At 72.8% G+C, this 109018-nt stretch carries 85 protein-coding genes and 2 tRNA genes; 41 read left to right on the top strand and 46 right to left on the bottom strand.

What is annotated here, in order from left to right; translation table 11 throughout:
* The 4 genes from VMF70_15365 to VMF70_15350 all read left to right on the top strand — a co-directional run.
* On the top strand, nt 1–1126 hold a 1126-nt coding region (locus tag VMF70_15365; protein HTT69402.1), incomplete at its 5' end, for an ATP-binding protein.
* Nucleotides 1127–1176: 50 nt separating this feature from the next.
* Nucleotides 1177–3780, top strand: a complete 2604-nt coding sequence (locus VMF70_15360; protein HTT69401.1) for a GAF domain-containing protein — start codon at nt 1177–1179, stop codon at nt 3778–3780.
* Nucleotides 3781–3801: 21 nt separating this feature from the next.
* Nucleotides 3802–4179, top strand: coding sequence for a response regulator (locus tag VMF70_15355; protein HTT69400.1), 378 nt, complete (start codon nt 3802–3804; stop codon nt 4177–4179).
* A complete protein-coding gene (locus VMF70_15350) occupies nt 4176–6155 on the top strand; it encodes a protein kinase (GenBank protein ID HTT69399.1) in 1980 nt (659 codons plus the stop codon). The genes VMF70_15355 and VMF70_15350 overlap by 4 nt, the downstream gene beginning before the upstream one ends.
* A 28-nt stretch (nt 6156–6183) precedes the next feature.
* On the opposite strand, the gene VMF70_15345 is transcribed toward VMF70_15350, so the two are convergent.
* From VMF70_15345 to VMF70_15320, 6 genes are all read right to left on the bottom strand, one after another.
* Nucleotides 6184–7710 carry an efflux transporter outer membrane subunit gene (locus VMF70_15345; GenBank protein HTT69398.1) on the bottom strand — a complete coding sequence of 509 codons (1527 nt, stop codon included), beginning with the start codon at nt 7708–7710 and terminating at the stop codon, nt 6184–6186.
* Nucleotides 7707–10871 carry a multidrug efflux RND transporter permease subunit gene (locus tag VMF70_15340; GenBank protein HTT69397.1) on the bottom strand — a complete coding sequence of 1055 codons (3165 nt, stop codon included), beginning with the start codon at nt 10869–10871 and terminating at the stop codon, nt 7707–7709. The genes VMF70_15345 and VMF70_15340 overlap by 4 nt, the downstream gene beginning before the upstream one ends.
* The gene (locus tag VMF70_15335; protein ID HTT69396.1) at nt 10868–12034 is read right to left on the bottom strand and encodes an efflux RND transporter periplasmic adaptor subunit; all 1167 of its coding nucleotides are present in this window, start codon (nt 12032–12034) and stop codon (nt 10868–10870) included. The genes VMF70_15340 and VMF70_15335 overlap by 4 nt, the downstream gene beginning before the upstream one ends.
* A 125-nt stretch (nt 12035–12159) precedes the next feature.
* Nucleotides 12160–12528: a metalloregulator ArsR/SmtB family transcription factor gene (locus tag VMF70_15330; GenBank protein ID HTT69395.1), complete on the bottom strand. Its 369-nt coding sequence runs from the start codon at nt 12526–12528 to the stop codon at nt 12160–12162.
* Nucleotides 12529–12603: 75 nt separating this feature from the next.
* On the bottom strand, nt 12604–13416 hold the full coding sequence (locus tag VMF70_15325; GenBank protein HTT69394.1) for an ABC transporter permease: 813 nt from the start codon (nt 13414–13416) through the stop codon (nt 12604–12606).
* Nucleotides 13413–14207, bottom strand: a complete 795-nt coding sequence (locus VMF70_15320) for an ABC transporter ATP-binding protein (protein ID HTT69393.1) — start codon at nt 14205–14207, stop codon at nt 13413–13415. Before VMF70_15320 ends, VMF70_15325 begins: the two co-directional genes overlap by 4 nt.
* Before the next feature lie 129 nt (nt 14208–14336).
* Between VMF70_15320 and VMF70_15315 the strand changes: the two genes are divergently transcribed.
* Both VMF70_15315 and VMF70_15310 read left to right on the top strand, forming a co-directional pair.
* A complete protein-coding gene (locus VMF70_15315; GenBank protein ID HTT69392.1) occupies nt 14337–15317 on the top strand; it encodes a ParB/RepB/Spo0J family partition protein in 981 nt (326 codons plus the stop codon).
* 2 nt (nt 15318–15319) lie between these two features.
* Nucleotides 15320–15961, top strand: a complete 642-nt coding sequence (locus tag VMF70_15310; GenBank protein HTT69391.1) for a peptidylprolyl isomerase — start codon at nt 15320–15322, stop codon at nt 15959–15961.
* Between the two features lie 47 nt (nt 15962–16008).
* Here the strand turns inward: VMF70_15310 and VMF70_15305 are convergent, their stop codons facing one another.
* Nucleotides 16009–16782 (bottom strand): SDR family NAD(P)-dependent oxidoreductase, encoded by a 774-nt coding sequence (locus tag VMF70_15305; protein ID HTT69390.1) that lies wholly within the window; start codon nt 16780–16782, stop codon nt 16009–16011.
* Between the two features lie 161 nt (nt 16783–16943).
* On the opposite strand from VMF70_15305, the gene VMF70_15300 reads away from it, so the two are divergent.
* Both VMF70_15300 and VMF70_15295 read left to right on the top strand, forming a co-directional pair.
* Nucleotides 16944–19208, top strand: coding sequence for a bifunctional alpha,alpha-trehalose-phosphate synthase (UDP-forming)/trehalose-phosphatase (locus tag VMF70_15300; GenBank protein ID HTT69389.1), 2265 nt, complete (start codon nt 16944–16946; stop codon nt 19206–19208).
* Complete coding sequence (locus VMF70_15295) at nt 19205–21037, top strand: glycoside hydrolase family 15 protein (GenBank protein HTT69388.1); 1833 nt, start codon at nt 19205–19207, stop codon at nt 21035–21037. Before VMF70_15300 ends, VMF70_15295 begins: the two co-directional genes overlap by 4 nt.
* Nucleotides 21038–21116: 79 nt before the next feature.
* Here VMF70_15295 and VMF70_15290 read toward each other — a convergent pair whose 3' ends face one another.
* Genes VMF70_15290 through VMF70_15280 form a run of 3 tightly spaced genes read right to left on the bottom strand, consistent with a single transcriptional unit; the run spans nt 21117 to nt 23363 of the window.
* Nucleotides 21117–21656: a DUF2911 domain-containing protein gene (locus VMF70_15290; GenBank protein HTT69387.1), complete on the bottom strand. Its 540-nt coding sequence runs from the start codon at nt 21654–21656 to the stop codon at nt 21117–21119.
* Between the two features lie 23 nt (nt 21657–21679).
* On the bottom strand, nt 21680–22393 hold the full coding sequence (locus VMF70_15285) for a molybdopterin-dependent oxidoreductase (protein ID HTT69386.1): 714 nt from the start codon (nt 22391–22393) through the stop codon (nt 21680–21682).
* Nucleotides 22386–23363, bottom strand: coding sequence for a cytochrome b/b6 domain-containing protein (locus VMF70_15280; protein ID HTT69385.1), 978 nt, complete (start codon nt 23361–23363; stop codon nt 22386–22388). Before VMF70_15280 ends, VMF70_15285 begins: the two co-directional genes overlap by 8 nt.
* Before the next feature lie 212 nt (nt 23364–23575).
* Between VMF70_15280 and VMF70_15275 the strand changes: the two genes are divergently transcribed.
* Nucleotides 23576–24805 carry a cation:proton antiporter gene (locus VMF70_15275; GenBank protein HTT69384.1) on the top strand — a complete coding sequence of 410 codons (1230 nt, stop codon included), beginning with the start codon at nt 23576–23578 and terminating at the stop codon, nt 24803–24805.
* A gap of 102 nt (nt 24806–24907) precedes the next feature.
* Here the strand turns inward: VMF70_15275 and VMF70_15270 are convergent, their stop codons facing one another.
* The 11 genes from VMF70_15270 to VMF70_15220 all read right to left on the bottom strand — a co-directional run bounded on the left by VMF70_15270 (nt 24908) and on the right by VMF70_15220 (nt 37764).
* Nucleotides 24908–25540, bottom strand: a complete 633-nt coding sequence (locus VMF70_15270; protein ID HTT69383.1) for an OmpA family protein — start codon at nt 25538–25540, stop codon at nt 24908–24910.
* A gap of 1 nt (nt 25541) precedes the next feature.
* The gene (locus VMF70_15265; protein HTT69382.1) at nt 25542–26144 is read right to left on the bottom strand and encodes a MarR family transcriptional regulator; all 603 of its coding nucleotides are present in this window, start codon (nt 26142–26144) and stop codon (nt 25542–25544) included.
* Between the two features lie 143 nt (nt 26145–26287).
* Nucleotides 26288–26980, bottom strand: a complete 693-nt coding sequence (locus tag VMF70_15260; protein HTT69381.1) for a response regulator — start codon at nt 26978–26980, stop codon at nt 26288–26290.
* A gap of 29 nt (nt 26981–27009) precedes the next feature.
* The gene (locus tag VMF70_15255; GenBank protein ID HTT69380.1) at nt 27010–29703 is read right to left on the bottom strand and encodes a sensor histidine kinase KdpD; all 2694 of its coding nucleotides are present in this window, start codon (nt 29701–29703) and stop codon (nt 27010–27012) included.
* Nucleotides 29704–29754: 51 nt separating this feature from the next.
* Nucleotides 29755–30360 (bottom strand): GNAT family N-acetyltransferase, encoded by a 606-nt coding sequence (locus tag VMF70_15250; protein ID HTT69379.1) that lies wholly within the window; start codon nt 30358–30360, stop codon nt 29755–29757.
* A gap of 185 nt (nt 30361–30545) precedes the next feature.
* Nucleotides 30546–31931, bottom strand: coding sequence for an outer membrane beta-barrel protein (locus VMF70_15245; GenBank protein HTT69378.1), 1386 nt, complete (start codon nt 31929–31931; stop codon nt 30546–30548).
* Between the two features lie 74 nt (nt 31932–32005).
* Nucleotides 32006–32599, bottom strand: coding sequence for a potassium-transporting ATPase subunit KdpC (kdpC, locus tag VMF70_15240; protein ID HTT69377.1), 594 nt, complete (start codon nt 32597–32599; stop codon nt 32006–32008).
* 2 nt (nt 32600–32601) lie between these two features.
* The gene (gene kdpB / locus VMF70_15235; protein ID HTT69376.1) at nt 32602–34647 is read right to left on the bottom strand and encodes a potassium-transporting ATPase subunit KdpB; all 2046 of its coding nucleotides are present in this window, start codon (nt 34645–34647) and stop codon (nt 32602–32604) included.
* Nucleotides 34648–36363: a potassium-transporting ATPase subunit KdpA gene (kdpA, locus tag VMF70_15230; protein HTT69375.1), complete on the bottom strand. Its 1716-nt coding sequence runs from the start codon at nt 36361–36363 to the stop codon at nt 34648–34650.
* Nucleotides 36364–36397: 34 nt separating this feature from the next.
* A complete protein-coding gene (gene kdpF / locus VMF70_15225) occupies nt 36398–36487 on the bottom strand; it encodes a K(+)-transporting ATPase subunit F (protein HTT69374.1) in 90 nt (29 codons plus the stop codon).
* Nucleotides 36488–36681: 194 nt separating this feature from the next.
* Nucleotides 36682–37764 (bottom strand): hypothetical protein, encoded by a 1083-nt coding sequence (locus VMF70_15220; GenBank protein ID HTT69373.1) that lies wholly within the window; start codon nt 37762–37764, stop codon nt 36682–36684.
* A 209-nt stretch (nt 37765–37973) separates the two neighbouring features.
* On the opposite strand from VMF70_15220, the gene VMF70_15215 reads away from it, so the two are divergent.
* A complete protein-coding gene (locus tag VMF70_15215) occupies nt 37974–38747 on the top strand; it encodes a class III extradiol ring-cleavage dioxygenase (protein HTT69372.1) in 774 nt (257 codons plus the stop codon).
* A 4-nt stretch (nt 38748–38751) separates the two neighbouring features.
* Here VMF70_15215 and VMF70_15210 read toward each other — a convergent pair whose 3' ends face one another.
* Nucleotides 38752–39153, bottom strand: coding sequence for a hypothetical protein (locus VMF70_15210; GenBank protein HTT69371.1), 402 nt, complete (start codon nt 39151–39153; stop codon nt 38752–38754).
* A gap of 65 nt (nt 39154–39218) precedes the next feature.
* Between VMF70_15210 and VMF70_15205 the strand changes: the two genes are divergently transcribed.
* Nucleotides 39219–40487, top strand: a complete 1269-nt coding sequence (locus VMF70_15205) for a DUF445 domain-containing protein (protein HTT69370.1) — start codon at nt 39219–39221, stop codon at nt 40485–40487.
* A gap of 82 nt (nt 40488–40569) precedes the next feature.
* On the opposite strand, the gene VMF70_15200 is transcribed toward VMF70_15205, so the two are convergent.
* Nucleotides 40570–41259 (bottom strand): DUF5602 domain-containing protein, encoded by a 690-nt coding sequence (locus VMF70_15200; protein HTT69369.1) that lies wholly within the window; start codon nt 41257–41259, stop codon nt 40570–40572.
* Nucleotides 41260–41464: 205 nt separating this feature from the next.
* Here VMF70_15200 and rbsK point away from each other — a divergent pair, with 205 nt between their 5' ends.
* Together rbsK and VMF70_15190 are read left to right on the top strand one after the other, a co-directional pair.
* Nucleotides 41465–42397 (top strand): ribokinase, encoded by a 933-nt coding sequence (gene rbsK / locus VMF70_15195; GenBank protein HTT69368.1) that lies wholly within the window; start codon nt 41465–41467, stop codon nt 42395–42397.
* A gap of 170 nt (nt 42398–42567) precedes the next feature.
* Nucleotides 42568–44262: a M28 family peptidase gene (locus tag VMF70_15190; GenBank protein HTT69367.1), complete on the top strand. Its 1695-nt coding sequence runs from the start codon at nt 42568–42570 to the stop codon at nt 44260–44262.
* Between the two features lie 70 nt (nt 44263–44332).
* Here VMF70_15190 and VMF70_15185 read toward each other — a convergent pair whose 3' ends face one another.
* Entirely contained in the window at nt 44333–47557 is a 3225-nt protein-coding gene (locus VMF70_15185; protein HTT69366.1) for a PAS domain S-box protein, read from the bottom strand.
* 93 nt (nt 47558–47650) lie between these two features.
* Entirely contained in the window at nt 47651–48556 is a 906-nt protein-coding gene (locus tag VMF70_15180; GenBank protein ID HTT69365.1) for a pirin family protein, read from the bottom strand.
* A 207-nt stretch (nt 48557–48763) separates the two neighbouring features.
* On the opposite strand from VMF70_15180, the gene VMF70_15175 reads away from it, so the two are divergent.
* Entirely contained in the window at nt 48764–50878 is a 2115-nt protein-coding gene (locus VMF70_15175) for a serine hydrolase (protein HTT69364.1), read from the top strand.
* Between the two features lie 79 nt (nt 50879–50957).
* On the opposite strand, the gene VMF70_15170 is transcribed toward VMF70_15175, so the two are convergent.
* From VMF70_15170 to VMF70_15130, 9 genes are all read right to left on the bottom strand, one after another.
* Nucleotides 50958–51461: a hypothetical protein gene (locus VMF70_15170; GenBank protein ID HTT69363.1), complete on the bottom strand. Its 504-nt coding sequence runs from the start codon at nt 51459–51461 to the stop codon at nt 50958–50960.
* 248 nt (nt 51462–51709) lie between these two features.
* Entirely contained in the window at nt 51710–53014 is a 1305-nt protein-coding gene (locus VMF70_15165; protein HTT69362.1) for an aminotransferase class V-fold PLP-dependent enzyme, read from the bottom strand.
* Nucleotides 53015–53018: 4 nt separating this feature from the next.
* On the bottom strand, nt 53019–53585 hold the full coding sequence (locus tag VMF70_15160; GenBank protein ID HTT69361.1) for a DUF2911 domain-containing protein: 567 nt from the start codon (nt 53583–53585) through the stop codon (nt 53019–53021).
* Between the two features lie 217 nt (nt 53586–53802).
* The gene (locus VMF70_15155) at nt 53803–55425 is read right to left on the bottom strand and encodes a TonB family protein (GenBank protein ID HTT69360.1); all 1623 of its coding nucleotides are present in this window, start codon (nt 55423–55425) and stop codon (nt 53803–53805) included.
* A complete protein-coding gene (locus VMF70_15150; GenBank protein ID HTT69359.1) occupies nt 55422–55796 on the bottom strand; it encodes a BlaI/MecI/CopY family transcriptional regulator in 375 nt (124 codons plus the stop codon). The genes VMF70_15155 and VMF70_15150 overlap by 4 nt, the downstream gene beginning before the upstream one ends.
* A gap of 239 nt (nt 55797–56035) precedes the next feature.
* Nucleotides 56036–56109 (bottom strand) — tRNA-Ile (locus VMF70_15145).
* 78 nt (nt 56110–56187) lie between these two features.
* Complete coding sequence (locus VMF70_15140) at nt 56188–56457, bottom strand: hypothetical protein (protein HTT69358.1); 270 nt, start codon at nt 56455–56457, stop codon at nt 56188–56190.
* A gap of 47 nt (nt 56458–56504) precedes the next feature.
* The gene (gene typA, locus VMF70_15135) at nt 56505–58451 is read right to left on the bottom strand and encodes a translational GTPase TypA (GenBank protein ID HTT69357.1); all 1947 of its coding nucleotides are present in this window, start codon (nt 58449–58451) and stop codon (nt 56505–56507) included.
* Between the two features lie 264 nt (nt 58452–58715).
* Entirely contained in the window at nt 58716–59597 is an 882-nt protein-coding gene (locus tag VMF70_15130; protein HTT69356.1) for a cation diffusion facilitator family transporter, read from the bottom strand.
* A 53-nt stretch (nt 59598–59650) separates the two neighbouring features.
* Between VMF70_15130 and VMF70_15125 the strand changes: the two genes are divergently transcribed.
* The gene (locus VMF70_15125; protein HTT69355.1) at nt 59651–60988 is read left to right on the top strand and encodes a hemolysin family protein; all 1338 of its coding nucleotides are present in this window, start codon (nt 59651–59653) and stop codon (nt 60986–60988) included.
* 28 nt (nt 60989–61016) lie between these two features.
* Here the strand turns inward: VMF70_15125 and pdxA are convergent, their stop codons facing one another.
* The 6 genes from pdxA to VMF70_15095 form a co-directional block, all read right to left on the bottom strand.
* Nucleotides 61017–61931, bottom strand: a complete 915-nt coding sequence (gene pdxA, locus VMF70_15120) for a 4-hydroxythreonine-4-phosphate dehydrogenase PdxA (GenBank protein ID HTT69354.1) — start codon at nt 61929–61931, stop codon at nt 61017–61019.
* Nucleotides 61932–61993: 62 nt separating this feature from the next.
* Nucleotides 61994–63313: a peptidylprolyl isomerase gene (locus VMF70_15115; protein HTT69353.1), complete on the bottom strand. Its 1320-nt coding sequence runs from the start codon at nt 63311–63313 to the stop codon at nt 61994–61996.
* A gap of 4 nt (nt 63314–63317) precedes the next feature.
* Nucleotides 63318–64793: a peptidylprolyl isomerase gene (locus VMF70_15110; protein ID HTT69352.1), complete on the bottom strand. Its 1476-nt coding sequence runs from the start codon at nt 64791–64793 to the stop codon at nt 63318–63320.
* An 8-nt stretch (nt 64794–64801) separates the two neighbouring features.
* Entirely contained in the window at nt 64802–68065 is a 3264-nt protein-coding gene (gene mfd / locus VMF70_15105) for a transcription-repair coupling factor (GenBank protein ID HTT69351.1), read from the bottom strand.
* A gap of 3 nt (nt 68066–68068) precedes the next feature.
* Nucleotides 68069–69910 (bottom strand): BatA domain-containing protein, encoded by a 1842-nt coding sequence (locus VMF70_15100; protein HTT69350.1) that lies wholly within the window; start codon nt 69908–69910, stop codon nt 68069–68071.
* Nucleotides 69910–70833, bottom strand: a complete 924-nt coding sequence (locus VMF70_15095) for a DUF58 domain-containing protein (protein HTT69349.1) — start codon at nt 70831–70833, stop codon at nt 69910–69912. The genes VMF70_15100 and VMF70_15095 overlap by 1 nt, the downstream gene beginning before the upstream one ends.
* A 149-nt stretch (nt 70834–70982) precedes the next feature.
* Here VMF70_15095 and VMF70_15090 point away from each other — a divergent pair, with 149 nt between their 5' ends.
* The 15 genes from VMF70_15090 (at nt 70983) to VMF70_15020 (ending at nt 86605) form a co-directional block, all read left to right on the top strand.
* Nucleotides 70983–72464: a DUF4384 domain-containing protein gene (locus VMF70_15090; GenBank protein ID HTT69348.1), complete on the top strand. Its 1482-nt coding sequence runs from the start codon at nt 70983–70985 to the stop codon at nt 72462–72464.
* A gap of 118 nt (nt 72465–72582) precedes the next feature.
* A complete protein-coding gene (locus VMF70_15085; GenBank protein HTT69347.1) occupies nt 72583–74166 on the top strand; it encodes a M28 family peptidase in 1584 nt (527 codons plus the stop codon).
* 101 nt (nt 74167–74267) lie between these two features.
* The gene (locus VMF70_15080; GenBank protein ID HTT69346.1) at nt 74268–75224 is read left to right on the top strand and encodes a DUF72 domain-containing protein; all 957 of its coding nucleotides are present in this window, start codon (nt 74268–74270) and stop codon (nt 75222–75224) included.
* Nucleotides 75225–75310: 86 nt separating this feature from the next.
* Nucleotides 75311–77107: a translation elongation factor 4 gene (gene lepA / locus VMF70_15075; protein HTT69345.1), complete on the top strand. Its 1797-nt coding sequence runs from the start codon at nt 75311–75313 to the stop codon at nt 77105–77107.
* Nucleotides 77104–78216, top strand: coding sequence for a glycosyltransferase family 9 protein (locus tag VMF70_15070; GenBank protein ID HTT69344.1), 1113 nt, complete (start codon nt 77104–77106; stop codon nt 78214–78216). The genes lepA and VMF70_15070 overlap by 4 nt, the downstream gene beginning before the upstream one ends.
* A gap of 3 nt (nt 78217–78219) precedes the next feature.
* The gene (locus VMF70_15065) at nt 78220–79203 is read left to right on the top strand and encodes an ROK family protein (GenBank protein ID HTT69343.1); all 984 of its coding nucleotides are present in this window, start codon (nt 78220–78222) and stop codon (nt 79201–79203) included.
* Entirely contained in the window at nt 79188–80162 is a 975-nt protein-coding gene (locus VMF70_15060; GenBank protein ID HTT69342.1) for a carbohydrate kinase family protein, read from the top strand. Before VMF70_15065 ends, VMF70_15060 begins: the two co-directional genes overlap by 16 nt.
* Nucleotides 80159–81061: an ATP-binding protein gene (locus tag VMF70_15055; protein ID HTT69341.1), complete on the top strand. Its 903-nt coding sequence runs from the start codon at nt 80159–80161 to the stop codon at nt 81059–81061. Before VMF70_15060 ends, VMF70_15055 begins: the two co-directional genes overlap by 4 nt.
* Nucleotides 81058–81609 carry a hypothetical protein gene (locus VMF70_15050; GenBank protein HTT69340.1) on the top strand — a complete coding sequence of 184 codons (552 nt, stop codon included), beginning with the start codon at nt 81058–81060 and terminating at the stop codon, nt 81607–81609. Before VMF70_15055 ends, VMF70_15050 begins: the two co-directional genes overlap by 4 nt.
* A 5-nt stretch (nt 81610–81614) precedes the next feature.
* Nucleotides 81615–82772, top strand: coding sequence for an aminotransferase class I/II-fold pyridoxal phosphate-dependent enzyme (locus VMF70_15045; GenBank protein ID HTT69339.1), 1158 nt, complete (start codon nt 81615–81617; stop codon nt 82770–82772).
* Nucleotides 82773–82793: 21 nt separating this feature from the next.
* Entirely contained in the window at nt 82794–83489 is a 696-nt protein-coding gene (ftsE, locus tag VMF70_15040; GenBank protein HTT69338.1) for a cell division ATP-binding protein FtsE, read from the top strand.
* Nucleotides 83486–84343, top strand: coding sequence for a permease-like cell division protein FtsX (locus VMF70_15035; protein ID HTT69337.1), 858 nt, complete (start codon nt 83486–83488; stop codon nt 84341–84343). Before ftsE ends, VMF70_15035 begins: the two co-directional genes overlap by 4 nt.
* Nucleotides 84343–85563, top strand: coding sequence for a peptidoglycan DD-metalloendopeptidase family protein (locus VMF70_15030; GenBank protein HTT69336.1), 1221 nt, complete (start codon nt 84343–84345; stop codon nt 85561–85563). The genes VMF70_15035 and VMF70_15030 overlap by 1 nt, the downstream gene beginning before the upstream one ends.
* Nucleotides 85560–85790, top strand: a complete 231-nt coding sequence (locus tag VMF70_15025) for a hypothetical protein (GenBank protein ID HTT69335.1) — start codon at nt 85560–85562, stop codon at nt 85788–85790. Before VMF70_15030 ends, VMF70_15025 begins: the two co-directional genes overlap by 4 nt.
* Nucleotides 85791–85876: 86 nt before the next feature.
* Complete coding sequence (locus tag VMF70_15020; protein ID HTT69334.1) at nt 85877–86605, top strand: MerR family transcriptional regulator; 729 nt, start codon at nt 85877–85879, stop codon at nt 86603–86605.
* Nucleotides 86606–86615: 10 nt separating this feature from the next.
* Here VMF70_15020 and VMF70_15015 read toward each other — a convergent pair whose 3' ends face one another.
* Nucleotides 86616–88055, bottom strand: coding sequence for a diguanylate cyclase (locus VMF70_15015; GenBank protein HTT69333.1), 1440 nt, complete (start codon nt 88053–88055; stop codon nt 86616–86618).
* Between the two features lie 97 nt (nt 88056–88152).
* On the opposite strand from VMF70_15015, the gene VMF70_15010 reads away from it, so the two are divergent.
* Genes VMF70_15010 through VMF70_14995 form a run of 4 tightly spaced genes read left to right on the top strand, consistent with a single transcriptional unit; the run spans nt 88153 to nt 92501 of the window.
* Nucleotides 88153–88809 carry a protein-L-isoaspartate(D-aspartate) O-methyltransferase gene (locus tag VMF70_15010; GenBank protein HTT69332.1) on the top strand — a complete coding sequence of 219 codons (657 nt, stop codon included), beginning with the start codon at nt 88153–88155 and terminating at the stop codon, nt 88807–88809.
* A gap of 41 nt (nt 88810–88850) precedes the next feature.
* Nucleotides 88851–89543 (top strand): matrixin family metalloprotease, encoded by a 693-nt coding sequence (locus VMF70_15005; protein HTT69331.1) that lies wholly within the window; start codon nt 88851–88853, stop codon nt 89541–89543.
* Nucleotides 89540–90235, top strand: a complete 696-nt coding sequence (gene rpiB / locus VMF70_15000; protein HTT69330.1) for a ribose 5-phosphate isomerase B — start codon at nt 89540–89542, stop codon at nt 90233–90235. The genes VMF70_15005 and rpiB overlap by 4 nt, the downstream gene beginning before the upstream one ends.
* 7 nt (nt 90236–90242) lie before the next feature.
* Nucleotides 90243–92501 (top strand): NADP-dependent malic enzyme, encoded by a 2259-nt coding sequence (locus VMF70_14995; GenBank protein ID HTT69329.1) that lies wholly within the window; start codon nt 90243–90245, stop codon nt 92499–92501.
* A gap of 12 nt (nt 92502–92513) precedes the next feature.
* Here VMF70_14995 and VMF70_14990 read toward each other — a convergent pair whose 3' ends face one another.
* The gene (locus VMF70_14990; protein HTT69328.1) at nt 92514–94346 is read right to left on the bottom strand and encodes a phosphoenolpyruvate carboxykinase (GTP); all 1833 of its coding nucleotides are present in this window, start codon (nt 94344–94346) and stop codon (nt 92514–92516) included.
* Nucleotides 94347–94735: 389 nt separating this feature from the next.
* On the opposite strand from VMF70_14990, the gene VMF70_14985 reads away from it, so the two are divergent.
* Nucleotides 94736–95887, top strand: coding sequence for an HD domain-containing protein (locus VMF70_14985; protein ID HTT69327.1), 1152 nt, complete (start codon nt 94736–94738; stop codon nt 95885–95887).
* 227 nt (nt 95888–96114) lie between these two features.
* Here the strand turns inward: VMF70_14985 and VMF70_14980 are convergent, their stop codons facing one another.
* The 4 genes from VMF70_14980 to VMF70_14965 all read right to left on the bottom strand — a co-directional run bounded on the left by VMF70_14980 (nt 96115) and on the right by VMF70_14965 (nt 101235).
* On the bottom strand, nt 96115–96894 hold the full coding sequence (locus tag VMF70_14980) for a Stp1/IreP family PP2C-type Ser/Thr phosphatase (GenBank protein HTT69326.1): 780 nt from the start codon (nt 96892–96894) through the stop codon (nt 96115–96117).
* A 26-nt stretch (nt 96895–96920) separates the two neighbouring features.
* Nucleotides 96921–98273 (bottom strand): FHA domain-containing protein, encoded by a 1353-nt coding sequence (locus tag VMF70_14975; GenBank protein ID HTT69325.1) that lies wholly within the window; start codon nt 98271–98273, stop codon nt 96921–96923.
* Between the two features lie 68 nt (nt 98274–98341).
* Nucleotides 98342–100156, bottom strand: a complete 1815-nt coding sequence (locus VMF70_14970) for an ABC transporter ATP-binding protein (GenBank protein HTT69324.1) — start codon at nt 100154–100156, stop codon at nt 98342–98344.
* Nucleotides 100153–101235, bottom strand: a complete 1083-nt coding sequence (locus VMF70_14965) for a lysylphosphatidylglycerol synthase transmembrane domain-containing protein (GenBank protein ID HTT69323.1) — start codon at nt 101233–101235, stop codon at nt 100153–100155. Before VMF70_14965 ends, VMF70_14970 begins: the two co-directional genes overlap by 4 nt.
* 72 nt (nt 101236–101307) lie before the next feature.
* Here VMF70_14965 and uvrA point away from each other — a divergent pair, with 72 nt between their 5' ends.
* From uvrA to VMF70_14935, 6 genes are all read left to right on the top strand, one after another.
* Complete coding sequence (gene uvrA, locus VMF70_14960; GenBank protein ID HTT69322.1) at nt 101308–104172, top strand: excinuclease ABC subunit UvrA; 2865 nt, start codon at nt 101308–101310, stop codon at nt 104170–104172.
* 9 nt (nt 104173–104181) lie between these two features.
* Nucleotides 104182–104871, top strand: coding sequence for a polysaccharide biosynthesis/export family protein (locus VMF70_14955; protein HTT69321.1), 690 nt, complete (start codon nt 104182–104184; stop codon nt 104869–104871).
* Nucleotides 104872–104875: 4 nt separating this feature from the next.
* Entirely contained in the window at nt 104876–105439 is a 564-nt protein-coding gene (locus VMF70_14950; protein HTT69320.1) for an ATP-binding protein, read from the top strand.
* Between the two features lie 548 nt (nt 105440–105987).
* Nucleotides 105988–108048, top strand: coding sequence for a TonB-dependent receptor (locus VMF70_14945; protein ID HTT69319.1), 2061 nt, complete (start codon nt 105988–105990; stop codon nt 108046–108048).
* 182 nt (nt 108049–108230) lie between these two features.
* A tRNA-Asn gene (locus VMF70_14940) sits at nt 108231–108303 on the top strand.
* A gap of 14 nt (nt 108304–108317) precedes the next feature.
* Nucleotides 108318–108884 carry a methyltransferase domain-containing protein gene (locus VMF70_14935; GenBank protein HTT69318.1) on the top strand — a complete coding sequence of 189 codons (567 nt, stop codon included), beginning with the start codon at nt 108318–108320 and terminating at the stop codon, nt 108882–108884.
* Nucleotides 108885–109018: the final 134 nt, after the last annotated feature.

The following is a 109018-nucleotide window of genomic DNA, read 5'->3' as shown; positions in this document are numbered from 1 at the left end:
CGGCTACAGCGAGATGCTGCAGGAGGAGGTCGCCGACCTCGGCCAGACCGCGCTCGCCCCCGACCTCGAGAAGATCCACACCGCCGGCCGCCACCTGCTGGCGCTGATCAACGACATCCTCGACCTCTCCAAGATCGAGGCCGGCAAGACCGAGCTGTACCTCGAGGCGTTCGACACGCGCGCGATGCTCGGCGAGGTGGCGACCACGGTGCAGCCGCTGGTCGAGAAGAACGGCAACCGGCTGGTGGTCGAGGCGGCGCCGGGACTCGGCGCGATGCGGGCCGACCTCACCAAGGTCCGCCAGGTGCTGCTCAACCTGCTGTCGAACGCGTGCAAGTTCACCGAGCGCGGCACGGTCACCCTGGCCGCGGGGCGCGAGCCGGCGGGCGACGGCGCGGGGGCCGGCATCGCCGCCGGCGGCGACGGCGAATGGATGGTCTTCCGGGTCACCGACTCCGGCATCGGCATGACGCCGGCGCAGCTCTCGAAGCTGTTCGAGGCGTTCGCGCAGGCGGAGGCCTCGACCTCGCGCCGCTACGGCGGCACGGGCCTCGGGCTCGCGATCTCGCGGCGGTTCTGCCAGCTGATGGGCGGCGACATCACGGTCTCGAGCCGGCCCGGGGAGGGCTCGACCTTCACGGTCCGCATCCCGGCGAGCGTGCCGGACCCCAAGGCCGAAGCGCCCGCGGCCGCGGCGTCGGCGGGATCGGGAGCCGCCGGCACCGTGCTGGTGGTGGACGACGATCCGGCCGCGCGCAACCTCATCGCGCGCCACCTCGGCCGCGAGGGATTCCGCGTCGAGGAGGCCGCCGACGGCGACGCCGCGCTGCGGCGCGCCCGGGAGTGCCGGCCCGACGTCATCACCCTCGACGTGCTGATGCCGGGGATGGACGGCTGGGCGGTGCTGACCGCGCTCAAGGCGGACGCCGGCCTCGCGGCGATCCCGGTGGTGATGCTGAGCGTGGTGGACGAGAAGCACATCGGCTTCGCGCTCGGCGCCTCCGAGTTCCTCACCAAGCCGATCGAGCGCCAGCGGCTGGTGTCGGTGCTCAAGAAGTACCGTACCCCCGACGCGCTGGTGACCGAGGTCCTGAGCCTCGCCGCGGCGCGGACGCCGGCGGCGTGAAGCGGGCCGCCGGACGCGCCGCTTCCCGCGCCGCGAAGCCACGGCCGGCCGTGCGGCCCCGGGGCGACCTCGCCCGGCGGCTCGCCGCGCTGCTGCGGCTCACCGTGGAGATCGGCGCGGCGCCCGACGAGTCCGCCATCTGCCGCAGCGTCGTGGCCGGCCTGCACGAAGGGCTCGGCTACGAGTTCCTCGGCCTGTTCCTCGTGGACCCGGCGACCGGCGACCGCGTGCTCAAGGCCAGCGTGGGCTGGCCCGACGCCCCGGAGGACTTCCGGCTGCCGCCCGGCCGGGGCCTGAGCGAGCTGCCGCTCGCGAACGGCGAGCTGCACTACACGGCGCGGGTGGCGAAGCAGGCCCGCTACGTCCCCAGCCCGAACCGCGGATCCGAGGTGGACGTGCCGGTCCAGGTGGACGGGCGGACCGTGGGCGTGCTGGTGGTCGAGAGCGGCACGGCGGATGCGTTCGACCAGGACGACTTCGAGATCCTGACCGCGGCCGCCAACCAGGCGGGGCTCGCCCTGGCCCGGGCGCGCCTGCTGGCCGACGAGCGCCGCCGCGTGGACGAGCACGAGGCGCTCCTCGCGACGATGGCCGACCTCTCGGCCGAGCTGGAGCTGTCGAAGCTGCTGCAGGCCACCTTGCAGCGCGCGGTCACGCTGCTCGGCGTCACCGGCGGCGAGCTGGCGATCCTCGACGACGCGACCGGCGAGCTGGTGGTGGTCGCGAGCCACAGCATCGGCAAGGACTCGACCGGCACGCGGCTCGCGCCCGGGGAGGGCGCGATGGGCCGCGTGGCCCAGACTCACGAGCCGCTGCTCATTCCCGAGTACGCGGAGTGGCTGGGCCGTTCGGGGCAGTACGCCGACGTGACGGTGCACTCGGTGATGGTGGCGCCGCTGCTGGTGGGAAGCCGGCTGGTGGGCGCCATCGCGGCCGTGCACGCCGATCCCGCGCGCAAGTTCGGCCCCGCCGACCTCAGGCTGCTCAACATGTTCGCGCCGCAGGCCGCGGTCGCCATCGCCCGGGCCCGGCTGCTGGAGGCCGAGCGGCGGCGCGCCGACGAGCAGAAGGCGCTGCTCGAGACGATGGCGGACCTGTCCGGCGAGCTGGAGCTGTCGAAGCTGCTCCAGGCGATGCTGCAGCGCGCCACCTCCCTGCTGGGCGTGACCGGCGGCGAGCTGGCGATCTACGACGAGGCGGCCCGCGAGCTGGTGGTGGTGGCGAGCCTCAACATCGGCATCGACTCCGCCGGCACGCGGATGGCGCTCGGCGAGGGCGCGATGGGCCGGGTGGCGCAGACCCACGAGCCGCTGATCGTCCCGAGCTACGGCGCGTGGGAGGGCCGCTCCGCCAAGTACACCGGGGCGACCGACTTCGCGGTGATGGCGGCGCCGCTGCTGATCGGCCACCGGCTGGTGGGCGCGATGGCCACCGTCCACTCCGACCCGTCGCGCCGCTTCGGCGCCGACGACCTCAGGCGCCTCAACATCTTCGCCCCGCAGGCGGCGGTCGCCATCGAGAACGCCCGCCTCTACACGGCCGCGCAGCGCCAGAAGCAGTACTTCGAGGACCTCGTCTCCAACAGCCCGGTGGCGATCGTGGTCCTGGACCGCAACCACCACATCGTCTCGTGCAACCCGGCGTTCGAAACCCTGTTCGGCTACGCGCAGCGCGAGGCCGTGGGCCGCGACCTGGACGAGCTGATCAGCACCGAGACCACCCGCGCCGAGGCGATCGGCTACACCCAGCACGTGCTCGAGACGGGGCCCGTGCACGCGATGGGGCGCCGCTGCCGCAAGGACGGCAGCCTGGTGGACGTGGAGGTGCTCGGCGTCCCGGTGGTGGTGGACGGCGAGCTGGTGGGTTTGATGGGCCTCTACCACGACATCTCCGAGCTGCTGCAGGCGCGCCGCGAGGCCGAGGCGGCCAACAGCGCCAAGAGCCAGTTCCTCGCGCACATGAGCCACGAGCTGCGGACGCCGCTCAACGCCATCATCGGCTACAGCGAGATGGTGGAGGAGGAGGTGGCCGACGTCGGCCACCCGGAGCTGGCTCCCGACCTCCAGAAGATCCGCTCGGCCGGCCGGCACCTGCTGGCGCTGATCAACGACATCCTCGACCTCTCCAAGATCGAGGCGGGCAAGCTCGAGCTGTACGTCGAGAGCTTCGACGTGCGGGACACGATCCGCGACGTCACGACCACGATCGGCCCGCTGGTCGAGAAGAACGGCAACCGCCTGGAGATCCGCTGCGGCGACGCGCTGGGGGCGATGCGGTCGGACCTCATCAAGGTCCGGCAGACGCTCCTCAACCTGCTGTCCAACGCCTGCAAGTTCACCGACCACGGCACGGTCACGCTGACGGCCGCGCGGGAGGCGAACGGCAGCGGGGACGAGTGGATGGTCTTCACGGTCGCCGACACCGGGATCGGGATGACGCCCGAGCAGATGGCCAAGCTGTTCGAGGCCTTCTCCCAGGCCGACGCGTCCACCGCGCGGCGGTACGGCGGCACGGGCCTCGGCCTGGCCATCACCCGGCGCTTCTGCCGGATGATGGGCGGCGACGTCGTGGTGGCGAGCGAGACGGGCAGGGGCTCCACGTTCACGGTCCGGCTGCCGGCGAGCATCGAGGCCGACGCGCCGGCCGCAGGCTGACGCTCTACCAAGGGAAGAACGATGGCGAAGATCCTGCTGGTCGAAGACAACGAGATGAACCGCGACATGCTCTCGCGCCGGCTCGAGCGCAAGGGCTTCGAGGTCGCGATGGCGACCGACGGGCGCCAGGGCGTCGAAATGGCGCAGGCCGCCGCCTACGACCTCATCCTGATGGACATGAGCCTGCCCGAGGTGGACGGCTGGGAGGCCACGCGCCAGATCCGCGCCGCGCCCGCGACCAGGACCGTCCCGATCATCGCGCTGACGGCGCACGCCATGGCCGGCGACCGCGACAAGGCGCTCGAGGCCGGCTGCGACGACTACGACACCAAGCCGATCGAGCTGGAGCGGCTGCTGGGCAAGATCCAGGCGCTGCTGGGCCGGAACAACCACGGATGACCGGCTCGGCCGACACGCTGACCGCCCAGGCCCTCTCGGCGCTGCGCCACGACCTGCGCACGCCGATCAACCAGATCATCGGCTACTGCGAGATGCTGCTCGAGGACGCAGCGGCGGCCGAGCTGGCCTCGCGCCGCCGTGCGCTGGAGGAGGCTCTCGCCGCGGTGCGCGACGCGCTCACCACGATCGATCGGGCGCTCCCCTCCGGCCGCGACGACGTGCGGACGACCGAGGCCGAGGCGCTGACCGACACGCTGCGCGTACCGCGCGAGAAGATCCTGCAGGCCACCGATGCCCTGCTGAGCGACGCGGACCGCGCCTTCGTCGCCGACGTGCGCAAGATCCGCAGCGCGGCCGAGCGGCTGGGGCTGACGGGGACGGCCGGCGCGACGCCCGCGGGCGGCACCCCCAAACCCCAACCCCCAACCGCCAAACCCCAGACCGGTACACCCTCACACCCTGCTTCTATACACCCTGCGCCCAGCCAGTCCGGCGCCTCGACGCCGGCCGCGCCCGCGAGGATCCTCGTGGTGGACGACATCGAGGACAACCGCGCCGTCCTCGAGCGGCGGCTGGCGCGCCAGGGCTACGCCGTCACCTGCGCCGCGAGCGGCGGCGCCGCGCTGGCGCTCCTCGCCGCGACCCCGTTCGACCTGGTGCTGCTCGACGTGATGATGCCCGAGCTGGACGGCTTCGCGGTGCTGGAGCGGATCAAGGGGGCGGAGGAGACCCGCGACATCCCGGTGATCATGATCTCCGCGCTGGACGACATGGCCAGCGTGGTGCGCTGCATCGAGCGCGGAGCCGAGGACTACCTGCCCAAGCCGTTCGACCCGGTGCTGCTGAAGGCGCGGATCGGGGCCAGCCTCGAGAAGAAGCGGCTGCGCGACCGCGAGCTCGCCTACCTCAAGGAGGTGGAGCGGGTGATCGCCGCCGCGCGCGCGGTCGAGGGCGGCGAGTACCGGACCGGCGCCCTGGCCGACCTCGCCTCGCGCGCCGACGAGCTGGGGCGGCTGGCGCGGGTGTTCGACGGGATGGCCGCCGGCGTGAAGGCGCGGGAAGACCGGCTCCAGGGCCGGCTCGACGAGCTGCGGCGCGAGATCGCCGCCGCGCGGCCCGCCGCCGCGCCGGCCGAGGCCGCCGCGGCCACCGCGCTCCAGGCGGGCCAGCTGTTCGCGGGCCGCTACGAGATCGTCCGCCCGCTCGGCGCCGGCGGGATGGGTGCCGTGTACCTGGCCAGGGACCGCGAGCTGGGAGAGGACGTCGCGGTCAAGATGCTGCACGCGGAGCTGCTGGGGACGGACGAGACGGCGACCGAGCGCCTCAAGGCCGAGACCCGCCTGGCGCGGAAGATCTCCCACCGCAACGTGGTGCGCACCCACGACTTCGGGGTGTGCGACGGCGCCTGTTACGTGACGATGGAGTACGTGGAGGGGATGACGGTCCGCCAGCTCCTCGAGACGCGCGGCCGGCTCGGCGTCTCCGCCGTGCTCGCGCTGGGCTCGCAGCTCGCCGAGGCGCTGGACGTGGCGCACCGGCAGGGCGTCGTGCACCGGGACATCAAGCCGCAGAACCTGCTGCTGGACGCGGAGGGCGTGCTGAAGGTGATGGACTTCGGGGTGGCACGGCTGGTCGAGCACACCACCGTGCTGACCCAGGCGGGGATGGTCGTGGGAACGCCGGCGTACATGTCGCCGGAGCAGCTGCTGGCCGAGGACGTGGACGGCCGCAGCGACCTCTACTCGGCCGGGGTGGTGCTCTACGAGTGCCTGACCGGCCGGCTCCCGTTCGAGGCGCACTCGCCGATCTCGCTGATCGCCAAGCTGCTGCACGACGAGGCCGAGGCGCCGGCGGCCCTGAACGCGGACGTTCCGCTACCGCTCTCGGCGCTGGTGCTGCGGCTCCTGGCCAAGAAGGCCGACGAGCGGCCCCGCAGCGCCGCGGAGCTGTCGGGCCTCCTCGCGCAGCTGGGCTGATGCCGCTCCCGCCGGCGATCTCGCCGACTCAGCGCGTCGCGTCCATCCCCGGCCAGCTGCCGCCCAGCGCCTTGTAGAGCTGCACCGCCGCCGTCAGCTGCTGCAACTGGGCCTGGCTCGCCGCCAGCTCAGCGTCGAACAGGCTCCGCTCCGCGTCCAGCACCTCGAGGTAGTTCGACACCCCGCTGCGGTAGCGCATCTCGGCCAGGGCCAGCGCGCGCCGCAACGCCGTGGCCTGCGTCTGCTCGGCCGCCGCCGCGTCGCGCGCGGCCCGCACGCCCACCAGCGCATCGCCCGCTTCGCCGAGCGCCACGAGCACCGCCTGCTCGTACTGCGCCCTCGCCTGCTCCGCCTGCGCCCGTGCCGCCGCGGCCTCGTTCACCAGCCGCCCGCCGGTGAACAGCGGAATCGAGATGCCGCCGAGGAACTCGTAGACTCTCGCCTGGCCCTGGAATACGTTGCCGGCGCTCGGCGCCTGGCCCCCGTAGGAGCCGGTGATCACGAACGACGGGAGCCGCGCGGCGCCGGCGATGCCGACCCGTGCCGTGGCCGAGGCGTAGCCGCGCTCGGCGGCCTCGACGTCGGGCCGGCGGGCGAGGAGCGTGGACGGGATCGAATCCGGAACCACCACCGCGCGCACCGCGGCCGCGAGCGTGGTGCCGCGCGGGATCGGGGCCGGGCCTTCGCCCAGCAGGACGTCGAGCGCGTGCTCCTGCCGCGAGCGGGCCTGCTCCACCTGGGCGAGGCGCGCCGCCGGCACGGCCACCTGCGCCTCGAACTGCCGCACGTCCAGCTCGGAGATGAGGCCGCGGCCGAACCGCTGCCGCGCCAGCTCCAGCGTCGCCTGGCGCGACGCCAGCGTCCGCTCGGCCACCGCGTGCTCCTGGTCCAGCTCGAGGAGCTGCAGGTACCCCGTCGCGACGTCGCTCACCAGCGACAGCACCGCGGCGCGCTCCGCGGCCCGCTGCGCCGCCAGGTCGGCGTTCGCCGCCGCGATCCCGCTGCCGACGGCCCAGAAGTTCAGCTCCCACGAGAGGTCCGCGGTGGCGCGCCAGGCCGTGTACGGCGGGATCGCCTGCGTGCCGAACACCACCCGGTTGCGCGAGACGCTGCCGTTGAGGGCGAGGCTCGGCCACAGCGCCGAGCGCGCGACGCCGGCGAGGGCGCGGTACTCCTCGATGGTGGCTCGCGCCGTCGCGACGTCGCGGTTCTGCTGCAGCGCGATGCCCACCAGCCGCGTGAGCACCGTGTCGCGCAGCACGTCCAGCCACGCCAGGTCGGCGACCGAATCCGCCGTGAGGCGCCGCGGCGGCACCGGCGCGGAGGCCGGGCGCGCGGTGTCGGCCGCGCGGGCGGCCGCCAGCGAATCGAAGAAGGCGCGGGTGGAGTCCGCCAGCCGCGGTACCCCGACCTCGGTCGCGGCGGGAACCACGGGGGCCGGCCGGTAGCGGGGACCGACGCCGCACCCGGCGAGGGCCGCGGCGACGATCAGCGCCGCGGCGCGACGTGCCACGGCACCGGGGCCCCCGGCACCAGCCCCGCGGAGCGCGCTCACTGGGTCACCTCCCCGCCGGCCGGCGCCGCGGGCCGTCCGCGCTCCGCGAGGCCCTGGATCACGCGGAAGAACAGCGGGATGAACACGATCGCGATCGCCGTGGCGATCAGCATCCCGAAGAACACCGTGGTGCCGATCGAGTGGCGGCTCACCGCCCCCGCCCCGCCCGCCACCAGCAGCGGCGAGACGCCGAAGATGAAGGCCAGCGACGTCATCAGGATCGGCCGCAAGCGGTCGCGCGCCGCGAGCGTCGCGGCCTGGAGCAGCGGGACGCCCTGCTCGCGCAGTGAGTTGGCGAACTCCACGATGAGGATCGCGTTCTTGGCCGACAGGCCGACCACCGTGATGAGGCCGACCTGGACGTAGATGTCGCTCGGCTGGCCGCGCAGCCACACGCCGAAGAAGGCCCCGAGCACGCCGAACGGCACGCCGAGCAGCACCGCGAACGGCAGCGACCAGCTCTCGTACTGCGCGGCCAGGACGAGGAACACGATGATCAGGCCGAGCGCCATCACGGCGCCCGCCGCGCCGCTCGAGGCGCGCTCCTGATACGACTGGCCGGAGTAGGCGAGCGCGAGGCCCTCGTTGCCGAAGCGGGTGGACACCAGGCTGTCGAGGTCCGCCATCATCTCCCCGCTGCTGCGCCCCGGCTTCGGCGCGCCGGTGAGCAGCGCCGACGTGAAGCCGTTGAAGCGGCTCACCAGCGTCGGCGCCGCCCGGAACTCGGTGCGGGTCAGGGCCGAGAGCGGAATCATCGCCCGGTTGGCGCCGCGCACGTACAGCCGCCCGATGTCGGACGGCGTCTGGCGGAACGGGGCCGCCGCCTCCGCCTGCACCCGGTAGGTCTTCCCGTACAGGTTGAAGTCGTTGATGTACAGCGTGGACAGCAGCGCCTGCAGCGTGCCGAACAGGTCGCCCAGCTGAACACCGCGGGCCTTGGCCGCCGCGCGGTCCACGTTGACGAACAGCTGCGGCACGTTGGCGCGGAAGTTGACCTGCACGCCGGCCACGGCCGGCAGCTGGTTCGCGGCCTGCACGAACTGCTGCACCTGGCCCGCGAAGTCGTTCACCGGACGGCCGAGGCGGTCCTGGAGGTTGGTCTCGACCCCGGCCGTCGCCCCGAGGCCCGGGATCTCCGGCAGGTTGAAGGCGAAGCCGATCGCGTCCTTCATCCCGAACAGCCGGAAGGACAGCCGCTGGGTGATGGCGTCGAGCGCGTCCTTCTTCCCGCGCTCGTCCCACGGCGCCACGTTGACGAAGATCACGGCGCTGTTGGTCTGACTCGATCGGCTCAGGATGTCGAGCCCCGCGAGGGCGACGATGTTCCGCACCGCCGGCTCCTGCCGCAGGAACCCCTCCACCCGCTGCACCACGGCCCTGGTGCGCTGCAACGAGGAGCCGTCGGGCAGCTGGAGCGCGACCGCGAAGTACCCCTTGTCCTCGGTGGGGATGAACGACGACGGGACGTGCCGCCACAGCACCACGGCGAGCACGATCACGACGGCGAACGCCGCGAAGCCCGCCCTGGGTCGCCGCAGCACCCGCTCCACGTTCCGCACGTAGTTGCCGCGCCCGCGCTCGAACAGCCGGTTGAAGGCGCCGAACGGCCCGGTGGTATGCGCCTCGCTCACCTCCTTGAGGAGGAAGGCGCACAGGGCCGGCGTGAGGGTCAGGGCCACCACGCCCGACAGCACCACCGCGATGGCGATGGTGATGGCGAACTGCCGGAACAGGGCGCCGGTGACGCCGCCGGTGAACGCCACCGGCACGAACACGGCCGTGAGCGACAGCACGATCGCGATCAGGGCGGGCGCGACCTGCTGGATGCCCCGGTCCGCGGCGAGCCGCGGCGGCAGCCCCTCGGTGGCCATGATCCGCTCGACGTTCTCGATGACCACGATGGCGTCGTCCACCACGATGCCGATGGCGAGCACCAGGGCGAACAGCGTGAGCACGTTGATCGACATCCCCAGCGCCTCGAGGCCGAGGAAGGTGCCGATCACGCTCACCGGCACGGCGAGCATCGGGATCAGCGTCGCCCGCCAGCTCTGCAGGAACACGAACACCACCAGCGCCACCAGCAGCAGCGCCTCCACCAGCGTGACGACCACCTCGTGGATCGACACCGTGACGAACGGGGTGGTGTCGAAGGGGATGCTGATCGTCACGCCCGGCGGGAGGTTCTTCTGCAGCTGGCCGATGCGCTTGACGACGGCGTCGCGGGCCCGCAGCGCGTTGGCCCCCGGCCGCAGGTACAGCAGGCACAGCGCCGTCGGCTTGCCGTTGAGCCGGCCCTCGAAGTCGTAGTTCTGCGAGCCGAGCACCGCGCGCCCGATGTCCCGGATCCGGATTTCGGAGCCGTCCGGCAGCGCCCGCACGACGATGTCGTTGAACTCGTCGGGGGTCTGGAGCCGGCCGACGGTCGTGACCGGGATGGTGAGGTCCGTGCCGGGCGGCGCGGGCTCGCCGCCGAGCCGGCCGGCCGGGTTGGTCGCATTCTGCTCGCGCACCGCATCCGCGACGTCGCTCACGGTGATGCCGAGCTGCGCCATCTTGTCGGGGTCGAGCTGGATCAGCATCGAGAACTGCAGCCCGCCGAACGTGGTGGCATTGCCGATGCCCTGCACGCCCTTCAGCTCGTCCTCGATGTACAGCTTCATGTAGTTCGTGAGGTACGCCGCGTCGTAGCGCGGGTCGCTCGAGCTGAGGCCCACCACCCCGAGGATGTCGGAGTTGGCCTTGATGATCGAGATGCCGAGCTGGCGGACCGCGGCCGGCAGCTGCGGCGAGGCCAGCTGCACCGCGTTCTGGACGTCCACCGCCGCCAGGTCCTGGTTGCGGTTGACGTCGAAGTAGATGGACAGGCTCATCGTCCCGTCGCTCGCGTTGGCCGACGTGTAGTAGAGCATCCCCTGCAGGCCGGAGAGCTGCTGCTCGATCGGCGCCGCGACGGCCTCCGCCACGTCCTGGGCGGTCGCCCCCGGATAGACCGCCACCACCTGGATGGCGGGGGGCGAGATCTGCGGGTAGCGCGAGATGGGCAGCAGCCGGATGGCCAGGATGCCCATCAGGGTGATGATCATCGAGACCACGCCGGCCAGGACGGGCCGGCGGATGAAGTAGTACTTGATCTCGTTCCCGTTCTCGGTCGGACCGGTCATCGCCCCGCCCCCGCCCCCGGACGCTTCCCTGCCGGGACCGGCGTCCCGGCCGCCGCCGCGCTGTCGGCGAGCGGCACCGGCTTCACCGGCCGGCCCGGGACCACCTTCTGGATCCCGTCCACCACCACGCGGTCGCCCGGCGCGAGGCCGCGGTTGATGATCCACTGGTCCCCGGCCCACGCCCCGGTCTGCACGTCGCGCGTCTGCACCGTGTCGCCCGCGCCCACGACATAGACGAACTGCCGGCCCAGGCCGGTCTGCACCGCCCGCTGCGGAACGGCAATGGCGCTGTCCCGGGCGAAGCCCACCAGCCGCACCCGCACGAACTGGCCCGGCATCAGCAGCCGGTCCGCGTTCTGGAAGGTGGCGCGGAATTCCTGCGTGCCGGTCGCCGCGTCGAGCGACGGGGCCACGAAGTCGAGTCGGCCGGTGCGCGGCAGCACCGTCCCGTCCGGCAGCACCACCTGCACCGTGAGCCGGCTCCCGGGGAGGATGAGATCGCGCCAGCGCGCGTTCTCCCGCCACTCGAGCAGCTGCTGCGAGCTGGGCTCGAAGGTGACGTACACCGGGTCGAGGCGGTCGATGGTCGTGAGCAGGTCCGCCGGCCCCGTGACCCGTGCCCCCACCTCCATGAGCGTGCGCCCCACCCGGCCCTCGATCTCCGCCCTCACGTCGGTGTCGTCCAGGTCTTTCTTCGCCTGGTCGAAGGCGCCCTGGGCCGCCGCCAGCTCGGCGCGGGCGTTGTCCACGTCCTGCTGTGCGACCGCGCGCTGCGCTAGGAGCGGTTCCACCCGCTCGAACGTCTGCCTCGCGTTCTGGAGCCTGGCCTGCGCGCTCCGGAACGCCGCGTCGTAGCGGACCTTGTCGAGCCGGTAGAGCAGCTCGCCCGGCTTGACCATCGCCCCCTCGGTGAACGGACGCTGCTCAATGATCCCCTCGACGCGAGCCCGTACCTCCACCCGCCGGTACGGCTGGACCTCGCCGGGGAACTCGAACGACTGCGCCACCGTGTGCGGCGCCACCGCCACCACCGCGACCTCGGCGGGCGGGAACCCGCCCCGCCCGGCGCCGCCGCCGCGGCAACCCGCCGCCAGGACCAGGATCACCGCCGCGAGCGCGGCGAAGCGAACACCGGGCTGCCTACCCTCGAGCTGCTGACTCACGGAGCCTCCAGACAGGACTTCCATCCTCCGCCGCACGGCCTCCAGGCCGTGGGCGCTACGCCGCTCTTCCCGACGCCAGATCGTCGTTCGACCGCGCCCAGATTCGACACGGGCGCGCCTTCCGCTCACCCCCCGGGGATCCGGCCGTGCGGTCTACCGCGGACCCCGGCGGGTGTTCCCCGGACCGCGGCCCGGCCGCGGCCGGCGGTCCGGCCGCGCCGCGCCCGGAGCCGGGCGGGCAACAGCGCACCCGCCTCGTCCAACACGCTGCGGTTGACCGAGATGAAGTGGTGCTGTCCGTCGTGGCGCACGGTCAGTACGCCCGCCTCGGCCAGCAGTTTCAGGTGGTGGGAGACGGTCGGCTGGGAGACGTCGAACCGCCGCCCCAGGTCGCCGCAGCACAGCTCGCCGGCCTGGGCCAGCTCCTGCACCATCCGGAACCGCTTGGGGTCGGCCAGGGCGCGCAGCACCCGGACCAGGCTCGTGTCGTCCATCCTGCCTATCGTCGTGGCGTGTATTGACGAATTTCTAACTATCGACGGCCGCGGCGTCAAGCGGCGGCACGCGCGTCAGCTCACGCTCTCGGCGGCGTAGCGGGCGATGAGGCCGGTCCGGACCGCGTAGCGGTGCACGGCGCGGAACACCCAGCCGGCGAGCAGCACGTCCGCCGCCGCGAGCACGGCTCCCGCCGCCAGCGCGCCGCCGGGCGGGTGGCCGCCGGCGAGGATCGCCCGCATCCCCTCGAACACGTACGACGGCGGCAGCGCGCGCGCGACCGGCCGCATCCAGGCGGGCAGCGTGGCCAGCGGGTAGAACACGCAGGCGAAGGGCGAGAGCACCGCCGGAATGGGCCAGATGAACCACTCGGCCGCGGGCCCGAGGCGCAGCACCACCGCGGCGCCCACGATGCCGAGGGCGATGCCGAACAGGAACAGCACCAGCAGGAACGCGGCGAGCAGCAGCCCGTAGCCGGCGTAGGACAGGCCGAAGGCCGCGACCGCCACCCCCAGCATCACGGCGAGTCCCACGGCGCTGGTCCCGATGCTCGAGAGCACCAGGCCGCCGAGATACTCCGACAGCCGCAGCGGCGAGGCGAAGACGTTCAGGAAGTTCCGCGACCACACGTCCTCGAAGAACGCCATCGTGACGCCCTGCATCACGCGGGCCTGGAAGTCCCACAGCAGCACCGCTCCGAGGAGCGCCGTCACCAGGCTGAAGCGGAAGCCGCCGGCGGCACCGAGATAGCGGCTGATGAACCCCCACAGCACCATGTCGATGCCGACCCACACGAACAGCGGAAACAGCCGCGACAGGCTGCCGCGGATCAGGTAGAAGTGCCGCAACACGACGGCGGCGACCCGGCCGGGACGCAGCGGGCTCACCCCTGCCCCAGCGAGAGCGGCTCCCGCGCCACGGTGATGAACAGCTCCTCGAGGTTGGCCTTGCCGTGCAGCGCCGGCAGTGCGCGCGGGTCGCCCTCGAGCAGGATGCGGCCACGCGACAGGAACAGCACCCGGTCGCACACCTCCACCACCTCGTGCATGTTGTGCGACGTCCACAGCGCGCCGCCGGTGTCCCCGGTCGCCAGGCGCCGGATCCTCACGCGCATGTCGCGCGCGGCGGCCGGATCGAGCGAGGCGGTCGGCTCGTCCAGCAGCAGCAGCCGCGGCCGGTTGAGCATCGCCTTGGCGAGCGAGAGCCGCGTCTGCTCGCCGGAGGACAGCACCCCGCTCTTGGTGTTCCGGAACCGGACCAGGTCGTACTCCCCGAGCAGCTCCTCGATGCGCTCCGCGAGCCGCGAGACGCCGTAGATCATCCCGAACACGCGGAGGTTCTGGGACACCGTCAGGTTGCCGGGCAGCGGCGAGTAGACGGCGGCGAAGTTGATGCGCTCGAGGACCGCGCTGCGGTGGGTGGCGAGGTCGAGCCCCTCGACGCTGACGCGACCCGCGTCCGGCGCCAGCACCCCGAGGACCATGTTGATGGTAGTCGTCTTCCCGGCGCCGTTGGGACCCAGCAGGCCGACGATCTCGCCGCGTGCGACCCGGAACGAGATCCCGTCCACCGCCACCACGCTCCCGTACGCCTTGCGGAGCCCGCTGGCGTCGAGCACGGCGGTCGCGCCGGGGGCGCTCGCGCTGCGCGGGGTCTGCGGATCCGGCGCCTGGCTCATGCTCTCGTGCTCTCCTCGCCGGCTGCGGCGCGTTGGCGCCGTCGCGGCCGGCCTGTATTATGTGCTGGCACCACGGGACTGTCATCGGCGGCATTCGGGAGGCCCGAGCCGGTCGGCGCGGAGGGGCGCGTGGCGGAGAAGAAGGAGAAGGCCAGGAAGGACAAGGCGGCGAAGGGCACCCGCCGGCGGAAGAAGGCGGAGCCGGACTCGCGCGGCATCCCCGCCGGGGAGCTGGCCGCGGGCGCGCCCGGCAGCGCGGCGGCGGCGCTCGCCGAGACGATCCGAGCCGACGGCGGCGCCGTGCTCGCGGTGTTCCGCGATCCGCTGGGCGGGCACTGGCAGGTGCTGGCCGGCCTTCCGGTCGCGAAGGTCGAGCCCACACCCTACCAGCGCGACCTGTCGGACGCGCACGTGGCGCGGTTGACCTCCGCGATCGACCGCCTCGGCCGCTACCTCGATCCGATCATCGCCGTGCCGGCGGGCGCCGGCGGCTACTGGACGCCGAACGGGCACCACCGCCTGGCGGCGCTCAAGCGTCTCGGCGCGCGCTCGGTCACGGCTCTGGTGGTGCCCGAGGTGGAGGTGGCGCGGCGGATCCTCGCGCTCAATACGGAGAAGGCACACAACCTGCGCGAGAAGGCGCTGGAGGTGAGTCGCCTCGCCGAGGCGCTGGTGGCGCTCGACGACCGTCCGGAGGCGGAGTTCGAGACCGAGTTCGAGGAGCCCGCGCTGCTCACGCTCGGGCTGTGCTACCGGCAGGACGGCCGGTTCGCGGGCGGCGCGTACCACCCGGTGCTGAAGCGGGTGGAGGCGTTCCTGCCCCACAAGCTCTCGAAGACGCTGGCGACCCGGCGGGAGCGCGCCGACAAGCTCATCGCGCTCGACGGCGCGGTGAACGACGCCGTGAAGGCGCTCAAGAGCCGCGGGTTCGAGAGCCCCTACCTCAAGGCGTTCGTCGTGGCGCGCATCAACCCGCTGCGATTCCAGCGCGGCGCGAAGGCCGAGTTCGACGAGACGGTGGACCGGATGCTCGCGTCCGCGCTCAAGTTCGACCCATCCAAGATCAAGGCCGACCAGCTGGCGAGCGCCGGCGGTCCGCCGGAGGAGTGACCGTGATCGAGATCCGCAGGACCCTTTCCGTTGTCGCGCTCGCGGCCGCCGGCTTCGCGGCCGTCGCCTGCCACAAGCCCGGGCCCCAAACCGCGGCCGGGGTGCCGGCGGCCCAGGGCGCCGCCGGCGACTCGCTGCCGGTGGTGGTCCTCGAGACGACCAAGGGCCGCATCGTCATCCAGCTCGACCGCAACCGGGCGCCCAAGACCGTGGAGAACTTCCTGAACCACGTGAACGCCCACTTCTACGACGGGCTGGTGTTCCACCGCGTGATCCGGGGCTTCATGATCCAGGCGGGGGTGCTCACGGCCGCCGGCATGGAGAAGACGTCGAACGCGCAGCCGGTGCCCAACGAGGCGGACAACGGGCTCAAGAACGTGCGCGGCGCAGTGGCCCTGGCGCGCACCTACGACCCGCAGAGCGGCGGCGTGCAGTTCTTCATCAACGTGGTGGACAATCCGCCGCTCGACTTCACGGCCAGGACGGTGGCCGGCTGGGGGTACGCGGTGTTCGGGCACGTGACGGAGGGGATGGACGTCGCGGACCGGATCTCGGCGGTGCCGACGACGCGCCAGGGGAGCTACGAGAATCTGCCGGTGGAGCCGGTGGTGATGACCCGGGTGTATGTGCAGGAAGCAAAGTGAGAGGTGAGGGGTGAGGGGTGAGAGGCGACGGCGTGACGCCTCACTTCTCACCTCTCACGATCTATCACGCTGACACTTCTCTGCGCCGCCGGCACGATGATGAGATCCAGGACGTTGACGTGCTCGGGGACGCCCACCACGTAGGCCACCGCGTCCGCGACGTCGTCCGGGGATAGCGGCCGGAAGCCCTCGTACACCTGCTTCGCCCGGGCAGCGTCGCCGTCGAACCGCGCCAGGGCGAACTCCGTCTCCACGTGGCCCGGGTCCACGCTCGAGACCCGCACCCGGGTGCCGGCCAGGTCGAGATTCATCCCCTCGGTGAGCGCCTTGACCCCGAACTTGGTCGCGTTGTAGACGTTGCCGCCCTGGTAGACCTGGTGGCCCGCGGTGCTCCCGATGTTCACGACGTGGCCGGTGCCGCGCCGCACCATCAGCGGCAGCACCGCGCGCGACACGTTGAGCAGCCCCTTGAGATTGGTGTCGATCATCCGGTCCCAGTGGTCCGGATCGCCCTCGTGCAGCTTGGCGAACCCCGCGGCGAGCCCCGCGTTGTTGAGCAGAATGTCCGGTACCCGGCCCGCGGCCGCCAGCGCGCCCACCGCCCGGTCCACCGCGCCGCGGTCGCGCACGTCCACCGCCGCCACCTCGACGCGGACCCCGTGCGCCTTCTCCAGCTCCGCGGCGGCCCGCTCGAGCCGTTCCCGGCGGCGGGCCCACAGAACGAGCTGCGCCCCGTCGGCCGCGAAACGGCGGGCGCAGGAGAGGCCGATGCCGGAGCTGGCACCGGTGACGAGCGCGAGCTTGCCGTGGATGCGGGTCATGGGACCTGAATGGTACACCGGCCCCCGGTCCGCCGGAACGACGCGGAGCCCCCGTCGGTACCAGTCCGGAGGCAGGCCGTTCCGCCCGCCGCCCCCCGCGGGTCAGTAACGAGTAGCCCTCACGCCCGTTCAGGACCCGTTCGTGCCTCGCGGGAGGTCCCATGACCGCTCCGTCGCTGCTCGCCACGCCCGCTCCCGCTCCCCCCGAGGCGCCGTCCGCGCGGCGGCTCGTGGTGGTGAGCAACCGCCTGCCGTTCCAGGTCGAGCGGGAAGCGGGGCAGGTGCACTTCACCCGCTCGCCCGGGGGCCTGGTGGCGGCGCTCGAGCCGGTGCTCGAGCAGCGGGGAGGCGTGTGGATCGGGTGGCCCGGCGTGCCGCGCGAAGAGGCGGGACCGGGCGGCGTGCCGCTGCCGGCGACCGGCCGGCTGACCTACCGGCAGGTCGCGCTCACCGGCGCGGAGATCGCGCAGTACTACGCCGGCTTCGCCAACCGCACGCTGTGGCCCCTGTTCCACTACTTCCTCGGGCACACCCAGATCGACGGTGCCACCTGGCGCGCCTACGAGCGCGTGAACGAGCGGTTCGCGCAGCTGGCGGCGGCCGAGCAGCCGGACGCGCCGCTGTTCTGGATCCACGACTATCAGCTGCTGCGGGTGCCGCACCACCTCCGGCGGCTGGCGCCGGCCGCCCGGATCGCCTTCTTCCTGCACATCCCCTTCCCGGCGACCGACGTGTTCCGGGTGCTGCCGTGGTCGCGCAGCCTGCTGCGGGGGGTGCTGGCCTGCGACCTCGTGGGCTTCCACGTGCCCGCCTACGTGAACCACTTCCTCACCTGTGCCGAGCGGCTGCTGGGCTGCGAGGTGGACCGCACCGCGGGCGTGGTGCGGTTCGAGGGACGGACGGTGTCGGTGCAGGCGCATCCGATCGGCATCGACGTGGCCCTGATCGAATCGCTGGCGCGCGGCCCGAACGGTGCGCCGCGTCCCCCGGCCGGCGAGCGGGTGGCCGAGATCCTCGGCGTGGACCGCCTCGACTACACCAAGGGCATCCACGAGCGGCTGCTCGCGGTGGAGCGGCTGCTCGAGCGCTACCCGGCGTACCGCCGACGGGTGCGGTTCACGCAGGTGATGGTGCCGAGCCGGGAGCGGGTCGCCGAGTACTCGGATCTCAAGCGCCAGATCGACGAGGCGGTCGGCCGGATCAACGGGCGGTTCTCGGAGGCCGGCTGGACCCCGGTGCACTACCTGGTGCGCTCGCTCCCGCCGGCCGAGCTGGTGCCGCTGTACCGGCACGCCGACGTCGCGCTGCTCACCCCGCTCAGGGACGGGATGAACCTGGTCGCGAAGGAGTACGCCGCGGCGCAGCTCGAGGACGACGGCGTGCTGATCCTCTCGGAGATGGCCGGTGCCGCCGACGAGCTGCAGGAGGCGCTGCTGGTGAATCCGTTCGACGTCGAGGCGGTCGCCGACGCCCTGCACCGCGCGCTCGCGATGTCGCAGGACGAGCGGCGGGCGCGCATGTCGGCGCTGCGCGACCGGGTCCGCGCCAACGACGTGCATGCCTGGGTGGACCGCTTCGTCGCGGCCGCCGAGGCCGCCGCGGACCGTTCCCGGGCCTCGGTGGCGTCGCCGGCGGACGCGGCGCGCCGCCGCCTCGCCCCGTGGCTGTCGGAGCGGCCGGCCGTGGCGCTGTTCCTGGACTACGACGGCACCCTCACGCCGCTGGTGCCGCGGCCCGAGGACGCCACGCTCTCGGAGGCGGCGCGGGCCACGCTCGAGCAGGCGGCCCGCACGCCGAACCTCGACACGGTCGTCGTCTCCGGGCGCTCGCTCGCCGACGTCCGGCAGCTGGTGGGCATCGCGGGCCTGACCTACGTGGGCAACCACGGCTTCGAGATCGAGGGGCCGGGGATCTCCTTCCGCCACGACCGCACCGACCGCTTCCTCGCGGCCCTGGAGCGGGCGGCCGCCGCGCTGGAGGAGCTGCGGATCCCGGGCGCGCAGGTGGAGCGGAAGGGCATCACCCTGAGCTGCCATCTCCGCGGGGTGCCGCCGGAGGAGCGGGAGCATGCCGAGCAGCTGGTGGAGTCGGTGCTGCGCCGCCAGCGGCTGCGCGTGACCCTCGGGCACGAGGTGCTCGAGGCGCGGCCCGGCATCGACTGGCACAAGGGCCGCGCGGTGCTCCACGTGCTGGTGCGGCGCCACGGCGCCGACTGGCCCTCGCGCGTGCGCGCGCTCTACATCGGCGACGACGTGACCGACGAGGACGCGTTCCGCTCGCTCCGCGGCATCGGGCGGTCGATCTGCGTGACCAGCACGCACTTCCCGACGGCGACGGCGTCGGACCTCGATCTGCCCGACCCCGACGCGGTGTTGCAGCTGCTGCGCTGGCTCGCGGCGGGCGGCTTCGCGCAGCCCGCGACATGAGCGGGACGCCGGCGGCGGCGTACCCCGCGATCGGCGACTATGCCGTCATCGGCGATCTCCACACGGCGGCCCTGGTGGGCCGCAACGGCTCGGTGGACTGGTGGTGCGCCCCGCGGTTCGACTCCCCCAGCGTCTTCGGCGCGCTGCTCGACGCCGCCCACGGCGGGCGCTGGAGCATCGCGCCCCGCGGATCGTGGACCAGCGAGCAGCGCTACCTGCTCGCGACCAACGTCCTGGTGACCACCTTCCACACCGAGAGCGGGGGCATCGTCGCGGTCACGGACTTCATGCCGGTGGCCGGCGCCCGCCACCGCTCCAGCGAGATCCACCGCCGCGTCAGCTGTCCCCGGGGCGCGGTGGAGATGGAGGTGGTGTTCGCGCCGCGATTCGATTACGGCGCGCTCAAGGTGGAGCTGATGGTACGCCGCCACGGCGTCCTGGCCACCGACGTCGAGGACGACGTCGCCACCCTCGCCGCCCCGCCGGACATCACCTGGCAGGTCGAGGAGGGGTGCGCGGTCGCGCACCTGGCGCTCCGGGCCGGCGAGGCGGCGTGGTTCGTCCTCCGCCACGACGACGACGAGGTCCACCCCGTCGAGGACTACTGCTCCGACGAGAAGCTCGACGCCACGGCGCGCTGGTGGGACGAGTGGCTCGCCCGGCTCGACTACCGCGGGCCCTACCGGCAGGAGGTCGAGCGCAGCGCCCTGGTGCTGAAGCTGTGCAGCTACGAGCCGAGCGGTGCGATCATCGCCGCGCCCACGACGTCGCTCCCCGAGACCCCGGGCGGCGAGCGCAACTGGGACTACCGGTACGTCTGGCTGCGCGACGCGGCGTTCGTCCTCTACGGCCTCGAGCGGTTGGGCCTGCTGTCGGAGGTGGACGGGTTCCTCCGCTTCCTCAAGCGCGTATCCCGGCGCTCCGACGGCCGGCACCTGCAGATCATGTACGGCGTGGACGGCCGGCGCGACCTTCCCGAGGAGACGATCCCGCGGCTCGACGGCTACCGCGGCGCGCGGCCCGTGCGCGTGGGCAACGCGGCCGCCGGCCAGTTCCAGCTCGATGTCTACGGGGAGCTGCTCGAGACCGTGGCCCTGTGGTACCGCCGCGGGCCCGTGACCGAGGGATTGTGGAAGGTGCTGCGCCAGCTCGTGGACTGGACGGCGACCCACTGGCGCGAGCCGGACTTCAGCATCTGGGAGGCGCGCGGCGAGCCGAAGCACTACGTGTTCAGCAAGGTGATGGCCTGGGCGGCCCTCGACCGCGGGGCCCGCATCGCCACCCGACTGCAGCTCCCCGCCGTCGCGGACGCGTGGCGGCGCGAGGCGCGGGCCGTGCACGCCGCGGTGCTCGAGCGCGGCTGGGACCCGGGCCGCCGCGCCTTCGTCCAGGCGTTCGGCGAGCCGCAGCTCGACGCCGCGGTGCTGATCATCCCCAACATCGGCTTTCTGCGCCGCAGCGACCCACGCGTCCGCAGCACGCTCGAGGCGGTGCGGCGCGAGCTGGCCTCGCCCTGCGAGGACCTGATCTACCGCTACCGCGCTCCCGACGGCCTCACCGGCGGCGAGGGCACGTTCGTGGCGTGCAGCTTCTGGGTGGTGCAGAACCTCGCGATGGTCGGCGAATTCGCGGAGGCGGAGCGGCTGTTCCGCCACCTGCTGCGGCGCGCCAACCACGTGGGCCTGCTGGCGGAGGAGATCGACCCCGCCTCCGGCGAGCAGCTCGGCAACTTCCCGCAGGCGCTCTCCCACGCGGCATTGCTTGGCACGGCGTATTTGCTGGAGCGGCTGCGGCCGGGTGGGGCGAGCCCGGCTTCGGGGGCGACCTAGACTGGCGGTGGGGGGCAGGTGGTGGGTCGTGGTACTCGCCACCACCACCGACCACCCACGACCTGCCAACAGCCGTGTCTCACGGCGTGGTGCGGATGTGGATCGGTACCACCATCTCGCCCCAGTGGAGCCTGAGGATCGCCGAATCGGGCGCCACGACCGGGAAGTAGAAGGCGAGGGCGTCCATGTGGCTGCCCGTCTCCGGCGTCACCTCGACCCGCAGGGCGTCCTGGCTCTCGCCGGGATACGGGAAGTGGAAGACGTGGACCGCGCGACTGAACACGATCGTCCACCGGTCGGGCCGCGGGATGGTCCACAGGGTGTAGGCGCCGCCCGCGAGCGCGCGCCCCTCGATCAGCACGTCGCGGCTGAAGGTGATGGTGGTCGCCGAATCGGCGCCCGGGTGCCAGATCTCGTTCCACCGCGCGACGCCCTGCTCGCCGAACAGCTTGCGCCCGCGCGCCACCGGCCGGTTGTACTCGATCGCGATGTCGGTGGTGCCCACGCGCTGGCTCACGGTCGCGCGCTGGCTGAACGGGATGCCCTGGGCCGCGGCCGGCGGCGAGGTCAGCAGGAGCGCCGCCACGAGTGCGGCGGCCCACACCCTTACACCCGACACCCGACACCCGCCTTCATCTCGACTCACAACCCTCCGTACCACGGATACCCCTGATCCTCCCAGTAGCCGCCCGGCCGCGTGTCCGTGAATTCCACCGCCACCAGGTACTTGGTGTTCTTGTAGCCGAGCTTGGTCGGCGAGTACAGCCGGAGCGGCGCACCGTGGTCCGGCATCAGCGGGCGGTCGTTGTAGGCGTACGCCAGGATCGTCTGCGGGTGCATCGCCGAGGCCAGGTCCCACCCGTTGCTGTAACCGTTGTCGAAGGAACGGAAGCTGACGTAGCGCGCCGACGGCAGCGGCTCCGCCATCTCCGCCAGCGCCCGGAACGGCACGCCCGCCCAGGTCGCGATCGCGGTCCATCCCTCCACGCAGTGGTGCTTGACGGTGTACGACAGCCGCGGCATCGCGACCAGCTGGCCGATGGCCAGGGCCGCGGGGCGGCGCACCAGGCCGCCGACGCGGAGCCGCCACGCGGCGGGATCGCGCAGCAGCGGCACGGCGTCGCTGACGTAGTAGCCGGGGAACTCCGAATCCGCGGTCCGGCGCGCCGGCGCGTACTCGCGCGCCAGGCGCGAGGAGGAGAACAGCCGCGCGCTCACCCAGTCGTTGACGCCCGACCAGGCCAGCAGGGGCGGCCTCAGCGCCCGGCCACCGTCCCAGCCGCACGCGGCGCCGAGCGCCGAGGCTCCGGCCGCGGCCGCACCCAGGAGGAACCGCCGGCGATCGAGATCAGTCATGGCTCGGGAACCTCCCGCGGTACCATCCGGTGATCATCGCGGGCAGCGACGCCACGTCCACCGCGAACACCAGGACGACGTGCACGACGATGAAGGCGACGAACAGCCAGACCGCGACGAAGTGCCAGTAGCGCGCCAGCTCGTAGCCGCCGAACAATCCGGTGAGCCACCACAGCTGCACCGGCTTCCACAGCGCCAGCCCCGTCAGCACCGACACCATCCCCAGCACGACGATGAAGCTGTACGCTCCCTTCTGGAGCGCGTTGTGCTTCCCCTGCGGCGGGTGCTCGCGCCTGAGGTGGAGGTAGTACTTCTGCATCTCGATGGCGGGGCCCACGTCGCGGGGCCGGAACAGCAGCGACCGCCATTCGCCCGAGACGACCAGGTAGCCGAGGTAGAGGAGGCCGTTCAGCACCAGCGGCCACATCAGGAAGAAGTGCCAGTTCAGGCCGCCGGCGAGCCATCCGCCGAGGCGGGCCCACCGCGGCACCGCGTGCGAGTCCAGCGGATTCGGCAGCGGGAGCCTGGTGCCGCGGATGCCGAAGCGCGGGTACGCGTCGTAGATCTGGAGCCCGCTGGCCACCATCCCGATCAGCACCACCGTGTTCACCCAGTGGGTGACGCGCACGATCCAGTGATGGCGGCGCACGGGAACGCGCGCCGCGGCGGTGGCGGCCCGCGACTCCCGGGTCTCGGGGAGCGGCGGCTCGACCTCCCCGGCCGCTGCGGTGTCGGCCTCCGTCTCGGCGAGTGCTGCCGCCGCCGTCCCGGCCGCCGGTGAAGACCCGGCAGCGTCCGTCGCGGCGGCGCCGGCGTCGGCGGGCAATTCGGGAGCGTGATCCGACGCGACGGCGCTCGGCTCCGGCTCCGGGCCGCTCGCAGGCGGCGCGCCGGACGGCGGTGGCGATTCGCCTTCGGCGGACGGCGGCGGCGCGCCGCCCTCTTCGGAGGGCGTGGTCGGGTCGGTCATGGGATGACGGGTAGATAAGGCCCCCACGCCGGCGCATCAAGGGCGACCGATCGGGCCGGTCGCCTTGCGCCGTTCCGACGCGCGAGCGAACATCTCCTCCGCCACCGCCGCCACGTCCGGAGCGAACGATCCACCTTCCCCTGCTCGTCCCCACCCTGGCCCTCCCGGTCGCGCCGTTCGTCGGCGGCGACCCGGTCACCTCGGTCGCGCCGGTGCTGCTCGCGCTGGCGGCGATTCTCGCCGCCGCCAAGCTCGGCGGCGACCTCGCGGTCCGCGTCGGCCAGCCCGCCGTGCTCGGCGAGCTGATGGCGGGCGTCGTCCTCGGCAACCTGGATCTGGCCGGCGTCGGCTGGTTCCGCTCGCTGACCGGCGACGCGTCCATCGGGATGCTCGCCCAGCTCGGCGTGCTGATCCTGCTGTTCGAGGTCGGGCTCGAATCCACGGTGCGCGAGATGCTGAAGGTGGGCGCGACGGCCGCGGCGGTCGCCTGCCTGGGCGTCGCGGCGCCGTTCGCCCTGGGGTGGGGCGTCGGCGCGCTGCTGCTGCCGGGTCACAGCGCCTACTCCCACGCGTTCCTCGGTGCGACCCTCACCGCGACCAGCGTCGGCATCACGGCGCGGGTCCTGAAGGACCTCGGGAAGACGCGGGCCGCCGAGGCGCGCATCATCCTCGGCGCCGCGGTGATCGACGACGTGCTCGGGCTGGTGATTCTCGCGGTCGTCGCCGGCGTCATCGAGGCCGCGAACCGGGGCACCACCCTGTCCCCGGCCGCCGCAGCGATGGTGGTGGCCAAGGCCGCCACGTTCCTCGTGGGCTCGCTCGCCCTCGGCGTGGCACTGTCGCCGTGGCTGTTCCGGGTCGCCGCGCGCCTGCGGGCGCCCGGCGTGCTGCTCGCGACCGCGCTGGTGCTGTGCTTCGTGTTCGCCGGGCTGGCGGCCGAGGTCGGGCTCGCGCCCATCGTGGGCGCGTACGCGGCCGGTCTGATCCTCGAGGACGTGCACTGGAACGCCTTCACGAGCCGCGGCGAGCGCAGCGTGCGCGAGCTGGTGCAGCCGGTGGCGTCGTTCCTGGTGCCGGTGTTCTTCGTGCTGATGGGCATGCGGGTCGAGCTGCGGGCCTTCGCCCAGCCCGCCGGCCTCGGGCTCGCGCTGCTGCTGACCCTGGCGGCGATCGCCGGCAAGCAGGCCTGCGCGCTGGGCGCCTGGGGCTGGCGAATGGACCGGCTCTCGGTGGGCCTGGGGATGATCCCGCGCGGCGAGGTGGGCCTGATTTTCGCCAGCATCGGCCTGGGGCTCACCCTGCACGGCGAGCGGATCGTGGACGAGCGGATCTACACGGCCGTGGTGATCATGGTCATCGTCACCACGCTGGTGACGCCGCCGGCGCTGAAGTGGAGCCTGGGGCGCGGCGCGCGGAGCCGGGTCTCGGACGGAGGCGCCTGACCGCCGAGCGCCGGCGGCGGCCGTGAGAAGCCCCGCCACCCGGCTCGGGCGGCGGGGCTTGGGCATCACCTAGCCGAGACGCGACGCCCCGCGCCGCGGGCGCTAGCGCACGCCGCGCGTCACCACGAAGTCGTCGCGGCGGTTCTTCTGCCACGCGTCCTCGTCGTGACCGCTGTCCAGCGGACGCTCCTTGCCGTAGGAGATGATCGTGATCCGGCCGTCGGCGATGCCGTGCGCCGTCAGCCACCGCTTGGCCGCGGCGGCGCGCCGCTCACCCAACGCCAGGTTGTACTCGTCCGAGCCGCGCTCGTCGCAGTTCCCCGCGACCTGGATCAGCAGCTGCGGGTGGACCTGCAGGATGCCCAGCTTCTGCTGGAGCAGGCTGAGGTCGTTCGCCTTCAGGTCGGCCCGATTGTAGTCGAAGTGCACCCGCTCGGCCAGCATCGTCGCGTCCGCCGCGTCGAGCCCCGTGTTGGTCACGTCCTTCGCCGAATCCACCGTCTCGCGCATCACGGCCGCGCGGACGGAGTCGGCGTGCGACTCGGCCTTCTGCGCCCGGGCGATCGAGTCGGCCCGCGCCATCGCCAGCATCGAATCCCGGTGCATCTGCTCGCGCAGCTCGTCCGTGGCCGTCGGCGCCGGCGGCGCCACCGCGACCGGCTTGGGGTTCCGGCTGCACGCCGCCAGCAGGGCCACCGCCCCGGCCGCCGCCAATCTGCCTGCTCTCGGTATCATGCTACGACCTCCGCTCGTGGGTGGACTTGGTCCTCCTTGTACCCCGCCCGCGACCGGAGTGCCGTGCGGCGTTCCGGTCCCGCCCCGCGCGCCGGAGCCGCCCGCCGGAGCGCTCCGCCCGCTCCTCCTCGAACAGCATCAGCGGCTCCAGCGTCGCCACCCCGAGCTCGGCGGTGAACCGCTCGAACAGGCGCGCGAAGCGGGCAAGCTGGCCGGGAGGGAACCGCCGCAGGGCCGTCACCATCCGGTGCTGCGCGGACTCCGGCGCCCGCGCCAGGGCCCGCCGGCCCGCCGGCGTGAGCGTCAGGACGATGCTGCGCCCGTCGGCCGCCGACCGGTGCCGACGCACCAGCCCCCGCTCCACCAGCCGGCTCACGACCACCGACACCGAGCTCTTGTGGGTCAGGGTGCGCGTGGCCAGGTCGTTGAGCGACAGGGCCGGCGCGTCCGCCAGCCGCTCGAGCACGAAGTGCTGCGCCCCGCTGATGCCCAGCCCGGCCTCCGCCGCCTGCGCGGCGGCGCGGAACGCGCGCACCGTGCGGCGCAGCGAGTTCAGGACGGAGCGGGCATGCCGGACCTGCGCCCCGGCCGGGCGGGCTCCCATGCCATCACATTAGTTGGGAATATAACCATACGCAAGGCGTCGCCCGGCCGGGCCGGATCGCGACCGCGGCCGCCGGCGCGCGCCGGCGGCGCTGCAGCGCAGCTTCGGCCTCCCGCAGGGCCGCCGGGCGTTCCCCGCCCCGGCTACTCCACCTTCAGCCGGTATCCCACCCCGGATTCCGTCACCAGGTACTTCGGCCGCGACGGATCGTCCTCCAGCTTGTGGCGGAGCTGCGTCATGTACACGCGGACGTAGTGGGTGTGCTCCACGGCGTTCGGGCCCCACACCTCCTTCAGCAGCAGCCGGTGGGTGAGCACCTTGCCCGCGTGGCGCACCAGCGTGGCGAGCAGCTTGTACTCGATCGGGGTGAGATGGACCTCCCGCTCCCGGCGGAACACCAGCCGCGCGCCGAGGTCCACCTTGAGGTCGCCCACGACGAACACCGGCTCCGCGCCGCCGTCCTCGGCGACGTGGCGCAGCGCCACCCGCAGGCGGGCCAGCAGCTCCCCCAGGCCGAACGGCTTGGTGAGGTAGTCGTCGGCGCCAGCGTCGAGCGCCGCGATCTTGTCCTGCTCCCGGCCCCGGGCCGAGATCACGATGACCGGGACGCGGGACCACTCGCGCACCCGCCGGGTCAGCTCGATCCCGTCCATGTCGGGCAGCCCGAGGTCGAGCAGGATCACGTCGGGGTTGCGGCCCGCGGCCTGGGCGAGCCCCTCGCGGGCCGTGACGGCCTCGACCAGGCGGTAGTCGTGGGCTTCCAGCGACGCCTTGAGGAAGCGTCGCATCTGGGCCTCGTCCTCGATCACCAGCACCGTCGGCGCGACGTCGCTCATCGCATCCCGCGGTCGGGGGTCGGCAGAAGCTAACTCGCCTCGGCCTCGGCGGGAACGCTCGCGGGCGGATTGCCGGCGAGCGGGATGGTGAAGCGGAACACGGCGCCGCCGCCCGGGCGGTTCTCGGCCCACATCCGGCCGCCGTGTGCGGTCACGATGCCCCGGCAGATGGTGAGTCCCAACCCCACCCCGGCGACCGACGTGGCGCCGGCGACCCGGTAGAACTTGTCGAAGATTCGGGTCTCCTCCCCGGCCGGAAGACCCGGGCCGTGGTCGGCGACCTCGACGACCACCGCGGCATCGCTCGCGGCGGCCGAGATCTCGATCGGCGTGCCGGGCGGGGTGTACTTGGCCGCGTTCTCCAGCAGGTTCACCAGCACCTGCTCGACCAGCAGCCCGTCCATGTACAGCAGCGGCAGGTCCGGCGGGAGCGCGACCGTGACCGGATGCTCGCGCAGCCGCTGCTCGAGCCGGATGAGCGCCACGCCCACCACCTCCTCCAGCGGCTGCCATTCCTTCTGCACCTCCAGCGCGCCGCTCTCCACCCGGATCATGTCGAGCAGGTTCCCGATCAGCCGGTTCATGCGCGTGGATTCCTCGAGGATGGCCTGGACGAGGTCGCGCCGCGCCGCCTCCGAGAGGGCGCCGCCGTCCTCCAGCAGGCTGCTCGCCGCGCCCGTGATGGCGCCGAGCGGCGTGCGCATGTCGTGCGACAGGCTGCTCAGCAGCGCCGTGCGCAGCCGCTCGGCTTCCGCCGTGACCTGCTCGCGCTGCGCCTGCTCGGCCAGCAGCGCCCGCTCCAGCGCCCCGGCGGCCTGCGCCGCGAAGGCCTCGAGCAGGTGCACCAGCGCCGGATCCTGGAGCCGCCGCGGGTCGTCCGGCCGCACCCCCATGACGCCGATGGTGCCCGCCGATCCCTCCAGCGGCACGTAGCGCGCCCGGGCCGCCGGCAGCGTGTCCGTGCCGATGCCCGCCGGCTGCCGGTGATCGAACACCCACTGCGCGACGCTGCGCTCCTTCTCGTCCATCGGATACGCGGACCCGGCCCCGACCGGGATCTCCACCCGCCCGGCCTCGTTCGGCAGGAGGACCTGCACCTGCGCCCCGAGGGCGCTGGCCAGGTGCCGCTCCGCCGCGGCCACCAGCTCCCCGCGTCCCCGGGTGGCGGCCAGGTCCCGGCTCATGGCGTACAGCGTCGCCGTGTCGCCCTCGCGGGCCCGCGCGGTCTCCGCCTGCGCGCGGATCCGGAGCGTGAGCGCGCTCATCACCAGCGCGATCACCAGCATCACCGCGAAGGTCACGACGTAGCGGACGTCCGACACGGCGAACGTGTGGTACGGCGGCACGAAGAAGTAGTCGAACAGCGCGATGCTGAGCAGCGCGGCGGAGAGCGACGGTCCGCGGCCGTAGCGGGACGCCACCAGCACCACGCCGAGCAGGTAGACCATCGCCACGTCCGTGACCGACAGGAGCCGGAACACGAGGGCCGCCAGCGCCGTGGCCACGGCCACGATGAGGCCGGCCCGCAGGTACTCGCCGGCCGGCGAGCGGCGGCCGCCGCCCGCGCGGCGCCGGGGCCGCGCCGAGACGTCGCCGCTGATGGCGTACACGTCCACGTCGCCGCTCCCCCGCACCAGCTGGTCGAGCGTGGAGCCGTACAGCTTGTCGCGCCAGCGCGGATGCGTCGGCTTGCCGATCACGATCTTGGTGACGTTGTGCTGGCGGGCGTACTCCAGGATCGCGTCGGCGGCGCTCTGGCCGCTGAGCGAGGCGGTCACGGCGCCGAGCGACTCGGCCAGCCGGAGATTGCCCAGCAGGGCGTCGCGGTCCCCGGGCGACACCCGCTCGCCGGGGCGCTCCACGTGCACGACCCGCCACTCGCACTTCAGGCCGGTGGCCATGCGCTTGCCCGCCCGCACCAGCCGCGCGCCGTCCGGGTTCGGCCCGATGCACACCAGCAGCCGATCGCCGGCCGGCCAGGTCGAGTGAATGCCGGCATCCCGCATGTAGCCGCGCATCTGCGCGTCCACCCGCTCGGCCGCGCGCCGCAGCGTCAGCTCGCGCAGCGCGATCAGGTTCCCCTTGCGGAAGAACCGCTCGATGGCCGCCGCGGCCTGCTCCGGCACGTAGACCCTGCCCTGCCTCAACCGCGCCAGCAGGTCGTCGGCCGACAGGTCGGCCAGCTCGATCTCGTCCGCCTGGTCGAACACGGCGTCGGGCAGCGTCTCGCGCACCGTGACCCGGGTGATCTGGGCCACCACGTCGTTGAGACTCTCGATGTGCTGGACGTTCAGCGTGCTGTAGACGTCGATGCCCGCGGCCAGCAGCTCTTCCACGTCCTGCCAGCGCTTGGCGTGGCGCGAGCCGGGAGCATTGGAGTGGGCCAGCTCGTCCACCAGCAGGAGGCCGGGATGGCGCGCCAGCGCGGCGTCGAGATCGAACTCCTGGAGCGTGATGCCGTGGTACTCGACGCTGCGCCGCGGCAGCGTCGGCAGGCCCTCCAGCAGCGCGGCGGTCTCGGGCCGGCCGTGGGTCTCGACCACGCCGACCACGACGTCCACCCCCTCCTTCGCCCGGGCCCGCGCCGCCTCCAGCATCGCGTAGGTCTTGCCCACGCCGGGCGAGGCGCCGAAGAAGATCTTGAGGCGCCCGAGGCCGGCCTCCCGCTCCTCCTCGCGCAGCCTGGCGAGCAGGGCTTCAGGATCGGGGCGGCCGTCGCTCATGGGTATGGTCCTCAGCCGGGGAACCCGAGGTCGGTGCGGTGCGGCGGGCCGTCAGCGGCCGTCGTGCCGGGGCCGGGCGGCGGCCCGGCCGCGCCGCAGCCGGCGCGGCGGGAGCAGCTCCGCCTCGCCCGGCACCTTCTTGGCGAGGAAGACCGCGGCATCCAGCCGGTAGAAGTTGCGGGACCGGTAGAAGTGGAGCGCCGTCTCGTTGTTCTCCGCCACCTCGAGGACGAGGTGGGTGCAGCCCCGCACCCGCGCCAGGTGGTCCAGCTGCTCGAGGATGAAGCCGCCGATGCCGCGCCCCTGGTACGACGGGTGAACGGCCAGCTCGTCCACGAACAGCGGGCGCATCTCCCGCTTCTCGAAGTAGGCCTCGTTGATCCAGTTGTCGGCGCCGGCGACCCCGAAGGCGCATTCGGCGTACCCGACGATCTCCGCGCCCGACTCCGCGACCAGCTCGAAGAGGAGCTGTTCGACCGACTCGTCCTCGTACACGTCCAGGAAGTGCCGCTTGAGGCGGGGCCGCTGGTACTCGACCGTCTCGCGGTTGACGTCCCGGAACGTCCGCTTCAGGAACTCCCACACGCGGTTGAGGTCCCGGCGGTGGATCCGGCGGACCCGCAGCTGGAGGTCTCCCAGTCGTTTGTCACTCGCCATTGGGCGTCGCCTGGCCGGCACGGGGAGCCCGGCGCGGTCCGCTCGGGTGTGAGCGGAGCCCCCGCGGCGGTTCCCCGCCCGGCGTGACCGGACCGGCATTAAGGTATATCGGTCACGGCGCCGGCCGATATGGAGGAGGCGGTTACGCCCGCCGCGCCGCGGACCGCCGGCCCTGGCCCGGCCGCTCAGAGCTTGACCAGCACCGCGCAGTTGATCCGGTTCTCCGTGTTCCTGAGGTCCGGCGCCCAGTTGCTGACGCTCGAGCCCGGCGCGCCCTGGTTGCCGCCCGGAGGCGTGACCCCGCCCGGCCCGGCGAAGTAGGGCACGCTGGCGTGGCGGTGGTCGAACTCCATCCGGAAGGTCACGAACTGGTCGGGCATATAATCCAGCGTGACCGAGGCGTCCCAGGCGGTGAACTGGTCCCCCGGATTCTCCGTGAAGTACGGCGTCCCCGAAAACGCGGTCGCCCCGTTGATGGGCGGCATCAGCACCAGGTAGCGCCCCGGGTTGGTCATCGCGCCGCCGCCCAGGGTCACGGCGTAGATGTCCTTCGCGAACCAGAAGCGGTTGTAGAACATGAACCCGAGGAAGGCCTGCTTCGGACCCAGGGCCGTGCCGGTGCAGCTCACGCCCCCGCCGTTCTCGCAGCCCGCGTCCACCGTGAGCGAGAACGCCCCCTTGTCGGGGAAGCTCCCGGGCCGGTCGAGGTACTTGAGCTGCACGCTGTTGTCGCTGTGCACCCGCGCCCGTCCCGGAATGCCGAGCCAGTCGTAGCCGTAGTAGCTGTTGGACAGCACCGACACCGATCCGTTCGGCCGCCACAGCACCTGCAGGCCGAGGCCCGGCACCTGGTTGAACATGCCGTACGACTGCCAGCCGTTGATGAGCCACGGCTCGATCTTCAGCTTGTCGCTCGGGAAGATCTGGACCCGCATCCCGTTGAAGAACCAGGGGGTGTTGCTCGAGACATAGGAGGGCTGGTACGCCCAGTTGTCGAAGTTGTAATAGCCGAACAGCCCCACGTACGACATGAAGATGCCGGCCTCGAAGTTGATCCCGTTCCACTTGTTCCAGTGGTAGCCGCCGTACGCCTCCGAGATGTAGCGGTACGCGTCGGCCAGGTCCCACTGGCCCCGCGCGGGGCTGGCGTCGTTGCGCGGCGTCATCGTCGAGTACATGCCGAACTGGGTCATCAGCCGGCCGATCGCGTGCTCGGTGTGGAAGTCGCCGCCGACGCCGAGCTGCTGCACCTGGACCTCGCCGGTGCGCCCGCTTTCGCTGGTGCCGACCAGCGTATGGTCGGCCGGACGGTTGAAGTCCCCGATGTACGAGGCGTCGAGCCGGAACTCACCCGTGAAGTACTTCGAGTCGAGCACCGACACGGTCTGCCGCGGGTTGCCCTGCAGCCAGGTGAAATCGGCGAAGGCGAACGGAGCCCTGGCCGGCGTGGTGTCGGCCGCGGGCGCGCCCGGGTGGGTGGTGTCGCCCGCCGCGGCGGCCTGGGCCGACGCGCTCCTGGCCAGGAACGAAGCGAAACCGACGGTGAACAGCAGCACGATGGACGGACGCATGGTGCGTGTCTCCGGTGATGGCAGTGGGCGCCCGCGGCTCGTTGCGCCGCCGACACCAGTCTTGGACGTGGGAATCAGTGGGGTGACGACGTTCCGCCGAGGCTGTCGAGGGCCAGGTTGAGCCACAGGACGTTGACGCGGGGCTCGCCGAAGACGCCGAGCATACGGCCTTCCGTGTGCCGGTCCACCAGCGCGCGCACCTGCGCCTCCGTCAGCCCGCGCGCGCGGGCCACGCGCGGCACCTGCAGCTGGGCGCTGGCCGGCGAGATGTGCGGATCGAGCCCCGAGGCCGACGAGGTGACGAGGTCGGACGGGATCTGCCCCTTCACCACGTGGTCCAGCTTCACGGCGCTGTCCACGGCCTGCACGATCAGCGTGTCGGCCAGCTTCGCGCTCGTGGGCCCCAGGTTGGTGCCGCCCGACAGGGTGTCGTCGTAGCCGCTGCCGGCCGCCGAAGGCCGCGCGTGGAAGTAGCGGGCGCTCGCGAACGTCTGCCCGATCAGGAGGCTCCCCACCACGTGCCCGTCCACCGTGACCAGCGAGCCGTTGGCCTGGCGCGGGAACAGGAGCTGGGAGATCGCGGTGACGGCGCCGGGGTAGACGAGCCCCGTGATCACCATCAGCGCCAGGGTGACCACGATCGCGGGCCGGAGCTGGTTCTTGAGCATGGCTACGCCAGATGGAGCAGGGTGAGGAGCACGTCCAGGGCCTTGATTCCGGCGAACGGGATCAGGATCCCGCCGACGCCGTAGATCCACAGGTTGCGGCGCAGGATGTCGGCCGCGGGGGCCGGGCGCCACCGCACGCCCCTCAGGGCCAGCGGAATCAGCGCGATGATGATGAGCGCGTTGAACACCACGGCCGAGAGAATCGCCGACTGTGCCGAGTGCAGGCGCATCACGTTGAGCGCCTGGAGCGCGGGGTAGGTCGCGAGGAACATCGCGGGGATGATCGCGAAGTACTTCGCCACGTCGTTGGCGATCGAGAAGGTGGTCAGGGCGCCGCGGGTGATCAGCAGCTGCTTCCCGATCTCCACCACCTCGATGAGCTTGGTCGGGTTGGAGTCGAGGTCGATCAGGTTCCCGGCTTCCTTGGCCGCCTGGGTGCCGGTGTTCATCGCCACCGCGACGTCCGCCTGGGCGAGAGCCGGCGCGTCGTTGGTGCCGTCGCCGGTCATGGCGACCAGGCGGCCGCCGGCCTGCTCGCGCTTGATCAGCGCCATCTTGTCCTCGGGCTTGGCCTGGGCCAGGAAGTCGTCCACGCCCGCCTCGGCCGCCACCGCCGCGGCCGTCAGGGGATTGTCGCCGGTGATCATCACCGTCTTGATCCCCATCCGCCGCAGCTCGGCGAACCGCTCCTTGATGCCGCCCTTCACGATGTCCTTGAGGTGGATCACGCCCAGGGCGCGGGCGCCTTCGGCCACCACCAGCGGGGTGCCGCCCTCGCGGGCGATCGCCTCGACGGAGGCGCGGATCCCCGGCGGCGTCGCGCCGCCCTGCTCGCTCACGAACGCCTCGATGGCGTCGGAGGCGCCCTTGCGGATCCGCCGCCCGTCGACGTTGACCCCGCTGACGCGGGTCTGGGCGCTGAACGGGATGAAGCTGGCCCCGAGACCGGTGATGTCGCGCTCCCGCAGGCCGAAGCCGGTCTTGGCGAGCACCACGATGCTGCGGCCTTCCGGCGTCTCGTCCGCCAGCGAGGCCAGCTGTGCGGCGTCGGCCAGCGCCTCGCCCGCGACGCCGTCGGCGGGGATGAAGGCCACCGCCTGGCGGTTGCCCAGGGTGATCGTGCCCGTCTTGTCCAGGAGCAGCGTGTCCACGTCGCCCGCCGCCTCGACCGCGCGGCCGCTCATCGCGATCACGTTGTGCTGGATCATCCGGTCCATCCCGGCGATGCCGATGGCGGAGAGCAGCCCGCCGATCGTGGTCGGGATGAGGCAGACCAGGAGCGCGACCAGGATCGGGATGGTCACCGCGCCACCCGAGTAGATGGCGAACGGCTGCAGCGTCACCACGGCCAGGAGGAAGACGATCGTGAGGCCCGACAGCAGGATGATCAGCGCGATCTCGTTGGGCGTCTTCTGCCGCTTCGCGCCCTCCACCAGCCCGATCATGCGGTCGAGGAACGTCTCGCCGGGGTTGGCCGTGATGCGCACGACGAGCCAGTCCGACAGGACCTTGGTGCCGCCGGTGACGGCCGAGCGGTCCCCGCCCGACTCGCGGATCACGGGCGCCGACTCGCCGGTGATGGCCGACTCGTCCACCGAGGCCACGCCTTCGATCACCTCGCCGTCGCCCGGGATCAGGTCACCCGGCTGGCACAGCACCACGTCGCCGCGCCTGAGCTCACCGGCCCACACGCTCAGGACCTTGGTGCGGTCCCGGGGGTCGCTCAGCTTCTTGGCGAGCGTCTGGCTGCGCGACCGGCGGAGCGTGTCGGCCTGGGCCTTGCCGCGTCCCTCGGCCATCGCCTCGGCGAAGTTCGCGAACACCACCGTGAACCACAGCCACAGCGCGATCTGGAGCGTGAAGCCGATCCCGCCACGCCCCTCCGCGAGGTCGCGGATCAGGACCAGCGTCGTCAGCACGCTGCCGACCAGAACCACGAACATCACCGGGTTCCGGACCATGTGCCGGGGATCGAGCTTCGCGAACGCATCGCGGACCGCGCGGCGCACGATGGGTGGATCGAACAGCGGGCGCTTGACGGTCGCCATCTAGAACAGCCTCCCGGCACCCATCAGCAGGTGCTCGACCAGCGGGCCCAGCGAGAGCGCCGGGAAGAAGGTGAGCGCGCCCACGATCAGGATCACGCCCACCAGCAGCGCGACGAACAGGGGCGACGTGACCGGGAACGTCCCCGCCGACGCCGGCACGATCCGGCGCTCCGACAGGAAGCCGGCGAGCGCGAGCGCCGGCACCATCATGGCGAACCGCCCGAACAGCGTGCCCAGCCCCAGCATCGTGTTGTAGTAGTAGGTGGTGCCCGTCAGCCCGGCGAAGGCGCTGCCGTTGTTGCCGGTGACCGACGTGAAGGCGTAGAGGATCTCGCTGAGGCCGTGCGGGCCCGCGTTGTTGAGCCCCTTGAGCCCCGCCGGCAGGACCGCCGACACGGCGGTGAACAGCAGGATGACGGCGGGGAAGATCAGCACGTACAGCATCGCCATGCGAACTTCGCGGCTCTGGATCTTCTTCCCGAGGTACTCCGGCGTGCGGCCGACCATGAGGCCGGCGATGAACACCGTGAGCACCGCCATGACCAGCATGCCGTAGAGCCCCGACCCGACGCCGCCGAAGATCAGCTCGCCGAGCTGGATGTTGACCAGAGGCACCATCCCGCCGATCGGCGTGAACGAGTCGTGCATGCTGTTGACCGCGCCGCACGAGGCGTCGGTGGTCACGGTGGCGTAGAGGGCGGAGCTGGCGATGCCGAACCGCACCTCCTTGCCCTCCATGTTGCCGCCGGGGTTCGTGGCCGACGCCACGACGTCCACGCCGCGGGCGGCGTGAATCGGGTTGCCGCGCGCCTCCGCCCAGTACGCCGTGGTCACGCCGGCCGCGAACAGCACGAACATCGCCGCCCACAGCGCCCAGCCGTGCCGCTGGTTCTTCACCATCCGGCCGAACATGTAGGTGAGGCCGGCGGGCACGATGAAGATCGCGAGCGTGCTGAGGAAGTTCGTCCACGGCGTCGGATTCTCGAACGGATGCGCGGCGTTCGCGTTGAAGAACCCGCCGCCGTTGGTGCCGAGCTGCTTGATGGCCTCCTGGCTCGCCACCGGCCCCATCGCCAGCACCTGCTTCGCGCCCTCGAGCGTGGTGGCCGTGACGTAGGCATGGAGGTTCTGGATCACGCCCTGCTGCACGAACAGCAGCGCCAGCAGGAACGACAGCGGCAGGAACAGGTACAGCGTGCCGCGCACCAGGTCCGCCCAGAAGTTGCCGATGCGGCCGGCCGAGCGGCGCGAGATCCCGCGGGCCAGCGCCACGGCGGCGGCCACCCCGCACCCGGCGGACGTGAAGTTGTGGAAGGCCAGCTGCATCGCCTGCGAGAGGTAGCTCATCACCGTCTCGCCGGAGTACGACTGCCAGTTGGTGTTGGTGGTGAACGAGGCGGCGGTTTCGAAGGCCTGGCGGTCCGTCACCGCGACGCGGTGGAACGGATTCAGCGGCAGGTGCGCCTGGAGCCGCAGCGCCACGTAGGTCACCAGCATCGAGACGGCGCTGAAGACCAGCAGCCCCGCCGCGTAGCGGGTCCAGTGCTGCTCCTCGGCCGGATCGATGCCGCACAGGCGGTAGATCACCCGCTCTACCGGCGCGAGCCAGCGCAGCGAACCGTCGTACACCCGCAGGATGTAGATGCCCACGGGCTTGGTGACGGCGAGCACCGCCGCCGCGAAGAGCAGGATCTGCAGCCAGCCGTTCAGGGTCATGGGGTCGCCGGGTCCGACACGGGCGCGGGCCCGCTCAGAATTTCTCGGGCTTGAGCAGCGTGTACACGAGGTAGACGAGCAGCAGGACCGACACGAGCCCCGCGATCACGGTCTCGGCGCTCACGGCCGCTGCTCCTCGCCGGTGCCGTCCTTCCCGAGCCGCTCGCAGCCCACCACGTAGGCGAGCATCAGGCCGAAGAAGGCCAGCGTGACGACGATGTAGACGAGGTCGAGCATGCGTGGAGGCTAGACGGTGCGGCGTCAAAACGGGGTCAGGAAACCCCGGCGGGACATCAAGAAGTCATCAAGATCGGCCGGCTAGCGCTCCCACCACAGCGCCGGGTCCCGGAACCGGTGCGTGGGCGCCGGCAGCGACAGCGTGAGCGTCGCCCCCTCGCCCGCGACCGAGGTGACCGTGAGGGTGCCGCCGAATGCGGTCTCCACCACGCGGCGGGCGTCGGCCACCGCGCTCTGCCCGTCCACCACCTCCGCCCCCGGCGCGGACACGACGAGCCGCACCACCGGGCCGACGTTCTCGAGCGAGACCGTCACGGCCCCGACGCGCCCCTGCAGCCCCCGCACCGCCAGCTTCAGCATCGACGCGACGGCCATGCGCAGACTGTCGGCGCTGCCCGGCACCGAGACCACGTAGGCCAGGGTCTTGAGCTCGATCGAGGCCCCGCGGAGCGCGGCCTGCGGCCGCTCCGCGTCCACGCACGACCACACCACCTGCACGACGTCGAACTCCCCGCCGTGCTCCAGGACCGCGCGTGCCCGGTCGTGCACGGTGCGCACCAGCGAGACGGCCTGCTCGAGCGCCCGGCCCGCCGCCCGGAGGTCCTCGATCAGCCGCGCGCGCCCTTCCTCGTCGGTTGGCACCGCTTCGGCGAGCACGGCGCCGCTCCGCACCACCGCCGTCCGCGCCACCGCCAGCGGCCCGCCGATGTCCTGGGCGAAGCTGCCGAGCTGCTCCATGAAGCGCTCGAACAGGTCCAGGTCGGCCGGCATCCCCTCGCCCAGGACGCGCGCGCTGAGCCCCAGGCACAGGCCCGCCAGCTCCAGCGCCAGCCGCTCCCGGCTGCGCCGCTCGCGATCGACCGGCGGCGGATCCGGCACGCTGTCGCGGACCGGCGCCACGCACCACTGCTGGTCGGCCATGCGGCCCGCCACCCAGCGGCTGCCGGGCGGCGCGGGCATCGCCAGGTGGGTGACCGCCACCTTCACCTCCGGCGTCACCTCCCAGGCCTGCGCCTCGGTCCCGTTGCTGGCGAGCGGCCTCAGCGAGCCCGCGTCCTCCACCACCCACACGCCCACCATCCGCCCGTTCAGGGCGGCGCCGGCACGGCGCAACACTTCGACGGTCCACCGGGACTGTTGCTCGCTCGCCCCCGGATCGGTCATGCCGGCACTCCCGTCGCCTGGGCCCGCCTCCGGCCCCGAGATACTCCCCACCGCACGGCCCGGCCACCCGTGTGGCGGGCCGCTTCACGCAGGCCGCTCAAATATCCCACGGAAACCCGGGGCAGCAAGGCCCTCGGGACGCCGGGCGCCTCCCCGTGCCTGGGCGGTTATCCTTCTCCATCTACCGTTCTGCCGTGGAGGAGTCGTCCATGCCCGACCGCGTGCCGGCCATCTTCCTCGCCCACGGATCGCCGTTCCTGCTCGACGATCAGGAGTGGATCGCCCAGCTCCGCCAGTGGGCCGGGGCGATGCCCCGCCCCCGCGCCGTGCTGATGCTCTCCGCGCACTGGGAGCAGAAGCCCATCACCCTCGGGGCGACCCGACCCGTGCCCCTCGTCTACGACTTCTACGGCTTTCCCGAGAAATACTACCAGGTCGCGTACCCGGCGCCTCCGGCGCCCGACCTGGCCCGGCGGCTGCGCGAGCTGCTGGGGCGCACGCAGCCGGTCATCGAGTCCGACCGGGGCCTCGACCACGGCGCCTACGTGCCGCTGATCGCGATGTACCCGGCTGCCGACGTGCCCGTGCTGCAGGTGTCGCTCCCGAACCTCGATCCCACCACGCTGTTCGAGCTCGGCCGGGCGCTGGCGCCGCTGCGCCACGAGGGCGTGCTGATCGTGGGCAGCGGGTTCCTCACCCACAACCTGCGCGCGATGGACATGTCGCCCGGCGCCGGGACTCCCGCGTGGGCCGCGGAGTTCGACGCCTGGGCCGCCGACGTCCTGGCGCGGCAGGACGTGGACACGCTGCTCGACTACCGCCGGCGCGCCCCCGCCGTGCGGATGGCGCTGCCGACGCACGAGCACTTCGTGCCCGTCATCGCGGCGGCGGGCAGCGCGGCCGGGGAGCCCGGGCCCGTGACCTTCCCGATCACCGGGTACAACTTCGGGTCGCTGACCAAGCGGTCGGTGCAGTTCGGATGACCGCCTAGCGGTCCGGGAGCCGGTCCGCCAGGTCGGCGACCTCTCGCAGCATCGCGACGATCTCGTCCACCCGCGGATCGAGCTCGCGCCCCAGCTCGGGGTGGACGCGCCCGTACGCCTTGAGGTGCCGCGACTTGACGTCCTCCATGCTGCTCGCCCACACCTCCGCGGTGGCCATCACGCGCCGCCGGAGCGGCGGCGCCTGGTGCGCCGGGAGGTCGAGCGAACGGCCCAGCGCGGCCACGGCTTCCGCGAGCCGGCCGATGAGCGCGCGCAGCGACGCGTACGGCTCGCCGGGCCGCTGCAGCTCCGGCCAGCCGGCCAGGTCAGCGCAGTCCTCGGCGAGGAGCCGCAGGTGCGTCGCGACCCGTCGCTGCTGGTTCGCGTTCAGCAGGCCTCGATCCATCCCGGGCTCCCGGTGAACGGGATAAGATACGCCGGGCCGGCGGCGGCGCGTTATCTTGGGGCGCCATGACGACTCCAGCGGCGCTCTGGTCGCGGCCCGACGACGCCGTGCGGCAGGCGCAGCTCGACGCGATGCGGCGCCGGGCCACCGGCCTGCTGGGCGCCGCCGCCGCGATCTTCGCGGCGGCGCGCACCCTGGAGGGCCGCTATCCCTGGCTGGGCTTCGTCCGGGCCACGGCCGAGGCCTCGCTGGTGGGCGGCCTGGCCGACTGGTTCGCCGTCACCGCGCTGTTCCGCCACCCGCTCGGCATCCCGATCCCGCACACGGCCATCGTCGCCACCCGCAAGGAGCGCATCGGCCGGGTGCTCGGCACCTTCGTGCAGAGCCATTTCCTCACCCGCGAGGTGATCGCCGCCAAGCTCCGCGAGGTGCGGCCGGCGGAGCGGGCCGCGCGGTGGCTCAGCCGGGTGGACAACAGCCGGCGCATCGCGCAGCAGGTCGCGAGCGGCGTCGCCCGGACGCTGGACGCGCTGCCCGACGAGGAGATGCGGGCGCTGGTGCAGCAGGGACTCATCGCCCAGCTGCGCGCCACGCGCGTGGCGCCCGCGCTCGGCAAGACCCTGTCGCTGGTGGTGGCCGGCAACCGCCACCAGGAGCTGCTGGACGAGGCCGTCCGGCTCGCCGCCCAGGCCGTGCACGACAACCGCGAGCTGATCCGCGAGCAGGTCAAGGCCGAGAGCCCGTGGTGGGTGCCGGGCGTCGTGGACGACATGCTCTACCAGCGCATCATCGGCGCGATCGAGGCGATGCTCCAGGGCATCGGCGCCGACCCGCACCACGCGCTGCGCGCCGCCTTCGATGCGGCCCTGCGGGACTTCATCGACCGGCTGGAGCACTCCCCCGAGGCGATCGCCCGCGCCGAAGCGCTCAAGGAAGAGTGGCTCGCGGACCCGTCCGTGGCCGAGCTGACCGGCCGCCTCTGGGAGACGACCCGCGATGCCGTGACGCGCTTCGCCACCCGCGCGGACGGCGCCGCGCCCGGCGCCCTGGAGAGCGGCATCGCGGCGTTCGGCGCGGCCCTGCTGGGCAACCAGGCGACGCTGGACGAGATCAACGACGTCGTCATCGACGTCACCGTGTCGGTGGTGGAGCAGTATCGGGACGAGATCGGCGACTTCATCGCGCAGACCGTCGCCGGCTGGGACCCCGCCGCCACCTCGCACCGCTTCGAGCTGGCAGTGGGCCGCGACCTGCAGTTCGTGCGGATCAACGGCACGCTGGTCGGCGGGCTCGTGGGGCTGGCGATCTACACCATCTCGCGGTTCTGGCGCTGACGGCGGTGACGCCGCAAGCGGAAGCCCCGCCCGGATGACCGGGCGGGGCTTCGTGTCTCATCGCCGGACCGGCGGGCGGCCGCTAGCTCGCCGCGCGCGACGCCCGGAACGTGAACTGGTACGCCTGCGCCGCGCTGTCGTAGGTGGCCTCGAACCCGGCCGGCACCTTCAGGCTCGCCGGTGCTCCCGGCACGGCCGGCACGTCGAGCGAGAAGCTGCGCCGCGCGAGCAGCGTCGAGCGCGTGATCATCGGCTCCACGAAGATCGGCTGCTGGTGGTAGTAACCCACGAGCATCGTCTTCTCGAACAGCGCCGTCGAGCGCAGCTCGGCCGACGGGAGCGAGTGCATCCCCATCCCCGGCACGCAGATGCCGATCAGCCTTCCCACCCCCGGAATGGTCACGTCGGGCAGCTCGTAGGCGGCCGGCAGGGCCGCGGGCTTGGTCGAGTCGGCGCAGTCGATCCTGGCGACGTCGGCCGCGGAGACGTTGTTGAAGTGGATGTCGAAGTGCGGCGTCAGATACGGCCCCGGCGGGTGGCCGTGGGGCTCCCAGAACACGTTCACGTGGTCGTAGCCCGTCGCGGCCTGCACCGCGGCCGGCAGCGCCACCACGAGGTCCGCCTTCGGCGGCCAGACCATCGGCATCTCGGCCGGGGCCTGCTCGATCGACTGGACGGGGATCGTCGCCCCGAACGCCACGACCGTGGTGCCCTGCATCCGGCCCCACGTGCACACGTCCGCGCCGTTGTACGATCGGCATTCGCCCTGCACCACGCGCTCCCTCGTGCACGCGGCCGTTCCGGCCAACAGCAGACCGAGCCCCGCGCCGGCGAGCCGGCGACCTCGCGTTCCTGCCAACGACATGCGTCCCCCTGTGTGAGTGACGGGTGAGATGCGAACGGCCTGGGTGGATTGGCCGCCGAGGTTACCGTAGTATCCCCGACGGCGCAAGGGAGCCCGGGAGAGGAGGACCCGCGTGAGCGACGGTCGCATCGCCGTGATGGGCATCTTCGTGGCCGATCTCGCGTTCCGCACCCGGAAGCTGCCGGCCTGGGGCCAGACCGTGCTCGGCGCCGAGTACCGCATCAGCCCGGGCGGCAAGGGCTCGAACCAGGCCGTAGCCGCGGCCCGGCTCGGCGCGCCGGTGAGCCTCATCGGCAAGATCGGCCGCGACGCGTTCGGCGCGCTGGCGCGGGAGACCTGGAGCGCGGCGGGGATCGACACGCGGTTCTGCTTCGAGGCGCCCGGGCAGGCGAGCGGCGCCGCCGCGATCGTGGTGCACCCGGCCACCGGCGAGAACGCGATCGTCGTCGTGCCCGGCGCGTCCTCCCTGCTGACCGCGGCCGAGGTGGACCGCGCGGCGGAGCTGATCGCCGGCTCGTCCGCGTTCGTGGCACAGCTCGAGGTGCCGCTGCCCGTGGTCGAGCACGCGCTCGCCCTCGCGCGCGGGCGGGGCGTCCTCACCATCCTCAACGCCGCCCCGGCGCTCCGGCTGCCGCGCCGCGTCTGCGCCCTGTGCGACGTCCTCACCCCCAACGAGGTCGAGGCGGCGGCCCTCACCGGCCGGCCGGTGCGCGGGCGGGCCGAGGCCGAGCGTGCGGCCGACGTCCTCCTCGCGCGCGGTGCGCGCAACGTGGTGATCACCCTCGGCAGACGCGGCGCGTTCGCGAAGAACGCCGCGGTCGCCCGCCACGTGCCCGCGTTCGACGCCGGGCCCGTGGTCGAGACGACCGGCGCGGGGGACGCGTTCACCGGTGCGCTCGCCGTGGCTCTGGCCGAGGGCCGCGACCTCGTCGCCGCGACGCGCTTCGCCTGCGCGGCCGGGGCCATCTCGGTGACCCGGCACGGCACCGCTGCCTCCATGCCGGTCCGCGCCGAGGTGGACGCCCTCCTCGCCCGCACCTCCTGAAACTTCCCTCCGCACCTCCTGAAACTTCCCTCCGCGCCTCCTGAAACTTCCCTCCGCGCGGCGGCGTAAAGAGACCCGTTTCCGACCCGCCGACGAGCCCCCAAACCGGCGCCCCGCGCCCGGTGAGGCGGCCGCGGCCGTGCGGCACCCCACATCAACCCGGAGCCCCGATGCGTCTCGTCCACCGCGTAGGGTGGCTGGCCCTGCTGGCGCCGAACGCCCTCGCCGCCCAGATGGCGCTGCCCCTCAAGCACGCCCCCCAACCGACGGTGCCGGCCATCACGGCCGCCGACCTGATGACCCGCCTCTACATTTACGCCGACGACTCGATGATGGGCCGGCGCGCCGGCACGCCCTGGAACCTCAAGGCGACGGCCTACGTCGCCGCCGAGGCGCAGCGGATGGGCCTCGTGCCGGCCGGCGACAGCGGGACCTTCTTCCAGAACGTCCCGCTGGTGAAGGAGACGATCGACAGCACGTCCACCATCACGGCGGGGGGCACCACGCTCCGGGTGTTCGACGACTTCCTCCCGCGTCACTTCGGCGCGGGTGAGCCGCGCTCGGTGGACGGCGCGCAGGCGATCTTCGGGGGCTCGCTCAACGCCGCCGACTCCTTCCCGGTCGAGCAGGCCCGGGGCCGGGTGGTGGTGTTCTCCCTGCCCGCCGGGCCGTTGCGCATCAACCCCGGCGCGGTCATCGCCCGGCTCAACGAGGCCGCCGGCCTCGCGTTCCCGGGGCTGGAGCGGGTCCCGCCCCAGTTCAAGCACTTCCTCCGGGAGCCGTCGGTGACCCTGGCGCCCTCCGGCGGCGACCAGCGCGGCGGCCCCACCATTCTGCAGCTCACCTCGGCCGCCGCGGGGGCGCTGCTCGGCATGCCGCTCGACAGCGCCAGGGTCGGCGCCACGGGCGCCACGCTCCGGGCGCACATCACCGTCACCCGCGAGAGCGCGCCGGCGCGGAACGTGGTGGCGGTCGTCCGGGGCAGCGATCCGAGGCTGCGCGGCGAGTACGTCGCCATCGGCGCCCACAACGACCACATCGGCCTCACGCTCCCGCCGGTGGACCACGACTCCATGCGCATCTTCAACCAGGTGGTGCGGCCGGAGGGCGCGGAGCAGACCGGCAAGCAGGCCACGCCCGCCGAGCAGGACCGGGTGGACAGCCTGCTGGCGGCATGGCGGACGGCGCACCCCGGCACCCAGCGCGCGGACTCGATCGACAACGGCGCCGACGACGACGGCTCGGGCACGGTGTCGGTGCTCGAGATCGCCCAGCGCATCGCCACCGAGCGCGTGAAGCCGAAGCGCTCGATCATCTTCGTGTGGCACACCGGGGAGGAGCTGGGGCTGTTCGGCTCGACCTGGTTCACGGACCATCCGACGGTGCCGCGCGATTCGATCGTGGCCCAGCTCAACATCGACATGATCGGCCGCGGCGACTCGGCGGACGAGACGGGCCGCACCAAGGAGGGCGCGCCCATCCACGGCAACCCGAACTACCTGCAGCTGGTGGGCTCGCGGCGCCTTTCGACCGAGCTGGGCGACCTGGTGGAGAAGGTGAACACGGAGGACCACCACGGGCTCGCGTTCGACTACTCGCTCGACGCCGACGGCCACCCGCAGAACATCTACTGCCGCAGCGACCACTACTCGTACGCGCGCTACGGCATTCCGGTCGTGTTCTTCACGACGGGCGGGCACGCCGACTACCACCAGGTCACCGACGAGCCGGAGTACATCGACTACCCGCACATGGCCCGCGTCGCCAACCTGGTCGAGGACGTCGCGATGCACGTGGCCGACCTGGACCACCGCGTGGTGGTGGATCACCCGAAGCCGGACCCGCAGGGGGCCTGCCGGCAGTAGGGCGGACCCGCGCAACGAAGCCCCGGCCGGTCACCGCGACCCGCCGGGGCTGCGTCGTTCGGGCGGCCGGCTAGCTGGCCGGCGGCAGGTCGAGCACCTCGCGGACCTTGCGCAGCAGGTCGTCGATCGTCCAGGGCTTGGCCAGGAAGGGCACGTCCCGCTCGAGCAGCGAGCGCTCGTGCACGTCGCGCGCGGTGTAGCCGCTGGTGAACAGCATCCGCGGCGCGGCGCCGGCGGCCCGCAGCGCGGCCAGCAGCTGCGGGCCGCTGGCCCGCGGCATCACGACGTCGCTGATGATCAGGTCGGGCGCGGCGGGCCGCGACTTGACCAGGCCGAGCGCGTCCTCGCCGTCGGTCGCCGTGACGACGGTGTAGCCGTGCTTCTCGAGGACCCGGGTCGCGGTGCGGCGCAGCGAGGCGTCGTCCTCCACGAGCAGGATGGTCTCGTGGCCGCCCCGCGGCTTGGGCGGGGGCTCCACCCGGTGCTCGCCGGCCTCCTCCGCGACCGCCGGGAAGTAGACGCGCACCGTGGTGCCGCGGCCGGGCTCGCTGTAGACGCTGATGAAGCCGCCGTGCTGCTTGACCAGCCCGTACACCATCGCCATCCCCAGACCCGTGCCCTGCCCCACCGGCTTGGTGGTGAAGAACGGCTCGAAGATGTGCTGCACCGTCGCCGGGTCCATCCCGACGCCGCTGTCACTGACCGACATCGTCACGTACTCGCCCGGCTCCCCCCAGCCGTAGGTGCGCAGGTGCTCCTCGTCGAGCCGGCCGCGGGCCACGGTCAGGCGGAGGGTACCGCCGGCGGCCATCGCGTCGCGCGCGTTGGTGACCAGGTTCATCAGCATCTGCTCGACCGCGACCGGGTCGGCCCGGATCACCGACCGCGGCGTGTCCACCTGCACCGACACCTCCACGTCCTCCGGCACGACCCGGCGCGCCAGGCGCACGAAGTTCGCCAGCAGCGCCTCCAGCGACACGGCGCGCGGCTCCAGCGCCTGCTGGCGGCTGAAGGCCAGGAGGCTGCGTGTCAGCTCGGCCGCGCGGCCGGCGGCCTGCCGGATCATCTCGAGGTCCTCGCGGTGCGGGCCCTCGGCGGGCAGCAGGGTGGCCAGCAGCTCGTGCGAGGCCAGCACGGTCGTGAGCAGGTTGTTGAAGTCGTGCGCCACGCCCCCGGCGAGCTGGCCGACCGCCTCCATCTTCTGCGCCTGCCGCAGCTGGTCCTCGAGGCGCCGCTGCTCGGTCACGTCGAGCACGGTGCCCGTCATCCGCAGCGCCGCGCCGCGGGCGTCGCGCTCGATGCTGGCCTGCTCGCGCACCACGCGCTGCGTGCCGTCGGGACGCCGGATCCGGTGGTCCACCTGGTAGGGCGCGCCGGTGCGCAGCGCCTCGGCCACCGCGGTGCGCACCCGCGGCACGTCGTCGGGGTGGACCGCGCCGAAGAACAGCTCGTTGGTCACCGCGACCGCGCCGGGCTGGTAGCCGAAGATCCGGCAGGTCTCGTCCGACCACCACAGGGGGTTCCGGTCCACGTGGGCGGCGTCGGCCAGGTCCAGCTCCCAGATGCCGAGGTGGGCGATGGCCTGCGCCTGCGACAGCCGGACCTCGGTCCGGCGCAGCGCCTCGTCGGCCTTCACCCGCTCCGTGATGTCGCGGTCCACGCCGCGGTACCCCTCGAGGCTCCCGTCGCCGCCGAAGATCGGCACGGCGCTGCTCTCCAGGAACCGGTACGCACCGTCCTTCCGCTGCCAGCGGATCACGAGGTTCCGCCAGCCCCGACGCTCCGCCGCCAGGGCGGCGAACTGCTGCGCCACGTCCGCCCGATCGTCCGGGTGCACCAGGTCGAAGGCCCGCCGGCCCACCAGCTCCTCCGGGCCGTACCCCAGGATGCGGGCCACGGCGGGGTTGGAGTACGTGTGCACGCCCTGGGGATCCACCGACCACACCCAGTCCGTCGTGGACTCGATGAACGACCGGAACCGCTCCTCGCTGTCGCGGAGCGCCGCCTCGGCCCGCATCCGCTCGCCGATGTCGCGGACCACGACCTGGATGGCCGGCCGGTCACGGTACAGCAGCGGCGTCGCGGCGACCTCCACGTCGATCGGCGTCCCGTCCAGCCGCAGAAAGCGCTCGGTCACCAGCGGCACCGGCCGGCCGCGGCCCACCATCGCCTGGACCCGGTCCGCCACGGTCGGGCGCGAGTCCGGATGCACGAACTCGAGCATCGGCCGCCCGATCAACTCGTCCGCCGACCGGGCGCCCATCATCCGCACGCCCGCGGGGTTGATGAAGACCACCTTGCCGTCGCTGTGGACCGCGATCAGGTCGGGCGCCACGTCCACCAGGCGCCGGTACTGCTCCTCGCTCGCCCGCAGGGCCGCTTCGGCCCGCTTGCGCTCGATCGCCATCGCCACCTGCGTGGAGACGAACTGCAGGATGCTCCGGTCGGTCTGGGAGTAGCGCACGCCCTCCGTGTAGGACTGCACCACCAGGACGCCGATGGTGCGGCCGTCAGTCTGGAGCGGCACGCCGAGCCAGTCCACCGAGTCCGACCCGATCAGCTCGACCTCCTTCCGCCGCCGCAAATCGCGCATCACGTCCGGCGTCGCCAGCAGCGGCTGCCCGGTGCGGAGCACGTAGTCGGTGAGCCCGCGGCCCGGCGGCTTGGGCTCCGGCGCCTGGTCCAGCTCGTCCACGAAGTAGGGGAAGGAGATCAGCCCGCTGGCCGCGTCGTACAGCGCGATGTAGAAGTTGCGCGCCGGCATCAGCTCGCTCACGATGCGGTGGATCGCCGTGTACAGCGCCTCCAGGCTGGGCGACGCGTGCGCCGCGTCGGAGATCCGCTGCGTCGCCGCGTGGATCTGCTCGGAGCGGCGGGCCTCGGTGACGTCCACCGCGTCCACCAGCGCCCAGGACACGCGGCCGCCCCGTGCGATGGGCACCAGCCGCGACTCGAACACCCGCGTCCGCGAGCCGGGATCGGGGAACGCCACCTCGTAGCGGCCGGGGACCCCGGTGCGGAACACGCGCTCGAGGACCGCCGCGACCCGGTCGCAGTCCTCCGCCGGCAGGTGCTCGCACAGGCTGGTGCCGAGCAGCTCGCCCACCGCGCGCGACGCCAGCGGGCGGTTCGCGTAGGCGATGCGGTAGCGCCGGTCGATGACCATCACGACGTCGGGGGAATGCGCGAACAGCTGGTGCCAGAACCGGCGGCCGCCGGGCAGCCGGTCCCCGGCCGTCTTCCGGCGGCGGGCCCGGGAGCGGCGCGCCGCCGGCTTGGCCTTCCGGGGCTTCACCGCGTGGCGGCCCGCGCGGTGCCGCGCGCCAACGAGGTCATCACCTAGGGTGCAGCCCCCGGCGCGGCCGCGCAAGCCGCGCCGGCGCGCGGCTCAGCCGTGCTTGATGAACGTGCCGTCGTTCAACTCGGCGTACGCCTGCTGCAGCTCCGCCTCGGTGTTCATGACAATCGGGCCGTACCAGGCCACCGGCTCCTCGATGGGCTGCCCCGACACGAGCAGGAACCGGATGCCGTGCTCGCCGGCCTGCACCGTGACCTCGTCGCCCCTCCCGAACAGCACCAGCGAGCGGTTGCCCGCCTCCTCGCGCACCACCGTGGCCGCGGGATCGAGCTGCTCGGTGAGCACGCCCTGCGGGGCCGAGCCGTCGCGGAAGCTGCCGCCGCCCTCGAATACGTAGGCGAACGCGTTCCGCGTCGTCTCGACCGGCAGCGTCTTGCGCTTCAGCGGCGGCACCCGCACGTCGAGGTAGCGCGGATCGGCCGCGACCCCGTCCACGGGGCCCGTCTTGCCCCAGAACGTGCCGCACACCACCCGGACGCGCGTCCCGTCGTCGTCCGTGACCTCCGGGATGTCCTTCGCGGCCACGTCCTGGTAGCGCGGGTCCGTCATCTTGAGCGCCGCCGGCAGGTTGGCCCACAGCTGGAATCCGTGCATCCGGCCGGCCGGATCGCCCTTGGGCATCTCCTGGTGCAGGATCCCGCTGCCCGCCGTCATCCACTGCACGTCGCCCGGACCCATCGTCCCGCTGTTGCCCAGGCTGTCGCCGTGGCTCACCGAGCCGGCGAGGACGTAGGTGATCGTCTCGATGCCGCGATGCGGATGCCACGGGAAGCCCGCGAGGTAGTCCGCCGGGTTCTCGTTCCGGAAATCGTCCAGCAGCAGGAAGGGGTCGAACTCCTTCGTGCTGCCGAAGCCGAACGCGCGGCGCAGCTTCACGCCCGCGCCTTCGAGCGTCGGCCTCGATTCGATGATGCGCTTCACCGGCCTGATGGACACGGTCGCTCCTTGCTGCAGACGCCGTCGGAGTGGATGAAGGGAAGATAAGCCCGCTGGCAAGGGCGACGCCCGGCCGGCCGGGCGGGCCGCCCCTGCCGGAGGGGACTCTGGTCCGCCCCGGCGACGCGCCCCATGTTGGGAGGCGCCGGGCGCCGGACCCCGGCGGTCAACCGCACTGCTGCCCGGCGCCATTGCGTGGGAGGATGGATGCGCACCCGTCCGGTTTCCGTCGCCCTTTGCACCCTGCTCGTCGTCGCCGCCGCACCCGGGTCGGCCCGTGCCCAGCAGGCCGAACCGTCCTGGGCCGGCCACTGGACCGGCAGCATCCAGCTGCCGACCGGTGACCTGGCGTTCGAGGTCGTTCTCGCGCCCGCCGGCGAGCATTGGACGGGCGACATCTCGATTCCCGCGCAGAATGCGTCGCACCTGCCGCTCGCGGCCATCACGGCCCGCGGCGACTCGCTCGGCTTCACGATCCAGGGCGTCCCGGGCGAGCCCACCTTCCGCGGCGCGCGATCGGCCGACGGCACGTCGGTCACCGGCCAATTCACGCAGGGCGGCCAGGCGTTCGCCTTCACGATGCGGACCGGTGCGGGTCCCGCCGAGGCCGCCCGCCAGGCGCTCGCCGGCTTCGACGCGTGGGTGGATTCGGCCCTGACCGCCTGGCACGTGGTGGGCGCCAGCATCGGCATCGTCGTGGACGGCGAGGTCGTCTACGCCCGCGGCCACGGCCTGCGCGACCGCGACCGGCATCTCCCGGTCACCACCCAGACCCTGTTCGCCATCGGCTCGGCGTCGAAGGCGTTCACGGTCTTCGCCCTCGGCACGCTGGTGGACCAGGGACGCATCGCGTGGGACCACCCGGTCACCGACTATCTGCCGTGGTTCCGGATGTACGATCCCGACGTGACCCGCCGGCTGACGGTGCGCGACCTGGTGACGCACCGCTCCGGCCTCCCGCGCCACGACCTGATGTGGTACAACAACCTCACCGCCACCCGCGAGGACCTGGTGCGGCGGCTGCGCTACCTCCGGCCCAACAAGGACCTCCGCGAGACCTTCCAGTACAACAACCTGATGTTCCTGACGGCGGGCTACCTGGCCGGGACGCTGATGGGCACGTCGTGGGAGGCGGCGATCCGCTCACTCGTGTTCCAGCCGCTGGGGATGACCGGCAGCAACTTCTCCGTCGCCGAGTCGCAGCGCGCGAGCGACTTCTCGCAGCCCTACGAGGTCCGCCACGACACGGTGCACGGCATGCCGTTCCGGGACATCTCGCTGGTGGGGCCCGCCGGGTCCATCAACTCGAGCGTGGACGACATGCTGAAGTGGGTGCGGATGCAGCTCTCCGACGGCACGGTGGACGGGCGACGGGTCATCCAGGCCACGACGCTGCGCGACATGCACACGCCCCACATGCCGATCGGGCTGTCGGACCAGAAGGAGTTCGGCGCCACCGACTACGGCATGGGCTGGTTCCTGACCAGCTACCGAGGGCACTACCGCGCCGACCACGGCGGGAACATCGACGGCTTCTCGGCGCTGGTGACGCTGTACCCGCAGGACCATCTCGGGATCGTGGTGCTCACCAACCAGAACGGCTCCGCGCTGCCCGGACTGGTGGCGCTGCACGCGGCCGACCGGATCTTCGGACCTCCGCTCCGCAACTGGAACGCCGAGGCGCTCGCGCGGCGGACGGCCGCGCAGGCCGAGCAGCGCGAGGCGGCGCAGCGCAGGACGTCGGTGCGCGTGCCGAACACCCGGCCCTCGCACCCGCTGGCCGACTACGCCGGCGACTACGCCGATTCGGGGTACGGCACGCTCGGCGTGACGGTGGACTCGGGCCACCTGGTGGCCGTGTACAACGGCATCCGCACCGCGCTCGAGCCCTGGCACTACGACGTGTTCAACGGCGTGCGGAATCCCGCCGACCCCACCTTCGAGGACATGAAGTACCTGTTCAGCGGCAACGTGAAGGGCGACATCGACGCCGTCAGCGCGGCGTTCGAGCCGTCGGTGGACCCGATCGTGTTCCGGCGTCAGCCGGACGCCGAGCTGCGGGACTCGACCTTCATCCAGCGGTTCGCCGGTCGCTACGCGCTCGCGACGGACACGATCAGCATCGTGCGGCAGGGGATCGTGCTGGTGCTGAACGTGCGCGGCCAGCCGCCTTACCCGCTGGTGCCGTACCGGCGGGCCGAGTTCGACTTGGCCGGGCTGCAGGGGTTCAGCCTGGCCTTCACGACCGACGCGTCGGGCGCCGTGACGGGGCTCGTGTCGCGGCAACCCGACGGGGTGTACACGGCGAAGCGGCTGCCGTAGGGCGACCCGGGGGAGCCTCACTCGGCGAGCGGCCCGGGGCCGTCGCCACCGGGTGACCGCCGGAGGAGTCCGGCGGCCGTCACGCCGCCGGGGGCACGCTCCGGTCGGCGTCCTTGGCGAGCCGCGCCGCGAAGATCCCGAGCACCGCGGCGACGAACAGCGCGATCACGGTGCGCGGGGCGCCGCCCAGCGTCGGCCACACCGCGTCGAACGCCGTCGCCCGCTGCAGCATCGTCCACGCGACGAACGCGATCGGGGGGATCAGCGCCCGCCCGACGTCGAGCCTTTCGCGCGTCCGGAAGCGGGGCACGAGGTACAGCGCGACGCTCAGCACGATCAGGCCCACGAACGCATAGCGCAGCGTCCCGGGCTCCGTGATGGTCACCTGCGGGAGTCCGTCCTGCACCACCGTGGCCGTGGTGACCGAGAGGATCAGCCCGTGCAGCGCGAGCACCTCGGCGGGCACGAGTGCCGCGAGCGCGTCCACGTAGGTCCCGAGGCCGGGCGGTGCCGCGTCCAGGCTCGTCCCGGGCTCGGCCCGCAGCCTCTGCGTCGTCAACGCACCGTACAGCAGCGTGCTCATCGGGTGCCTCCTCCGGATCCGTCAGCCGCCGAAGGCGATCCCGCCCGCGACGCGCACCGGACTGGTGCGGCCGCGACCAGGACGGCCGCGACGATGCGATCGGGCGAGCGCGGAATCGGGCGTGGCATCATGCGTGACCCGGGTCGGGGGATACGCACGTTAGCGAACGACGGGCCCCGGCGTCCAGCCTGGCGCCGGGGCCGGCGCCGGCTCCGCGCGCGCCGGGCCGGCCGCGGCTCGACCAGCGGCTACGAGAGGGCGCTCAGCAGCGCTTCGACGTCGTCGGAGCCGTTGAAGATGGACGGCGAGATGCGCATCCGGTCGCCGGAGAGGCTCACCGCCACCCTGGCCTGCTTCAGCCGGTCGGCGAACCGCCGCTCGGCGTCCGGCGCGGTGAACGCGATCAGCGCGGACGTGGTCTCGGGCGGCGTGATGGGAGTGAAGCCCAGCCGCGGCAGCTCCTCGCGCAGCCGGCGGAGGAGCGGCTGCCGGTAGGCCCGGATGTTCGCGACGCCGATGCGCCGCAGGTAGGGCAGCGACACCGCCAGCGCGTTCACCGCGGCCTGCGCGTAGGTGCCCACCTCGAAGTGCCCGCTCGCGTCGGGATGCAGGGTCCAGGTCACCGGCGCGGCGCCGGGCGGATCGGACGGCAGGTAGTGCAGCTCGGTATCCGCCTGCTGGTAGCCGGTCTGGGTGCGGTGGATCACGGTGTCGAGCAGGTCCTCCCGCACGTAGAGGAACCCCACGCCGAAGTCGCCCATCAGCCACTTGAACGTCGAGCAGGCGCAGAAATCGAGGCCGGCGGCCTTCACGTCGAGCGGCGTGTTGCCGGCCGCCTGCACGACGTCGGCGTACACGTACGCCCCGTGCGCGTGCGCCAGGTCGCACACGGCCTTGAGGTCGTGCTCGAAGCCGTTGTACCACGACACCTGCGACACCGCGACCAGCCGGGTCCCCCGGTCCACGACGCGCGCGAGGTCGTTCAGCTCGATGCGCCACTCGCGCGGCCGGACGAGCCGGACGTCGAGGCCCCGCTTCGCCAGCTCTCCGTACAGGACCAGCGAGCCCTCGAAGTGCAGCGCGTCGGTGACCACGTTGCCGGCGCCCGCCGGGATCCCCAGGCCGTTGACCACCAGGTTCTCGCCCGTGCTGGTGTTCTGGACCAGGCTGATCTCGGTGGGCCGGGCGTTGATCAGCGCCGCGAACTCCGCCTTCACCTCCGCCGCGAGCGAATCGCCGCTGCGCCGCCGCTCCTGGCGGAAGGTGCGCGTGTCGAAGTAGCCGCGGACGGCCTCCGCGGCGGCCACGGGGATCGGGTGGATGAAGGCGCTGTTGAGGTACGCCTGGCCCGGCGGGATGGCGAAGTCGCCCCTCACCGGCAGCCCGCCGCCTTGAGCGCCCGTCGTCGGGACCGCCGGCAGCGCGTGCTCGATCCGGGGCCAGGCGGTCGCGGCCACCAGGCCGCCCAGGCTCGCCAGGAGGCCGCGGCGGGTGACGTCCATCGTGTCGCTCCGGGTGCCGGTTCGCGCCACCGCGCCGGCGGCGCGTGTCACTTGGTCAGCCCGCCTTCTTGATCGGGATATGGACACGGGTCTTTTCCCACTCGACCACCAGCGCGGAGGTCGGCCCGGCCACCAGGCGCATCGTGAGCTGCTCGATCGGCGTGGCCAGTGTCTCGACCGCGACCGTGCCCTTCCCCGCGTCCTGGGCCTGAACCGGATCGTCGATCGGGATGCCCCAGCGGTCCACGACCTTGTTGACGTGCACTTCCCAGCTCGCCTGCTGGGGGACCACGTACAGCGAATACGTCCCCGGCGGAACGTGCACCCCGGCCACGTCGGCGGCGAAGGGGACGTACAAACGCGTGGGCTCGTTGGCCCCGAGCCGCCACGGCGTGCCGAAGGGGAGCACGTCCCCCAGCATGGTCCGGCCGCGCGCCGAGGGCCGCCCGTAGCAGACCTTCACCACGGCGCCGTCGATGGTGGCCTCGACCGAGTCCAAAGGGCTGGGCCGCTTCGCGAGGTCGGCGGGGGTGCCGCGGTGCGTGCAGGCCCCCGGCGGCGCCTGGCCGGCGAGGGCGACGGGAAGGGCGAGTCCGAGCACGGCGAGCAACGTGATTCTCACGGTTCCTCCTTGCGGTCGCGGCGGGGCCGGTGCGTCCGCCGACCTGAATCGTATTACCGCCGGCCCCGGTGCGGGCAAGCCCCGGGGTCGCGCCCGTGGGCCGAGAGGGGCCGCGCCCGAGCGGGCGCCCCGCCACGACAGCGCCCCGCCCGAGGACCTGAGCTCGAGCGGGGCGACGGGTCTCCCGCGGCGTTTCCGCCCCGGGCGGGACAACTCCTCAACGATGCTGTGGTGCCGGCGCGGACGGAGGCTCAACCTCGATCGGGAACCTGATCATCACCGGTACGGCGCGCCCGCCGATACGACCTGGCGCGTAGGTGGACGCGATGACGGCCGCCCGCGCGGCGGCATCGAACCCCGGATGCCAACTCGCCAGGATGCGTACCGACCCGGCGTCGGCATGCCCGGTCGAGTCCACGATCGCCTCGACGTACACGCGGTAGCTCACGCCGGACTCGCGGAGACTGTCGCCGAACGCGCGGAGACTGTCCGGGAACGTCAGCGGCGGGCGGCTGAGCAGCCGTGGCCGTTCCGTGACCGAATCCTCCCGGTACACCCCCGGCGGAGGCTGAGGTGCGGGAGGGCCGGGCGTGACCGAGAAGTTGAACGGGATCCGGACCCGCACCGCTACGGCGCGTCCGTCGAGCCGCCCCGGACGGAAGGTGGTGGCTACCACTACGTCGCGCGCCACGGCCTCGAACGCCGGATGCGAGCTCGACACGGTACGTACGGAACCAGAGTCCACACGCCCGGTCGTGTCGATGACGGCCTCGAGGAGCACGTGGCCGCCGATGCCCGCTGCCTTGAGACTGTCCGGGTATGCCAGCTGCGGGTGGTGGAGCATCCGCGGCCGTTCCGTCACCGAATCTTCCGCATACACCCGTTCTCGCTGCGGAGTCGGCGCCGGTGCCGGCCGCGGCGTCATGCAGGCGGCCGCGACGACGAGCGTGCCCGCACCCGTGGCGAGCGCAGTCCGGACCAGACGCCACTTCGGGCTGGGAGATGTCATGGCCTCGATCCTCCTTTCCAGCAACGTGCGCGCTTCCGAGAATGCGGTGGGGGCGAGCAGCGGCTGGCTCGTCGAGCGGGCGCCGACGCTGAGCAGCAGCACACCGTAGGCGTGCGCGTCGGCGCCGGCACGCATCACCCGGCCATCGCAGTCGGTCTCGACGGCGAGCTGCAGCCGGCGCACCTGCCACCACAGGGGGAGGGCCCACGGCACGAGCATCAGCGCCACCGTGGCGCCGAGCAGGAGATCCGGGTCGCGCGCGGCGCGATGTTCGTTCTCGTGCAGCAGCATCAGCGAGCGCGCTGCCGGCTCCGCCGCCAGGGCCCATTCCGGGAGCACGACCCGCAAGCCTCCCAGCCGCACGACGGCAGGCCCGAGATCGGGCGCTACCAGCACCTCCGTTCCGTCCACGACGGCCGCGTGCCACCCGCGCGCCCGGCGCCGGAGAGTGACGCCGGCTCGAAGCAGGCCGAGCGCCAGCGCGAGTGAGGCACCGGCCCACAGCAGCAGCAGCGGCCGGCTCAGGGAGGCAATCAGCGGGCCGATCTTCCGCTGGGTGCGGGAGACGCCCACCGGGGCCGCCCTGCTCGCCGGCGGCGGCCCGACGACGAGGTCCTCGACCAGCACCGATCCCGGTGCGACGCGTGGAGGAACGGGGACGCCGGGGATCATCAGCCCGGCCACGGGCACGAGCAGCGACGCCGCGATGGCCACCGCCCAGAGGAAGCGACGGGGCCTCGCCCACAGTCTCGCGGCGCGCTCCAGTGCGAGGGCGGCAAGGCCGAAGCACAGGCTGAGGGCCGACGCGTAGAGCATCCAGATCGCGATCATGGCCGCCCTCCCTTGATCCGAGCGTCGAGCAGCCGCCGCAGCCGTCGCAGGTCCGCTCTGCTCAGCACGCGCTCGCCGACCAGCTCGGTGAGCAGGAGCTCCGGCGATCCGCTGAAGAACCGGTCGACGAGCTGCCGGACGGCGCCCCGTCGCGCGACGCGCTCCGGAACGAGCGCGAAGTAGCGATGGGCCCTGCCTTCTCCCTCGTGCCGCACATGTCCCTTGGCCTCCAGGATCCGCAGCACGGTGAGCACGGTCGTATAGGCCAGCTCGTCGTGCAGGGCGTCCCGGACCTCGGCCACGGTCCCGGAGCCGCGCTCCCACAGCACGGCCATCACGTCGAGCTCGCGATCCGTCAGGGCGATAGCCACCGCTCCCCCCAGCTACTAATGTGCTAGTAGATGGTAGGAGCGGCCGCCCGGCTTGTCAACTATTGATTTAGTAGCTAAACGGTCGGCGATGCGTTACCCATCGCGCCCCATCCTGCGTCCGGGGGGGCTCTCCACGGGAATGGCATGGCTTGCAGAGACCGATTGGTGTCCACAATCCCGCCTCAGCAGAAGCCCCGCTCAGTCGTGGACGACCGAGCGGGGCTTCAGGTTGCGCGCAGTGGGCCTGGGTAGAGTTGAACTACCGACCTCACGCTTATCAGGCGTGCGCTCTAACCACCTGAGCTACAGGCCCGCTCCAAGTTGCCAGACGGCAAGTTGCCAGGGGACGGGTCTTCCCCCTTTGCCGGCTGCACCCTCACAACCAGGTTCATCACGCGTCCCACTCCCGCCGCGGGCGGCCGCCGCCGCGGCGGGGCACCGCGTCGTCGTCGTCGTATTCCTCGTCCAGCTCCTCGAAGTCGTCGAAGTCCTCTTCTTCCTCGTCCAGCTCCTCGTCGTACTCCTCCTCGTCGAGATCCTCGTCCTCGAACTCCGCGTTCTCGTCGAACTCGTCGAGGTCCTCGAACTCCTTCTCCTCGTCGTCGTCTCCGCGACGCCCGCGCATCACGACCCGCGGCTCCGACGCCCTGCGCGCGTTCATCCCACCCTCCAGAGTAGGTTCGGGCCGGCCATGGGACTCCGATGACATCAGTCCGCCACCGCCCGGGCGGCCCGGGCGAGCTTCTTCCGCTCGTTCTGGCCGAGGGCGCGCTTCCTGAGCCGCACCGCGCCCGGCGTGACCTCGATCAGCTCGTCGTCCTCGATGTACTCGAGCGCGAGTTCGAGGGTAATGTCCCGGGGCGGTTCCAGCAAGACGGCCTCGTCCGACCCGGACTGGCGCATGTTGGTGAGACGCTTGCCCTTGGCCGGGTTCACGTCCAGGTCCCCCGGCCGGCAGTGCTCGCCCACCACCATCCCCTCGTACACCGGCTCCGTCGGCCGCACGAACAGCACCCCCCGCTCCTGCAGATTGAACAGCGCGAAGGCCACCGCGGTTCCCTGGATCATGCTGACCATGACGCCCCGGCTGCGGCCCTCGAGCGGGCCGGCCCACTGGCCGTACTCGAGGAAGCGGTGGTGCATGATCCCATTGCCGCGCGTGTCGGTCAGGAACTCCGACCGGTAGCCGAACAGGCCCCGCGCGGGGATGCGGAACGCCATCCGGACCGTGCCGTGGCCCGGGTTTTTCATGTCCATCAGCTCGGCGCGCCGGGGCCCCAGCTTTTCCATCACCGTGCCGACGAACGGCTCGGAGACGTCGATCGCCAGCTCCTCGTACGGCTCCTGCATCTCGCCGTTCGGCCCCTCGCGGGTGATGACCCGGGGCCGCGAGACGAGGAACTCGTAGCCCTCGCGCCGCATCGTCTCCATCAGGATGCCGAGGTGCAGCTCGCCGCGGCCGGCCACCCGGAAGGTGTCCGGCGAGTCCGTCTCCTCGACCCGGAGCGCGACGTTGCGCTCGACCTCGCGAAACAGCCGCTCCCGGATCTGGCGGCTGGTGACGAACCGGCCGTCGCGGCCGGCGAACGGCCCGTTGTTCACCGAGAAGTCCACCGTGATGGTCGGCTCCTCGACCGCGATGCCCGCGAGCCGCTCCGGCGCCTCGGGATCGGTGACCGTCTGCCCGATCTCGATGCCCTCGAGCCCCGACAGCGCGACGATCTCCCCCGCCGACGCCTCCTCGACCTCCACCCGCGCCAGCCCTTCGAAGCCGTGCAGCTGCGCGACCTTCGCCCGCGCGAACGTCCCCTCCGGCACCAGGCCCGGCTCGCCCCACGGCAGCAACGCCACCGTCTGGCCCGGGCGCACCGACCCGCGCTCGATCTTCCCGATCGCGATCCGCCCGACGTAGGGCGAGTGGTCGAGCGTCGAGACCAACATCTGGAACGGGCCCTCGAGCGCACGCGGCGGGGGCACGTAGTCGACGATGGCGGCGAACAGGGGCCGGAGGTCACCCGTGAGCCACTCCGGCGTGCCGGGCACGACGAAAGGATGCAAGGGTGTGGGCGGTAGGCTGTCCGAGCCGGACGCCTCCACACCCGACACCCTATCCCCTGCACCCTGCTTGGAGGGCAGCTCCGTGAACGCGACCCCGTAGCGGCTCGACGCGTACAGGAACGGCGCGTCGATCTGGGCCGTCGAGGCCTCCAGGTCCATGAACAGCTCGAGGCACTCGTCGTGCACCCGGAGCGGCTCGGCGTCCGACCGGTCGATCTTGTTGATGACGACGATCGGCTTGAGACCCAGCGCCAGCGCCTTCCGCGTCACGAACCGCGTCTGCGGCATCGGCCCCTCGGCCGCGTCCACCAGCAGCAGCACGCCGTCCACCATCTTCAGGATGCGCTCCACCTCGCCGCCGAAATCCGCGTGGCCCGGCGTATCGACGATGTTGATCTTCACCTCGCCCCAGCGCACGGCCGTGTTCTTGGAGAGGATCGTGATCCCGCGCTCGCGCTCCAGCGGGTTGCTGTCCAGCACGCGCTCCATCACCTGCTGCCCGGCGCGGAATACGCCCGCCTGGCGCAGCATCATGTCCACGAGAGTGGTCTTCCCGTGATCGACATGCGCAATGATGGCGATGTTGCGGATGTGCACGAGATGCCGCGGTTGCCGGAACCTAGACGAGGGGGCTCATAGTGGTGGCGGCGGCAAGGTAGGGGGGAGGGGGGAAGTGCGCAAGTGGCGGGACGGGGCCAAACGACAGGTGAGAGGCGAGAGGTGAGGGGTGAACCGTTCAGGTGAGAAGTGAGAGGTGCAAGGGCGTGAGAAATGAGGGTGAGAGGGGAGACGCTCACCTCTCACGCCGTTCGCTTCTCACGTCTCACCCGAACCTCTGACCCCTCACCTCTCACTTCTGGTTCACTCGTGCCACGCCGTCTCCCGCTCCATCTGGATCGTCACGTGCTGGATGCCGAACGTGCGCACCCGGCGGCAGATCTCCTCCAGCGCCGCCTGGTGGCGCCCCGGGTCCGGCACGGTCGCGTGCGCACTCATCGCCACGATGCCGTTGCTCACCGTCCAGACGTGCAGGTCGTGCACGTCGGACACCCCCGCCACCGCGCCGATGGCGCCGGCCAGGTCGCCCAGGGACACGTGCTGCGGCGTGGCCTCCAGCAGCACGTCCACCGACTCGCCCACCAGCCGCACCGCGCTCACCAGGATCAGCGCGGCGATGACGATCGAGATGAGCGGATCCGCCGGCCGCCAGCCGGTCGCCAGAATGACGCCCGCGGCCGCGATCGTGCCCACCGAGCCCAGGGTGTCGCCCAGGATGTGGAGGTAGGCCGCCCGGGCGTTGAGGTTCTCCTCGCGCGCCCGGTGCAGCATCACGACGGCGACCAGGTTCGCCGCCAGGCCGACGACCGCCACCGCCAGCATCAGCCCGGACCGGATGTCCGGCGGCTGGCGGAGCCGCCCCAGGGCCGCCACGACGATCCAGATGGTCACGCCGATCAGCAGCGCCCCGTTGAACAGGGCCGCGATGATCTCGAGGCGGTAGTAGCCGAACGACTTCTCGGCCGTGGCCGGCCGGCGCGCGATCCACAGCGCGAACAGCGACAGGCCGAGCGCGCCGGCGTCGGTCACCATGTGCCCGGCGTCCGCCAGCAGCGCCAGCGACCGGGACACCAGCCCGCCCCCCAGCTCGGCGACCGCGATGACCACCGTCAGCACGAGCGCCCACAGCAGCGCGCGGGCGCTCTCCGGCCGCTGCGGCGGCCGCACGCAGCCGGCCTCGCTCACCGCCCGCTCCGGATGCGGGGGGCCCCGATCACGTGTAGCTTGCCTGCCCGGACATGAACGGCTCCTGGCAACCCATCGCCACGCGCATCGGCGTGGTCGCCCTGCTCGTGCTGGCGAACGCGTTCTTCGTCGCCGCCGAGTTCGCCCTGGTGTCGTCGCGCCGGCTGCGCATCGACGCGATGATACGAAGGGGCGATGCAAAAGCCAAGCTGGCGCGCCGCGCCCTGCTCGCCATCGACCGCTCGATCTCCGGCACCCAGCTCGGCACCACGCTCGCCAGCCTCGGCCTCGGCTGGGTGGGCGAGCCCACCATCGCGCGCTCGCTCGAGGGCCTGTTCGCACCGCTGCCGCGCGTGCTGGCCCCGCTGGCCACCCACGGCGTCGCCGGGACCCTCGCGTTCCTGTGCATCACCTTCCTCCACATCGTCCTCGGCGAGCTGACCCCCAAGGCGGTGGCGCTGCTCTACCCGGAACGCACCAGCACCTGGCTCGCGGGCCCGCTGCTGGCGTTCACGATCGCCACCAATCCCTTCATCTGGCTGCTGAGGGGCAGCGCCAACGCCGTGCTCCGGGTGTTCGGGCTGCGCGCCCCGACCCGGCTGGACCGCCTGCACTCGGCCGAGGAGCTGCGGATGCTGGTGGACCAGAGCGCCAAGGCCGGGAGCCTGGACCGCACCGACGCGCGGCTGCTGGCCGGCGTGTTCGAGTTCTCGGAGAAGACCGCTCGCGACGTGATGACGCCGCGCACGGCGATGACCGCGTTGCCGGCCACGGCGACGCTGGCGGAGGCGGCCGACCGGATCGCCGTCGCCCGCCGCTCCCGCTACCCCGTGACCGGGGCATCGCTCGACGACATCGTGGGCATCGTGCACGCCAAGGACGTGCTCGCCGCCCTGCGGCGCCCCCAGCCGCCCGGCGCCCTCGCCGAGCTGATGCGGCCCGCGCACTTCGTCCCCGGCTCCCGCGAGGTCGAGGACGTGCTGGCGGACATGAAGCTCAAGAGCGTGCACATGGTCATCGTGCTGGACGAGTTCGGCGGGACCGCCGGCCTGGTGACGATGGAGGACCTGCTGGAGGAGATCGTCGGAAAGATCTACGACGAGTACGACCGTCCGGCCGGCCTCCGGCTGAGCGGCACGATCCCGCCGCCGGGCGCCGCGCATCCCGGCAGCCTGACGCTGCCCGAGGTCAACGCGCGGTGCGGCCTCGCGCTCGCCAGCGACGACTACACGACCCTGGGCGGCTACCTGTTCGGCCGGCTGGGGCGGCTGCCGGTCGTGGGCGACCGCGTCGAGGTCGGCGGCGGGGCGTTCGAGATCGTGGCGATGGACGGGCGGCGGGTGGCGGAGGCGAGGTTCGTCAGGTCAGAAGGCGTGAGAGGTGAGGGGTGAGAGGGGAGACGCTCGCGTGAGAAGCCGCTCACTCCTCCCTCTTCAGTCTCACCACAATCTCCCTCGCCACCTTGATCGCTTCCTTCATCGAGGACGGGTCCGCGATCCCCTTCCCCGCAATATCCATCGCCGTCCCGTGGTCGGGCGAGGTGCGGGGCACGGGCAGCCCCAGCGTCACGTTCACGGCGTGGCCGAACGACGCGACCTTGATGGCCGTCATCCCCACGTCGTGGTAGGGCGCCAGCACGGCGTCGAACTCCCCCCGCATCGCACGCACGAACACGGTGTCCGCCGGCAGCGGCCCGGCGATGTCGAGGGTGCGGGCGGCCGGGCCGAGGACCCGCGCCTCCTCGTGCCCGAACAGGCCGCCCTCGCCCGCGTGCGGATTGAGGGCGCACAGCGCGAGCCGCGGCGCGGCGAGGCCGAACCACGCCGTCAGGTACTGCCGGGCGACGAGGCCGACCTCCACGATCCGCTCGGGCGTCAGGATCGAGAGGGCATCGCGCAAGGCCAGGTGCGTCGTGACCAGCACCACGCGGAGCCGGTCCGAGGCCAGCATCATCGCCACCTGCCGCGCGCCCGTCAGGTCGCGCAGCAGCTCGGTGTGGCCGGGAAACCGGTAGCCCGCCGCGTTGAGCGCCCGCTTGTCCCCCGGGCCCGTCACGATGGCGTCCACCCGGTCTTCCTTCCACAGCCGTACCGCGGCCTCGACGGCCAGCCCGGTGAGCCGCCCCGCCAGCTCGAGGCGGGCGCCGCCCGGCGGCGCGCCGTCCCAGCGCCCCACCCCGGCCCTGTGGTCGGCGGGGATGCCCGCGATGACGTCGTCGGGCCCGACGACGGTGGTCTCGGCCCCGGCCGCGCCGATGGCGGCGGCCACGATCTCGGGACCGATGCCCCGAGGGTCACCGACGGTTATGGCGAGCCGGGGCGCGTGGACGGGCATCGTTGCTCGGAAGACGGCAGGCCGGGAGCGGACGGATGGGGCGTAGCGAGCTCAGCGCCGCTTCACAGCCGCTCGCTCACGTACGTCTGGTTCCGGAGTGAGCGGAGCAGCTCCTGGACGGCCTTCTGCTGGGTGAGTCGCTGCCGCAGCTGGTCGCGCACGTCCTCGAACGTGAAGTCCCGCTCGGGCTCCACGGCGGTCAGGATCGCGACCGCGTACTTGGTGCGGTTCGCCGACTCCGTGCTGATGGCGAACGGCGGGATGGGCTGGCCGATGGTCGCCGAGTCGAACGCGGCGGCGTAGATGGGCGGGAGCTTGGCGCGCTCGACCGAGTCCACCCGCACCTGTTCCGTGGTGTCGGCGTAGAGGCCGGCGAGCGAGTCGAAATCCGCGCCGCCCTTGAGCAGCGCGAACACGGTGTCGGCGCGCGCGCGTGCCACGGCCAGGTTGGCCGAGTCGACGGCCGGAATGAACAGGATGTGCCGCGCCTTGATCTCGCCCGGCTGCACGTGCTCGACCTTGATGATGTGGTAGCCGTAGGGCGTTTCCACCGGGCCCGCGATCCCGCCCTCCGGCGTGGCGAACGCGACTTTCTCGAACGCGTCCACCATCGTGCCCCGCCGGAACCAGCCGAGGTCGCCGCCCACCTCCCGCGTTCCCGGGTCGTCGGAGAAGCGGCGGGCGAGCGTCTCGAAGTCGGCCCCGTGGCGGAGCTGGACCAGGACCGACTCCGCGCGTGCCAGCGCCGCCGCCCGGGCCTCGGCCGTCGGGCGCGGGGCCACCACGATCTGCTTGAAGAACACCATCGCGGGCCGCTTGTTCTGCTGCCCCTGCGCCTGCCAGTCGCGGAAGGCGTCGCGCAGCTCGGACATCGTCACGCTGGCGGGCTTGAGCTTCCCGTCCTGGCGGAGCTTGCCGAGGTAGGCGTCCTCGTACTGCGAGCGGCGCTGCTGCTCGGTCAGCCAGCGGCGCCACTCCTCCGGGGTGCCGAAGCCCGACGCCGCGATGGCGGCCCGGAACTCGCCCTCGCTGCGGTACTGGCCGCGGATCGAGCGGGCCTGGTCCTCGGCCTTGCTCAGCACCTCGGCGTCGGCCACCGTGATCGAGGTGTCGCGCCGCGCCTTCTGATAGAGGACCTCGTCGTCGATCATCGTCTGGAGGATCTGCCGCCGCAGCGCCGTCCGGCCGGCGGAGTCCGGCGGCAGCCGCAGGCCGTTCTGCGACTGCTGGATCAGCACCCGCTCCTGGACGTCGGAAAGCAGGATCGGCTCGGTCCCCACGACCGCAACCACGCGGTCGACGAGCTGCGGCGCCTGCTGCGCCGCGAGCGGCGCGGGCGCCAGCAGCAGCGCCCACCACGCGGCGCGCAGGCGCGCGGTCACCGGGCTACCGGGCTCCCTTCTTGGCGGGACTCGGCGCCCCCGGGGCCGGCTGCACCCCGACCGGCGGCCCGCTCGGCGCCGGGGTCATCGGCGGCACGCCGGGCACCTGGCCGCGCGGCGTCACCGGACCGCGGAGCGCCGTCGCCTTCTCCAGCGCGCGGTCCACGCCCGCCGGCGAGACGTCCCACGAGGAGCGGGCGCGCAGCACGTCGGACAGGAACGCCGGCAGCTCGAAGAACGGGTGCGCGGTGGGAGCGGAGACGAGGTCGGCGAAGTAGCGCTCCGCGCGGTGCGCGGCGGCCTCGGTGCGGCTGCGCCGGGCGGCCGTGTCGGCGGCGAGCGACTCCGGCGCCACGCCGAGGCGCGCCTCCATCGTGTCGAGGTCCGCGTGGTAGAAGGTGCGGATCGTGTCCCGGTCCGCCGCCGTCAGGTTGATGCCCCGGACCTTGGCCGCGTTGATCAGGATCTCGTTGCGCACCACCGTCTGCAGGAACTGGTTCAGGGACGAGTCCGCCGCCTGGGCGACCGCCGCCCGGGTCTGCGGCGGGAACGCCTCCAGCCAGCGGACGAACTCGCCCAGCGTCAGCGACCCGCCGCGGTAGGTCGCGAGCACGCGCCCGCTGCCCTGGTACGCCCGCACGTTCTGCGCGGCGGCGCGCGCCGCGGCCGGCGCGGAGCCCTTGATCTTGATCTCGGCCGCGCGGTTGACGCTGTCGGCGTAGATCGAGTCGAACCGCTGCACCAGGGTGCCCTTCACGCCGGTCGCGAACGAGTCCCGCACCTGCGCGAGCGTCGGCCGCCAGATGATGTGGTACCCCCAGGGCGTCTGCACCGGATCCGACAGCTGGCCCGGCTTGAGGCCCCAGGCCGCATCCTCGAACGCCTTGATCATCGTCCCGCGCGCCACCAGCCCCAGCGAGCCGCCGGCCTTCGCGCTGCCGGGATCGTCGGACTTCTGGGACGCCAGCCTGGCGAAGTCGGCGCCGTGGCGCAGCTGCGTGAGATACCCCTGCAGCTGGCGCAGCTTCGCCGCCTTGAGATCCGCCGACGTGTCGGGCGACACGCGGACCAGGATGTGGTCGAGCCAGCGCAGGTCGCCGGCGTTGTAGGCGCTGTCCACCTGCTGCGGGGTCAGCTCGGCGCGGCTGCCGATCACCGCGTCGTGGTAGCGGTCGGCGACGCGCTGCATCACCGCGGGCCAGTTCACCGCGATCACGGTCGCGCTGTCGAGGAGGCTGTCGCCCCGCGCCACGGCGCGGGCGAGGAGCTGGTAGTCCACCCAGTCGTCGGCCAGGCGCTCCATCACCTCCCGCCGCAGCGGGATCTGCTTGACCGGAGCCACGAGCTCGGCCAGCTGCGTGACCGTCAGCTCCTGTCCGGCCGCGCGGGCCACCACGTCCTGGTGGGCCGACAGCGCGTCGCGCAGTCCCGAGCAGCCGGCCAGCGCGAACAGCGATACCACCGCAAGGCGGCGAACCATCGTCTCTCCTATGGAAGTGTCTCATCCACGGCGCGCGACAGCGCGCGCACCAGTCCCGCCACCAGCGGCATCCCGCCGAGCCGGCGGAGCTTCATCACCAGCGGGGCCGCCCGGCGCACCTCCGCGTCGAACTGCACCTCGTCCATGGCGGCCGTGAGATTCGCCAGCCGCGGCACCGCGCCCGTCCGGAACACCAGGCGCGCCTCGTCGCCCCGCACCAGAACCGTTTCGAGGCCGAGACGCGCGCCGATCACCCGCAGGTGGGTGAGCGCGACGAGCGCCTCGGCCTCGGCGGGAGGCCGGCCGAACCGGTCCACCATCTCCTCCCGCAACTGTTCAATCTCGCCACTGGACTGACTGCGCGCCAGCCGCCGGTACAGGTCGAGCTTCGCCGCGTCGTCGGGCACGTACGGATCCGGCAGCAGCGCCGCGCGGTCCAGCAGCACCTCGGGCGGCGCCGCCACCACGCCCCGGGCCTCGCCCTTCAGGCTCCGCACCGTGTCTTCGAGCATCCGCAGGTAGACGTCCACGCCCACCGACATCGCGAATCCCGATTGCTCCGCGCCGAGGATGTTGCCCGCTCCCCGGAGCTCGAGGTCCTTGAGCGCGATCCGGTAGCCGGCCCCCAGCTCGGTGTAGTGCACCAGCGTCTCCAGCCGCGCCTCCGCGGCCTGATCCACGTCGTCGGGCACCAGCAGGTAGCAGTAGGCGCGCCGGTGGCTGCGGCCCACCCGGCCGCGGAGCTGGTAGAGCTGCGCCAGGCCGAGCTGGTGGGCCTGGTGCACGATCATGGTGTTGGCGTTGGGCACGTCGAGCCCGGACTCGACGATCATCGTGGAGCACAGCACGCCCACCTCGCCCGCGACGAACCGGCGCATCACCTCGTCCAGGTCGCGCGAGCGCATCTCGCCGTGCGCGATCGCCACCGTCGCCCGCGGCACCACCCGGCGCAGCCGCTCCGCCACCGTCTCGATCGTCTCGATCCGGTTGTGCACGAAGTACACCTGCCCGCCGCGATCCAGCTCGCGCGCGATCGCCTCCTCGAGCAGCTCGTCGTCCCACGGCTCCACGAAGGTCAGCACCGGCGAGCGGTCCCGCGGCGGGGTCTCGATCAGCGTGAGGTCCCGCAGCCCGGCCAGCGAGAGCTGCAGCGTCCGCGGAATGGGCGTCGCCGTCAGCGTCAGCACGTCCACCGCGAGCCGCAGCCGCTTGAGCCGCTCCTTGTGCTCCACGCCGAACCGATGCTCCTCGTCCACGACGATCAGCCCCAGATCGTGGAACTGCACGTCGGGCGACAGCAGCCGGTGGGTCCCGATCACCACGTCCAGCGTGCCGGCGGCCAGGTCGGCGAGCGCCGCGCGCTGCTCCTTCGGGGTGCGGAACCGGGACAGCGTGACCAGCCGGACCGGGTAGTCGGCCAGCCGCTCGCTGAAGGTGCGGCCGTGCTGCTCCGCCAGAATCGTGGTGGGCGCCAGGACGGCGACCTGCTTGCCGGCCGTGACGGCCTTGAACGCCGCGCGCACGGCGATCTCGGTCTTGCCGTAGCCGACGTCGCCCACGACGAGGCGGTCCATCGGCCGCGGCGCCTCCATGTCCCCCTTCACCTCCTCGGTCGCGCGCCGCTGGTCGGGCGTGTCCTCGTAGAGGAACGACGACTCCAGCTCGCGCTGCCACTTGCCGTCGGGCGGGAACGCGTACCCGGACGCCAGGCGGCGGCGCGCGTACAGGTCGAGCAGCTCCGCCGCCATCCGGTGGACCGCCTCCTCCGCCTGGCGCCGCACCCGCGCCCAGCGCTTGCCGCCCAGGCGGTCGAGCTTGGGCGGCTTCGCGTCGCCGCCCGCATCGTCCACGCCGCGGAACCGCTCCAGCTGGTCGATCCGGTGCAGGGGCACGTGCAGCAGGTCGCCGCCTTCGTACTCGACCGCCGCCACGTCCAGCGTGCCGTCCGCGACCGCGATGGTCTGCATCCCGCGGTAGATCCCGATGCCGTGCTCGAGGTGCACCACGGCGTCGCCCGGCTTCAGGGCCGCGACCGCGCCCACCGGCGAGGCCTGGCGGTAGCGCCGCGGGCGCCGGATCCGCCGCGCCCGCCGGAAGATCTGGTGATCGGTGAAGACCACGAGCCCCGGCAGCGCGAAGCCGCCGTCGAGCGCGCCCACCGCGAGGTGCAGCCGCTCGGGGAAGCCGCCGCCCTCGCCCAGCAGCTCCTCGAGCCGCTCGAGCTGGCCCTGGTTGTCGCACAGCACCAGCGCCTCGACGCCCGCTGCCGGCCGCAGCCGCGCGAGGTCGCGCCCCACCTCGGGGGGCGGCCCGACCGGCAGCGGCGCCCCGCCGGCCGCCCGGAGCGCCAGGCGCGGAAAGGCGCCGCGCGCCGCGTCCCACGCCCCGGGCTCGACCAGCATCGCCTCGCGCGGCGGCACCACCTCGCCGAGCCGCCGGGCGATGGCCGCGTGATGCTCGGCCTCGGCCCAGGCCCGGCGCACCTCCTCGGCGAGCCGTGCCTCGCCGTCCTCCACGACCAGCGTGCCCGGCGGCAGCAGCTCGAACAGCCCGCGCCGCACCGACTCCCCCTCGCCACCCAGCGTGGCCCGCGGGTCCACCGGCAGCACCGTCACCCGCTCGGCCGGCCCGGTGGACCGCTGGGTCGAGAGGTCGAACGTGCGCAGCGCGACGCACGCGTCGTCCCAGAACTCCGCCCGCGCCGGCTGCGCCATGCCGAAGCCGTAGACGTCCACGATGCCGCCGCGCACCGAGAACTGGGCCACCTCGGTGACCATCGGCACCCGGCCGTAGCCCATGCGCTCGAGCCGCCCGACGGCGTCCCGGAACGAGACGCCGACCGCGAGGTCCAGGCGGGCGGCCTCGAGCGCCGCGGGAATGAGCGTCCGCTCGCCCGTCGCGCGGGCCGTCGTCACGATCACCCGTGCCGCGCCCCGGTTCAGCCGCTCCAGCGTCTCCACGCGCTCGCCCGCGATCTCGTAGTGCGGCTCGTTCTCGCCGAGGCCCTCGCGCTGCGGGTACAGCGCGACCGCCTCGTCGGTGAGGAGCACCGTCAGGTCGGCCAGCCACCGCTCCGCGTCGGTGGGCGCGGCCGCGACCACGACGGTCAACAGGTCCGGCCGGTCCAGCGCGTGCGCCGCCACCAGCAGCGCATCGGAGGAGCCGGGCAGCGCGGCCAGCGCACGGGAATCCCGCCGCTGGCGCAGCGCGGCGAGCAGCGTCTGCACCTCGGCCAGGGCGCCGAACTGGGCGACGAGTCGCGGCAGCGGCATCGGCTACGGGCCCCGCTCCAGCGCACCCGAAGCCACCACGGCCTCGAGCCCGAGCACCAGGAGCGCGGCGGCCAGCAGCCAGCCCGTCAGCTCGCTGCGACCCGCACCGCGGAACCGCACCGCGGCGTACGCGCGCGCGCTGGTCGCCACGCTGATTCGCGCGCCCGGAAACAGGTCGGCCAGCTCGCCGCCGGTGGCGCGGCGCAGGTCCGACTCGCGCGGATCCGGCGCCACCACCAGCGCACCGACCGTGTCCGCGCCGGCCAGGAGGAAGTACACCCCCGGGGCCCGCGGCGCGGCGACCGTGCGCTCGGCCCCGAGCCCGCGCACCGCGCCGCTCTCGGCCACGAGGCCCGTGACCGCGTCCGGCAGCACGACCGGGGCACCGGGCGCGGCCTCGAGGATGCCCTCCTCGCCGCGGGTGAAGCGGTTCACCAGATCGCCCACGAACGGCACGAATCCGCCGGTCAGGGGCAGCGACGTCTCCTCCGGCACGAGCCGGCTCCCGACCAGCACGATGCGGCCCGCGCGCACCAGCCACGGGTCGCCGCCCGCCCGGGCGAGCACTCCGCCCGGCTCGGCGCCGGCGGACCCCTCCAGCCGGTAGCGCCGGGTCACGCGGGCCCCGCGGATCTCCGGCACGAGCGGCGCCGCGAGCGTGTCCTCGCGCTCGACGCGCGGCCCGAAGCGCCACGGCACGCCCGCGGCGGCGAGCGCGCGATTGACCTGGCCGAGCTGCACCGGATCGCGCGGAGGCACCACGACCGCGGCCGCACCCGGCGCGGCACCCAGCCGCACCGCGCCCGCGGAGCCCGGGCGCACCTGGCCCGCGCGCACCAGGGCGGCGACGGCCGCCGCGACGAACGGGCCGGCCTCGGCCGTGTCGAGCGACGCGGCGGCCGGCGCCACGATGCGGACGGCGAACGGGCGGCTGTCGTCGGCGCGCAGCTCGTCCGGCTCGAGCGAGACCGCCCCGGCGTCCCAGCCCGCGGCCGGGGCCGTCACCGGCAGCAGCGCGACGTCGCGCGGGGCCACCAGCGCGCGGGCCTCCTCGCGCCCGCGCAGCGTCACGGTCACCGCCACCCGGCCTGCGGGCGGAGCCGGGGCACCCCCGATCGCCGCGGCCACGGTGCCGGCACCCGCCAGCCAGGTCGCGGGGCTCGCCCGGGCGGAGACGACCGCCCGGTTGGCGGGCGGGTCCGCCGCGGGCTCGTACACCAGCAGCGGGAGTCCGGCGGCCGCACTGTCCGACGCCCCGAAGGCGGTCCGCTGCGCATCCGACAGGAGATGGATCTCGCCGTGCGCGTACCCCGAGGCGCGCGCCAGGCGCGCCGCCGTCGCGACGGCGGCCGAGAGGTCGAGACGCACCGGCTCCGGCCGCGACGCCGCGGCCGCCTGGAGCAGCTCCTCCCGCGAGCCGCGCCGCGCGACGCCGTCGGCACCGATCAGCCACAGCGCGTCCGACGGCTGCGCGGCGCGCAGCGTCTCCGTCGCGCGGGCCTCGAGATCGTCGAAGGCCCGCACGCCCCCCGAGACGGCGGCCGACGACAGCGAGTGATCGAGGATCACGACCAGCGCCGTCGGCTCGTGGCCGGCGCCGAAGCGCGCCGGCACCACGGGCCGGCCGGCGGCGAGCGCCACCAGCGCCACCGCCGCCACGCGCAGCAGCAGCAGGAACAGGTGCTGCAGGCGGATGGTGCGCTGCGCCTCCCGTTCGGTCTCGCGCAGGTAGCGCACGGCGGGAAACACCACGTCCGGCGGCCGGTGGCGCGAGAACAGGTGGAGCAGCGGCGGCACGAGGCCGAAGCCGAGCAACACGAGCGCGAGCGGCTGGAGGAAGACCATCAGCCCAGCCGGGCCCTCCTCTCGGCCGCGCGGCGAAGCGCGTAGCCGAACGGCGTGTCCGTGGACACGTGATGGTAGGCGATGCCGCCGCTACGGAGCGCCCGGCGCCACGCCGCCACCACGCCCTGGACGGTGGCGCGGTACGCGCGCCTGAGGTCGCGCGGCGACGCGATCACGCCCTCGCGCGTCTCCGGATCCACGAACCGCGCCCGGGCCGCCGCGTCCAGCTCCATCTCGCCGGGGTCCATCAGGTGGAAGACCAGTACCTGGTGGCCGCGATGCCGCAGGTAGCGCAGCGCCAGCAGCACCAGGTCACGGTCCACCAGCAGGTCGGAGACGAGCACCACGAGGCCGCGGCGCTTGAGCAGGCCCGTCACGCGCGCCAGCGCCGCCTCGGCGGCAGTCCCGCCGCCGGGGGCGAGGTCCGCGAGCGCGCGCACCAGCAGGTGCCACTGTCCCGGCCGCGCGCGCGGCGCGATCGCACAGCGCACCTCGCTGTCGAACCCGATCAGCCCGGTCGCGTCCCGCTGCCGGAGCAGCACGAGCGCCAGCGCCGCCGTCAGCCGGGTGGCGTAGTCGAACTTGCGGAGCCGGCGCTCGGGGTCCCCCGTCCACGCCATCGAGCGCGAGACGTCGAGCACCAGCGTGGCGCGGAGGTTCGTCTCCTCCTCGTACTGCTTCACGTACAGCCGGTCGCGCCGCCCCACGACCTTCCAGTCCAGGTAGCGCAGCTCGTCGCCGGGCTGGTAGGGCCGATGCTCGGCGAACTCGACCGAGAAGCCGCGGTACGGCGAGCGGTGCAGCCCGGCGAGAAAGCCCTCCACGACCCCCTCCGCCACGAGCTCGATGCCGCCGAGAGCGCTCACCTCGTGCGGATCCAGCAGGTCGAGGCGCTCGCGCGTCAGACCGGTTGCGGAGGCCACAGGCTGTCACTAGGACAGGACACGCCCCAAAGGTAGGGCAGCCGCGCGGAATGCGCCAAGTGCTTGACGCTCTGGCAGTTGGCACCAAGCCGGCAGGTGGCACGGTCTATGCCTTTCCGTATGGTCGGACCACGTGTCCGGAGGTCGCCATGTCGAGCCGGGTATGGATCAGCGCGTCGTTCGCGCTCACAGGACTGCTGCTGGCGGGAACGCCCGCCCGCGCCGCCGAGCGCGCGCGGCGGGATCCGCCGGGCGTGCGGATCTGGACCGACCACGGCGAGGTGTACCGGCGCGGTGAGCGGGTGCAGGTGTCCTTCCGCACCGAGCACGACGCCTACGTGACGGTGCTGCGCGTGGACACGGACGGTCGCGTGCGCGTGCTCTTCCCGCGCGATCCCGGCGACCCCAACCTCGCCCGCGGCGGAGAGACGTACACGGTGCCCGGCCTGGACGACCGGTACGCCTTCGCGGTGGACGACGCCCCGGGCGTCGGCTACGTGTTCGCGGTGGCGAGCAACGATCCGTTCGTGTACGACGCGTTCGAGGCCGACGACCAGTGGAGCTTCCAGGAGATCGCCAACCTGAGCGACGGCCGGGTGCACGGCGACCCCTACGCCTCGCTCCAGAGCCTGGTGCAACAGATCATGCCTCCGGGGTACGCGGACTACGACACGCACCTGCTGCCCTACGACGTGGAGCAGCACTACGACTATCCGCGGTTCCTGTGTTACGACTGCCACGCCTACACTCCCTACGCGTACTGGGATCCGTACGACGTGTGGTGCCCGCGGTTTTCGCTCGCGGTGTACTTCAATCCCTTCTACTACTACCCGAGCTACTGGTATCCGACCCGTTACTACCGCGGCGTGAACGTCGTGTACGTGCGCCCGGGCTTCGTGGGCCGGCAGTTCGTCTTCCGCAATCGCGCCGCCGGCGCATCCCCGTACGTCGTCTACCGCGACCGGCGCAACGGCTGGGGCGATTCGCCGGGTGACCGGGGCGTGCGCGGGGTGGACATCGGCGGCGTGGGCAGCGTGCCCTCGCCGGGGGGCCGGCGGACCGTCGGCGGGACGGCGGACCAGGTCCCGGGCGGACGGCGGACGGTGGGTGGCGGAGGCGATCAGGTCTCGGCAGGGCGTCGGGTCGTGACCAAGGAGCCGCCGGGGGCGGCGGGCTCGTTCGCGCCGCGGCAGCCGCTCGCCGCGCCGGACGCGGGCCGGAGATCCGCGCAGGCCATACCGGAGCCCGACACGCATCCGCGCGTGATCGGCCCGTCGCCGGTGCCCCGCGTCGACGTCGCCCCGACCCAGCCCCGGCAGCGCGGCGTGTACATCGACGCCGGAGGTTCTCCGGCAGCCGCGGCCGGGCGCCCGGAAGCGCGCGACAACCCGCGCTACATCCCGCAGGAGGCGCCGCGCTCCGAGTCGCGGGGGACCCCGGGATACGGAGTGCCCGAAGCGCCGCGAGGCGCGTCGTCCGGCGCCCCGCGAGAAGCGCCCCGCGCCGCGCCGGCGTCCGCGCCGCGCGCAGCGCCTCGAGGTGGCGGCTCCATGGAGCCGGCCGCGCGGGCGGCGCCACGCGCCGCTCCGGCACCCAGGTCGGCGCCCGCCCTGGTGCGACGGCGTGGGTGACCGGTGGAGGCGCCGCTCTGGCGCCCCATCGCGCGCAACTTCCGAATGCGCCCGAGCGTACACTACGCCCGGGCGCATTTGGTCGCCCGCCCGCCACACCCGCCACCCGGAACCGCCGATGACCCGTCGCACCGCGCGTCTGCTCGTGGCCGCCGCCCTCGCGGCCGCCGCTCCGCTGCCGCCCCTCGCCGCCCAGTCCCCCGCAGCCCGGGACGCCGCCGGCATCCGGCGGGCCGCCGAGTCCATCACCGCGGCGGACATCCGCCGCCGCATCGGCATCATCGCCGACGACTCGATGCTCGGCCGCGCGACGCCCAGCCCGCAGCTCGAGGAGGTCGCGGCCTGGGTGGCCGGCGAGTTCGCCCGCGCGGGCCTCGCGCCCGCAGGGGACTCCGGCGGCTTCCTCCAGCGCTACGGCATCCGGCGGCTCCGGGTCGATTCCTCCTCCTTCGTCATGGCGATGGGCCACGGCGCGCACGGCCACTGGCTGCTCGGCCGCGAGGCCGCGAAGGTGTTCGGCCGGCCGCCCGCCGCGCCGCTCACGGCCCCGGTCGTGCTGGTGGCGGGGATTCCCGCCGACACGGTCCGCCCGTTCGGCGCCGTGCCGATGGCGGGCACCATCGTCGTCCAGGTGCTCGACACCTCGCGCATCAACAACGGCCTCGTGCCGCTGGTGACGGCCGGCGTGGCCGCGGGCGTGAAGGCCTGGATCTTCGTCTCGAACCGCTCCGCCCGGGAATTCGAGGCGATGGCCCACGGCGCCCTGATGCCGGCGTACGAGGTCGGCGACGAGGTGCGCGGTCCGCTCGACATCTCCCTCTACGAGGTGCGCGACAGCAGCGCGGCGGAGCTGCTGCGCGCCGCCGGCGCGGACCCCGCCGCCCTGCTCGCACCCGGCGCCGCTCCGGCCGTGGTGGCGCTCGCCGGCGTCACCGCGACGGTGGACGTCCGGCGCGCGGTGGAGCGCGACGCCTCCGCGCCCAACGTGATCGGCGTGCTCGAGGGCAGCGATCCCGCCCTCAGGGGCCAATACGTCTTCTTCACCGGGCACATGGACCACATCGGCACCGCGAGCGGGGACGAGGGATGTCGCGCGGCGGGCGCGGACACCATCTGCAACGGCGCCGACGACGACGGCTCCGGCGCCGTGGCCGTGGTGGAGCTCGCGCAGGCCTACGCGCGGCTCGTGCCCCGGCCGCGGCGCTCGCTGGTCTTCATGACGGTGTCCGGCGAGGAGCGCGGCCTGTGGGGCAGCGGCTGGTACGTCGCCCACCCGGCGTTCCCGCTCGCCGCCACCGTGGCCGACCTCAACACCGACATGATCGGCCGCAACCCGAGCGACGGCGTCCTGGCGATCGGCAAGGAGCACTCGTCCCTCGGCCCGCTGGCGGACAGCGTCGCGGCGAGCCACCCGGAGCTGCGGATCCGGGTGCTGGGCGACACCCTGCCCCGCGAGCACCTGTTCTTCCGGTCCGACCACTACAACTTCGCGCGCCGGGGCGTGCCGATCCTGTTCTTCACCACCGGCCTGCACCGCGACTACCACCGGCCGACCGACTCGGTGGACAAGATCGACGCCGAGCAGGAAGCCCGGATCGTGCAGCTCGACTTCTACCTCGGCCTGGCGGTCGCCGACGCGACGGCACGGCCGGAGTGGAATCCGGACAGCTACCGGCGGATCGTCGCGCCTGCGGGGGAGTAGACCCACCCTTCCGCCGGGCGCGGCCGTCCCGGATATTGGCGCTCACGTTCCCCGGCCGCGGAGGCGCCGATGACGGGGCGTCGCTTCCAGCTCGCGTATCTGTGCGCGGCCGCCGCGCCGCGGACCGCGCGCGCCGGCCGTCGGGCCACGCCGTGATCCGCGTCGGTCCCGCCGGCTGGTCGTACCCGGATTCTCCGGGCCACGTGTACCCCGCCGACGTCCCGTCGCGGTTCGACGCGCTGGGCTTCCTCGCCTCCTACTTCGATACCATCGAGGTCAACTCCACCTTCTACCGTCCGCAGCCCGCGCGCACGTTCGCGTCGTGGGTCCGCCGCGCGGCGCACAATCCGCGGTTCCGCTTCACGGTCAAGCTGTGGCAGCGCTTCACCCACGAGCGCGCGGCGGCCTGGGCCGCCGAGGAGCTGCGCGCGGTCACCGAGGGCCTCGAGGTGCTGCGGGCCGAGGACCGTCTCGGGGCGCTGCTCGCCCAGTTCCCGTGGTCGTTCAAGCCCGGGCCCGCGAGCCGCGAGACCCTCGCGCGGCTGGCCGAGGCGTTCCGCGGCTGGCCGCTGGTGGTGGAGGTCCGCCACGGCGGGTGGGCGCACGAGGACCAGCTGCCCCTGTTCCGCGACCTCGGCGTCGGCGTCGCGAACATCGACCAGCCGCTGATCGGCCAGTCGTTCGCGCCGGCCGCGCACGCCACCAGCGCGGTGGGCTACGTCCGCTTCCACGGCCGCAACTACGAGCACTGGTTCGGGGAGCAGGAGGACGCGGCGCAACGCTACGACTATCTCTACTCCGCCAAGGAGCTGGGGCCCTGGGTGGAGCGCATCCGTACGCTGGCCGCGAACGAGGCCGTGGCCGACGTCTACGTCATCACCAACAACCACTTCGAGGGCAAGGGACCGGCCAACGCGCTGATGCTGCGCGCGCTGCTCGACCGCGGCCGGGTGAAGGCGCCGCCGGTGCTGTTCGCCACCTACCGCGAGGCGCTCGAGCCCTACGCCGAGCCCGGCGAGGCGCCGGCGGGCGATGCGGAGGAGCCCAGCCTGTTCTGAGCGCTGTTCTCTCGAGCCTCGGGACCACTCGCAACTCGGCGTCTCGCAACTATTCCGCCCCCTGAGCGCTATCTTTCTGCCCTCTCATGGACGCCGCCCGGATCCGCAACTTCTGCATCGTGGCCCACATCGACCACGGCAAGTCCACGCTCGCCGACCGCCTCATCGAGGCGACCGGCACCCTGAGCCGCCGGGAGATGCGGGACCAGGTCCTCGACACCATGGACCTCGAGCGCGAGCGCGGCATCACCATCAAGCTGAACGCCGTGCGGATGGCGTACGCGGCGAAGGACGGCCGGCAGTACGAGCTGAACCTCATCGACACGCCCGGGCACGTGGACTTCACCTACGAGGTCTCCCGCTCGCTCGCCGCGTGCGAGGGCGCGATCCTGGTCGTCGACGCCGCGCAGGGCGTGCAGGCCCAGACGGTCTCCAACCTGTTCCTCGCGCTCGAGGCCGGCCTCGAGATCATTCCCGTCCTCAACAAGATCGACCTGCCGTCGGCGGAGCCGGACAAGCGCAAGGCCGAGCTGCACGAGCTCATCGGCGCCGACCCGGACGAGATCCTGCTGGTCTCGGCCAAGGAAGGCCGCGGGGTCCCGGAGCTGCTCGAGGCGGTGGTCGGGCGGGTCCCGGCGCCCAAGGGCGACCCGGCGGCGCGGCTTCGGGCGCTGATCTTCGACTCGTACTACGACCGCTACCGCGGGGCCATTCCCTCCATCCGCGTGGTGGACGGCACCGTCCGGAAGGGCATGCACATCGCGATGGGCTCGCACGACGGCGTGTACGAGGTCGCGGAGGTGGGCACCCTGCAGCTCGGGCTCCATCCGGCCGACGAGCTGTCGGCCGGCGAGGTGGGCTACCTGGTGGCCAACTTCCGCGACGTGAAGGACACCCGGGCGGGCGACACGATCCTCGACGCGGACCGCCGCGCCCCGCAACTGCTGCCCGGCTACCGCGACGTGAAGTCCATGGTGTTCGCCGGCCTGTACCCGACCCAGCCGGAGGCGTACGAGGACCTGCGCGACGCGCTGGCCAAGCTGCAGCTCAACGACGCCTCCCTCCATTACGAGCCGGAGACGTCGGTGGCGCTGGGCTTCGGCTTCCGCTCCGGGTTCCTCGGGCTGCTGCACATGGAGATCGTGCAGGAGCGTCTGGAGCGGGAGTTCGGCCTCGACCTGGTGACCACGGTGCCGAACGTGGAGTACGACGTGTGGCTCACCAGCGGCGAGAAGGTGGTGGTCGAGAATCCCAGCAAGATGCCCACCGGCTCGCAGGTGGACCGCATCGAGGAGCCCTACGTGAAGGCCCGCATCATCTCGCCCGCCGAGTACATCGGCGCCCTGATGAAGCTCGGCCAGGAGCGGCGCGGCGCCTACCTCGGCATGAAGTACCTCGACCCGGTGCGGGTGGAGTTCGAGTGGGAGTTCCCGCTGGCCGAGATCATCCTCGACTTCTACGACAAGCTGAAGACCCTGTCGCGCGGCTACGCCTCGCTCGACTACGAGTTCGCCGAGTACCGCGCGAGCGATCTGGTGAAGCTCGACATGCTGATCAACGGCGACCCGGTGGACGCGTTCAGCGTCATCATCCACCGCGACAAGGCGTTCGACTGGGGCAAGAAGCTCGCCGGCAAGCTGCGCGAGCTGATCCCGCGGCAGCTGTTCGAGGTCGTGATCCAGGCGGCGATCGGGTCCAAGATCATCGCGCGCGAGACGGTGCGCCCGCTCAGGAAGAACGTGCTGGCCAAGTGCTACGGCGGCGACGTCACCCGCAAGCGCAAGCTGCTCGAGAAGCAGAAGGCGGGGAAGAAGCGGATGAAGCAGGTGGGCGCGGTGGAGATCCCGCAGGAGGCGTTCCTCGCCGTGCTGAAGGTCGAGTGAGCGCCACGCCGGGCCGCGCCGGCGGCACGGTGCGCACCCCGGCCGAGGCGGAGGCGGTCGCCGCGCGGCCCAGCGGGGCCCGCGCGACGGGGCGCGGCCTGGTGATCCAGACGGCGTTCTTCGGCGACGTGGTGCTCACCACGCCGCTGATCCGCCGCGCCGCGGAGCGCCACGGCGCCCTGGTGGACGTGGTGGTGCTGCCGGGCGCGGTGCCCGTGCTGCGCAACCATCCCAGCATCCGGGACCGCATCCCCTACGACAAGCACGGCCGGGACGCCGGGGTGGGCGGGTTCGTGCGGATGGTGCGCCTGCTCCGGCGCCGGCACTACGCGGCCGCCTACCTCGCGCAGTCCAGCGTCCGCTCCGCGGCCCTGGCCTTCGCCGCCGGCATCCCCCGGCGCATCGGCTTCCGCGAGGCGCCGGGCGCGTTCCTGCACACCCACTCCGTCGCGCCGCGCGGCGAGCCGCACCAGGTCGAGCGCCTGCTGGCGCTGGCCGACGGGGCGCCCGAGCGCCGCGAGCCGGAGATCTTCCCGGGCCCCGAGGAGCGGGCGGCGGTGGACGCGCTGCTGGCCGAGGCCGGCATCCACAGCGAGTTCGTGGTCCTCGCGCCCGGCTCCCAGTGGGGCTCCAAGCGCTGGCCGTTCTTCCCGGAGCTGGCCCGCGCCCTGGCGCCGGAGATCCCGCTCGCCCTGGTGGGCGGGCCGGGCGACCGCGCCGATGCGCGGCAGATCCGCACCGCCCTGGGCTCCGCGACGCCGGTGGCCGACGGCATCGGCCGGCTCTCGCTCCTCGCGGCGGGCGAGCTGATCCGCCGCGCCCGGGCGCTGGTGTCGAACGACTCGGCGCCCGTGCACCTCGCCTCGGCGGCGGGCACGGCCACGGTCGAGATCTACGGACCCACCGCGCCGCTGTTCGGCTTCGCCGCGCGCGCGCCGTGGTCGCGCATCGTCGAGCCCGAGCCGCTGGAGTGCCGGCCCTGCCACCACCACGGGCCGCCCGCCTGCCCGCTCGGCCACCACCGCTGCATGCGCGAGATCCCCATCAGCCGCGTGCTGGCCGAGGTGCGGACCCTGCTCCAGATTGTCCCCAAACGCTACGGAGTCTGAGCGATGCGGTACCTGGTCGGCGTGGACATCGGCGGGACGAACATCGTCGTGGGCACCGTGGCCGAAGACGGCTCCGCGGTCCTCGGCGTCGGCTCGGCGCCGACGCTGCCCGAGGAGGGCCCCCAGGCGGTGGTGGGACGCATCGCGCGGCTGGTGCAGGGCTCCATCGCCGAGGCGCAGAAGGCCGCCGGCATTCCGCGGGACGGCATCGTGGGCGTGGGGATCGGCTCGCCCGGGCCGCTCGACCGGGAGCGGGGCCTGGTGCTGCTCACGCCGAACCTCGGGTGGCGCGACCTCCCGCTCCGGGACCTGGTGAGCGAGGCCACCGGCCTGCCGGCGTCGCTCGACAACGACGCCAACTGCGCCATCTACGGCGAGTGGTGGGCGGGCGCGGCCCGCGGCTCGAAATACGTCGTGGGACTGACCATCGGCACCGGGATCGGCGGCGGGATCGTGATCGACGGCAAGCTGTACTACGGCACCTCGGGCGTGGCGGGCGAGGTCGGCCACACCACCATCGACTCCACGGGCCGGCGCTGCAAGTGCGGCAACTATGGCTGCCTCGAGGCTTATGCGTCGGGGCCGGCGATCGCCGCGCGCGCCGTCGAGGGGCTCGAGATCGGCGCCGAGAGCGACCTGCCGGCCCGGGTGGGCGGCGACCTGGCGCGGATCACCGCGCAGACCGTGTACGAGGCGGCCAAGGCCGGCGACGAGTACGCGCTCGAGATCGTGCGCGACACCGCCAAGTTCCTCGGCGCCGGCGTCGGCAACCTCGTCAACATCTTCAACCCGGACACGGTGGTGATCGTGGGCGGCGTGACGATGGCGGGCGACCAGCTGTTCGTGCCGCTGCGAGGCGAAGTGAAGCGCCGGGCCTTCAAGCCCGCTGTGGACCGCTGCCGGATCGTCCCGGGCGAGCTGCCCGGCACCGCGGGCGTGGTCGGGGCCGTCGCCGGCTTCAAGCACGACGTGTGGGGCGACGTCTGAAGAAGCTCGGCGTCGTGGGCACGATGATCTGGGACACGATCATCGGCCGCGATCCCGCCGCGGCGCCCTTCGAGGAGTGGGGCGGCATCAGCTACGCCCTCGCGGCGCTCGACGCGTCGCTACCCGCGGGCTGGCAGGTCGTCCCCGTCGTGAAGGTGGGTCGCGACCTGGCCGAGCATGCGGACGCGTTCCTGCGGACCCTGCCGTCGGCGCGCGGCACGCGGTTCGTGGTGGTGCCCGAGACCAATCCGCGGGTGCGGCTGAACTACCAGGACCGCCAGCGGCGCTGCGAGGGCCTCCGGGGCGGCGTGCCGCCGTGGGCCTGGGCCGAGCTGGGCCCGATGGTCCTCGACCTCGATGCGCTGTACGTCAACTTCATCACCGGCTTCGAGTGCGACCTCGCCACCGCGCAGGCGCTGCGCCAGGCCTACCGGCGCCCGCTGTACGGCGACCTGCACAGTCTGGCGCTCGGCATCCGCGCGAACGGCATCCGCCACCTGCGGCCCATCGAGGAGCCGCTGGCCTGGCTGTCCTGCTTCGACGTGGTGCAGGTGAACGAGGACGAGATGCTGCAGCTCGGCGACGCGCCGTTGGAGCTGGCCGCGCGCGCGGTCGCGCGCGGCGTGCAGGCGGTGTGCGTGACCCTGGGCGAGCGCGGCGCCGCCTACGTCGCCGCGCCGGGGTTCGACGGCTTCGGCTCCGCGTCCGCGGCGGGGGACACGGGGCAGGTCGCCCGGACCGCGCGGATCGACGCCGAGGGCGAGCCGGTCGCGGGCGACCCCACCGGCTGCGGCGACGTGTTCGGCTCGACCCTGTTCGCCCGGCTGCTGGCCGGCGACGCGCTCGAGCCCGCCGTCCGGGCGGCCAACCGGCTCGCGCGGCGCAACGTCAGCTACCGCGGCGCCACCGGTCTGCAGCACCACCTGCGCGGCGCCCTCGCGCCCTCGCGGTCCGCGTGACCGCCGTCGTCGAGGTCCCGCAGTCGTTCGACGACCGCTCGTTCGAGCAGTTCGCGGCCGGCCTCGCCGCGCTCGAGGGCGCGGGCCGGGTGCTGGTGGACGCGCACGCCACCGAGTGGGCGTCGCCGTTCGGCCTGGTGGGCCTGCTGTGCGCCGGCCGCGCGCTGCTGAAGCGGCTGGGCACGAAGCCGCTCCTCACGGTGCCCGCGGACGGCGAGGTGGCCCACTACTGGGCCCACACCGGCTTCTTCGCGCAGGCCGAATCCCTGTTCGAGATCCACGGCGCGGTCCCCCGCAGCCGGCAGACGCCGGAGCGCGCGGTGCTGCTGGAGATCACGCCGGTCGAGGTCGCGGGCGACGTGCACCGGGTGGTGGACCGCATCCAGAGCCACTCGGCGGCGATCCTCGACGCCGCCACCGGCCTCGACGCCAAGGCGACGATCGGATTCGGTATGGCGCTTTCGGAGGCTTGTCAAAATATTGTGGAGCACGCCGGCACCGGCGGCTGGGTCGCGGTGCACGCCTACACGTGGAGGCGGCGGCTCGGCCGGCGCGTGGTGGTCATCGCGGTCGGGGACGCCGGCGTCGGATTCCGACATACGCTCGAGGCCACGCAGGCCAAGCGCTACGGCGACCGGTGGAGCGACGCCACGGCGCTCGAGGCGGCGCTGATCCACGGGATCAGCAAGTATCGCGATCCGGGCCGGGGGCAGGGTTTGCGCGGGATCCGGATGTGGGCGGAGCGCTGGAAGGGCAAGCTCAGCATCCGCAGCGGCACGGGACGCATCGTGCGGGTCCCGGACTGGGACGAGGACGTGCCGCTCGCGGGCGGACTGGCGCCGTTCCCCGGGGCGCAGCTGCAGCTGGTGGTCCCTGGAACGGTGCGGGAGGAACGGTGATCGCGGAAATCGACGTGCGGGCCGTGCTCTCCCGCAGCAGGTGCGAGTTTCACAGCGACCTGGTGACCCGCGCGACCGGTCGGGCGGTGCGCAGCGGCATCGAGGCGCACCTGCAGGAGCACCCGGACGTCACGGTCGTCGTCCTCGACTTCTCCGAGGTGCGCGTGCTCGACTGCTCGTGCGCCGACGAGGTCGTGGCCCAGTTGCTGATGCGCACGGCCGGCGGCCGCGCCCGCGGCACCTATTTCCTGGTCCGCGGCCTCGCCGAGGCGCACGCCGACCAGCTCGACGACGTGCTGCGACGCCACGGCCTCGCCCTGGTGGGCGAGGAGCGCGGCGGCGGCACGCGGCTGCTGGGATGGGTCACCGACCTGATGCGCGCGGCCTGGGAGCAGGTGGTGCGCAGCGGCTCCGCCCGTCCGGAGGAACTGGCGGCCGAGCTGGCGTGGCCGGTGGACGAGATGCACCGCGCGCTGGACCAGCTGGCCGAGCGCCGCCTCGTCATCCTCTCGCCCGACCAGCACTACCTTCCCCTGACCGCCGCCTGACGCCGATGCCGCGCCGCCCACCGGGCCGGTCCACCGTCGCCATCCACGGGAACCCGGCCACGCGCACCGCGCCCGATCCCGTCGCGCCGCCCATCTACCAGTCGGCCACCTTCCTGCGGCCGGTGGGCTCGACCGACGAGACGCTGTACACCCGCTACGGCAACAACCCCAACCAGCTCCGCCTGGCGGAGCGCCTCGCCGGGCTCGAGGGCGCGGAGGCCGCCATCTTCGTCGCCAGCGGGATGGGGGCGACGGCGCTGGCGCACCTGGCCGTGCTGAGCCCGGGCGACCACCTCCTCTCCAGCGACTGGATCTACGGCGGCACCCGCCGGCTGTTCCGCGAGGAGTTCACCCGCTTCGGGATCGACGTGTCGTTCGTCAACCCCGACCGGCGGCGCGAGTGGCGCAGCAAGCTCCGCAAGAATACGCGGGCGATCTTCGTCGAGACGCCGACCAATCCGCTGATGCGCGTCCTCGACGTCGAGTGGCTGGCGACCCTCGCCGAGACGGAGGGCATCGCGCTGCTGGTGGACTCGACCTTCGCGACGCCGATCAACTACCGGCCGCTCGAGCACGGCGCGGACGTGGTGATCCACAGCGCCACCAAGTACCTCAACGGGCACTCCGACGTCATCGCGGGGGCGGTGGCCGGCGCGGCCACGCTCGTCGACGAGGTGCGCGAGCGGATGAAGCTGTGGGGCCAGGCCATCGATCCGCACGCGGCGTGGCTCGTCGAGCGCGGGCTCAAGACCCTCGCGGTGCGGATGGAGCGGCACAACCGCACCGGCCTGGCGATCGCCTCCTGGCTGGAGGAGCACCCCAAGGTCCGGCGCGTGCACTACCCCGGGCTCGACTCGCACCCCGACCACGAGCTGGCCGCGCGGGTGCTGGACGGGTTCAGCGGGATGGTCGGCGTCGAGCTGGCGGGCGGCGCCCGGGCGGCCGACCGCTGCCTGCGCGCCCTGCGCCTGGTGGCCCACGCCCCGAGCCTGGGCGGCGTGGAATCGCTGGTCTCGGAGCCGCGGTTCACCTCGCACGCCGCGCTCACGGCCGACGAGCGCGCCGCGGCCGGCATCCCCGACGGCTTCCTCCGGCTCTCGCTCGGTCTCGAGGACCCCGACGACCTGATGGACGACCTCGCCCGAGGACTCGCCGCGGCCTAGCCCCCGCCGTAGATTGCGGCCGTGATCAAGTTCAGCCACGTCACGAAGGCGTACGCCAAGGGCGCCGCGCTCGCCGACGTGTCGTTCCACGTCCCCAAGGGCCAGTTCTGCTTCCTCACCGGGCACAGCGGCGCCGGCAAGACCACGGCGCTCAAGCTCATCTACCTCGCCGAGCCGCCCACGTCCGGCGAGGTGCGGGTGTCGGGCTTCGCCTCCTCCCGCATCAGCGCGCGCGACGTCCCGCGGCTGCGGCGCCGGCTGGGCATCGTGTTCCAGGACTTCCGGCTGCTCGAGGACCGCACCGCCGAGGAGAACGTGGCCTTCGCGCTCGAGGTGACCGGGGCGCGCCGCTCCGCCATCGGCCCGCGGGTGATGCGGGTGCTCACCCAGGTGGGCCTGGTGGCGAAAGCCCACCAGTACCCGCGCGAGCTCTCCGGCGGCGAGCAGCAGCGCGTGGCCATCGCCCGCGCGCTGGTGAACGACCCGGTGGTGCTCCTGGCCGACGAGCCGACCGGCAACCTCGACGAGCGGGCGACCCGCGGCATCTTCCAGCTGCTCCGGGACATCAACGCCGCGGGCACCGCGGTGCTGATGGCCACCCACGACCTCGACCTGGTGAAGAGCTTCGACGGGGCGCACCTCGTCGAGCTGCAGCACGGCAGCGTCGCGTACGACTCCGCCGAGGACGCCGGCGACGTGGAGCCGGCCGCGCCGTGAACCTCGTCGTCCGCGAGACCCTGCTCGCCTTCCGGCGCGCGCCGCTGCTGTCGGCGCTGTCGGTCACCACGATCGCCTTCTCGCTGTTCGTGTTCGGCCTGTTCGGGCTGGTGACGGTGAACGTGCAGCGGGTCATGGGCAGCGTGGCCGAGCGCGTGGAGGTGGTGGCGTACGTGCGCCGCGGCACGCCCATCGAAGCCGTCACCGTCGCGGCGGCCGACATCCAGGCCTTCCCCGAAGTCGAGAGCGTCACCCACGTGACCGAGGAAGTCGCGCTCGCGCGCGCGCGCCGCGAGCTGCCGGAATTCCGCGACATCTTCCAGGACCTCGAGGCCAACCCCCTGCCGGCTTCGCTCGAGGTCCGCCTCAAGCCGGAGTTCCGCGACGCGCGCCACGCGACCCTGGTGGCCGAGCGGCTGCGCGCCTTCGACTTCGTGGACGACGTCCGCTACGGCAGCGACTGGGTGGCCAAGCTGGACCATCTCAGGAACATCGCCGGCGCGGTCGGCGTGGTGGTGGGCCTGGCGTTCGCGCTGGTGGCCGTCATCATCATCGGCACCACCATCCGGATGGCGGTGCTGCACCGGGGCCACGAGATCGCGATCATGCGGCTGGTGGGCGCGACCGACGGGTTCATCCGCCGCCCCTTCCTGCTCGACGGGCTGATCAAGGGCCTGATGGGCGGCGCGCTGGCCCTGGTGCTGTGCTACGGCGCCTACGCCCTCGTCGACGCGTATCTGCTGCGGGCCGACTTCTTCACCGCGCCGGAGTCGCTCGCGGGCATCGCCGCCGGCGGGCTGCTCGGGCTGGCGGGCAGCCTGGTCAGCATCGGCCGTCACCTCCGCAGCGTCTGATGGCGGGCCGCGCGGGCGCGTCCCCGGCGCTCGTGGCCGCGGCGCTCGCGGCGCTGATGGCAGGACGGCTGGCCGCGCAGCAGCCCGCCCCGGCCGACACGGCGCTGGAGAACAGCCAGCAGCGGCTGGTCGAGATCCGGCGCGAGCGCCAGCGGCTCCAGGGCGAGATGGAGCGCCTGCGCGGCCAGGTGCACTCGCTCTCCAGCGAAGTCCAGAACCTCCGCGAGCAGGTGCGCACCACCGGCCGCATCGTCTCCGAGCTCGATCTGCAGATCGCGGCGATGGGCTCCCAGATCGGGCGCAAGACCGCGGACCTGCTCATCGCGCAGGACGCGCTCGCCGAGAAGCGCGCGATCCTGCACCACCGCCTCATCGAGATCGCCAAGCGGGGCCCGCTGTACGAGGCCCAGGTGCTGCTCGCCGCCGAGTCGTTCGGCGACCTGGCCTCCCGCTACAAGTACCTGTACCTCATCAGCCGCCAGGACCGGCAGCTGGTGGCCGACGTCGAGGCGCTCCGCGACAGCGCCGCCAGCGGCCGCAACGTGCTGCTCAACCTGCAGGGCGCGCTCTCGCGCCGCCGCGACGAGCGGGCGGAGGAGAACCAGCGCTACCGGCAGCTGGAGCAGCAGAGCCAGCGCAGCCTGCGCCAGTCGCAGCAGGACTCGGTGCGCACGCGTCAGCAGCTGGCCCAGCTCGCCAAGGACGAGGCGCGGCTGAACGACATCATCGCCGGCTTCGAGCGGCGGCGGCTGGAGGCCGCGAACCGCGGCGCGCCCGCCGCGCCGTCCCGCCTGCGGACCGCCGACTTCGGGCAGCTCGACTGGCCGGTCACGGGGGACATCATCTACCGCTTCGGGCGCCAGTCGCTGCCGAACGGCACCACCATCCGCAGGGACGGCATCGGCATCGCCGTGCCCCCCGGGACGCCGGTGCACGCCATCGCCGATGGAATCGTGCGCAGCACGCGCTCGCTCGGCACCTACGGTCCCTCGATCGTGGTCGAGCACGGCGGCGGCTTCTACAGCGTGTACCTGTACCTGAGCGAGATCGACGTGAAGGACGGCCAGGCCGTGACCCGCGGCCAGGTCATCGGCCGCTCGGGGGGTGAGAACTCCGACGAGCGCGCCCACATCGAGTTCCAGATCCGCGGCGAGGCCGCCGGCCAGAGCGGGCAGGCCAAGGCCCTCGACCCCGTCAACTGGCTGCGGCGCCGCCGATGACCGCCCCGGACCGCCTGGCCAAGCTGTGCGAGACCTGCGGGAGATTCCGGCTCTACGCACCGGACGACGGCTACTGCCTCGTGTGCGGGTACCAGAGCCTGGTGGCCGAGTGCGGCTGCGGCCGCAGCTTCGACTATGCGCTCACCGAGCCTCCCGGCGGCGGCCTCCACTGCCCCAGGTGCGGCCGCGACTTCCGCGGCAGCCGGGACCGGCTCGGCCTCGAGTAGCCGGCTCCCGCCGCGCCCGCCGCGGCTTCGCCGCTTCCCGCGCCGGTCGTGTTGCCGCTCACCAGGGCGGACCCTATCTTCGCCCCGTGTCCGAGGAACCGCTCCTTTCGCTGCGCCAGGTGGCCGAGTTGCTCGGCCGTCCCGTCTCCACCGTCCGCTACTACCGCGACGCCTTCCTCGATCACGTACCGGTCGTCGGGATGGGCCGCCGCCGCCGCTACCCCCCGCCCGCCGTCGCGGTGCTGCGGACGATCGCGCAGGGGTTCGCGGCCGGCGAGTCGCGCGAGCACATCCTGAACGGGCTCGACGGCGGCGGCGATCACGGCGCCGCCTGGCGCGACGCGGGGCGGCACGGCGGCCACGGCCAGAGCGAGGTGACCGGGGTCGAGCTGCTGGCGGCCATCGCGGACGGCCGGCGGGAGCAGCGTGAGGCCCTGCTGCAGATGGCGGGAGAGATCGTGCGCCTCACCGGCGTGCTCGAGGGACACGAGCGGATGCTGACCGCGCTCGCCGCCAGCACGGGCACGCCGGCCGAGCCGCCGGCGCTGGCGGGCGGCGTGCAGCCCCTCGCCGCGCTCGGCCGGGGCAGCGCGGCGGCGGAGCCCGCGGCGGCGGCCGGCGGCGGACTCCCCGCGGCGGAGATGGAGCACCTGCGCGCCGAGCTGGAGGCCGAGCGGCAGCTGGTGGAGCGGCTGCGCGAAGCCAAGGTCAAGCTGGAGCACCGGGTGGTCGATGCCGAGTCGGAGCTGGAGGAACGGCGGCGGCGCCGCGCTTCGGTGCTGGAGCGGATCCTGGGGCCGGCCGAGCGGGGCTGACCGCCCTTCTTCAGCCCCCGGGGGAGGCGGCGATGGCGATCCGGTCGTCGCTGGAGGTCTTGGCCCGCGCCAGGGCGGCCTCGGCCAGCGCGAACAGGTCCTCCGGCCGCAGGGCCTCGGGGTGAGGGAAAGACACGATGCCAGCCGAGAAGCCGGGACGCTCGCCTCCCATGTCGGGGAAGCTGTGCTTCGCGACCGCCGCGCCGAGCCGCTGAACGAAGTTGCGCGCGCCCCGCGCGTCCGTCTCCGGCAGCACGAGCGCGAACTCGTCTCCCCCGTACCGCGCCACGAAGTCCGGCGAGCGCAGCTCGCGCTGCAGCAGCTGGCCGATGTCGGCGAGGATCCGGTCCCCCGCCTGCGCGCCGAGCCGCTCGTTGAGCGTGCGGAACTTGTCCACGTCCAGCACCACGAAGCAGAACCGCAGCCGGTAGCGCCGCGCCCGCTCGTACTCGTCGCGCAGCCGGCGGTCGAGTCCGTCCAGGCTCGCGCACCCCGTCAGCACGTCGAGCGCGCCCGCATTGAGCTGGCGCCGGAACACCGCGGCGCGCCGCTCCTCGTTCTCCAGCACCTTGGACGCGGCCTTGGCGATGGTGTCGGCGAGCGCGATGTCGCGGCTGGTGAGCTCCGGGTCCCCCTCGCGGGTCCGCAGGAAGAACACGCCCGCGGGCGTCCCCTGCACGAAGACGGGAAGGGCGACGGCGGAGCGGATGTTGGTCTCCACCGCCTGCGCGTCCCACTTGTCACGGATGGTCGCGAACAGCGGGTGCTCCTTCACGTCCTCGATCACGACCGGCCGCTCGGTGCGCAGCGCTTCCTGGATCTCGGGGTAGTGCGTCAGCTCGACCCGCATGTCGCGGACCGACGGGTTCTCGTACACGGCGACCACGCGGCCGTGGTCGGCGCCGGGCGAGGTGATCACGAACGAGCAGTGCGACAGCGACAGCGCCTGCCCCACCCGCCGCACCAGGGTCTGGAAGATCTCCTCCGCCCGCAGCGCGGCGGACACCTCCTGGAAGATGTCGAACAGCAGCTCGCGCGCGCGGAGGGTCACCCGGAGCTCGCGCAGCTCCTCGCGGCGGGCCAGGAGCCGTTCCAGCCGGGCCCGCAGCTCGGCGCCGCTCACCGGGGCGGCCACGGCGTCGTCGGCCCCGGCGAACAGGAGGTCCGCCAGGCCGTCGGCGCCGGCGGCGAGCGCCACCAGGGGGAGGTCGGACCACTGCTGCACCGACTCGCGCAGCTGCTTGACCTGCGCCAGCTGCGCGGCCGCGGTCGCGCCGACGCACAGCAGCACCGCGTCCGGCGAGGACGCCTCGGCGGCCGTGGCGAGGTCGGCCCCGGCCGGCAGCTCCTCGGCGCGGAAGCCGGCGTCTTCCAGCGCGGCCACCAGGCCGGTGGGCCGCGCGGCGGCTTCGCCCGCGACCAGCACGTGGGTTCGGACGATCTCGGTCATCGATCCTCGGGTGCGGCGCTCGGGGCGCCCGTCCGGCGCGAACCTACCGTTCGCGCGGGCGCGCCGCAAGCGATCCGGCGCCGCCGCGGAGGCCTCCGTGCGCTGTGACGCGGGCCGCGCCGAGCGACGGCGCATGGTCGCGGCGCAGATCAGCGCGCGCGGCGTGCACCACGTCCGCACCCTCGCGGCGCTCGCCACGATCCCGCGCCACTGCTTCCTTCCCACGACCCTCGCCGACGCCGCCTACGACGACGTGCCGCTGCCGGTGGGCCACGGCCAGACCATTTCGCAGCCGTACATGGTCGCGCTGATGACGGCGGTGCTCGCGCCGCGCCGAACGGACCGCATCCTGGAGATCGGCACGGGGTCCGGCTACCAGACCGCGATCCTCGCGCACCTCGTGCGCCGCGTGTACACCGTCGAGCGCCTCGACGAGCTGGCGGCCGGAGCCCGGCGCCGGCTCGCCGCGCTCGGGCTCGGCAACGTGGACTACCGCATCGGCGACGGCTCGCTCGGCTGGCCCGAGGCGGCACCCTTCGACGCCATCCTGGTCACCGCCGCCGCCCCCGCCATCCCCCGGCCCCTGGTGGAGCAGCTGGCGCCCGGCGGCCGGATCGCCGTCCCGGTCGGCGACCTTGCGCTCCAGGAGCTGGTGGTCGGCACGCTGGGACCGCAGGGGCTCGTGACCCGCGACGCCGGTGGCTGCCGCTTCGTGCCGCTCATCGGCCGACACGCCTTCCGGGACGGCTTCTGAATCGCGGTTGCGCCCGCCGGGGACCGGTGGTTTCGTACGGTATGATCTCCCTTCGGGGCCACCGCGCGACCGTGCTCGCGTGCCTCGCCGGCGGCGCCGCCGTGGCGCTGGCCTTCGCCTGTCACGAGACCGGAGGGCCCGCGGCGTGCTTCGAGCCCAACGCGACCGCGTACGCTTATTTCCTCAACGGCGACACCAACCTCGTCTTCCACTGGCCGGCCTCCTACATGCCGGTGCGCGTGTACGCCGAGCCGACGGGCAGCCTCCCCGCCAACGTGCAGACGGCGATGGCGCTGTGGACCGGCGCGTTCCGCTGCCACGAGCTGTCGTTGACGGCCACCACCGACTCCACGCACGCCGACGTCATCTTCCGCAACCCGCTGTCGGCGCCGGAGGCGCCGCCGGCGGCGCGCGTCATGCACGTGGACTCCATCGGCTCGTGCCACGGCCTCACGCAGTTCTTCACGGACTCGGACACCGTCGCACTGGTGGGCCCGATGCGCTCGTACGTGGTGGCCTACCCCGGCGTGGACAGCGCCTCCGCGGCCGCGTGCTTCCGCATCGCGACCACCCACGAACTGGGGCACGCCCTCGGCCTGCTGGCCGAGAGTCCCGACGGCGGCGACATCATGTACAGCACCCCGAGCCGCTCGACGCTGAGCGAGGACGACCGCTTCACGATTCAGCTCCTGTATCACGCCACGTCGAAGCTCGCGCCCCCGCCCCGCCAGTGAGCGGCCGCCGCGTCGTCACCGAGGCCGAGGTCCGCGCCGCGGCGAGGACGGGCGGGGGGCTCGACGTGCCGGCCGGCGCCATCGTGACGCCCGCCGCGCAGGATCTCGCCCGCACGCTCGGCGTGTCGCTCGGCGTGCCGGTCGCGAGCGCGGACACGGCGCCGAGCGTCGCCGCACCGCCGCCGGCCGGTGCCGGGGAGCGGACGCCTGCCCGCGCCGTGGTCGCCATCGGAGCCGACCACGGCGGCTTTCCCCTCAAGGAGCAGCTGAAGGGCGCGGTGGCGGAGCTGGGCTACGAGGTGCTCGACCTCGGGACTCACGACACCCAGGCGGTCGATTACCCCGATTTCGCGGTCGCGGTGGCCCGGGCGGTGGCCGACGGTCGGGCGTGGCGCGGAATCATGATCGACGGCGCCGGGATTGGCAGTGCCATGGCCGCCAACAAGGTGGCCGGCGTGCGGGCGGCCCTGTGCTACGACCTCACCACCGCCCAGAACGCCCGCGAGCACAACGACGCCAACCTGCTCACGCTGGGCGGGACGCTCATCGGCACGCGGCTTGCTGTGGATATCGTTCGCGCCTTCCTGGCCACCCTGTTCGGCGGAGGGCGTCACGCCAAGCGCGTGGACAAGATCAACTCTCTCGATTCCGCCCGCGACCAGCCCTCCACGAGGGACGGCCGCGGCGGCTGAGGTCGCCATGGCCGTTCGACGCCAGGAAGCGCTCGACTACCACTCGCAGGGCCGCCCCGGCAAGATCCAGATCGCGCTCACCAAGCCGTGCAAGACGCAGCTCGATCTTTCCCTCGCCTACACGCCGGGCGTCGCCGAGCCGTGCCTCGACATCGAGAAGGATCCCGACCTCGCGTACAAGTACACCGCGCGCGGCAACCTGGTGGCCGTGGTGTCGAACGGCACGGCGGTCCTGGGACTGGGCAACATCGGCCCGCTGGCGGGCAAGCCCGTGATGGAAGGCAAGGGCGTCCTGTTCAAGGCGTTCGCGGACATCGACGTGTTCGACCTCGACATCAACGCGCCCAGCCCCGCGGAGGTGATCGCCTTCTGCAAGATGCTCGAGCCCACGGTGGGCGGCATCAACCTCGAGGACATCAAGGCGCCCGACTGCTTCGAGGTCGAGGAGCAGCTGATCGAGGCGCTCGACATCCCGGTGTTCCACGACGACCAGCACGGCACGGCGATCATCTCGGGCGCCGCGCTGGTCAACGCCGTGGGGCTGACCGGCAAGAAGCTCGCGGACATCAGGGTCGTCTTCAGCGGCGCGGGCGCGTCGGCCATCGCCACGGCCAACCACTACATCCGGCTGGGCGTGACGCGCGAGCACATCACCATCGTGGACACCAAGGGCGTGGTGCACGCGGGCCGCACCGACCTCAACAAGTACAAGCAGGCGTTCGCCCACAAGACCGAGGCCCGCAACCTCAAGGACGCCCTGGTCGGCGCGGACGTGCTGGTCGGGCTCTCGGTGGCGGGCGCGGTGACGCCCGACATGCTGAAGGGCATGGCGAAGCAGCCCGTGATCTTCGCGCTGGCCAACCCCACGCCGGAGATCATGCCCGAGGACGCGCGGGCCGCGCGGCCCGACGCGATCATCGCGACCGGCCGGTCCGACTACCCCAACCAGGTCAACAACGTGCTCGGCTTCCCGTTCATCTTCCGCGGCGCGCTGGACGTGCACGCGAAGAAGATCAACGAGGAGATGAAGATGGCGGCGACGCACGCGCTGGCCGACCTCGCCAAGCAGGACGTGCCCGACGCCGTGCGCACGGCCTACGGCGTGGACCGCATCCACTTCGGCGTGGACTACCTGATTCCCAAGCCGCTCGACCCGCGGGTCCTGCTGTGGGAGGCCCCGGCCGTGGCCGAGGCCGCGATGAAGACCGGCGTTGCGCGCAAGACCATCGACCTCAAGGCGTACCGCGAGGAGCTGGAGGCGCGGCTCGGCTATGCGCGCGCCCTGATGCGCGGCCTCACGGCCCGCGCCGCCGCCCGGCCCCAGCGCATCGTGTTCCCCGAGGGCTGGGACCCGCGGATCCTGCGCGCCGCCCGTGCCCTGGTGGACGAGAAGATCGCCAAGCCCGTGGTGCTCGGCGATCCGGAGCAGATCGCGCGCGTGGCCAAGGACGCGGAGATCGCGCTCGACGGGATCCCGGTCGTGGACCCTCGCACCGCCAAGGCGCGCGAGAGCTACGCCCAGGCGCTGTGGACCAAGCGCCAGCGGAAGGGCATGACGCTCGGCGCGGCGCGCCGGCTGACGGAGCACCCGCACTACTTCTCGTCGATGATGGTGGCCGAGGGCGACGCCGACGCGATGGTGGGCGGGATCGAGCAGTTCTACCCCGACAAGCTGCACGCCCCGCTGCAGGCCATCGGCGTGGACCCGCAGGCGAAGGCGCTGGCGGGCATCTTCATGATGGTGGCGGAGAAGAACGTGTACTTCGTGGCCGACACCACCGTGAACGTGGACCCGGACGCGCAGACCCTGGCGCACATCGCCTCGGAGACCGCGCGGCTCGTCAAGCGCCTCGGCGTCACCCCCCGGGTGGCGTTCCTCTCGTTCTCCAATTTCGGCGGGGCGCGCTTCCCGGCCACGGAGAAGGTGGCGGAGGCGGTGCGACTGCTGCACGAGAGCGAGCCGGAGCTCGAGGCCGACGGCGAGATGATGGCCGAGACGGCGCTGGAGGAGAAGATCCTCAAGGGCAACTACCCGTTCAGCCGCCTCACCGGACCGGCCAACGTGCTGATCTTCCCCGGCCTCAACGCGGGCAACATCGGCTACCAGCTGCTGAAGTCGGTCGCGAAGGCGGACGCCATCGGCCCCATCCTGGTCGGGATGAACAAGCCGGTGCACATCCTGCAGCGGGACATCCAGGCGCAGGACGTCATCAACATGGCGGTCATCGCGGCCGTGGACGCGCAGGGACGCGCGCCCCGGGACTGAGCGGGCCCGCCTTCACTCCGCCCGCCACGTGTCCGGCTGGCTGGCGACGCGCCCGGCCAGCCGCGCGACCTCCAGGCGGAGCGCCACCGGGAGCCGGTCGCCCAGCTTGGGGAACCAGCGCCGCACCGAGTCCACCTCGCGCTGCGCTTCCTCCTTGCGGACGTCGGTGATCTTGGCGTAGGCGGCGCGGTCGAAGTCGAGCCCCTTCCAGTCGAGGTCCCGGTAGCGCGGCATCTGCCCGAACGGGCCCTCGGCGGCGCGGGCCCGGCCGTGGACCCGGTCCACGATCCACTTCAGCACCCGCATGTTCTGGCCGTAGCCGGGCCAGGCGAACTTCTTCTCCTCGTCGCGGCGGAACCAGTTCACCCGGTAGATGCGCGGCAGCTTGAGACCGGCGCGCTCGCCCATCGCCAGCCAGTGGCCCCAGTAGTCGGCCATGTGGTAGCCGACGAACGGCAACATCGCGAACGGGTCGCGGCGGACCCCCGCCAGGCCGTGCGCGGCCGCGGTCGCCTCCGAGCCCATCGTGGCGGCCAGGAACACGCCGTGCGTCCAGTCGAAGGCCTCGCACACCAGCGGGAACGTGGTCGAGAGCCGGCCCCCGAACAGGAAGGCGCTGATCGGGACCCCGGCGGGGTCTTCCCACGCGGGATCGTACGACGGGCACTGCGTGATGGGCGCGGTGAAGCGCGAGTTGGGATGGGCGGCGGGCTCCTTCGAGTCGGGCGTCCAGTTCCTGCCCTTCCAGTCGATCGCGTGCGCCGGCGCCGGCCCCATCCCCTCCCACCACACGTCGCCGTCGTCGGTCAGCGCCACGTTGGTGAAGATGCAGTTCTCCCGCAGCGTGTCCATCGCGTTCGGGTTGGTCTCGCGGTTGGTGCCGGGCGCGACGCCGAAGAACCCCGCCTCCGGGTTGATCGCGCGCAGCGTGCCGTCGGCCGCGGGCTTGATCCACGCGATGTCGTCGCCGACCGTGCTCGCCTTCCAGCCCTCGAACCCCTTCGGCGGCACGATCATCGCGAGGTTGGTCTTGCCGCAGGCGCTCGGGAACGCGCCCGCCACGTAGGTGCGCTCGCCGGCCGGCGAGGTGAGACCGAGGATGAGCATGTGCTCGGCGAGCCATCCCTCGTCGCGCGCCATCACGGACGCGATCCGGAGCGCGAGGCACTTCTTGCCGAGCAGCGCGTTGCCGCCGTAGCCCGAGCCGTACGACCAGATCTCGCGCTCGTCGGGGAAGTGCACGATGTACTTGCGCGCGATGTCGCCCTCGCACGGCCACGGCACGTCCGCCTGCCCCGGGGCGAGCGGCGCGCCCACCGAGTGCATGCAGGGGACGAAAGAGCCGTCGCCCAGGGCGTCGAGCACCTTCTGGCCCATGCGCGTCATGATCTTCATGTGGACCGTGACGTAGGCCGAATCCGTGATCTGCACGCCGACGTGGGCGATGGGGGACCCGATCGGGCCCATCGAGAACGGGATGACGTACATCGTGCGGCCGCGCATGCAGCCCGCGAACAGGCCGCGCAACGTGGCGCGCATCTTCGCCGGGTCCTCCCAGTTGTTGGTCGGACCGGCGTCGTCCTTCGTCTTCGCGCAGATGAACGTCCGCTCCTCGACCCGGGCCACGTCGCTCGGGTGGGAGCGGGCCAGGAAGGAGTTCGGGCGCCTGGCGGGATTCAGGCGCACGAACGTGCCCGACCGCACCAGGCCCTCGCACAGCTCCTGGTACTCCTCCTCGGATCCGTCGCACCAGTGGACGTCGGCCGGCCGGCACAGCGCCTCCGCCGCGTCCACCCAGGCGAGCAGCTTGCGGTTCGTCGTGCACGAGGTCACCCGACTGGCCACCACGTCCTCCTTCGACCGGAACGCGCCGGCATCGGAGCGCAGGCGTTGTCTGGAGAATCCGGAAGCGGGTGCTTCGTAGCCGCAGATTCCGTGCTCGCGGCCCGGAGTGCGGCCTGGGAGGCCGCCGCGACGCTTCGCCCGCAGGCTCCATAGAGTCGCCGCACGGGCGCCCGCGTGTCAACCGGCGCCGATTCCGCACCCCGGGCGAGACTGGCCCGGCCCCTCGCCGCGGTGCACATTCCCCGGTGTAACGTCCGCGCGCGCATCGGCTTGGACGCGTCCGGGCGGCGAGGGAGGACCCGATCGGCGAGCAGCGCGCACCCAAGGCCCAGGTCGTCCGCGACCTGCTGTGGCAGAACATCCGGCTCGAGCCCGCCGCGGTCCGCGTGGTGGACACGCCGGCCTTCCAGCGGCTGCGCTACGTGCGGCAGCTGGGCCACGCGTTCCTCGTCTATCCCGGCGCCACGCATTCGCGCTTCGAGCACGCGCTCGGCACCTATCACCTGGCCTGCCGGGCGCTCGCCACGCTCCGCGACCGCGGGAGCCTGGGCGCCGCCGACGACCGCGACGCACTGCTCGTCCGCCTCGCCGCCCTGCTGCACGACATCGGCCACTATCCCTTCTCGCACGCGCTCGAGGAGGCCGGGTTCGCTTCGCACGAGGCGCTGGGCGCGGCGTCGATCCGGAGCGGCCCGCTGGCCGCCGCGCTCGCCGCGGCCGGCGGCGCGGACGCGGCGGCGGCCGTCGGCGCGATCATCACCGGCGCCAGCGCGCACCCGCTGGCGGGCCTCGTGTCGGGCTCGATCGATCTCGACAAGATCGACTACCTCAAGCGCGACGCGTTGATGTGCGGCGTGCCCTACGGGGAGATCGACGTGGACCGCCTGCTCGCCTGCCTGGTGGTCGTCGAGCTGGACGGCCGGCGGCGCGTGGGCCTGATGGAGAAGGGCCTCGCGGCCCTCGAGTCGCTGCTGTTCGCCAAGTATCAGATGTACCGCAACGTCTACTGGCACCATGCCGCCCGCAGCGCGAACGCCATGTTCAAGCGACTGGTGGGGGCCGCGGTCCGGGACGCGGCCATCCAGCCCGCGGCCCTGGCCGTGGCCACCGACGACGCGCTGATCCACGAGCTGGCGGCGCGCGACCGGAACGGCATCGCGCTGGCGCTCCGGGAGCGGCGGCTCTACAAGCGCGCCCTCGAGCTGCTGCCCGGCGAATTGGGCCGGGACGTGCCGTCGTGGCTGTGGGAGGGCGGCGAGCCGCTGCGCCAGGCGGAGGACGCGCTCGCGAAACGGTGCGGCCTCGCGCCGGGCGAGCTGCTGATCGACTTCCCGCACAAGACGGCGATGCTCGGCCTCGACCTTCCCATCGCGCGTGCGGACGGCGCGGTCGAGCTGCTGACCGACAGCGGGTGGCCGGGCCGGATGGACCTGCCGAGGATGGCGGAAGACCTGGTGGAGTCGGCGCGGCGGCTCCGGGTGTTCGTGGCGCGGCCGGCGACGGTCAACGCGTCGGAGTTGCGGGCTGCGCTGGCGCCGTAACGACTACCCCTCCCGCCTGCCGCCCGGCGCCGCCGGGGCAGTGACGCCCGCCTGACGCGCGCGCCGTAGCATCATCCCCATGCTCGCTCATCTACCGCCCGCGCTCGTCGCTCTCGGCGGTCGACTCGCTCATCACCGGACTGTCGAGCGAGCCCGGGGTGCGCTACGCGTTCGGCGTGGCGATGCGTGACGTGAGACGGCTGGGGCGGTGACTCTGCAGGACGGCGCTACTGCGCCGGCTGGGCCGCGGCCGCGGCCGCGTCGCCCACCGGCTCGTCGACCGTGTCCACCCGCACGATGACGACGGTGATGTTGTCGAGGCCGCCGCGCCGGTTCGCCTCGCCGACCAGCCGGTCCACCCACTTCTCCGGCGTGCCGTCGCTCTTGACGATCGCGGCGAGCACGTCGTCCTCCAGCATCCCGGTTAGCCCGTCGCTCGCGAGCAGGAACACGTCGCCGGCGCGCACCACGCCGCTGAACAGGTCGGGCGTCACGTCGCCGCTCGCGCCCACGCAGCGGGTGATGACGTTGGAGTACGGATGGGTGCGGGCCTGCTCCGGCGTGAGGTAGCCGGCGTCCACCTGCTCCTGGACGTACGAGTGGTCCTTGGTCAGCTGGTGGAACACGCCGTCGCGCATCAGGTAGCCGCGGCTGTCCCCGACCTGGCCGAGCAGGTAGCGGTTGGCGTGCAGCACCAGCGTGGTGCACGTGGTGCCCATGCCCCGCTTGTCGTGCTCGCTCAGGGTCCGCTCGTAGATGGCCGCGTTGGCGTCGCGAATCGCCTGGATCATCCGCGCGGCGGCGTCGTCGGGCGTGAGCCCGCGGAAGCTGCCGAGGTCCTGGGCGACGATGCGCACCGCCATCTCGCTCGCCACCTCGCCGGCCGCGTGCCCGCCCATCCCGTCGGCGACGATGAAGATCCCCCGCTCGGGGACCATCAGGTAGTTGTCTTCGTTCCCGGACCGGATCAGTCCGACGTCGGTCCGCGCAGCGCAGGTGATGTGCAAGCGGTGTCCGGCGTGGGGGTGGAGAATTATCGGGACGGGCCCGAGGGCTTCTTCAGGTCCTGCAGCTGCACGGCCGACATCGTCCGCGTGGCCTTCGGTGCGTTGATGTCCGCGTCGTCGTCGGTCGGCTCGAAGATCAGCTGCACGTCGCCGAAGCGCACGAACGCCCCCGGCGCGAGTGGAATGTCACCCTCGATTCTCTCCCCGTCCACCATCGTCCCGTTGGTGGACCCGAGGTCGGTGAGGACCCAGACGCCCTCGCGGCGGGTCAGCTTCGCGTGCTGCGAGGACACCGAGTCGTCGGGAATCTGCATGTCGTTGTACTCGGCCCGCCCGATGTTGACGATCGGCACCTTCACGAACAGCCGCTGCCCCTTGAGCGCGCCGGAGCGCACCAGGAACTTCGCCAGCGGCCCGCCCGGCGCCGACGCGCGTGGCCGCCCGGCCGGCGGCGCAACGGCGGGCGCCGGCGGCGGGGGCGGGGGCGCCGCGGGGCGGGACGGGGCCGGCGGCGGGGCGGGGCTCGGCGGCGCCGCTGCCGGGCTCGCCGCTCCGGCGCCCTGCGCCGGCCGCTTGCCGGTCTCGAAGTACCCGGTGGACTGCAGGTGCGCCGCGTACGCCGGCGGCGGGACCGGCGGCTCGGGTGCGGCGGGCGCGGGTGCCGCGGCCCGGGGCGGAGCCGGCGGGGCGGGAGCGGCCGCCCGGGGCGCCGGCGCGTCGGCGTAGAAGCGGAACTCCTCGTCGGCGATCTTGATCACGTCGGCGCGGGCCAGCAGCCGCTGGTTCTCCACCTTCTCGCCGTTGACGAGCGTGCCGTTGGTGCTGGTGTCGATGAGCACGTAGCCGCGCGGCGACGCCACGATCTCCGCGTGGCGGCGCGACACCTGCCCGCCCGGCACCACCACGTCCGCGCCCGCCTCCCGCCCGAACTTGAGCGCGGTCTCCACCCGGTATTCGCGCCCGTCGGTAAGCGAGATCACCCGCCCGCCGGTGGTCCCCACCGGCTGCGCCGTCGCGCCGCCCGGCGGCGGCGCCGGCGGCGTGAGGTTCGCCAGGTTCACGGCCGAGACGTATTGGGTGCTGCCGCTCTTGCGCTCGTCCGCGAACAGCAGATCCAGGCCCGCGACGGTGATCTTGTCGCCGTGCAGCAGCGGCTGGGGCAGCGGGCCGAGCCGCACCCCGTTCACCTCGACCACGGCGGCGTCGTCCGCCCGGCGGATCGTGACCGCCAGGTCGGGCGCGGGACCGGTCGCCAGCACGGCGTGGCGTGGTGCGATGCCCGGGCGCTCGAGACGGAGATGGCAGGCGGCATCCGCCCCCAGGAGCACCTCGCCCGCCGGGAGATGAAACCGCTTCCCCTCGTACTCGATGAACGCCATTCCCGCCGCCCGATCGTGAAGATTCGGAACAACGTAGCCGCCGCCCAACGGCGGGGCAAGCACGCCGATCACCGGGGGGCGTCGGCCAGGCCGGCGCCCAATTGCAGCTGGTACAACCGCTCGTACAGCCCGCCCGCCGCCAGCAGCTCCCGGTGGCTCCCGCGCTCCCGGACCACGCCGTGGTGGAGCACCAGGATCGTGTCCGCGTTCTGCACGGTGGACAGCCGGTGCGCGATCACGAGGCTGGTGCGGCCCTGCATCAGCTCCGCGATGGCCGCCTGGATCTGCTCCTCGGCCTCCGCGTCCACCGAGCTGGTGGCTTCGTCCAGGACCAGGATCGCGGGGTCCACGGCGAGGGCGCGCGCGAACGCCAGGAGCTGGCGCTCGCCCACCGAGACGTTCTGCCCGCGCTCCCCCAGCCGGTGCGCGTAGCGGGTCGGCAGCCGCTCGATGAACCGGTGGGCCCCCACCCGCCGCGCCGCGGCTTCGACCGCACGGTCGGGCAGGTCCGCGCCCAGCCGGATGTTCGACGCCAGGTCGCCGGTGAACAGGAACACGTCCTGCTGCACCAGGCCGATGAGCCCGCGCAGCTCCCGCTGCGCCAGCTCGCGGATGTCCACGCCGTCCACGGTGATGCGGCCCCGCTCCACGTCGTAGAACCGCAGCAGCAGGTTGATGATCGTGGTCTTCCCCGCCCCGGTGTGCCCCACGATCGCCACGGTCTCGCCCGGCCGGGCCTCGAACGAGACGTCGCGCAGCACCCAGCCGTCGTCGCCGCGCTCCTGGCCGTCGGCGGCGGGGTAGCGGAACCACACCCCCTCGAAGGCCACCGTGCCGCGCACCGGCCGCGGCAGCGCCACCGGGTGCGCGGCGTCGCGCACGGTCTCCGCCGTGTCGAGCAGCCGGAACACCCGCTCCGACGACGCCATCGCCGCCTGGACGATGTTGTACTTCTCCGACAGGTCCTGGAGCGGCCGGAAGAACCGGCGCGCCAGCTGCAGGAACGCCGCCAGCACGCCCACCGTCAGGGTGTGGCCGAGGGCGCGGCCGCCCCCGTAGAGCAGGATGCTGGCGAGGGCCACCGAGGTCAGCACCTCGATGGCGGGGAAGAACAGCGCGTAGGCGGCGATGGACGCGAGGTTCGCGTCGAGGTGCGCGCGGTTCACCGCCTCGAACCGCGCCGCCGCGTGCGCCTCGCGGCCGAACAGCTGCACCACGCGCATCCCGGTGACGTGCTCCTGGAGGAAGGCGTTGATGCGCGCCAGCTTGACCCGGATGTCCCGGTACGCGTGACGCACCGTGGCCTGGAAGATCCGCGCCGCCGCGAAGACGAACGGGATCACGGCGAACGACACCAGCGCCAGCTTCGCGTCCACGGCCAGCATCCACACCATGATCACCAGCAGCGTGAACAGGTCGCCGAACAGCGCGACGACGCCGCCGGTGAACAGGTCGTTCAGCGTCTCGACGTCGCTGGTGACGCGGGTCATCAGCCGGCCGACCGGGTTGCGGTCGTAGAACGGGATCGGCAGCCGCTGCAGCTTGACGAAGATCTCGAGCCTCAGGTCCACCATCACCCGCTGGCCGATCAGCGCCGTGAGCACGGTCTGGCCGTACTCGAGGACGAACTCCGCCGCCGACGCGCCGGCCATCGCCACGCCGAGCAGCAGGATGAGGTGGAGGTTCCGGGCCGGGATGGCCCGGTCGATCGCGACCTGCGTCAGGTACGGTCCCGCCAGCTGCAGCACCGCGCCGCCGAGCAGCATCGCGATGGCGCCCAGCGTGATCCACGCGTACGGCCGCAGGTAGCGCAGCAGCCGCCGCATCAGCGCCGTGTCGAGCGGCTTGCCGAGCGCCTCCTCCTCGTGGAACGGCGCGGTCATGAGACGGCGACGGCCTCCGCGGAGGACTCGGCTTCGTCCAGCCGGCCGTGCAGCATCTTGAAGAAGACGAACGAGCCCACGATCACCGTGGCGTAGCTCACGGTGAACCGCCACAGCAGCGTGTACACCCCCACCAGGGCCCGCGGCACGTAGAGCCCCATGAGCGCGGCCGACAGCGCCTCCGCCGCGCCCGCCCCGCCGGGCGTCGGCGCGAAGTAGAGCAGGAACGAGATCGTGGTCTGCACCAGCAGCACGTCCACCAGGTTCGCCTGGATGCCGAGCATGCGGAGCACGACCCAGGCGGCCATCAGCTTGTTGGCGTGGGCGAGCGACGAGGTCACCACCCCGCCGAGCATCGCCAGCCAGCCGGCGGGCGTGAGGAACTTAACCACGCACGCCTGCATCCGGTCGATGCCCTCCCGCAGCCCCGCCACGCGGCCGGCGATGCGCGCGCTGCCCCGCCGCTCCAGGAAGCCGATCGCCGCGTGCAGCAGCGCCCGCGCCCGCCCGGGGAACACGATCACGAACAGCAGCAGCACCCCAACCGCCACGAAGCCCCAGGCGCTCGCCTTGAATACGTCGTACAGCGTGACGTGGACCAGCGGCACGCCGTGCTGGCGCAGCGACCGGCCCGCGCCGAGCACGATGGCCAGCGGCCCCGCGATGGCGAAGAACACCACCGTGCCCACGAAGCTCATGAAGGCCGCGATGGTGGCCTCGGGCAGCGGGACGCCGTAGCGGGTCATCGCCCAGATCATCACCGGCCCGCCGGCGGTCTGCGACGGCGTGAGGTAGCAGCCCCAGGTGTTGAGGCCGCCCGCCACGATCATCCCGCCCAGCGGCGTGCCGCGGTGGAGGAACCGCGCCAGCAGCCAGAGGCGGAAGCCGCCGCCCCACCAGTCGGAGGACGCGAGCGCGAGCGCCGCGAGCACCCAGCCCACCCGGAGGCGCTCGACGGCCTCCAGCGACGCGCGCCAGTTGTTGCCGTAGATGAGCAGCGCGACGAGCGCGATGACGGAAGCGAGCGCGAACAGCTCGAGGCCGCGGCGCAGGAGCCGCGGCGAAAGCAGCGACGCCATGTGGCGCGTAAGCTACGCGCCGCCCGCCCCGCTGGCCATCCTGCGCGCATTCCAGTAGCCTTCGCGCGGGCCATGAGATCGCTCGTCGTCCGCGGCGCCCGCCAGCACAACCTCCGGGGCTTCACCCTCGAGCTGCCCCACGGCGCCCTCATCGTGCTGACCGGCCCGTCGGGGTCCGGGAAGTCGTCCCTCGCCTTCGACACCATCTACGCCGAGGGCCAGCGCCGCTACATCGAGTCGCTGTCCACCTACGCCAAGCAGTTCCTGGAGCGGATGCCGCGGCCCGCCGTGGACGCCATCGAAGGGATCGCGCCGGCCGTGGCGATCGAGCAGAAGAACCCGACCACCTCGAGCCGCTCGACCGTGGGCACCGCCACCGAGATCTACGACTACCTGCGCCTGCTGTGGGCGCGGGTGGGCCGGGCGCGCTGCGTCGCCTGCGGCGGCGAGGTGCGCTCCGACACGGTGCAGGAGGTGGTGGACCGCCTGCTCGCCCTGGGAGGCGACTTCACCATCGCCTTCCCCCTCCCGCCCGTGGTGCGCGCCACCCACGCCCAGCTGGTCGAGAACCTGCTGGCCATGGGCTTCGTGCGCGTGATGGTGGAAGGCGCGGCCGGGCGGGGCGACGCCGCCGCGCGCTCGCCCGGGGACGCCCGGCTGCTGCGGCTCGAGGAGCTGCCGCCGGACCTCGACCTCGGACGCGCCGCCCGCGTCCTGGTCGTGGTGGACCGCCTCGCCGCCACGCCGGCCAACGCGGAACGGCTGGCGGACTCGGTGGGGACGGCGTTCACCCAGGGCGACGGCACGGCCGTCGCGGTGCCCGCCGGAGGCGAGCGGGCCACCTTCAGCGCCACCCCGCGCTGCCTCGCCTGCGGCACCGGCGCCCCGATCCTGACGCCGGCGCTATTCTCCTTCAACCATCCCCGCGGCGCCTGCCCCGGCTGCAACGGGTTCGGGGCCGTGCTCGAGTACGACGAGCACCTGATCGTCCCGGATCCGGGGCGGACGCTGGCCGAGGGCGCGATCGACCCGTGGACCAAGCCGCGCTACGACGGGCGCCGCCGCCTGCTGAAGCAGTTCTGCCGCGACGCGGACATCCCGTTCGACGCGCCGTGGAGCGCGTTGCCGGTGCCCGCCCGCGAGCGGCTGCTGCACGCGAGGAAGGGACGCTACCTGGGGATCTTCCCGTTCCTGCGGCGGCTCGAGCGCAAGCGCTACAAGCAGTACGTGCGGGTGTTCCTGCGGCAGTACCAGATGGCCAGCGAGTGCCCCGCCTGCGGCGGACGCCGCCTCAGGCCCGAGGCGCTGGCGGTGCTGGTCGGCGGCCACGCGATCGGCGCCGCCGCCGCGATGACCGCCGCGGCCCTCGGCGAGTGGCTGGCGGCCCTCGCGCTCGGCGGTCACGACCGTGCCGTGGCGGGCGTGGTGCTGGAGGAGCTGGCCCAGCGGCTGCGCGTGCTGAACGACGTCGGGCTCGGTTACCTCACGCTGGACCGCCAGACGCGCACCCTGTCCGGGGGCGAGGCGCAGCGGATCTCGCTCGCCAACGCGCTGGGCGGCAAGCTGACCGAGACGCTGTACGTGCTCGACGAGCCGACGATCGGGCTCCACCCCCGCGACACCGATCGGCTCCTGGCCCTGCTGCGCCGGCTCGCCGACCAGGGCAACACCGTGCTCGCCGTCGAGCACGATCCCGCCGCGATGCGCGCCGCCGACTGGCTCGTCGAGCTGGGGCCCGGCGCGGGCGAGCACGGCGGCTCGGTCGTGTTCGAGGGCACCGGCGCGCAGCTGGCGGCGGCGCACACCCTGACCGCCAGCTACCTGTCGGGCGAGCGCCGGATCGCGGTGCCGTCCGTGCGCCGGCGCATCGGGCCGCGCTGGATCACCGTCGAGGGCGCGACGGCCCACAACCTGAGCGACCTCACGGTCGCGATTCCCGTCGGCACGCTCACGGTGGTGACGGGCGTCTCAGGCTCGGGCAAGTCCACCCTCGTGAACGACGTGCTGTTCCGGCAGCTGGAGCGGCACTTCGAGGGCCGCCACACCGCCAAGGAGCACCTCGGCGAAGTCGTGGGGGGCGTGCGCCGCATCACCGGGCTCGAGGCCCTCGACGGCGCTGTGCTGGTGGACCAGTCACCGATCGGCCGCACGCCGCGATCCAATCCGGTGACGTACATCAAGGCGTTCGACGAGATCCGCGAGCTGTTCGCCGCCGCGCCGCTGGCGCGCGCGCGCCGCTACACGCCGGCGACCTTCTCGTTCAACGTCTCGGGCGGCGGGCGGTGCGACGTGTGCGAGGGGGCCGGCCACGTGCAGGTCGAGATGGTCTTCCTCGCCGACGTGTTCGTGCCGTGCGAGGCGTGCAACGCCACCCGGTACAGGCCCGCCGTGCTCGACGTGAAGCTCGCGGGCTTCTCGATCGCGGACGTGCTCCAGTTCACGGTGGACGAGGCCCTGCGGCGCTTCCGCCACCAGGAGCGCCTCGGCCGCGCGCTGTGGCACCTCGCGGAGGTGGGGCTGGGCTATCTCCGGCTCGGGCAGCCCGCGACCACCCTCTCGGGCGGCGAGGCGCAGCGCCTCAAGATCGCCCGCGAACTGGCAGCCGCCGGCCGGCGGCGCGGGCGCAAGCTCTACATCCTCGACGAGCCCACCACCGGCCTGCACCTCGACGACGTCCGCGTGCTGCTGGGCGTGCTGGACCGGCTGGTGGACGCCGGCAACACGGTGCTGGTGATCGAGCACCACCTGGACGTCATCAAGCGCGCCGACTGGGTCATCGACCTCGGCCCCGGCGCCGGCGCCGAGGGCGGCCGCGTGGTCGTCGCCGGCCCGCCCGAGGACGTCGGGCGGTCGCCCGAATCGGTCACCGGCCGCTACCTCCAGCCGATGCTGGGCGCCGAGGCGCCCGCGTTGACCGGCGGCGTGAGCGAACGTTAGCTTCTCCCGATGCGACGCCTCCGCCTCTCCCTCGCGCTCCTGTCCATCGTCGCCATCGGCACCGCTCGCGCCCAGAACCCGCCTCCCACGCCGCCGGCGCCCGCTGGGGCGCCCGCCGCCATTCCCGCCCGCGCGCCGGGCGTGGACACGGTCACGTCCCCGCTGGCGATCCGGCCCGGCGACGTGGTGAAGATCCAGGTGTGGGGCCACGAGGAGCTGTCCGGCGAGTTCCCGGTCGACGAGAACTACAACCTGCTGTTCCCGCTGGTCGGCTCGATCAACGTCCGCGACGTCACCGTCAGCCAGCTGCGCGAACGCCTGAACATGGAGCTGAGCCAGCTGTTCCAGCGGCCGTTCTTCACCTTGACACCGCTGTTCCGGGTGGCGGTCCTGGGCGAGGTCTACAAGCCGGGCCTCTACAGCGTGGATCCGACCCTCACCGTCTTCGACCTCCTCGCGCTCGCGGGCGGCGCCACGCGCCAGGCCAACGAGAAGAAGCTCCAGCTCATCCGCGGCGGCGCCAACATCCGCGTGCCGCTCGACCCGGCCGCCATCGCGCACTCCACCCTGCGCGAGCTGGGCGTGCGCTCCGGCGACCAGCTGGTGATGCCGCGCTCCACCTTCACCCGCGAGGACTTCGGTCTGCTGCTCGCGATCGTCAACACGATCCTGCTCGCCTACTCGATCTTCCGGAAGTAACCGCGTGAAGATCGCCTTCATCGGCTCGCACGGCGTCGGCAAGACCACGCTGTGCTTCGATCTCGCCTCGCGCCTCAAGCGGCTCGACCTCGGCGTGGACATCGTCAAGGAGGTCGCGCGCAACTGCCCGCTGCCCATCAACGAGGGCACCACCCTCGAAGCGCAGGCCTGGATCCTCCACGCCCAGATCGCCGAGGAGCTGGCCTCCAGCGCGCGGAACGACGCCGTCATCTGCGACCGCTCCGTCCTCGACAACTACGCCTACCTCGTGCACCGCTGCGGCCGCCGCCCCGAGTACGACGCCCTGGTCGCCGCCTGGGTCCCGTCCTACACCGCCCTGTTCAAGGTCCCGGTGCTGCAGCCGCCGTCGTTCGACGGCACCCGGGCCGTGAGCCGCGACTTCCAGCTCGAGATCGATCGCGGCATCGACGCGCTCGTCGAGGCGTTCCGGGTCCCGGTCCATCGGCTGGACCCGTCGGACCGTCCGGGCTGGGTCGAGGCCGTGCTCCACGCCGTCAGCCTCCCGCTCGAGCCGCCGCAGATCGATCTCTTCTCGCTGCGCGCCTGAATCGCGGGCGCCGGCCGGCCGCACGGTGGACTTGACTCCTGGCCCATAGGGGACTATTCCGTTCAGCAATGCGCACACAACGCGGGCTCGCCCGCGTGGCCTGGGCCCTCATCGCGGTCGCGGTGGGCATCTCGTTCGTGGGGCGGCCCCTCACGATGCGGGGGGGCGTAGGGGCCGCGGTGGCGCAGGCCGCCCGGGGCCAGGCCCCGGGCTCGAGTGCGCAACCGATGGACATGGGCACGGGTCGCGCCCCCGCGCCGTGCTCGCACCACAGCGGGCAGTGCTGCGCTCCGTGTCTCGCCTGCTGCCCCGGTTGCGCGACCGTGCCCGTGCCCGCAGCCTGGAGCCTGGGCGTGCCGTCGCCGGCCGCAGATCGGGTGGCCGCCGTCGCGGCGGACGCGACCCCGGCGATTGGCTCGGTCACGCGCCACCTTCAACCCCCTCCGATTGGCCCGCCGTCTCCGCTCGTCAGCTGACCGTTCGCTCGTAACACGACACTGACACCGGCCGCCGGGACGCGATCCCGCCGGCCATCAAGCGGAGCACCCATGCGATGGATGATCCTCGGCCTGGCGCTCGCCGCGCCGGCCGCGTGCCTTGCACAACAGCCGGCCCCCGACACGTCCCGGTCCCGCGCCGACACCCTGACGCGGCCTCCCATCACGCTGGTACCGGTGACCGTCACGGCCGCTCCCACCGTTCCCCAGCAGCCGGCCACGTCGGTGCACGTGACCCAGGCCGAAATCCAGCAAACGCCGGCGTTCGACCCCTATGACCTGATCCGGCAGACGGCGGGCGTCGAGGTCCACGACCAGGGGCAAGGCCCGGGCTTCGCCTCGGACGCGTCGGTGCGGGGCTACAGCTCGGATCACTCCACGGACATCGCGACGTGGGTGGACGGCGTGCCCCTCAACGAAGCCGTGAACGGCCACGCGGAGGGCTACGACGACTGGAACACCTTGTTCCCCGAAGCCATCCAGTCCGTTGACGTGATCAAGGGACCAACCAGCGCCGTGTACGGCAACTTCGCCTTCTCGGGGATCGCCAACATCCGCACGGTCGAGCGGATGCAGGGCACGGACGCCTGGCTCGATCCCGCGTCGTACGGCCGGGGGGAAGGCGGACTGCTCAGCGGGTTCGGCAACGACACGACGCACGGCGTCTTCGGACTGCGGGGCGTCCATGAGGACGGCTGGAGGGCGCACAGCAGCTACGATCTCGCTCAGGGACACGCCCGGCTCGTGCACCAGTTGGGGTCGACGACGACCCTCGACGGCGGGGTGGAGCTGTACGCCACCCAATGGAACTCGCCCGGCTTCCTGGACGACAGCCAGTTCACCGCCCATGCCTACAACGTCGTGACGAACCAGACCGACCACGGCTGGAAACTGCGCGGCCAGGAGCGCCTCAGCCTGCGCATGATTCTCGGCCCGTCGCTCGCGTGGCGGACCACCGCCTATGCGACCCAGGGAAGCTGGAAGCTGCTGCTCACGATTCCGGCCGAGCCGGGCACGTTCGAGGGAACGGGCGGGCAGACGGAAGAGGACGACCGGCGTCTGGGGGCCGGGCTGACCAGCGCCCTCACCTGGGCGCTGCCCCGCGGCGAGATCACGGTCGGGATGGGGTACGACTGGGCCCACTCGACCTATCAGAACTGGAATACGACCAACGCCATGCGGACCGACGCCAACGCCATCATCTCCCCGGCGGTCCAGGGGCAGGCCTCGCTGTTCGTCCAGGGGAGCGAGGACCTCACCAGCCACCTCCGGGCGACGCTCGGCGTGCGGTTCGATCACCGGTCCACGAGCGACACACCCGACAGCAGTCTTGGCCCGGGGTTGGGGGTGATTCCGCAGCCCGTGCTGAGCGCCGACAAGTCCATCGTCGCCCCGAAGTTCGGCCTGCTGTATCGGTTGCCCCTGGGCCTCGACCTCTACGGGAACATCTCGAAAGGGTTCCGGCAGACCGACGGCGTGATCGAGGATCCGACCCTGCCCTACATCACCATGTGGGCCTACGAGACCGGCGTGAAGCTGTCTTCCGGCGTGGTCTCGGGCAGCGTGGCGCTGTTCCGCGACGACGTGAGCAACGACCAGACGTTCGATCCGGTCACGCTGAATGCCGTGAGCGGCGGAGCCAGCCGGCGGCAGGGCGTCGAGGTCGAATTCGAGGTGCGCGCGTCCCAGGCTGTGCGCTTGAGCGGCGATTGGACGTTCCAGGACGCGCGGTACACCTCCAACACGTTGACCGAAGTGGACAGCGTGGACGGCGGGAGTTCGCTGGCCGACCTGAACGGGTTGCGGGTCTTCAACACATCGAAGTACGTCGGCCTCGTCACGGCCGAGATCGCTCCCCCCACGGCTGGTTGGCAGCTGCGCTTGACGATGAACGCGATGGGGCCGTACAGCCCGTTCGACGAGCCCGGTGTCGTCCTGCCCTCCTACACGCTGTTCAGCGTCACCGGCGTGGTGCGCCTGGGGGGCGCGGCCTCGCTGCAGGTGGGCGTCCGCAACGTCTTCGACCTCGCCTACCGCGAACTCGAAGCCGGAGGGCTCATCACCCCGGGGCAGCCACGGGCTGTCTACGGGGCCGTCCGCTACCACCTTTGAGCGCCGCTTCTCGCGGGTTCGTCCGGCCAGGGGGACCGCGCTCGTGACACGTGAGGTGCCGGCGCGGGTGCCATCGCGGCGACCTCGTCTCCGCACCGCCGCGGTCGGGCGCGCGCCCCCATACCCGGGCCGCCGTTCGGTTGACGCGGCCGCCCCACCCGTCTACGATTCGCGGTCTGCGGTCCCGAGTAGCTCAGCTGGTAGAGCAGCCGGCTGTTAACCGGCGGGTCGGGGGTTCGAGTCCCTCCTCGGGAGTTCTGAGGTGCCACATGAGCCACCTGGGCCACCGTGTCTGTCCGTGGTGGATGGGCTACTTCCTCGCCAGCCCGCTTCGCAAGCTCCGGCAGAACCCGCGCACCATCCTGTCCCCCTTCGTCACCGGGGGGATGGTCGTGCTCGAGCCGGGCCCCGGCATGGGCTATTTCACGCTCGAGCTGGCGCGCCGGGTGGGCCCGTCGGGACACGTCGTGGCGGTGGACGTTCAAGCCCGGATGCTGAGCGCGCTCGAACGCCGCGCCCGGCGGGCCGGACTGCTCGACCGGATCGAGACGCGGCTGGCGAGCGAGGGCGGCATGGGTCTCGGCGACCTCGCCGGACGAGTGGACTTCGTGCTTGCGTTCGCGATGGTGCACGAGGTGCCGGATGCCGCACGGTTCCTCGCGGAAGTATCGGCCGCCATGAAGGCGGGCGCCCGCCTCTTGCTGGCCGAGCCCCGCGGGCACGTGTCGGAGACGGGATTCTCGGCCACCATCGCTCTGGCCGAGGGCGCGGGCCTCGGACTCGTAAGCCGGCTGGACATCTCCGCAAGCCGATCCGCCCTGCTGCGGCGGCGCTGACCGCGTGACCGGGCCCGAAGCCTTCGCCGCCCTCGACCTCCGCGTCGGCCGCATCCTCGCGGCCGAGCCCCTGGCGGGCGCGCGCAAGCCGGCCTACAAGCTCACCCTGGACCTCGGCCCGCTCGGCACCCGGG

The sequence above is a fragment of the Gemmatimonadales bacterium genome (assembly GCA_035502185.1).
Taxonomy (GTDB): domain Bacteria; phylum Gemmatimonadota; class Gemmatimonadetes; order Gemmatimonadales; family JACORV01; genus Fen-1245.
The sequence above is the reverse complement of the archived record's forward strand: the minus strand, read 5'-3'. Positions and strand labels throughout refer to the sequence as shown.

What these genes read in the sequence shown, in the direction of transcription:
- VMF70_15110 (HTT69352.1), bottom strand. Translation starts at nt 64,793, where the DNA reads ATGGTTCGCCGCCTTGCGGTGGTATCGCTGTTCGCGCTGGCCGGCTGC.
- VMF70_14935 (HTT69318.1), top strand. Translation starts at nt 108,318, where the DNA reads ATGAGCCACCTGGGCCACCGTGTCTGTCCGTGGTGGATGGGCTACTTC.
- VMF70_15025 (HTT69335.1), top strand. Translation starts at nt 85,560, where the DNA reads ATGACCGCCCCGGACCGCCTGGCCAAGCTGTGCGAGACCTGCGGGAGA.
- VMF70_15255 (HTT69380.1), bottom strand. Translation starts at nt 29,703, where the DNA reads ATGAGCGACGGCCGCCCCGATCCTGAAGCCCTGCTCGCCAGGCTGCGC.
- VMF70_15285 (HTT69386.1), bottom strand. Translation starts at nt 22,393, where the DNA reads ATGACTGATCTCGATCGCCGGCGGTTCCTCCTGGGTGCGGCCGCGGCC.
- VMF70_15305 (HTT69390.1), bottom strand. Translation starts at nt 16,782, where the DNA reads ATGACCCGCATCCACGGCAAGCTCGCGCTCGTCACCGGTGCCAGCTCC.
- kdpB (HTT69376.1), bottom strand. Translation starts at nt 34,647, where the DNA reads ATGGCGACCGTCAAGCGCCCGCTGTTCGATCCACCCATCGTGCGCCGC.
- uvrA (HTT69322.1), top strand. Translation starts at nt 101,308, where the DNA reads ATGAGATCGCTCGTCGTCCGCGGCGCCCGCCAGCACAACCTCCGGGGC.
- VMF70_15085 (HTT69347.1), top strand. Translation starts at nt 72,583, where the DNA reads ATGACCCGTCGCACCGCGCGTCTGCTCGTGGCCGCCGCCCTCGCGGCC.
- VMF70_15265 (HTT69382.1), bottom strand. Translation starts at nt 26,144, where the DNA reads ATGGGAGCCCGCCCGGCCGGGGCGCAGGTCCGGCATGCCCGCTCCGTC.
- VMF70_14955 (HTT69321.1), top strand. Translation starts at nt 104,182, where the DNA reads ATGCGACGCCTCCGCCTCTCCCTCGCGCTCCTGTCCATCGTCGCCATC.
- VMF70_15280 (HTT69385.1), bottom strand. Translation starts at nt 23,363, where the DNA reads ATGACCGACCCGACCACGCCCTCCGAAGAGGGCGGCGCGCCGCCGCCG.
- VMF70_15245 (HTT69378.1), bottom strand. Translation starts at nt 31,931, where the DNA reads ATGCGTCCGTCCATCGTGCTGCTGTTCACCGTCGGTTTCGCTTCGTTC.
- VMF70_15270 (HTT69383.1), bottom strand. Translation starts at nt 25,540, where the DNA reads ATGATACCGAGAGCAGGCAGATTGGCGGCGGCCGGGGCGGTGGCCCTG.
- VMF70_14995 (HTT69329.1), top strand. Translation starts at nt 90,243, where the DNA reads ATGGCCGTTCGACGCCAGGAAGCGCTCGACTACCACTCGCAGGGCCGC.
- VMF70_15330 (HTT69395.1), bottom strand. Translation starts at nt 12,528, where the DNA reads ATGGACGACACGAGCCTGGTCCGGGTGCTGCGCGCCCTGGCCGACCCC.
- VMF70_15295 (HTT69388.1), top strand. Translation starts at nt 19,205, where the DNA reads ATGAGCGGGACGCCGGCGGCGGCGTACCCCGCGATCGGCGACTATGCC.
- VMF70_14975 (HTT69325.1), bottom strand. Translation starts at nt 98,273, where the DNA reads ATGGCGTTCATCGAGTACGAGGGGAAGCGGTTTCATCTCCCGGCGGGC.
- VMF70_15215 (HTT69372.1), top strand. Translation starts at nt 37,974, where the DNA reads ATGCCCGACCGCGTGCCGGCCATCTTCCTCGCCCACGGATCGCCGTTC.
- VMF70_15220 (HTT69373.1), bottom strand. Translation starts at nt 37,764, where the DNA reads ATGACCGATCCGGGGGCGAGCGAGCAACAGTCCCGGTGGACCGTCGAA.
- mfd (HTT69351.1), bottom strand. Translation starts at nt 68,065, where the DNA reads ATGCCGCTGCCGCGACTCGTCGCCCAGTTCGGCGCCCTGGCCGAGGTG.
- VMF70_15065 (HTT69343.1), top strand. Translation starts at nt 78,220, where the DNA reads ATGCGGTACCTGGTCGGCGTGGACATCGGCGGGACGAACATCGTCGTG.
- pdxA (HTT69354.1), bottom strand. Translation starts at nt 61,931, where the DNA reads ATGCCCGTCCACGCGCCCCGGCTCGCCATAACCGTCGGTGACCCTCGG.
- VMF70_15320 (HTT69393.1), bottom strand. Translation starts at nt 14,207, where the DNA reads ATGAGCCAGGCGCCGGATCCGCAGACCCCGCGCAGCGCGAGCGCCCCC.
- VMF70_15140 (HTT69358.1), bottom strand. Translation starts at nt 56,457, where the DNA reads ATGAACGCGCGCAGGGCGTCGGAGCCGCGGGTCGTGATGCGCGGGCGT.
- VMF70_15190 (HTT69367.1), top strand. Translation starts at nt 42,568, where the DNA reads ATGCGTCTCGTCCACCGCGTAGGGTGGCTGGCCCTGCTGGCGCCGAAC.
- VMF70_15125 (HTT69355.1), top strand. Translation starts at nt 59,651, where the DNA reads ATGAACGGCTCCTGGCAACCCATCGCCACGCGCATCGGCGTGGTCGCC.
- VMF70_15005 (HTT69331.1), top strand. Translation starts at nt 88,851, where the DNA reads ATGATCTCCCTTCGGGGCCACCGCGCGACCGTGCTCGCGTGCCTCGCC.
- VMF70_14965 (HTT69323.1), bottom strand. Translation starts at nt 101,235, where the DNA reads ATGGCGTCGCTGCTTTCGCCGCGGCTCCTGCGCCGCGGCCTCGAGCTG.
- VMF70_14945 (HTT69319.1), top strand. Translation starts at nt 105,988, where the DNA reads ATGCGATGGATGATCCTCGGCCTGGCGCTCGCCGCGCCGGCCGCGTGC.
- kdpA (HTT69375.1), bottom strand. Translation starts at nt 36,363, where the DNA reads ATGACCCTGAACGGCTGGCTGCAGATCCTGCTCTTCGCGGCGGCGGTG.
- VMF70_15300 (HTT69389.1), top strand. Translation starts at nt 16,944, where the DNA reads ATGACCGCTCCGTCGCTGCTCGCCACGCCCGCTCCCGCTCCCCCCGAG.
- VMF70_15090 (HTT69348.1), top strand. Translation starts at nt 70,983, where the DNA reads ATGTCGAGCCGGGTATGGATCAGCGCGTCGTTCGCGCTCACAGGACTG.
- VMF70_15205 (HTT69370.1), top strand. Translation starts at nt 39,219, where the DNA reads ATGACGACTCCAGCGGCGCTCTGGTCGCGGCCCGACGACGCCGTGCGG.
- VMF70_15175 (HTT69364.1), top strand. Translation starts at nt 48,764, where the DNA reads ATGCGCACCCGTCCGGTTTCCGTCGCCCTTTGCACCCTGCTCGTCGTC.
- VMF70_15030 (HTT69336.1), top strand. Translation starts at nt 84,343, where the DNA reads ATGGCGGGCCGCGCGGGCGCGTCCCCGGCGCTCGTGGCCGCGGCGCTC.
- VMF70_15045 (HTT69339.1), top strand. Translation starts at nt 81,615, where the DNA reads ATGCCGCGCCGCCCACCGGGCCGGTCCACCGTCGCCATCCACGGGAAC.
- VMF70_15015 (HTT69333.1), bottom strand. Translation starts at nt 88,055, where the DNA reads ATGACCGAGATCGTCCGAACCCACGTGCTGGTCGCGGGCGAAGCCGCC.
- VMF70_14970 (HTT69324.1), bottom strand. Translation starts at nt 100,156, where the DNA reads ATGACCGCGCCGTTCCACGAGGAGGAGGCGCTCGGCAAGCCGCTCGAC.
- VMF70_15155 (HTT69360.1), bottom strand. Translation starts at nt 55,425, where the DNA reads ATGATCGCGATCTGGATGCTCTACGCGTCGGCCCTCAGCCTGTGCTTC.
- VMF70_15210 (HTT69371.1), bottom strand. Translation starts at nt 39,153, where the DNA reads ATGGATCGAGGCCTGCTGAACGCGAACCAGCAGCGACGGGTCGCGACG.
- VMF70_15250 (HTT69379.1), bottom strand. Translation starts at nt 30,360, where the DNA reads ATGGCGAGTGACAAACGACTGGGAGACCTCCAGCTGCGGGTCCGCCGG.
- kdpC (HTT69377.1), bottom strand. Translation starts at nt 32,599, where the DNA reads ATGCTCAAGAACCAGCTCCGGCCCGCGATCGTGGTCACCCTGGCGCTG.
- VMF70_15260 (HTT69381.1), bottom strand. Translation starts at nt 26,980, where the DNA reads ATGAGCGACGTCGCGCCGACGGTGCTGGTGATCGAGGACGAGGCCCAG.
- lepA (HTT69345.1), top strand. Translation starts at nt 75,311, where the DNA reads ATGGACGCCGCCCGGATCCGCAACTTCTGCATCGTGGCCCACATCGAC.
- VMF70_15170 (HTT69363.1), bottom strand. Translation starts at nt 51,461, where the DNA reads ATGAGCACGCTGCTGTACGGTGCGTTGACGACGCAGAGGCTGCGGGCC.
- VMF70_15100 (HTT69350.1), bottom strand. Translation starts at nt 69,910, where the DNA reads ATGGTCTTCCTCCAGCCGCTCGCGCTCGTGTTGCTCGGCTTCGGCCTC.
- VMF70_15350 (HTT69399.1), top strand. Translation starts at nt 4,176, where the DNA reads ATGACCGGCTCGGCCGACACGCTGACCGCCCAGGCCCTCTCGGCGCTG.
- VMF70_15340 (HTT69397.1), bottom strand. Translation starts at nt 10,871, where the DNA reads ATGACCGGTCCGACCGAGAACGGGAACGAGATCAAGTACTACTTCATC.
- VMF70_15355 (HTT69400.1), top strand. Translation starts at nt 3,802, where the DNA reads ATGGCGAAGATCCTGCTGGTCGAAGACAACGAGATGAACCGCGACATG.